Annotated in this window: 115 protein-coding genes, 3 tRNA genes and 1 pseudogene (2 of these 119 running past the window's edge); 92 read left to right on the top strand and 27 right to left on the bottom strand. The window is 69.6% G+C overall.

Features of this window, described 5'->3' with window-relative positions; all coding sequences use genetic code 11:
* A protein-coding gene (locus ACNYS0_RS17560; protein WP_422474728.1) for a hypothetical protein crosses the window boundary here: on the top strand, positions 1 to 358 show its 3' portion. 14 nt of this gene lie to the left of the window's left edge; the window shows 358 of its 372 coding nt (coding positions 15-372); its start codon lies off the left edge, out of view; the stop codon is at positions 356 to 358.
* 236 nt (positions 359 to 594) lie between these two features.
* Here ACNYS0_RS17560 and ACNYS0_RS17555 read toward each other — a convergent pair whose 3' ends face one another.
* The 3 genes and pseudogenes from ACNYS0_RS17555 to ACNYS0_RS17545 all read right to left on the bottom strand — a co-directional run bounded on the left by ACNYS0_RS17555 (position 595) and on the right by ACNYS0_RS17545 (position 3527).
* A complete protein-coding gene (locus ACNYS0_RS17555) occupies positions 595 to 1137 on the bottom strand; it encodes a hypothetical protein (protein ID WP_422482923.1) in 543 nt (180 codons plus the stop codon).
* 636 nt (positions 1138 to 1773) lie between these two features.
* Positions 1774 to 2631: pseudogene (locus tag ACNYS0_RS17550) on the bottom strand (pentapeptide repeat-containing protein); the annotation flags it as partial.
* Positions 2632 to 3122: 491 nt separating this feature from the next.
* Positions 3123 to 3527, bottom strand: a complete 405-nt coding sequence (locus tag ACNYS0_RS17545; RefSeq protein WP_422474726.1) for a contact-dependent growth inhibition system immunity protein — start codon at positions 3525 to 3527, stop codon at positions 3123 to 3125.
* A gap of 261 nt (positions 3528 to 3788) precedes the next feature.
* Here ACNYS0_RS17545 and ACNYS0_RS17540 point away from each other — a divergent pair, with 261 nt between their 5' ends.
* From ACNYS0_RS17540 to ACNYS0_RS17530, 3 genes are all read left to right on the top strand, one after another.
* Complete coding sequence (locus ACNYS0_RS17540) at positions 3789 to 5717, top strand: RiPP maturation radical SAM C-methyltransferase (RefSeq protein ID WP_422474724.1); 1929 nt, start codon at positions 3789 to 3791, stop codon at positions 5715 to 5717.
* Positions 5714 to 6322 carry a DUF5825 family protein gene (locus ACNYS0_RS17535; protein ID WP_422474722.1) on the top strand — a complete coding sequence of 203 codons (609 nt, stop codon included), beginning with the start codon at positions 5714 to 5716 and terminating at the stop codon, positions 6320 to 6322. The genes ACNYS0_RS17540 and ACNYS0_RS17535 overlap by 4 nt, the downstream gene beginning before the upstream one ends.
* Positions 6323 to 6412: 90 nt before the next feature.
* Positions 6413 to 6631 (top strand): hypothetical protein, encoded by a 219-nt coding sequence (locus ACNYS0_RS17530; protein ID WP_385755824.1) that lies wholly within the window; start codon positions 6413 to 6415, stop codon positions 6629 to 6631.
* 39 nt (positions 6632 to 6670) lie between these two features.
* Here the strand turns inward: ACNYS0_RS17530 and ACNYS0_RS17525 are convergent, their stop codons facing one another.
* Together ACNYS0_RS17525 and ACNYS0_RS17520 are read right to left on the bottom strand one after the other, a co-directional pair.
* Entirely contained in the window at positions 6671 to 7327 is a 657-nt protein-coding gene (locus tag ACNYS0_RS17525) for an SDR family oxidoreductase (protein ID WP_422474720.1), read from the bottom strand.
* A gap of 83 nt (positions 7328 to 7410) precedes the next feature.
* The gene (locus ACNYS0_RS17520; protein ID WP_422474718.1) at positions 7411 to 8661 is read right to left on the bottom strand and encodes an amidohydrolase family protein; all 1251 of its coding nucleotides are present in this window, start codon (positions 8659 to 8661) and stop codon (positions 7411 to 7413) included.
* 232 nt (positions 8662 to 8893) lie between these two features.
* On the opposite strand from ACNYS0_RS17520, the gene ACNYS0_RS17515 reads away from it, so the two are divergent.
* The 9 genes from ACNYS0_RS17515 (at position 8894) to ACNYS0_RS17475 (ending at position 14067) form a co-directional block, all read left to right on the top strand.
* Positions 8894 to 8966: transfer RNA gene (locus ACNYS0_RS17515), tRNA-Thr, on the top strand.
* 34 nt (positions 8967 to 9000) lie between these two features.
* Positions 9001 to 9073: transfer RNA gene (locus ACNYS0_RS17510), tRNA-Met, on the top strand.
* Between the two features lie 93 nt (positions 9074 to 9166).
* Positions 9167 to 9331: a 50S ribosomal protein L33 gene (rpmG, locus tag ACNYS0_RS17505; protein WP_003948671.1), complete on the top strand. Its 165-nt coding sequence runs from the start codon at positions 9167 to 9169 to the stop codon at positions 9329 to 9331.
* Positions 9332 to 9431: 100 nt separating this feature from the next.
* Positions 9432 to 9884, top strand: coding sequence for an FAS1-like dehydratase domain-containing protein (locus ACNYS0_RS17500; protein WP_385755830.1), 453 nt, complete (start codon positions 9432 to 9434; stop codon positions 9882 to 9884).
* Positions 9885 to 9889: 5 nt separating this feature from the next.
* Positions 9890 to 10318: a MaoC family dehydratase gene (locus tag ACNYS0_RS17495; RefSeq protein WP_422474715.1), complete on the top strand. Its 429-nt coding sequence runs from the start codon at positions 9890 to 9892 to the stop codon at positions 10316 to 10318.
* A 134-nt stretch (positions 10319 to 10452) separates the two neighbouring features.
* Positions 10453 to 11022: a TetR/AcrR family transcriptional regulator gene (locus tag ACNYS0_RS17490; protein WP_422474713.1), complete on the top strand. Its 570-nt coding sequence runs from the start codon at positions 10453 to 10455 to the stop codon at positions 11020 to 11022.
* Positions 11023 to 11102: 80 nt separating this feature from the next.
* A complete protein-coding gene (locus ACNYS0_RS17485) occupies positions 11103 to 12539 on the top strand; it encodes a DHA2 family efflux MFS transporter permease subunit (RefSeq protein ID WP_422474711.1) in 1437 nt (478 codons plus the stop codon).
* A gap of 29 nt (positions 12540 to 12568) precedes the next feature.
* On the top strand, positions 12569 to 12949 hold the full coding sequence (locus tag ACNYS0_RS17480; protein WP_422474710.1) for a DUF3291 domain-containing protein: 381 nt from the start codon (positions 12569 to 12571) through the stop codon (positions 12947 to 12949).
* Between the two features lie 62 nt (positions 12950 to 13011).
* Positions 13012 to 14067 carry a UDP-N-acetylmuramate dehydrogenase gene (locus ACNYS0_RS17475; protein WP_422474708.1) on the top strand — a complete coding sequence of 352 codons (1056 nt, stop codon included), beginning with the start codon at positions 13012 to 13014 and terminating at the stop codon, positions 14065 to 14067.
* Between the two features lie 19 nt (positions 14068 to 14086).
* Here the strand turns inward: ACNYS0_RS17475 and ACNYS0_RS17470 are convergent, their stop codons facing one another.
* A complete protein-coding gene (locus ACNYS0_RS17470; protein WP_422474706.1) occupies positions 14087 to 14719 on the bottom strand; it encodes an NAD(P)-dependent oxidoreductase in 633 nt (210 codons plus the stop codon).
* Between the two features lie 108 nt (positions 14720 to 14827).
* On the opposite strand from ACNYS0_RS17470, the gene ACNYS0_RS17465 reads away from it, so the two are divergent.
* On the top strand, positions 14828 to 15433 hold the full coding sequence (locus ACNYS0_RS17465; protein ID WP_422474704.1) for a TetR/AcrR family transcriptional regulator: 606 nt from the start codon (positions 14828 to 14830) through the stop codon (positions 15431 to 15433).
* Positions 15434 to 15445: 12 nt separating this feature from the next.
* Here the strand turns inward: ACNYS0_RS17465 and ACNYS0_RS17460 are convergent, their stop codons facing one another.
* Positions 15446 to 16468, bottom strand: a complete 1023-nt coding sequence (locus ACNYS0_RS17460; RefSeq protein ID WP_422474702.1) for an adenosine deaminase — start codon at positions 16466 to 16468, stop codon at positions 15446 to 15448.
* A 138-nt stretch (positions 16469 to 16606) separates the two neighbouring features.
* Positions 16607 to 17854 carry a pyridoxal phosphate-dependent aminotransferase gene (locus tag ACNYS0_RS17455; RefSeq protein ID WP_385755847.1) on the bottom strand — a complete coding sequence of 416 codons (1248 nt, stop codon included), beginning with the start codon at positions 17852 to 17854 and terminating at the stop codon, positions 16607 to 16609.
* Positions 17855 to 18067: 213 nt separating this feature from the next.
* Between ACNYS0_RS17455 and ACNYS0_RS17450 the strand changes: the two genes are divergently transcribed.
* The 16 genes from ACNYS0_RS17450 (at position 18068) to tuf (ending at position 37442) form a co-directional block, all read left to right on the top strand.
* Positions 18068 to 18140 (top strand) — tRNA-Trp (locus ACNYS0_RS17450).
* Positions 18141 to 18247: 107 nt separating this feature from the next.
* Positions 18248 to 18526 (top strand): preprotein translocase subunit SecE, encoded by a 279-nt coding sequence (gene secE / locus ACNYS0_RS17445; protein WP_399227942.1) that lies wholly within the window; start codon positions 18248 to 18250, stop codon positions 18524 to 18526.
* Between the two features lie 78 nt (positions 18527 to 18604).
* Positions 18605 to 19480: a transcription termination/antitermination protein NusG gene (gene nusG, locus ACNYS0_RS17440; RefSeq protein ID WP_422474699.1), complete on the top strand. Its 876-nt coding sequence runs from the start codon at positions 18605 to 18607 to the stop codon at positions 19478 to 19480.
* A gap of 193 nt (positions 19481 to 19673) precedes the next feature.
* Positions 19674 to 20108, top strand: coding sequence for a 50S ribosomal protein L11 (gene rplK / locus ACNYS0_RS17435; protein ID WP_040252631.1), 435 nt, complete (start codon positions 19674 to 19676; stop codon positions 20106 to 20108).
* Between the two features lie 77 nt (positions 20109 to 20185).
* Complete coding sequence (gene rplA / locus ACNYS0_RS17430) at positions 20186 to 20917, top strand: 50S ribosomal protein L1 (RefSeq protein ID WP_385755853.1); 732 nt, start codon at positions 20186 to 20188, stop codon at positions 20915 to 20917.
* A gap of 125 nt (positions 20918 to 21042) precedes the next feature.
* Positions 21043 to 21741, top strand: coding sequence for an SCO4651 family lipoprotein (locus ACNYS0_RS17425; protein ID WP_479685799.1), 699 nt, complete (start codon positions 21043 to 21045; stop codon positions 21739 to 21741).
* A 74-nt stretch (positions 21742 to 21815) separates the two neighbouring features.
* Complete coding sequence (locus tag ACNYS0_RS17420) at positions 21816 to 22766, top strand: SCO4651 family lipoprotein (protein WP_422474695.1); 951 nt, start codon at positions 21816 to 21818, stop codon at positions 22764 to 22766.
* 265 nt (positions 22767 to 23031) lie between these two features.
* Complete coding sequence (rplJ, locus tag ACNYS0_RS17415; RefSeq protein ID WP_385755858.1) at positions 23032 to 23562, top strand: 50S ribosomal protein L10; 531 nt, start codon at positions 23032 to 23034, stop codon at positions 23560 to 23562.
* A 144-nt stretch (positions 23563 to 23706) separates the two neighbouring features.
* Positions 23707 to 24096 (top strand): 50S ribosomal protein L7/L12, encoded by a 390-nt coding sequence (rplL, locus tag ACNYS0_RS17410; protein ID WP_385755860.1) that lies wholly within the window; start codon positions 23707 to 23709, stop codon positions 24094 to 24096.
* Positions 24097 to 24686: 590 nt separating this feature from the next.
* Entirely contained in the window at positions 24687 to 28172 is a 3486-nt protein-coding gene (gene rpoB / locus ACNYS0_RS17405; protein ID WP_422474693.1) for a DNA-directed RNA polymerase subunit beta, read from the top strand.
* Positions 28173 to 28281: 109 nt separating this feature from the next.
* Complete coding sequence (locus ACNYS0_RS17400) at positions 28282 to 32181, top strand: DNA-directed RNA polymerase subunit beta' (protein WP_422474691.1); 3900 nt, start codon at positions 28282 to 28284, stop codon at positions 32179 to 32181.
* Positions 32182 to 32298: 117 nt separating this feature from the next.
* Positions 32299 to 32820 carry a DUF1707 and DUF4190 domain-containing protein gene (locus ACNYS0_RS17395; protein ID WP_422474689.1) on the top strand — a complete coding sequence of 174 codons (522 nt, stop codon included), beginning with the start codon at positions 32299 to 32301 and terminating at the stop codon, positions 32818 to 32820.
* 265 nt (positions 32821 to 33085) lie between these two features.
* Positions 33086 to 33457, top strand: a complete 372-nt coding sequence (gene rpsL, locus ACNYS0_RS17390; protein WP_003948652.1) for a 30S ribosomal protein S12 — start codon at positions 33086 to 33088, stop codon at positions 33455 to 33457.
* Positions 33458 to 33459: 2 nt separating this feature from the next.
* The gene (gene rpsG, locus ACNYS0_RS17385) at positions 33460 to 33930 is read left to right on the top strand and encodes a 30S ribosomal protein S7 (protein WP_266713060.1); all 471 of its coding nucleotides are present in this window, start codon (positions 33460 to 33462) and stop codon (positions 33928 to 33930) included.
* 39 nt (positions 33931 to 33969) lie between these two features.
* Positions 33970 to 36096 (top strand): elongation factor G, encoded by a 2127-nt coding sequence (gene fusA, locus ACNYS0_RS17380; RefSeq protein ID WP_422474687.1) that lies wholly within the window; start codon positions 33970 to 33972, stop codon positions 36094 to 36096.
* Between the two features lie 152 nt (positions 36097 to 36248).
* Positions 36249 to 37442 carry an elongation factor Tu gene (gene tuf, locus ACNYS0_RS17375; protein ID WP_385755871.1) on the top strand — a complete coding sequence of 398 codons (1194 nt, stop codon included), beginning with the start codon at positions 36249 to 36251 and terminating at the stop codon, positions 37440 to 37442.
* 110 nt (positions 37443 to 37552) lie between these two features.
* Here the strand turns inward: tuf and ACNYS0_RS17370 are convergent, their stop codons facing one another.
* From ACNYS0_RS17370 to ACNYS0_RS17360, 3 genes are all read right to left on the bottom strand, one after another.
* Positions 37553 to 39535 (bottom strand): PIG-L family deacetylase, encoded by a 1983-nt coding sequence (locus ACNYS0_RS17370; RefSeq protein ID WP_422474685.1) that lies wholly within the window; start codon positions 39533 to 39535, stop codon positions 37553 to 37555.
* A gap of 209 nt (positions 39536 to 39744) precedes the next feature.
* Entirely contained in the window at positions 39745 to 41091 is a 1347-nt protein-coding gene (locus ACNYS0_RS17365) for a trypsin-like serine protease (RefSeq protein ID WP_422474683.1), read from the bottom strand.
* Positions 41092 to 41190: 99 nt separating this feature from the next.
* Positions 41191 to 42111, bottom strand: a complete 921-nt coding sequence (locus ACNYS0_RS17360; RefSeq protein ID WP_422474681.1) for a LysR family transcriptional regulator — start codon at positions 42109 to 42111, stop codon at positions 41191 to 41193.
* A 516-nt stretch (positions 42112 to 42627) separates the two neighbouring features.
* On the opposite strand from ACNYS0_RS17360, the gene rpsJ reads away from it, so the two are divergent.
* The 31 genes from rpsJ (at position 42628) to truA (ending at position 60029) form a co-directional block, all read left to right on the top strand.
* Positions 42628 to 42936 (top strand): 30S ribosomal protein S10, encoded by a 309-nt coding sequence (gene rpsJ / locus ACNYS0_RS17355; protein WP_003948644.1) that lies wholly within the window; start codon positions 42628 to 42630, stop codon positions 42934 to 42936.
* 17 nt (positions 42937 to 42953) lie between these two features.
* The gene (gene rplC / locus ACNYS0_RS17350; protein WP_422408941.1) at positions 42954 to 43598 is read left to right on the top strand and encodes a 50S ribosomal protein L3; all 645 of its coding nucleotides are present in this window, start codon (positions 42954 to 42956) and stop codon (positions 43596 to 43598) included.
* 8 nt (positions 43599 to 43606) lie between these two features.
* Positions 43607 to 44260, top strand: a complete 654-nt coding sequence (rplD, locus tag ACNYS0_RS17345) for a 50S ribosomal protein L4 (protein WP_385755881.1) — start codon at positions 43607 to 43609, stop codon at positions 44258 to 44260.
* Positions 44260 to 44679 carry a 50S ribosomal protein L23 gene (gene rplW / locus ACNYS0_RS17340; RefSeq protein ID WP_422474680.1) on the top strand — a complete coding sequence of 140 codons (420 nt, stop codon included), beginning with the start codon at positions 44260 to 44262 and terminating at the stop codon, positions 44677 to 44679. The genes rplD and rplW overlap by 1 nt, the downstream gene beginning before the upstream one ends.
* A 38-nt stretch (positions 44680 to 44717) precedes the next feature.
* Positions 44718 to 45554 (top strand): 50S ribosomal protein L2, encoded by an 837-nt coding sequence (gene rplB, locus ACNYS0_RS17335; protein WP_266713074.1) that lies wholly within the window; start codon positions 44718 to 44720, stop codon positions 45552 to 45554.
* 12 nt (positions 45555 to 45566) lie between these two features.
* A complete protein-coding gene (gene rpsS, locus ACNYS0_RS17330; protein ID WP_018528354.1) occupies positions 45567 to 45848 on the top strand; it encodes a 30S ribosomal protein S19 in 282 nt (93 codons plus the stop codon).
* A gap of 42 nt (positions 45849 to 45890) precedes the next feature.
* Complete coding sequence (gene rplV / locus ACNYS0_RS17325; protein WP_385755885.1) at positions 45891 to 46238, top strand: 50S ribosomal protein L22; 348 nt, start codon at positions 45891 to 45893, stop codon at positions 46236 to 46238.
* Positions 46238 to 47077 carry a 30S ribosomal protein S3 gene (rpsC, locus tag ACNYS0_RS17320; protein ID WP_055418365.1) on the top strand — a complete coding sequence of 280 codons (840 nt, stop codon included), beginning with the start codon at positions 46238 to 46240 and terminating at the stop codon, positions 47075 to 47077. The genes rplV and rpsC overlap by 1 nt, the downstream gene beginning before the upstream one ends.
* 5 nt (positions 47078 to 47082) lie before the next feature.
* On the top strand, positions 47083 to 47502 hold the full coding sequence (gene rplP / locus ACNYS0_RS17315) for a 50S ribosomal protein L16 (RefSeq protein WP_018528356.1): 420 nt from the start codon (positions 47083 to 47085) through the stop codon (positions 47500 to 47502).
* Complete coding sequence (gene rpmC, locus ACNYS0_RS17310; protein WP_010036720.1) at positions 47502 to 47726, top strand: 50S ribosomal protein L29; 225 nt, start codon at positions 47502 to 47504, stop codon at positions 47724 to 47726. Before rplP ends, rpmC begins: the two co-directional genes overlap by 1 nt.
* On the top strand, positions 47726 to 48010 hold the full coding sequence (gene rpsQ / locus ACNYS0_RS17305) for a 30S ribosomal protein S17 (protein WP_266713085.1): 285 nt from the start codon (positions 47726 to 47728) through the stop codon (positions 48008 to 48010). Before rpmC ends, rpsQ begins: the two co-directional genes overlap by 1 nt.
* A gap of 105 nt (positions 48011 to 48115) precedes the next feature.
* A complete protein-coding gene (gene rplN / locus ACNYS0_RS17300; RefSeq protein WP_003974257.1) occupies positions 48116 to 48484 on the top strand; it encodes a 50S ribosomal protein L14 in 369 nt (122 codons plus the stop codon).
* 2 nt (positions 48485 to 48486) lie between these two features.
* Positions 48487 to 48810 carry a 50S ribosomal protein L24 gene (rplX, locus tag ACNYS0_RS17295; RefSeq protein WP_016645174.1) on the top strand — a complete coding sequence of 108 codons (324 nt, stop codon included), beginning with the start codon at positions 48487 to 48489 and terminating at the stop codon, positions 48808 to 48810.
* Positions 48810 to 49367 carry a 50S ribosomal protein L5 gene (gene rplE, locus ACNYS0_RS17290; RefSeq protein ID WP_389270534.1) on the top strand — a complete coding sequence of 186 codons (558 nt, stop codon included), beginning with the start codon at positions 48810 to 48812 and terminating at the stop codon, positions 49365 to 49367. Before rplX ends, rplE begins: the two co-directional genes overlap by 1 nt.
* 5 nt (positions 49368 to 49372) lie before the next feature.
* Positions 49373 to 49558, top strand: a complete 186-nt coding sequence (locus ACNYS0_RS17285) for a type Z 30S ribosomal protein S14 (protein ID WP_003948630.1) — start codon at positions 49373 to 49375, stop codon at positions 49556 to 49558.
* Between the two features lie 211 nt (positions 49559 to 49769).
* Positions 49770 to 50168 (top strand): 30S ribosomal protein S8, encoded by a 399-nt coding sequence (rpsH, locus tag ACNYS0_RS17280; RefSeq protein ID WP_158989430.1) that lies wholly within the window; start codon positions 49770 to 49772, stop codon positions 50166 to 50168.
* A gap of 24 nt (positions 50169 to 50192) precedes the next feature.
* Positions 50193 to 50732, top strand: coding sequence for a 50S ribosomal protein L6 (rplF, locus tag ACNYS0_RS17275; protein ID WP_385755890.1), 540 nt, complete (start codon positions 50193 to 50195; stop codon positions 50730 to 50732).
* A gap of 3 nt (positions 50733 to 50735) precedes the next feature.
* Positions 50736 to 51119, top strand: a complete 384-nt coding sequence (rplR, locus tag ACNYS0_RS17270; RefSeq protein WP_326020847.1) for a 50S ribosomal protein L18 — start codon at positions 50736 to 50738, stop codon at positions 51117 to 51119.
* 43 nt (positions 51120 to 51162) lie between these two features.
* A complete protein-coding gene (gene rpsE / locus ACNYS0_RS17265) occupies positions 51163 to 51768 on the top strand; it encodes a 30S ribosomal protein S5 (RefSeq protein ID WP_266713097.1) in 606 nt (201 codons plus the stop codon).
* Positions 51768 to 51950 (top strand): 50S ribosomal protein L30, encoded by a 183-nt coding sequence (gene rpmD / locus ACNYS0_RS17260; protein ID WP_030567278.1) that lies wholly within the window; start codon positions 51768 to 51770, stop codon positions 51948 to 51950. The genes rpsE and rpmD overlap by 1 nt, the downstream gene beginning before the upstream one ends.
* Before the next feature lie 2 nt (positions 51951 to 51952).
* Positions 51953 to 52408: a 50S ribosomal protein L15 gene (gene rplO / locus ACNYS0_RS17255; protein ID WP_385755893.1), complete on the top strand. Its 456-nt coding sequence runs from the start codon at positions 51953 to 51955 to the stop codon at positions 52406 to 52408.
* Between the two features lie 242 nt (positions 52409 to 52650).
* Positions 52651 to 53964 carry a preprotein translocase subunit SecY gene (secY, locus tag ACNYS0_RS17250; protein WP_385755895.1) on the top strand — a complete coding sequence of 438 codons (1314 nt, stop codon included), beginning with the start codon at positions 52651 to 52653 and terminating at the stop codon, positions 53962 to 53964.
* A complete protein-coding gene (locus ACNYS0_RS17245; RefSeq protein WP_422474677.1) occupies positions 53964 to 54611 on the top strand; it encodes an adenylate kinase in 648 nt (215 codons plus the stop codon). The genes secY and ACNYS0_RS17245 overlap by 1 nt, the downstream gene beginning before the upstream one ends.
* A gap of 131 nt (positions 54612 to 54742) precedes the next feature.
* Positions 54743 to 55579 (top strand): type I methionyl aminopeptidase, encoded by an 837-nt coding sequence (gene map, locus ACNYS0_RS17240; RefSeq protein ID WP_399227910.1) that lies wholly within the window; start codon positions 54743 to 54745, stop codon positions 55577 to 55579.
* 262 nt (positions 55580 to 55841) lie between these two features.
* Positions 55842 to 56063 carry a translation initiation factor IF-1 gene (gene infA / locus ACNYS0_RS17235; protein WP_003948620.1) on the top strand — a complete coding sequence of 74 codons (222 nt, stop codon included), beginning with the start codon at positions 55842 to 55844 and terminating at the stop codon, positions 56061 to 56063.
* Between the two features lie 58 nt (positions 56064 to 56121).
* On the top strand, positions 56122 to 56235 hold the full coding sequence (gene rpmJ / locus ACNYS0_RS17230; protein WP_003974245.1) for a 50S ribosomal protein L36: 114 nt from the start codon (positions 56122 to 56124) through the stop codon (positions 56233 to 56235).
* A 208-nt stretch (positions 56236 to 56443) separates the two neighbouring features.
* Positions 56444 to 56824 carry a 30S ribosomal protein S13 gene (rpsM, locus tag ACNYS0_RS17225; protein WP_266713109.1) on the top strand — a complete coding sequence of 127 codons (381 nt, stop codon included), beginning with the start codon at positions 56444 to 56446 and terminating at the stop codon, positions 56822 to 56824.
* Positions 56825 to 56889: 65 nt separating this feature from the next.
* Positions 56890 to 57294, top strand: coding sequence for a 30S ribosomal protein S11 (gene rpsK / locus ACNYS0_RS17220; RefSeq protein ID WP_003948617.1), 405 nt, complete (start codon positions 56890 to 56892; stop codon positions 57292 to 57294).
* Between the two features lie 118 nt (positions 57295 to 57412).
* On the top strand, positions 57413 to 58435 hold the full coding sequence (locus ACNYS0_RS17215) for a DNA-directed RNA polymerase subunit alpha (protein WP_003966937.1): 1023 nt from the start codon (positions 57413 to 57415) through the stop codon (positions 58433 to 58435).
* Between the two features lie 167 nt (positions 58436 to 58602).
* Positions 58603 to 59088, top strand: coding sequence for a 50S ribosomal protein L17 (gene rplQ, locus ACNYS0_RS17210; protein ID WP_422408943.1), 486 nt, complete (start codon positions 58603 to 58605; stop codon positions 59086 to 59088).
* Positions 59089 to 59174: 86 nt separating this feature from the next.
* Positions 59175 to 60029, top strand: coding sequence for a tRNA pseudouridine(38-40) synthase TruA (gene truA, locus ACNYS0_RS17205; protein WP_422474675.1), 855 nt, complete (start codon positions 59175 to 59177; stop codon positions 60027 to 60029).
* A gap of 21 nt (positions 60030 to 60050) precedes the next feature.
* On the opposite strand, the gene ACNYS0_RS17200 is transcribed toward truA, so the two are convergent.
* A complete protein-coding gene (locus ACNYS0_RS17200) occupies positions 60051 to 60908 on the bottom strand; it encodes a hypothetical protein (RefSeq protein WP_422474673.1) in 858 nt (285 codons plus the stop codon).
* A gap of 348 nt (positions 60909 to 61256) precedes the next feature.
* Between ACNYS0_RS17200 and rplM the strand changes: the two genes are divergently transcribed.
* The 3 genes from rplM (at position 61257) to glmM (ending at position 63718) form a co-directional block, all read left to right on the top strand.
* Positions 61257 to 61700 carry a 50S ribosomal protein L13 gene (gene rplM, locus ACNYS0_RS17195; RefSeq protein ID WP_385755911.1) on the top strand — a complete coding sequence of 148 codons (444 nt, stop codon included), beginning with the start codon at positions 61257 to 61259 and terminating at the stop codon, positions 61698 to 61700.
* Between the two features lie 44 nt (positions 61701 to 61744).
* Positions 61745 to 62260, top strand: a complete 516-nt coding sequence (rpsI, locus tag ACNYS0_RS17190; protein ID WP_327661994.1) for a 30S ribosomal protein S9 — start codon at positions 61745 to 61747, stop codon at positions 62258 to 62260.
* A 99-nt stretch (positions 62261 to 62359) separates the two neighbouring features.
* The gene (glmM, locus tag ACNYS0_RS17185) at positions 62360 to 63718 is read left to right on the top strand and encodes a phosphoglucosamine mutase (protein ID WP_422474671.1); all 1359 of its coding nucleotides are present in this window, start codon (positions 62360 to 62362) and stop codon (positions 63716 to 63718) included.
* A 22-nt stretch (positions 63719 to 63740) separates the two neighbouring features.
* Here glmM and ACNYS0_RS17180 read toward each other — a convergent pair whose 3' ends face one another.
* Together ACNYS0_RS17180 and coaA are read right to left on the bottom strand one after the other, a co-directional pair.
* Entirely contained in the window at positions 63741 to 64691 is a 951-nt protein-coding gene (locus ACNYS0_RS17180) for a DUF389 domain-containing protein (protein WP_422474669.1), read from the bottom strand.
* Between the two features lie 16 nt (positions 64692 to 64707).
* Entirely contained in the window at positions 64708 to 65721 is a 1014-nt protein-coding gene (gene coaA / locus ACNYS0_RS17175) for a type I pantothenate kinase (protein ID WP_422474667.1), read from the bottom strand.
* Between the two features lie 176 nt (positions 65722 to 65897).
* On the opposite strand from coaA, the gene ACNYS0_RS17170 reads away from it, so the two are divergent.
* A complete protein-coding gene (locus ACNYS0_RS17170) occupies positions 65898 to 66143 on the top strand; it encodes a hypothetical protein (RefSeq protein ID WP_422474666.1) in 246 nt (81 codons plus the stop codon).
* A 62-nt stretch (positions 66144 to 66205) separates the two neighbouring features.
* Positions 66206 to 66577 carry a holo-ACP synthase gene (locus tag ACNYS0_RS17165; RefSeq protein ID WP_422408952.1) on the top strand — a complete coding sequence of 124 codons (372 nt, stop codon included), beginning with the start codon at positions 66206 to 66208 and terminating at the stop codon, positions 66575 to 66577.
* A gap of 32 nt (positions 66578 to 66609) precedes the next feature.
* Here ACNYS0_RS17165 and infA (ACNYS0_RS17160) read toward each other — a convergent pair whose 3' ends face one another.
* The 3 genes from infA (ACNYS0_RS17160) to ACNYS0_RS17150 form a co-directional block, all read right to left on the bottom strand.
* Complete coding sequence (gene infA / locus ACNYS0_RS17160; protein WP_422474664.1) at positions 66610 to 66858, bottom strand: translation initiation factor IF-1; 249 nt, start codon at positions 66856 to 66858, stop codon at positions 66610 to 66612.
* The gene (locus ACNYS0_RS17155) at positions 66855 to 67649 is read right to left on the bottom strand and encodes a GNAT family N-acetyltransferase (RefSeq protein ID WP_422474663.1); all 795 of its coding nucleotides are present in this window, start codon (positions 67647 to 67649) and stop codon (positions 66855 to 66857) included. Before ACNYS0_RS17155 ends, infA (ACNYS0_RS17160) begins: the two co-directional genes overlap by 4 nt.
* Before the next feature lie 177 nt (positions 67650 to 67826).
* Entirely contained in the window at positions 67827 to 69272 is a 1446-nt protein-coding gene (locus ACNYS0_RS17150; RefSeq protein WP_422474659.1) for an NAD(P)H-hydrate dehydratase, read from the bottom strand.
* 101 nt (positions 69273 to 69373) lie between these two features.
* On the opposite strand from ACNYS0_RS17150, the gene alr reads away from it, so the two are divergent.
* From alr to ACNYS0_RS17130, 4 genes are all read left to right on the top strand, one after another.
* On the top strand, positions 69374 to 70537 hold the full coding sequence (gene alr / locus ACNYS0_RS17145; RefSeq protein WP_422474657.1) for an alanine racemase: 1164 nt from the start codon (positions 69374 to 69376) through the stop codon (positions 70535 to 70537).
* 120 nt (positions 70538 to 70657) lie between these two features.
* On the top strand, positions 70658 to 71902 hold the full coding sequence (locus ACNYS0_RS17140; protein ID WP_422474655.1) for an alpha/beta fold hydrolase: 1245 nt from the start codon (positions 70658 to 70660) through the stop codon (positions 71900 to 71902).
* The gene (tsaE, locus tag ACNYS0_RS17135) at positions 71865 to 72401 is read left to right on the top strand and encodes a tRNA (adenosine(37)-N6)-threonylcarbamoyltransferase complex ATPase subunit type 1 TsaE (protein ID WP_422474653.1); all 537 of its coding nucleotides are present in this window, start codon (positions 71865 to 71867) and stop codon (positions 72399 to 72401) included. The genes ACNYS0_RS17140 and tsaE overlap by 38 nt, the downstream gene beginning before the upstream one ends.
* A 141-nt stretch (positions 72402 to 72542) precedes the next feature.
* Positions 72543 to 72734 carry a hypothetical protein gene (locus ACNYS0_RS17130; RefSeq protein WP_422474651.1) on the top strand — a complete coding sequence of 64 codons (192 nt, stop codon included), beginning with the start codon at positions 72543 to 72545 and terminating at the stop codon, positions 72732 to 72734.
* Positions 72735 to 72782: 48 nt separating this feature from the next.
* On the opposite strand, the gene ACNYS0_RS17125 is transcribed toward ACNYS0_RS17130, so the two are convergent.
* Positions 72783 to 73337 (bottom strand): hypothetical protein, encoded by a 555-nt coding sequence (locus ACNYS0_RS17125; protein WP_422474649.1) that lies wholly within the window; start codon positions 73335 to 73337, stop codon positions 72783 to 72785.
* Between the two features lie 116 nt (positions 73338 to 73453).
* On the opposite strand from ACNYS0_RS17125, the gene tsaB reads away from it, so the two are divergent.
* The 4 genes from tsaB to ACNYS0_RS17105 all read left to right on the top strand — a co-directional run bounded on the left by tsaB (position 73454) and on the right by ACNYS0_RS17105 (position 76008).
* Entirely contained in the window at positions 73454 to 74110 is a 657-nt protein-coding gene (gene tsaB / locus ACNYS0_RS17120) for a tRNA (adenosine(37)-N6)-threonylcarbamoyltransferase complex dimerization subunit type 1 TsaB (RefSeq protein ID WP_422474647.1), read from the top strand.
* Between the two features lie 80 nt (positions 74111 to 74190).
* Entirely contained in the window at positions 74191 to 74670 is a 480-nt protein-coding gene (rimI, locus tag ACNYS0_RS17115; RefSeq protein ID WP_422482685.1) for a ribosomal protein S18-alanine N-acetyltransferase, read from the top strand.
* On the top strand, positions 74663 to 75763 hold the full coding sequence (gene tsaD, locus ACNYS0_RS17110; protein WP_422474645.1) for a tRNA (adenosine(37)-N6)-threonylcarbamoyltransferase complex transferase subunit TsaD: 1101 nt from the start codon (positions 74663 to 74665) through the stop codon (positions 75761 to 75763). The genes rimI and tsaD overlap by 8 nt, the downstream gene beginning before the upstream one ends.
* Positions 75760 to 76008 carry a hypothetical protein gene (locus ACNYS0_RS17105; protein ID WP_422474643.1) on the top strand — a complete coding sequence of 83 codons (249 nt, stop codon included), beginning with the start codon at positions 75760 to 75762 and terminating at the stop codon, positions 76006 to 76008. The genes tsaD and ACNYS0_RS17105 overlap by 4 nt, the downstream gene beginning before the upstream one ends.
* On the opposite strand, the gene ACNYS0_RS17100 is transcribed toward ACNYS0_RS17105, so the two are convergent.
* Together ACNYS0_RS17100 and ACNYS0_RS17095 are read right to left on the bottom strand one after the other, a co-directional pair.
* Positions 76005 to 76598: a class I SAM-dependent methyltransferase gene (locus ACNYS0_RS17100; RefSeq protein ID WP_422474641.1), complete on the bottom strand. Its 594-nt coding sequence runs from the start codon at positions 76596 to 76598 to the stop codon at positions 76005 to 76007. The genes ACNYS0_RS17105 and ACNYS0_RS17100 overlap by 4 nt on opposite strands.
* An 89-nt stretch (positions 76599 to 76687) precedes the next feature.
* On the bottom strand, positions 76688 to 77875 hold the full coding sequence (locus tag ACNYS0_RS17095; RefSeq protein ID WP_422474639.1) for a class I SAM-dependent methyltransferase: 1188 nt from the start codon (positions 77873 to 77875) through the stop codon (positions 76688 to 76690).
* Positions 77876 to 77965: 90 nt separating this feature from the next.
* Between ACNYS0_RS17095 and ACNYS0_RS17090 the strand changes: the two genes are divergently transcribed.
* The 4 genes from ACNYS0_RS17090 to groL all read left to right on the top strand — a co-directional run bounded on the left by ACNYS0_RS17090 (position 77966) and on the right by groL (position 81850).
* Positions 77966 to 78946: a polysaccharide deacetylase family protein gene (locus tag ACNYS0_RS17090; protein WP_422474637.1), complete on the top strand. Its 981-nt coding sequence runs from the start codon at positions 77966 to 77968 to the stop codon at positions 78944 to 78946.
* Positions 78943 to 79581, top strand: a complete 639-nt coding sequence (locus ACNYS0_RS17085; RefSeq protein ID WP_422474636.1) for a polysaccharide deacetylase family protein — start codon at positions 78943 to 78945, stop codon at positions 79579 to 79581. Before ACNYS0_RS17090 ends, ACNYS0_RS17085 begins: the two co-directional genes overlap by 4 nt.
* Positions 79582 to 79794: 213 nt before the next feature.
* Positions 79795 to 80103, top strand: a complete 309-nt coding sequence (gene groES / locus ACNYS0_RS17080; protein WP_306321012.1) for a co-chaperone GroES — start codon at positions 79795 to 79797, stop codon at positions 80101 to 80103.
* Positions 80104 to 80224: 121 nt separating this feature from the next.
* Entirely contained in the window at positions 80225 to 81850 is a 1626-nt protein-coding gene (gene groL, locus ACNYS0_RS17075) for a chaperonin GroEL (protein ID WP_422474634.1), read from the top strand.
* 90 nt (positions 81851 to 81940) lie between these two features.
* Here groL and ACNYS0_RS17070 read toward each other — a convergent pair whose 3' ends face one another.
* Positions 81941 to 82714, bottom strand: a complete 774-nt coding sequence (locus ACNYS0_RS17070; RefSeq protein ID WP_422474632.1) for an SDR family NAD(P)-dependent oxidoreductase — start codon at positions 82712 to 82714, stop codon at positions 81941 to 81943.
* Between the two features lie 1261 nt (positions 82715 to 83975).
* Positions 83976 to 84644: an MOSC domain-containing protein gene (locus ACNYS0_RS17065; protein ID WP_422474630.1), complete on the bottom strand. Its 669-nt coding sequence runs from the start codon at positions 84642 to 84644 to the stop codon at positions 83976 to 83978.
* Between the two features lie 81 nt (positions 84645 to 84725).
* On the opposite strand from ACNYS0_RS17065, the gene ACNYS0_RS17060 reads away from it, so the two are divergent.
* Complete coding sequence (locus tag ACNYS0_RS17060) at positions 84726 to 85622, top strand: LysR family transcriptional regulator (RefSeq protein ID WP_422474628.1); 897 nt, start codon at positions 84726 to 84728, stop codon at positions 85620 to 85622.
* A 59-nt stretch (positions 85623 to 85681) separates the two neighbouring features.
* Here ACNYS0_RS17060 and ACNYS0_RS17055 read toward each other — a convergent pair whose 3' ends face one another.
* Positions 85682 to 86023: a WhiB family transcriptional regulator gene (locus tag ACNYS0_RS17055; RefSeq protein ID WP_422474626.1), complete on the bottom strand. Its 342-nt coding sequence runs from the start codon at positions 86021 to 86023 to the stop codon at positions 85682 to 85684.
* 392 nt (positions 86024 to 86415) lie between these two features.
* Here ACNYS0_RS17055 and ACNYS0_RS17050 point away from each other — a divergent pair, with 392 nt between their 5' ends.
* From ACNYS0_RS17050 to ACNYS0_RS17035, 4 genes are all read left to right on the top strand, one after another.
* Positions 86416 to 87027 (top strand): response regulator transcription factor, encoded by a 612-nt coding sequence (locus ACNYS0_RS17050; RefSeq protein WP_003948568.1) that lies wholly within the window; start codon positions 86416 to 86418, stop codon positions 87025 to 87027.
* A gap of 276 nt (positions 87028 to 87303) precedes the next feature.
* The gene (locus ACNYS0_RS17045; RefSeq protein WP_266713169.1) at positions 87304 to 87891 is read left to right on the top strand and encodes a sigma-70 family RNA polymerase sigma factor; all 588 of its coding nucleotides are present in this window, start codon (positions 87304 to 87306) and stop codon (positions 87889 to 87891) included.
* A 302-nt stretch (positions 87892 to 88193) separates the two neighbouring features.
* Positions 88194 to 89702, top strand: a complete 1509-nt coding sequence (guaB, locus tag ACNYS0_RS17040) for an IMP dehydrogenase (RefSeq protein WP_422474624.1) — start codon at positions 88194 to 88196, stop codon at positions 89700 to 89702.
* A gap of 131 nt (positions 89703 to 89833) precedes the next feature.
* A complete protein-coding gene (locus ACNYS0_RS17035) occupies positions 89834 to 90958 on the top strand; it encodes a GuaB3 family IMP dehydrogenase-related protein (protein ID WP_422408986.1) in 1125 nt (374 codons plus the stop codon).
* 73 nt (positions 90959 to 91031) lie between these two features.
* On the opposite strand, the gene ACNYS0_RS17030 is transcribed toward ACNYS0_RS17035, so the two are convergent.
* Complete coding sequence (locus ACNYS0_RS17030; RefSeq protein WP_422474622.1) at positions 91032 to 92285, bottom strand: nucleotide sugar dehydrogenase; 1254 nt, start codon at positions 92283 to 92285, stop codon at positions 91032 to 91034.
* 331 nt (positions 92286 to 92616) lie between these two features.
* On the opposite strand from ACNYS0_RS17030, the gene ACNYS0_RS17025 reads away from it, so the two are divergent.
* Complete coding sequence (locus ACNYS0_RS17025) at positions 92617 to 94323, top strand: glycerol-3-phosphate dehydrogenase/oxidase (RefSeq protein WP_422474620.1); 1707 nt, start codon at positions 92617 to 92619, stop codon at positions 94321 to 94323.
* A 72-nt stretch (positions 94324 to 94395) separates the two neighbouring features.
* Here ACNYS0_RS17025 and ACNYS0_RS17020 read toward each other — a convergent pair whose 3' ends face one another.
* Positions 94396 to 95451, bottom strand: a complete 1056-nt coding sequence (locus ACNYS0_RS17020; RefSeq protein WP_422474618.1) for a serine hydrolase domain-containing protein — start codon at positions 95449 to 95451, stop codon at positions 94396 to 94398.
* A 140-nt stretch (positions 95452 to 95591) separates the two neighbouring features.
* Here ACNYS0_RS17020 and ACNYS0_RS17015 point away from each other — a divergent pair, with 140 nt between their 5' ends.
* The 7 genes from ACNYS0_RS17015 to ACNYS0_RS16985 all read left to right on the top strand — a co-directional run bounded on the left by ACNYS0_RS17015 (position 95592) and on the right by ACNYS0_RS16985 (position 108554).
* Entirely contained in the window at positions 95592 to 97571 is a 1980-nt protein-coding gene (locus ACNYS0_RS17015) for a serine/threonine-protein kinase (RefSeq protein ID WP_422474616.1), read from the top strand.
* An 86-nt stretch (positions 97572 to 97657) separates the two neighbouring features.
* Positions 97658 to 99778, top strand: a complete 2121-nt coding sequence (locus tag ACNYS0_RS17010; RefSeq protein WP_422474614.1) for a protein kinase — start codon at positions 97658 to 97660, stop codon at positions 99776 to 99778.
* Between the two features lie 113 nt (positions 99779 to 99891).
* On the top strand, positions 99892 to 101529 hold the full coding sequence (locus ACNYS0_RS17005; protein ID WP_422482683.1) for a serine/threonine-protein kinase: 1638 nt from the start codon (positions 99892 to 99894) through the stop codon (positions 101527 to 101529).
* A gap of 114 nt (positions 101530 to 101643) precedes the next feature.
* Positions 101644 to 103236, top strand: a complete 1593-nt coding sequence (locus ACNYS0_RS17000) for a serine/threonine-protein kinase (protein ID WP_422474612.1) — start codon at positions 101644 to 101646, stop codon at positions 103234 to 103236.
* 78 nt (positions 103237 to 103314) lie between these two features.
* Positions 103315 to 104955 (top strand): serine/threonine-protein kinase, encoded by a 1641-nt coding sequence (locus ACNYS0_RS16995; RefSeq protein WP_422474610.1) that lies wholly within the window; start codon positions 103315 to 103317, stop codon positions 104953 to 104955.
* 132 nt (positions 104956 to 105087) lie between these two features.
* The gene (locus ACNYS0_RS16990; protein ID WP_422474608.1) at positions 105088 to 106716 is read left to right on the top strand and encodes a succinic semialdehyde dehydrogenase; all 1629 of its coding nucleotides are present in this window, start codon (positions 105088 to 105090) and stop codon (positions 106714 to 106716) included.
* Positions 106717 to 106760: 44 nt separating this feature from the next.
* Entirely contained in the window at positions 106761 to 108554 is a 1794-nt protein-coding gene (locus ACNYS0_RS16985) for a GMC family oxidoreductase N-terminal domain-containing protein (protein WP_422474607.1), read from the top strand.
* Between the two features lie 79 nt (positions 108555 to 108633).
* Here the strand turns inward: ACNYS0_RS16985 and ACNYS0_RS16980 are convergent, their stop codons facing one another.
* Both ACNYS0_RS16980 and ACNYS0_RS16975 read right to left on the bottom strand, forming a co-directional pair.
* A complete protein-coding gene (locus tag ACNYS0_RS16980) occupies positions 108634 to 109641 on the bottom strand; it encodes a hypothetical protein (protein WP_422474605.1) in 1008 nt (335 codons plus the stop codon).
* A gap of 326 nt (positions 109642 to 109967) precedes the next feature.
* A complete protein-coding gene (locus ACNYS0_RS16975; RefSeq protein ID WP_422474604.1) occupies positions 109968 to 110234 on the bottom strand; it encodes a chorismate mutase in 267 nt (88 codons plus the stop codon).
* A 331-nt stretch (positions 110235 to 110565) separates the two neighbouring features.
* Between ACNYS0_RS16975 and guaA the strand changes: the two genes are divergently transcribed.
* A protein-coding gene (guaA, locus tag ACNYS0_RS16970) for a glutamine-hydrolyzing GMP synthase (protein ID WP_422474602.1) crosses the window boundary here: on the top strand, positions 110566 to 111994 show its 5' portion. 152 nt of this gene lie beyond the right edge of the window; 1429 of the gene's 1581 nt are visible here — the first part of the coding sequence; its start codon is at positions 110566 to 110568; its stop codon lies off the right edge, out of view.

Below are 111994 nucleotides of genomic sequence, written 5' to 3'. Positions count from 1 at the left end.
CCTGTCGGAGCGCATTGAGAAGCACCACGCGGTCGCGGCCTGGTTGGAGTACCAGCTCGGGCAGGAGCGCGCCACGATCCAGCGCCTCGAAGGTGAGGCCGTAGAGCAGGAGCGCCGGCGCAAGGTCGCCTGGAAGCAATCCCGCTTCACGGTTCAAGAGCCGCTCTACGAAGAGGCCCCGTACGTGATCCACCGGGGAGGCTGCACGAAGAACCCCGACCCTCTCGATTACTACGAGGCGCCCGACCTGGTCATGATGATGCGTGGGAGGAACGCCTCCCCCTGCCCGACCTGCAACCCGATGTCCGGACTCCGGGGCACGTGGATACCCACGCCAGACTTCGGCGAGGACGCCTGAAAGCGTCGTAAGTCACCGGTCGCCCGTTGGCGCAGGTCGTGGTTAACAGGTGCTGCATTGCGCTGCGCCTTGGCCTTCGCCAGACACGCATTGCACAACGGGCTAGACGGCCGCCCTGTAGTCGACGGCCCGTACTTCTGGGCCTGGTTCGGGCACCGCGCCGTCGCGCAGGGCCCCGCACCAAGGGCACTCGCGCCGGTTAGGCACTCAACTCAGTTCGACGAGATAGCGACACTTCACCGCTTCACCCGCCCCCGGATCGCGAGAGCGGCTAGACCAAGCAGCACCGGCTCGAAGAAGCGTGACGCCATCTCGATGTACCCGCCGACCACCGTCAGGTCCTGGCCGCTGGACCGGAATACCACCGAGTTCAGGGTGACGTTCAGAGCCTTGTCGAACCGTTGGCTGGTAAAGCGCTCACCGGTCGGATTCTGCGGATCACCCTTTTCGATGTATGTCTTCCACTCGCCGTGGACGCTCTCGCGCACGACTTCCTGCCTGGGAGCCTCCTGCGGTAGGCCGAACTGCATCATCGCGATCACAGTGAGGGTCATGGCAGCGAGCAGCCAGCCCAGTGCCCGCGACGCGCGCAGCCCGTACCCGGAAACCAGCCAGTAAATCTGGAGAAGCCAGCGCTCTGCTGTCCGCCTGCCCTTACTGTGACGGCGCATCTCCATTTCGCCGTAATAGAAGTCGGCGGCGCCGGGCTCATCCTTTGCGTCTTCGCGGGCCTTGCGTAGCTGGCGGTAGGTGATCGCCAGAGTGGCGAGGCTAGGCACGTCTTGAGGGTCCTCGGGAGGGAACCCCCATCCCGCTCGAAGGGGTGCTGGATGCCACGGGAGGCTGCGCCACTGGCGCTCTTCACTAATAACTTGTCGCTGCGTCCACTTGAAAGATACCCCGTATCGCCATGGACGTGCTGTGGGTGGGCTACCAAACGTGACATGCCCTTCGAGCCTGATCTGATCAAGATGTATCGCCCCGGTGAATACGGTTCGCGACAAGTCAATGTCTGACAGTGTCAGGAGGGCGCAGTCAACTCCGCTCACGGATGTCAGGCTTAGTGGAGCTGAACGCGGGTTGCCGTTTAGGGCGTACGTGTGATTCTTCGATATGGACACTGGGAGGGTAATGGAGGCATCCCCCATGTCGACTTCCGCATACCCAAGCCGAAGTGCTCCGAAAGAATTCCACCTGGTTCTCCTGAGGTCTATCTTGGCGGCGCTGCCTTTTATTATCGTCGTTTCGAGAAACTTTGCCCCTCCGCAGAGTATGGGGCCGACACAGGAGAAGGGGCCAAGGGTCTGAGGCGAATGGAAGGTTGCATCCATGAACACGGCATCAAATTTAAACTCCGCCCCGCGGAGCTCAACGTCGGCATGGAAGTCCACACCCCTAAAGCTTGCCCGCTCGCCGAAAGTGCACGCGTCGAAAACAGCTTCCCGCCCAAAGTTCACCTCGGCGAATCTGGCACGCTGGTGAAAAACAGCGGAGTAGAAGGTTGCCATTTCATGAAATTCGCAGCTCTCGAATCGGGCTATCTGATGGAATTGGCAATCGTCAAAGTGTGCGTACCCGAAAAATTTCGAGCCCGCAGCTATGAATTCGCCCTGGAACGCTGTCGCCGTACAGTCGAGCGATCCGTGCACTTCGGAGTTGCGTAGAGAGAGGAAACCCTCGGGGTGTGCTTCACTGAAAGAGGCCCCGCTGTTGAACTTTACTCCATCGCACCTCACGTACTTATGAAAAGTGACCTCATTGAAGTTTGCGCTACCGTCAAAGGTGGCCCCTGTGTAGTAGGCCGGTTCGTCGAATTCACTTCCAAGGAAAATTGCGGCGTCGTGAAATCGGGTGCCCGAAAATGAAGTCGTCCCCTCGAACCTGCAGTCAAGGAATGAGGCGGTTCCTTCGAGTTTTGATTCGGCGAATGAAGTCCAACCTTCGAATACGGCGCCATTGAAGCTTGTGGGCCCTGTAAAAATGGCTTGCTGGAATTCAGTGAATCCGAAGTGTGGTGCACCGTCCGTTCCGCGGAGTCCCTGTGTAAGTTGGTTGATCAAGTGGGTATCGAGCGACGTCCCCCGCAGGTCGATGTCCGCTCCAGGGGTGAGCGAGCTGAAATGCGCGTAGAGATCCTCTGGTTCGAGATGCGCAAGACATGCTTGATGCGGGGCGACGACAATTCCTATGCATCCGATGTGGTCCGAGGATGATCGGCCATATCCGCAGTATGGCCACTCTGGCGGCGCTGGATTCGGTGACGGCTCAGTCATCCCTCACCGATATCGCATCTACCCCTGGAGGTCAGCGAGTTGGTGAACTCCGTTGAACCTCATCGCTCGTGCCGTCACTACCTGGCAGCAGGGCTTCGGCGCCTCCGAGTGGGTGCGCTGCCGCAGGCCAAGGGTGAAGCAGTCTCAAGCGCCTGTCGATGGGCCGGTTTGGGGCCGCTGTGGGGCACCGACGCCTGATATGCACGAACCGGCAGGTCAGACGCCCTTGATCGAGTGGACTGTAAATCTGCCGGCTCAGCCTTCCCAGGTTCGAATCCTGGCGCCGCCACACTTGGGAAAGACCCCTCCGAACTGCGGAAACGTAGTTCGGAGGGGTCTTCTTTTTGTTCGAACGCTGATCTTCGACGAGTGGACGGGATGCGTGACGTGCCTCACCCCGCCCCAGGCGAATCCCAGGTCTGAGTGGGCTGGACCAGCCGGGCCGGCGTTCGCGGGGCAGTACGCAGTGGCGCACCCCTCCCCGGCAAGAGTCAGTGGCCCAGCGCCCTGCGGAACGACGCGATGCGGTCCGGCAAGGGAGGGGAGAGGGCTTCCTGGGGAACGGATCTCGCGGTCCGTTCCACTTGGGACGCCAGTTCCCCGTGCCGCGCCCAGAAGTCCGCTGGTACCTCCAGTACGGCTCCCAGCAGGTCGCCGGGGTAGTAGTCGCCTTCAGTAAGAGGTTCCTCGCGCAGCAGTGTCACAGCCCGTGGCACCAGCACTTCCAGCCCAACGCCCTGGCTGATCAGCAGCCGCAGGCCCTCCGCGTCCAGCTCGCCGATCGGTTGCCGGCGCAGTGCGTACGCCGTGCGTACGAGCCTGGTGGAGTCGGCGCCGGGAGCGGGCCAGGGGACACCGCCCTCGGCCTGCTCAAGGGACAGATCCAGGTCGGTCACCCTCACCTCCGTCGGGTCGTGTCACGGGGAGCCGCATCACATCGCCCGCGCATGTGGCGATCCCTTGTAGCCCGCCCGCACGCCCTTGTGTGAGGGGTGGGACGCCCATAAGGTGAACCGCCTTGTGGGCTCGGGGGGCCGGCCCGGGAGCGGGCGCTGGAGAGACGGTCGTGGGCGCCGCAGGCAGCCGCGAGTGACGGTACGCGGCACTGCGCGGCGGGGCACATCGCAGAGAGCGGCGGCAAGAAGAGGCGGGACGGCATGCGCGTTGGGCTGGTGACCATGCCCTGGCACGCGATCGATCTGCCCTCCCTCCAAGTGGGTCTGCTGCACCAGCTGCTGCGAGAGGTCCGTCCGGCCGACGAGGTGCGCGAGTTCCACGGTTCGCTGCGCTGGGCGGAGCTGCTGCTCGAACGTTCGGGCGGGCGGCTGAGCCCCAGTGACTACGAGGTGATCGGCAGCGACTCGATCTTCCACGGGATCGGCGACTGGGTGTTCTCCGGAGTCCTCTACGACGACGAGGACTGGGGCGCCGCACGGCTGCGGTCCTACGCGCGCGAGCGCGGCGTGCCCGCTGACACCCTCGACACGGCCTTCGAGATGCGCCGCCATGCCGCCGCGTACATCGAGCGCTGCGCGGCCGAGGTGCTGGCGCACGATCCCGAACTCGTCGGGTTCACGAGCACGTTCATGCAGAACGTGGCGTCCCTCGCCCTCGCCAAGGTGCTCAAGCGTCGTCGGCCCGGGTTGACCGTCGTCTTCGGCGGCAGCAACTGCGAAGGCCCCATGGGTCACGCCCTGCACCGCAACCACCCCTACGTGGACCATGTCGTGCGCGGCGAGGGGGAGTACGCCTTCCCGGCGCTGCTCGCCCACCTGGACGCGGGCACGCCCCCGGACGACGTTCCGGGGCTCTGCTGGTGGGACGGCGGGCTCTCGCGGGCCAACACCGAACCCCACCGCACTGTGGCTCCGGCCCACATACCGTCGCCCGATTACGACCAGTGGCAGGCGGAGATCGAGGCCTCGTCGGTCCTCGAATACGTGTATCCCAAGCTGGTCGTCGAGGGGGCCCGCGGCTGCTGGTGGGGCGAGAAGCACCACTGCACCTTCTGCGGCCTCAACGGCAGCGCCATGGCGTTCCGCGCCAAGCCCGGCGAACGGCTGTGGAGCGAGATCGAACGCCTCGTGCGCCGCCACCGCATCCTCGACATCGTCACCGTCGACAACATCATCGACATGGCGTACTTCAAGGACTTCCTGCCGCTCGCCGCCGACAGCGGCTGGGACCTGCGGATCCACTACGAAGTGAAGTCCAACCTCACCCGGGAGCAGATCGCCGCGCTCGCCGCCGCGGGCGTCGTCCTGATCCAGCCCGGCATCGAAAGCCTCAGCAACCGCGTCCTCGACCTGATGGACAAGGGCGTCACCGGCGCCCGCAACATCCGTACCCTGCGAGAGTTCGACAACCACGAGATCACCTGCACCTGGAACTACCTCTACGGGTTCCCCGGCGAGACCGTGCGCGACTACGCGCGCGTGCTCGACCAGTTGCCCGCCCTCGTGCACCTCCAGCCGCCGAGCGGCGCCTTCCGCATCCAGTTGGAGCGCTTCAGCCCGCACTTCACCGACCCCGCCCTGGGCTTCGGCAAGCGGCGCCCCGCCGACATGTACCAGCACGTCTATGAGCTTCCGGAGTCCGAACTCGCCGAGCTGGTCTACCTGTTCGACACCGAGGACGCCGGCATCGGCGGCGACACGGAGGACCGGTTGCTGCGGGCCGTGGCGCAGTGGCGTGCGCAGCACGCCACGTCGACCCTCGTCATGGAACAGGCGGGCGAGGACGAGAACACGCTGCTCGTACGGGACCGCCGCGAGGGCTGGCCGCGCCGCACCTACTGGTTCAACGGCTGGGAGGCGGCCGCTCTGCGCATCCTTGAGGAGGGCGGAAGCGAAGCCGCCCTCCAGCGCAAACTCGCCGCAGCGGGACATGACGTACCGACCGAAGAACTGGGGGAGTGGGTCGCGCAGGCCGTCACGTTCGGCCTCCTCTTCCGCGACACCGGCACCTACGTGTCCCTGCCCACCCGCACCGCGCCGATCCGCGTAGAGGGCGCACCTTCAGCACCCTCAGCTCCCTCAACACCCTCAGCTCCCTCGGTATCCTCCGCCCCGGCGGCCTCCGGATGACCGCGCTCCCCGCCCTCGTCCCGCACCGCGTCATCGGCACCCGTGTCCGCGTGACCGAGCCGCTGCCCCTGCACGGTGACGGCCGCACCACCACGCGCGCGATCCAGTTCCTGCGCGAGTGCCAGGCCTCGGGGCTGCACACCCACTGGGAAGCGGACGCGGCAGCCACGGCAGCCACAGCAGGCGCAGCAGATACGACAGGTACGGCAGATACGGCAGGCGCAATCGGCCGTCATACGTATGACCTCCGCACCCTGCACCACCTCCCGCCCCCGTCCCAACAGGCCGACGAACCAGGGGAGTTGACGACCTGGCGCGCCGCGCACGGCTACGGGATGCTCTACCACCGCCGCGGCCCGGGATTCGTCACCGTCATGGACCGCCGGGAGCGCCCCGCCTCGGCGCGGTTCACGCTCGACCACCCCGACCTGCTCGCCGCCTTCGACGCGCTGAGCGACGCCACGCCGCTCGGCACGCTCGCCCCCGCCCACCAGGAGGCGGCCCGCCATCTGACGGACGAGGGGCTCGCGCTGATCGTGGACGGATGGGCGGTGGCGCTGCCTCCGCGCATGCGCCGTTGGCCGGTTCCGTGCATGGGGATCTGACGCCGTGTCGCACCGCGAAAAGCTCTCTCGGGTTGCTTCCTGAGGGCGTCTCACCGTGTGTCCGCCGCGATCACGACGCAGACTGAACCCATGCCGACGACATCCCGCCGCCGAAACTGCCCCGAATGCCGCCGCGACATCGCGGTCGTGGCGGGCCGCTTCGCCCGCCACGATCCGCCCGGCTCCCGCGCCGCGGGCGAGCTGGTCTCCTGCCCCGGCTCACGCCGCCCCGCCCAGCTCGGCGCCGTCCAGGACGCGCTCGACGGGTACGTGGTCCCGCACGTGCCGGGTCAGATGCCGCTGTTCTGAGGCGCCGACGCGGACAGGCCACCCGTCCGCGTACGCGACTCAGTTGCCCGCGACCGACTTCACCGCCACCGTGACCGGCGTGGAGCCGGAGATCAGCTCCAGCGTCAGCCCCGCGGTGGCGGGCGTGTCCACCAGTTCCGCGAGGACGGCCGCCACGTCGTCGCGCGGCACCGGCCCGCGCCCGGTGGAGGCCTCCAGACGGACGAGCCCGGTCCCCGCGTCGTTCGTCAGCTGACCGGGCCGCAGGATCGTCCAGTCGAGCCCGGTACGGCGCCGTACGTCGTCGTCGGCCGCGCCCTTGGCCCGCAGGTACACGTCGAAGACGTCGTCGCCCTCGTGCGCGGCGTCCGCGCCCATCGACGACACCACGACGTAGCGGCGCACCTTGGCCCGCTCCGCGGCGTCCGCGAACAGCACGGCGGCGTCCCGGTCCACGGTGTCCTTGCGGCCGGCGCCGCTGCCCGGACCCGCACCCGCCGCGAAAACGGCCGCGTCCGCCCCTTGCAGATGCGCCGCGACCTCCTCCACGGACGCGGACTCCAAGTCGCACAGAACGGGCTCCGCACCGGCGGAACGCAGGTCGTCACTCTGCTCCGACCTGCGGATGATGCCCGCGACCTCGTCCCCGCGCGCGGAGAGCAGCCGCTCGAGCCGCAGCGCGATCTGACCATGACCCCCAGCGATGACAATGCGCATGCCTCCGACGGTACGCCCGAAGCGGACGGTTCACCGTGCAACCATGCGTGCCCCGGCAGCGCCCACCCGTTCGATCCCGGCGCTCAAGCGGGGCCGCCGCCCCTGTACTTGGCCGCCCGCCCCTGCCGCGGCAGATCGAGGGCGACCGCGGCGGCCGAGTCGCAGTACTCCCGCACCGCGCTGGTCCGCGCCACGACGCGTCCCCGGTGGACGACGATCCGGCTGTACGCGAGGGACAGCGCCCCCGCGAGCCGGTCGCCCCGCACCGCGAGCAGCTCCGCGGGGAACCCCGCCTCGACCCGCACCTCCGGGAGGCCGAGCGCCGCCCTGGCCGTCGAGCTCACCGCTTCGTAGGCGTCCTCCGGGCGCATCCCGTAGCGCGAGGCCAGCAAGTAGGCGGCCTCCAGCGGATCGCCGCGCCCCACGGGGTTCGACACGTCGCGCAGCGCCCCGCTGCCCGCCGCGACCGGCACCCCGGCCGCCCGCAGCAGCCGCACCGGCGCGACGCCCCGCTCGTCCACCCCCGCGCACGCGCCCTGGGGCAGGCACATCACCGTCACCCCCGCGGCCGCGAGCCGGTCCACGGCGGGCCGCGCCACTTCCTCCGGGAGCCGGGAGAGCCCGCCCAGTGGGCCCAGGGTGACGCCCGTGCGCAGCCCGCCGACCGCCGCCGCGAGCCGCCCGAGCCGCACCGGATCGGCCCCGTCCGTGTGCAGGTCGACCGGGCACCCGTGTTCGGCGGCGACCTCGAGCACCGCCTCTACGTAGCCCGTTGGATCGGGGTCCAGGTCGGGGCAGCCGCCCACTACGGAGGCGCCCATCTTGACGGCGTCCCGCAGCATGGCGAGCCCGTCGGCCCCGGCGAGCCCGGTCAGCAGCCGGGGCATGGCCACCGTGCGCAGATCCGCGAGCCCCACCAGCGAACGCCGCGCCTGGAGCACCGCCTCCATCGAACCGAGCCCCTCCATGTCACCGATCCGCACATGGGTGCGCAGGGCGGTGGCCCCGTGGCCGAGTTGCAGCAGGGTGCCCTCGGTGGCCCGGCGCTGGACGTCCTCCGGGTCGTACGGGACGGGGCCCTCGCAGTCGGCCGACAGGGCCGTGTCGCCGTGCGCGTGCGGCTCCACGGGGGCAGGGAGCAGCAGGCAGCCGGTGAGGTCCAGGCGCGAGCCGTGCGGGGTGAGGCTGCCGGCCGTGCCGACCGCCTCGATGCGCCCGCCGTCGAGCCGTACGTCCACGGTCCTGCCGTCGGTGAGCCGGGCGCCGCTCAGCAGCAGCCCGGAACCCTCGGGCACGCCGGGTGACGGTGGCTGCTGCGAGGGGCTGTGGGGCATCGCGCTCCTGAGGGCTCGGTGAGGACGACGCACATCGCGTCACAAGATCACGCAGGGTGGGTCGAGCCTAGAACCGCGACAGGGGAGCTTCGAGGACCGCCGAAATAGTCGTACTGGTGGGGTCCGAGGGGCTCGTGTGCCAGCCGTGGGAAGGCGCCGACGTTCCCGGCCGACGGGGGCGCGAAACGGATTTGGGCGATCGGCGCGCAACCGTGTAATGTCTTCCTCGCTCGCCCCAATAGCTCAGTCGGTAGAGCGTCTCCATGGTAAGGAGAAGGTCTGCGGTTCGATTCCGCATTGGGGCTCTGGTGCAGACGTCGTTCGCGTCGCTTGCATCACAGCGGTGTAGCTCAGTCGGTAGAGCAAGCGGCTCATAATCGCTGTGTCACCGGTTCAAGTCCGGTCACCGCTACTGACAGTAGCCGATTGTGGGGTCGGTCCTTCGATCGGCTACTCTTCTATGTGTTAAACCATTTGTCCCATCCGTTCGTCAAGGAGCACTCACGTGGCTGCCACCGACGTCCGCCCGAAGATCACGCTGGCCTGCGTGGAGTGCAAGGAGCGGAACTACATCACCAAGAAGAACCGGCGTAACAACCCGGATCGTCTTGAGATGAAGAAGCACTGCCCGCGTTGCAATGCGCACACCGCGCACCGCGAAACGCGATAAATCAGGCTCGTACACGAGGCCGTCCCCACTTCGGGGGCGGCCTCGTGTCGTTTTCGTAGACCAGGCAGTTCGAAGAACACTTCCAGGAGGTGCCGAGCCCATGGCGCTCGACCAGTCCTTCGTGGGGCGGACCTATCCGCCCACCGCCCCGTACGAGGTCGGCCGGGAGAAGATCCGTGAGTTCGCCGAGGCGGTGGGGGACGCGAATCCCGCCTACCTCGACCGTGCCGCAGCCGAGGAGCTCGGTCACCCCGATGTGATCGCGCCGCCGACTTTTGTGTTTGCCATCACTTTCAAGGCCGCGGGCGAGGTGATCCACGACCCGGAGCTGGGTCTGGACTACAGCCGCGTCGTGCACGGCGACCAGAAGTTCGCCTACACGCGTCCGGTGCGGGCCGGCGACCGGCTGACCGTGACCTCGACCATCGAGGGCATCAAGTCGCTCGCGGGCAACGACATCATCGACGTGCGGGGCGAGGTGCACGACGAGGCCGGTGAGCACGTCGTGACCGCCTGGACCAAGCTCGTCTCGCGCGCCGCTGAGGAGGCCTGATCGCCATGGCGACGACCATCAAGTACGCCGACGTCGAGGTCGGCACGGAGCTGCCCGCGCAGACCTTTCCTGTGACGCGTGCCATGCTCGTGCAGTACGCGGGCGCCTCCGGGGACTTCAACCCGATCCACTGGAACGAGAAGTTCGCGGTCGAGGTCGGGCTGCCGGACGTGATCGCGCACGGCATGTTCACGATGGCCGAGGCGATCCGCGTCGTCACCGACTGGACCGGTGACCCGGCCGCCGTCGTCGAGTACGGCGTCCGCTTCACCAAGCCGGTCGTCGTGCCGAACGACGACAAGGGTGCCGAGGTCGAGGTCGGCGCCAAGGTCGCGGCCAAGCTCGACGACAACCGCGTACGGGTCGACCTGATCGCGACGAGCGCCGGGCAGAAGGTGCTCGGGATGTCGCGGGCCGTCGTTCAGCTGGTCTGATCGCTGCCTACGTAGCTGTGTGTAAGGGGCGTCCTCCATGGTGGGGCGCCCCTTACGCATGCCGGTCCGCGCATCACGGATGCCGATTCCCGAAGGGATTGACGTAGGTAGTGATTGGCCACTAACTTGTCCGCATGGTCAGGATGAGTGCGGAGGAGCGGCGCGAGAGCGTCATCCGTGCGGCGATCACGGAGTTCGCCCGCGGCGGCTACAACGGCACGTCCACCGAGGCGATCGCCAAGCGGGTCGGTGTCTCGCAGCCGTATCTCTTCCGTCTCTTCCCGGGCAAGCAGGCCATCTTTCTCGCCGCCGCCCAGCGCTGCTGTCAGGACATCACCAAGGTCTTCCAGCGGGCTTCCGAGGGTGCCGAGGGGGAGGAGGCGGTGCAGTGCATGGGGGACGCGTACCAGGCGCTGATCGCCGAGGACCCCGAGAAACTGCTCATGCAGATGCAGATCTACGTCGCCGTGGCCGCCGCCGAAGCGGCCGGGGACCGGGAGTTCGGGGAGTCGCTGCGGGGTTCCTGGATGGAGATGTACGACGTGGCCAACCTGGCGATGGGGGCGGACGTCGGGGAGACGACGCAGTTCCTCGCCTTCGGGATGCTGATCAACGTCCTGGTGTCCATGGGCTTCAAGCCGGACCACCGGGTCTGGGCCGGGTTCCACGAGGCGACGCAGCCTCGGGCGGCCGAGAAGGAGTGAGTCCGCGTGGCGCAAAGCGTGTTTTTTTGCCCACGCAAGTTAGTCATCAATAACTAACCAAGCGATCACTGGGGGAAGCAATGGCACGGACAGCGGCACCAGCACAGCGCGGAGGAGCCCTCTGGGCGCTCCTCATCACCAGCGTCGCCGGATTCATGGCGGCCCTCGACAACCTCGTCGTCACCACGGCCCTGCCGTCCATCCGCCAGGACCTCGGCGGCGCGCTCGACGACCTGGAGTGGACGGTCAGCGCCTACACGCTCACCTTCGCCGTCCTGCTGATGTTCGGCGCGGCACTCGGGGACCGCTTTGGGCGCAGGCGGCTCTTCCTGGTCGGACTCACGATCTTCACCGGGGCCTCCGCCGCCGCGGCCATGGCGTCCGGCATCGACTCGCTGATCGCCGCCCGCGCCGTGCAGGGCGTCGGCGCCGCGGTCATGATGCCGCTCACCCTGACCCTGCTCACCGCGGCCGTCCCGGCGGCCAAGCGCGGCCTCGCGTTCGGGATCTGGGGCGCGGTCAACGGTCTCGCCGTGGCCTCGGGGCCGCTGATCGGCGGCAGCCTCACCGAGCACGTCTCCTGGCACTGGATCTTCTGGCTGAACGTTCCGCTGGGCCTCGCCCTGCTGCCCCTCGCCCGGCTGCGCCTGAAGGAGTCGTACGGCGCGGGCGCCCGCCTCGACATCGTGGGCACGCTGCTCGCCAGCGGCGGTCTGTTCGGCATCGTGTACGGCCTGGTGCGCGCGCCCGTCGTCGGCTGGACCGACACCCTCGTGCTGACCGGCCTGTTCGCGGGCACGGCGCTGCTCGTCGGGTTCGTGCGCCACGGAATCCGCAACGAGAACTCCATGCTGCCCATGCGGCTCTTCCGCTCCCGCGCCTTCGCAGGGATCAACGCCGCGAGCCTGCTGATGTTCCTCGGGATGTTCGGCTCGATCTTCCTGCTCAGCCAGTTCCTGCAAGGCGTGCTCGGCTACTCGCCGACCGAGGCGGGCCTGCGGATGCTGCCCTGGACCGGCATGCCGATGCTCGTCGCGCCGATCGCCGGGATCCTCTCGGACCGCATCGGCGGCCGGCCCGTCGTCGCGGCGGGGCTCTTCCTCCAGGCCGTCGGGCTCGGCTGGTTCGCCGCCGTGGTCTCCGCCGACGTCTCGTACGCCGCCCAGCTGCCGGCCCTGATCGTCAGCGGCGTCGGCATGGCCCTCTACTTCGCCCCGGCCGCCAACCTGGTCATGTCCAGCGTCCTGCCGCAGGAGCAGGGCATCGCTTCCGGCGCCAACAACGCGCTGCGCGAGGTCGGCGGCGCGCTCGGTATCGCGGTCATGTCGTCGGTCTTCTCGGCCCAGGGCGGCTACGACTCCGCCCAGCACTTCGTGAACGGCATCCAGCCCGCGCTGTGGGTGGGCGCCGGGATCGTGGCCGTGGCCGCTGCCGCCGCCCTGTTCATCCCACGGGCGGGGCGCACGACGCCCGACGCGCGGGATGCTGAGCCCGCTCCGGTCCTGGAAAACGCCTGACCGCTGGAGACCTCTACGGGAGGAACGCCATGCCGACCCTGCCCTGGACCACCCCGAACACCCCACCCGCGCGCGTGGAGGCCCATGTCTTCGCCTCCCGCTTCGAGACCCGCACGCTGTGGGGCGCCCTGAAGTTCTTCGCCCGTACGCCCGCCATCTGGCGACAGGTGGGGCGGGCACCGGGCGCCTACGGAGCGACCCTCAAGGCGGCGCCCGTGCGGCGCACCTTCTGGACCCTGTCCGTGTGGGAGTCGCCCAAGGCCCTGCGGGACTTCGCGGTCACCGCGCCGCACGCGGGGATCTCCGCGGGCCTGCGGGGCCAGATGAAGGACTCGACCTTCCTCACCTGGAAGGCGTCGACCGACGAGCTGCCGCTCCACTGGAAGGACGTCCTGTCGCGCTTCGAGTGAGCCCGGCCACGACGACAGCGGCCCCGTCCGAGCGGCGGGGCCGTTCTCGTACCCTTGAGCGCGTGCAGGAACTCCACGACGCCCCTCTCGCCCCCCTGACCACCTTCCGGCTCGGCGGGCCCGCCACCCGGCTGCTCACCGCGACCACCGACGCCGAGGTGATCGAAGCGGTGCGCGAGGCCGACGCGGCCGGTACGCCGCTGCTGATCGTCGGCGGCGGCAGCAACCTCGTCATCGGCGACAAGGGCTTCGCGGGCACCGCCCTGCGCATCGCCACCAAGGGCTTCGAACTCGACGGTACGAAGCTGGAACTGGCGGCCGGTGAGGTCTGGACCGACGCCGTCGAACGCACGGTCGAAGCCGGGCTCGCGGGCGTCGAGTGCCTCGCCGGGATCCCCGGCTCCGCGGGCGCGACGCCGATCCAGAACGTGGGGGCGTACGGCCAGGAGGTCTCCGCCACGATCACCGAGGTGGTCGCCTACGACCGCACGGCCGGCGAGACCGTCACGATCCCGAACGCCGAGTGCGCCTTCTCGTACCGGCACAGCCGCTTCAAGGCCGAACCCGACCGCTACGTAGTGCTGCGCGTGCGGTTCGAGCTGGAGGACGCGGGCGGCCTCAGCGCGCCGCTCAAGTACCCGGAGACCGCGCGCGCCCTCGGCGTCGAGGCGGGCGAGCGGGTCTCGGCGGTCCTCGCGCGCGAGACCGTCCTGAAGCTGCGCGGCGGCAAGGGCATGGTGCTCGACCCGGAGGACCACGACACGTGGTCGGCGGGCTCGTTCTTCACCAACCCGATCCTCACGGACGCGGAGTTCGCGGCCTTCCACGCGCGCGTGGTCGAGCACCTGGGGGAGGACGCCAAGGCCCCCGCGTTCCCCGCCGGGGAGGGCCTCACCAAGACCTCGGCTGCCTGGCTCATCGACAAGGCGGGCTTCACCAAGGGCTACGGGAGCGGCCCCGCCCGCATCTCCACCAAGCACACCCTCGCCCTGACCAACCGCGGCGAGGCCACCACGGAGGACCTGCTCGCGCTCGCCCGTGAGGTCGTCGCCGGGGTCAGGGACGTCTTCGGGGTGACGCTGGTCAACGAGCCGGTGACGGTGGGCGTCAGCCTCTGAACCGCCCGCCGCCCCGTGCCTAGTAGGCGATGCCGACGCCCTGCTTCACCGTCGCCGGGTCGTCCACCATCGCCAGCATCGCGTGCGCCACGTCCGCGCGGCCGGCGAACCGCCCCGCGCGCGGGAAGCCGCCCACGACCGTGCGGTACGAACCGGTGAGCGGCTTGTCCTGGAGGCGGGGCGGCCGCACCGAGGTCCAGTCCGTCGCACTGCTCGCCAACTCGGCCTCCATGGCGGACAGATCGACGTAGACGTCCTTCAGGACCGCGCCGACGACCTTGAGCATCAGCCGGTCGGCGAGCGAGGAGTCCTCGGGCTGCGGGCCCACCGGCGCCGCGCTGACCACCACGAGGCGGCGCACGCCCTCCGCCTCCATCGCCTTCAGGACCGAACGCGTCAGCTCCGTGGCGATGCCCGCGTCCGCGCGCCTGCGGGCGCCCAGGCCGGACAGCACGGCGTCCCGGCCCGCGACCGCCGGACGCAGCGACTCGGGATCCTTCAGGTCGCCGCGGACCACCTCCAGGCGCTCGCCGGTCACCGTGAGCCGCGCGGGATCGCGGACCACCGCCGTGACCTCGTGCCCCGCGTCCAGGGCCTGCCGGACGACCTCCCGTCCGATCCCGCCCGTCGCACCGAAAACCGTGAGCTTCATGGCGTACCTCCGGGTGTGGAGAAGATGGTGGGTAAGTGTTCACTCACCCCACTTCACCCTTAGAGTGAGTGAGTACTCACCCCCGCGTCAAGCTTGGTTGGAGCCCGCATGGACCAGAAGCCGGCCCGAGTCCGCATCGTCGACGCGGCCCACGAACTCATGCTGAGCATCGGTCTCGCCCGGACGACCACCAAGGAGATCGCCAAGGCGGCGGGCTGCTCCGAAGCGGCGCTCTACAAGTACTTCGCCAACAAGGAGGAACTCTTCGTGACGGTGCTGGGCGAGCGCCTCCCGAAGCTGGGTTCCCTGCTCGGAAGGCTCCTCAGGGAGGGGGCGGGGGACCCCGACCGTACGGTTGAGCAGAACCTCACCGACATCGCCCACGAAGCGGCGCTCTTCTACGAGCAGACGTTCCCGATGGCCGCGTCCCTGTACGCCGAGCCCAAGCTCAAGCGCCGCCACGAAGAGGTGATGCGCGAACTGGGCACAGGACCGCACAAGCCGATCCAGGGCCTGGACGCCTACTTGCGGGCCGAACAGAAGGCCGGCCGCATCAGCGCCGAGGCCGACACGTACGCGGCCGCCTCGCTCCTGCTGGGCGCCTGCTCCCAGCGCGCCTTCGCCTACGAGATGTCCCCGGACGGCAGACCGCCCCAGCCGGTGGACGAGTTCGCGGCCCACATCGCGCGCACGCTGCTCAACGGGATCGCCTGAGCCTCCCGCCGGTCAGACGGCCAGCCACTCCTCGATGCCGCCCAGGAGCTTCTCCTTGGTGTCGTGCGGGGCCGCGGAGCCGCGCACCGACTGCCGGGCCAGTTCGGCCAGTTCGGCGTCCGAGAATCCGTGGTGGCGCCGCGCGATGTCGTACTGGGCGGCGAGCCGCGAGCCGAACAGGAGCGGGTCGTCCGCACCCAGCGCCATCGGCACCCCGGCCTCGAACAGCGTGCGCAGCGGCACGTCCTCGGGCTTCTCGTAGACGCCGAGGGCGACGTTCGATGCCGGGCACACCTCGCAGGTCACGCCCCCGTCCGCGAGGCGCTTCAGGAGCCGCGGGTCCTCGGCGGCCCGCACTCCGTGGCCGATCCGCGTGGCGTCCAGGTCGTCGAGGCAGTCGCGCACGGACGACGGCCCGGTCAGCTCGCCCCCGTGCGGCGCGCTCAGCAGCCCGCCCTCCCGCGCGATGTGGAACGCCCGGTCGAAGTCCCGCGCCATGCCGCGCCGTTCGTCGTTGGAGAGCCCGAAGCCGACGATGCCCCGGTCCGCGTACCGCACCGCGAGCCGCGCCAGCGTGCGGGCGTCCAGCGGATGCTTCATGCGGTTCGCGGCGACCAGGACGCGCATCCCGAGCCCGGTCTCCCGCGCGGCGCTGTCGACGGCGTCCAGGATGATCTCCAGGGCCGGGATCAGACCGCCGAGCCGCGGCGCGTACGACGTCGGGTCGACCTGGATCTCCAGCCACCCGGACCCGTCCGCGATGTCCTCCTCCGCGGCCTCCCGCACCAGACGCTGAATGTCCTCGGGGGCCCGCAGGCAGGAACGCGCGGCATCGTAGAGCCGCTGGAAGCGGAACCAGCCGCGCTCGTCCGTCGCTCGCAGCTTCGGCGGCTCGGCCCCGGTCAGCGCCTCGGGCAGCCGCACCCCGTACTTGTCGGCGAGTTCCAGCAGGGTCGTGGGCCGCATCGACCCCGTGAAGTGCAGATGCAGGTGGGCCTTGGGCAATTGACGTACATCACGTCCTACACGCTCCATCCCAAGATCCTGCCGTACACACCTGTCGTACCGGTAGCGCCTTTCCACCTTCGGGGCCCTGCCCGAACGAACAAGCGGGCCGCCTCCGTAAGGAGACGGCCCGCTCGCGTGAAACCGCGGACTACGGAGAACGGCGAATCAGTCGCGCGCCTCGGCGAGCAGCTTCTGGATGCGCGAAACGCCCTCGACGAGGTCCTCGTCACCGAGCGCGTACGACAGGCGCAGGTAACCCGGCGTACCGAAGGCCTCGCCCGGTACCACCGCGACCTCGGCCTCCTCCAGGATGAGCGCGGCGAGCTCGACGGAGCTCTGCGGACGCTTGCCGCGGATCTCCTTGCCGAGCAGGCCCTTCACCGACGGGTACGCGTAGAACGCGCCCTCGGGCTCCGGGCACACGAAGCCGTCGATCTCGTTGAGCATCCGCACGATCGTCTTACGACGCCGGTCGAAGGCCTCGCGCATCTTCTCCACGGCCGTCAGGTCCCCGGACACGGCGGCGAGCGCGGCCGCCTGCGCCACGTTGGAGACGTTCGACGTGGCGTGCGACTGAAGGTTCGTCGCGGCCTTCACGACGTCCTTCGGGCCGATGATCCACCCGACGCGCCAGCCGGTCATCGCGTACGTCTTCGCCACACCGTTGACCACGATGCACTTGTCGCGCAGCTCCGGAAGGAGCGCGGGCAGCGAGGTGAACTTCGCGTCCCCGTAGACGAGGTGCTCGTAGATCTCGTCCGTCATCACCCACAGGCCGTGCTCCACGGCCCAGCGGCCGATGGCCTCCGCGTCGGCCTCGCTGTACACGGCGCCCGTCGGGTTCGAGGGCGACACGAACAGCACGACCTTGGTGCGCTCGGTGCGCGCGGCCTCCAGCTGCTCCACGGAGACGCGGTAGCCGGTCGTCTCGTCGGCGACGACCTCCACCGGGACACCGCCCGCGAGGCGGATCGACTCCGGGTACGTGGTCCAGTACGGGGCCGGGACGATGACCTCGTCGCCCGGGTCGAGGATCGCGGCGAACGCCTCGTAGATGGCCTGCTTGCCGCCGTTCGTCACCAGGATCTGCGAGGCGTCGACCTCGTAGCCGGAGTCGCGCAGCGTCTTCGCGGCGATCGCGGCCTTCAGCTCGGGCAGACCGCCGGCGGGGGTGTAGCGGTGGAACTTCGGGTTCTTGCAGGCCTCGATGGCGGCCTCGACCACGTAGTCCGGCGTCGGGAAGTCGGGCTCACCGGCGCCGAAGCCGATCACCGGGCGCCCGGCGGCCTTGAGGGCCTTGGCCTTGGCGTCGACGGCGAGGGTCGCGGACTCGGAGATCGAGCCGACCCGGGCCGACACCCGACGCTCGGTGGGAGAGGAACCTGCGGACGGAGAAGGAGTTGCAGCGCTCATGGCCCCATCGTTCCAGACCGGAAAGCCGCCGGGCACACGGGTTTCGAAGAGCGAGAAACCGCTCTTGATCCACTTCTTGATCCACATGCGGATGTTGCTCGTTCGACGGAGGGCTCCGGAACACGTACACTCACTGCTCGTTGGCCTTCAACGGCCGCGCCTTCCGACCGCACTCCGTGCGTCCGGGCGGATGCGGTACGTTGGGGGAGACAAAGGGTCGTAGCTCAATTGGTAGAGCACTGGTCTCCAAAACCAGCGGTTGGGGGTTCAAGTCCCTCCGGCCCTGCTACACACTCCTTCGCCAGGATGTGTGCGCATGTACGTACTGCATTGCACCGCCGTGCGGCTCCACCGGGCGCGGCACGGCCACGACCCGGAATCAGGTGAGGACGAGTGACGGACGCCGTGGGCTCCATCGACAAGCCTGATGCTGAGGCACCGGAGTCCAAGAAGGCCCGCAAGGGCGGAAAGCGCGGCAAGAAGGGCCCCTTCGGCCGTCTCGCGCTCTTCTACCGCCAGATCGTCGCGGAACTCCGCAAGGTCGTCTGGCCGACTCGCAGTCAGCTCTCGACGTACACCACAGTGGTGATTGTGTTCGTCGTCATCATGATCGGTCTTGTCACCGTGATTGACTATGGCTTCAACCACCTTGTCAAGTACGTATTCGGCTGAGCCGAAAAGCGGAGGGCGCCGTGTCCGGCGCCCCTTTCGCGCGTTCCACCCCTATGTATCCAGGAAGAAGCAGCCACAGTGTCTGACCCGAACCTGAACGAGGCGATCGAGCCGGTCGAGTCCGCTGAGGACGAGCTCGACATCGTCGAGGCGGCAGACGCCGAGGACCCGGACCAGGCCGAGGCTGCCGACATCGCCGCCGGCGAGCCCGCCGAGGAAGCCGCGGTCGAGACCGTGGCGGACGCCGACGCCGAGGCCGAGGAGGCCCAGGCGGAGGACGCTCCGGCCGAGGCCGAGGAAGCCGCCGAGGACGTCGAGGCCGCCGACGAGGAGCCGGTCGACCCGGTCGCCGCGCTCCGCGACGAGCTGCGGTTCCTGCCCGGCGACTGGTACGTCATCCACACCTACGCGGGCTACGAGAAGCGCGTGAAGGCGAACCTGGAGCAGCGCGCCGTCTCGCTCAACGTCGAGGAATTCATCTACCAGGCTGAAGTCCCCGAGGAAGAGATCGTCCAGATCAAGAACGGCGAGCGCAAGAACGTCCGGCAGAACAAGCTGCCCGGTTACGTGCTCGTCCGCATGGACCTGACGAACGAGTCCTGGGGCGTCGTCCGCAACACGCCCGGCGTCACCGGCTTCGTGGGCAACGCCTACGACCCGTACCCGCTGACCCTGGACGAGATCGTCAAGATGCTCGCCCCGGAGGCCGAGGAGAAGGCCGCCAAGGAGGCCGCCGAGGCCGAGGGCAAGCCGGCTCCGGCCCGCAAGGTCACCGTCGAGGTCCTGGACTTCGAGGTCGGCGACTCGGTCACCGTCACCGACGGCCCGTTCGCGACGCTTCAGGCGACGATCAACGAGATCAACGCCGACTCGAAGAAGGTCAAGGGCCTCGTCGAGATCTTCGGTCGCGAGACCCCGGTCGAGCTCAGCTTCGACCAGATCCAGAAGAACTAGCCCTTCGGGCGCCTTCTGGGCACACGCTTCCGAACAGGTCAGACGGGCTGCAAAGCCTGTCTGACCTGCTCGGTTTTTAGCCGCACATGGATACCCGTTATCGTTGTGCGGTATGCCTCCATCCGGATGATCCCAACGATCATTCATGAGGATGGTGGCTGAACACTCTCACTAAGACCCGGAGAGAGAGCACATGCCTCCCAAGAAGAAGAAGGTCACGGGGCTCATCAAGCTCCAGATCCAGGCCGGCGCCGCCAACCCGGCCCCGCCTGTCGGCCCCGCGCTGGGCCAGCACGGCGTGAACATCATGGAGTTCTGCAAGGCCTACAACGCCGCGACCGAGTCGCAGCGCGGTTGGGTCATCCCGGTGGAGATCACGGTCTACGAGGACCGTTCCTTCACCTTCATCACCAAGACCCCGCCGGCCGCGAAGATGATCCTCAAGGCCGCTGGTGTCGAGAAGGGCTCTGGCGAGCCGCACAAGACCAAGGTCGCCAAGATCACCGAGGCGCAGGTCCGCGAGATCGCCACCACCAAGATGCCCGACCTCAACGCCAATGACCTGGACGCCGCGTCCAAGATCATCGCCGGCACCGCCCGTTCCATGGGCGTCACGGTCGAGGGCTGACCTCCACCTCGCAGATCCATCCGTGGCAGGGCCTGCTCGGCCCGCACCACGACTCCTCTAGAACTCAGGAGAAGCAAGTGAGCAAGCGCAGCAAGTCTCTCCGCGCTGCGGACGCCAAGGTCGACGGGGCCAAGCTCTACGCCCCGCTCGAGGCCGTCCGTCTCGCCAAGGAGACCTCCACGTCGAAGTTCGACGGCACCGTCGAGGTCGCCTTCCGCCTGGGCGTTGACCCGCGCAAGGCCGACCAGATGGTCCGTGGCACCGTGAACCTGCCGCACGGCACCGGCAAGACCGCCCGGGTCCTGGTCTTCGCGACCGGTGACCGTGCTGCGGCCGCGGAAGCCGCGGGCGCCGACATCGTCGGTTCCGACGAGCTCATCGCCGAGATCGCCAAGGGCGACCGTCTGAACGAGTTCGACGCCGTTGTCGCCACCCCGGACCTCATGGGCAAGGTCGGCCGCCTCGGCCGCGTGCTCGGTCCGCGTGGCCTCATGCCGAACCCGAAGACCGGCACCGTGACCCCGGACGTGGCCAAGGCCGTGACCGAGATCAAGGGCGGCAAGATCGAGTTCCGCGTCGACAAGCACGCGAACCTGCACTTCATCATCGGCAAGGTGTCCTTCGACGACGCCAAGCTGGTGGAGAACTACGGCGCGGCCCTGGAGGAGATCCTCCGCCTGAAGCCGTCCGCCGCCAAGGGTCGCTACATCAAGAAGGCCGCCATCAGCACCACGATGGGCCCCGGCATTCAGCTCGACTCCAACCGCACCCGGAACCTCCTCGTCGAGGAGGACCCGGCCGCGGTCTGAGCCCTTCAAGGCTCGCTGTAGTCGCTACGGGCCCCGCACCTTTCGAGGTGCGGGGCCCGTTCCGCTTTTCCGGCCCGCACGGCGTGGGGCTGCGCTAGCTTCGCGGTGACCGACTGGGGGAGCGGATGCCGAAGTACGCGCGCGTGGTGACTCTGGCAGCCGTGGGCAGTCTGCTGGCCGCCTGCGGCGGGACGCCGGAGCACGGGGCCGACGAGGCGCGCGAGGCACGCGAGGCGCTGCGCACGGCCAGGCAGCAGGTTCGCGCGGCGGGCTCGGCGCGCGTCGACGCGACGATGACCACGGGCGAGCGGCTGACCTCGCGCAGCACGGGCGCGCTGAGCTGGTCGGACGGCGTCGAAGGCACCCTGACCGTGCGGGTCACCGGCGGCGAACTGGCTGCCTCCACGCGCGCGTTGGGCGGTGACCCTTCGCAGACGCGCTTCCTCCCGGAGGCCCAGTACACCCGCATGAGCGACCGGTTCGCCGAGCTCCAGGGCGGCCGCCACTGGATCCGCCGCCCGTACGACACCCGCGGCGACCTCACCCCGGCCGACTCGCTCACGGCGCTCGTCGGGGCCGAGGACGTCCACAGGGTGGGGCGGGAGACCGTGCGCGGCACACGGGCCACCCACTACCGGGGGAGTGCGGCCCGCGGGCACATCGACGTATGGCTCGACGCCCGGCATCTTCTGGTGCGGCGCACCCAGCGCGTGGGCGACTTCACGGTGACCGTGCACTACCGCGGATACGGCGCCCCGGCCGCGGCCGAACGCCCGGCGGCACGCGACACCGTCGACTTCACGGAGGTCGCGGGCGCCGGTTGAAGCTGTGGGCGGGCTGTCCGAGGCGTCCGCTATCGTGCGGACAGATCAAGACGCACCAAGGGGTGGGATTCAAGATGACTGTTTCCGTACGACGTGTGGTCGGCGCCGCCGCTGCCACCGCGCTGCTGTGTTCGGCCGTCGCCGCATGTGGGGGCGGGGACGACAAGGGCGAGAAGAAGGCCTCGGGGATCGGGTCCCAGTCGGTCGCGCAGGCCGTGTCGGCCGCGTTCAAGAAGACCTCCGACGCCAAGTCCGCGAAGGTCGACATGACCATGAAGATGCCGACGGCCGCGCAGGGCGGCGGCGACATGAAGATGTCCGGCACCATGGGCTGGGAACCGACCGCCATGGACATGACGATGTCGGGCGCCGCGCTCTCGGCCGGCGGTCCGGACGCGCCCAAGAACATCCGCATGCTCATGCGGGACAACGTGATGTACATGGACATGGGTGCGAACGCGGCCAAGTCCATGGACGGCAAGCGCTGGATGAAGATGGACCTCGCCGCCATGGCGAAGAAGTCCGGCGACGAGAAGATGGCGCGCCAGATGACCGGCAGCCTGGACAACATGAACCAGGACCCGGCCAAGCAGATCGCGGTCCTGCTCGACTCGCCGAACCTGAAGCACCTCGGCTCGGCCACGGTGGACGGCACCGAGACGGAGCACTACAAGGGCAAGCTCACCGTCGACGAGATGCTGGCGAAGAACGACTCGCTGAAGGTCCTCAGCAAGTCCGAGCGCGACCAGATGCTCCAGAGCGTCAAGAAGGCCGGTATCAAGACGTACGACACCGAGCTGTGGATCAACAAGGACGACCTTCCGGTCCGCCTTGACGTCACGATGGACAGCAAGCAGGGCCCGATCGAGGTGTCCGAGAAGTTCTCCGACTACGGCACCCCCGTGAAGGCCGACGTGCCGCCCGCGAACCAGACCTTCGACATGATGCAGATGCTCAAGGAGCTCGGCGGTGCCTCCGGCGCCGGGAGCGGTGCCGGTTCCTCCGGTCTTGACAGCGGCGCCTGAGCGGATTTGCTCGGCACGCTCCCTTTCGCGTAACCTTCCACAGAAGCCAAAGACCGCTGGTCGTTGCCGTCCGCTCGCAAGAGAGTTCGGTGGCCGAAGGATCCGCTGAAACTGCGGACGACCCGCGCAGGTGACCGTGGAAGTGCTCCTGGAACCCCTCGGGGATCCGGTTGAGCTCACGCCCCGTGCGCCTGCGCCGGGGCGTTTCGTTTTTACCAGCCTCCTTGCGAGCGGTCCTCATCACCCGGAAGGAGGCTGACGCTCTATGCCGACGCCCGACAAGGCTGCCGCCGTAGCCGAGCTCACGGACAAGTTCCGCAGCTCGAGCGCCGCCGTGCTGACCGAGTACCGGGGTCTCACCGTGGCCCAGCTCAAGCAGCTGCGCCGTTCGCTCGGTGAGAACTCCGAGTACGCCGTGGTGAAGAACACGCTGACCAAGATCGCGGCCAACGAGGCCGGGATCAACACGCTCGACGACCTGTTCAACGGTCCGACGGCGGTTGCCTTCGTCACCGGTGACCCGGTGGAGTCGGCGAAGGGTCTTCGTGACTTCGCCAAGGACAACCCGAACCTCGTCATCAAGGGCGGTGTCCTTGACGGCAAGGCGCTGTCCGCCGACGAGATCAAGAAGCTTGCGGACCTCGAGTCCCGCGAGGTTCTGCTGTCCAAGCTGGCCGGTGCCTTCAAGGCGAAGCAGTCGCAGGCTGCCTCCGTCTTCAACGCGCTGCCGACGAAGCTCGTCCGCACCGTGGACGCGCTCCGTGCCAAGCAGGACGAGCAGGGCGGTGCCGAGTAACTCGGCTCGCTTTTTGATCCCGGCCGTCTGAGACGACGGCAGGGATCGCAGCGGGCCGCACGTCTACGACGTAATGCCGACAGGCATACGCCCGCCTCACCCAGTACATCCGGCACCTGCCGATTTAGTGGAAGGACCGCCATCATGGCGAAGCTCACCCAGGACGAGCTGCTTGCGCAGTTCGAGGAGATGACCCTCATCGAGCTCTCCGAGTTCGTGAAGGCCTTCGAGGACAAGTTCGACGTCGAGGCTGCCGCTGCCGCCCCGGTCGTCGTCGCCGGTGGTGCCGCTGGTGGCGCCGCCGCCGAGGCCGCCGAGGAGCAGGACGAGTTCGACGTCATCCTCACCGGCGCCGGTGACAAGAAGATCCAGGTCATCAAGGTCGTGCGCGAGCTGACCTCCCTGGGCCTCAAGGAGGCCAAGGACCTCGTCGACGGCACCCCGAAGCCGGTCCTCGAGAAGGTCGCCAAGGACGCTGCCGAGAAGGCCAAGGAGCAGCTCGAGGGCGCCGGCGCGGCCGTCGAGGTCAAGTAAGACCTCTTCGACTCCGTCGAGTCTCCTGAAGGCGAAACTGCTCCCCCGGGAGCTGTAACGCCGAGGTACCGAAGGGCGATCACCCAGTTGGGTGGTCGCCCTTCGGCGTTGTCCGGATCGCAGGCCGAGGGTGCCTTGCACTGTCGGACGTGCAGAGTATGGTGATCTTCGTTGTGCCTGGCGCCACCCCTGTTCGGCCAAGAGGGGGCCTTGACGAACAGCACGCAGCGCGCAATTCTCAGGACGCGTCGTCACAACGATCCGGATCCGAGGCATGGATCGACGGCGAAGAGGGCAGTAAGGATGTGCGCTAGCTCAGCGCACAGGGAACGCCGCAGACGGTGAATGGTTGAAGACAACGAGGGTCTCAAAAAACCCGCACTGGACATCAGTGAGCCTTCTGGCTACACTGTCCCTTTGCGCTGCCTGTTAGCTGCTCCCTGCCCGTCACCAGGGGCATGCCCTCGCCTCAGCACCGTGGACTAAATCGGCTCTGACCTGGCCATATGCCAGATCAGGGGCTCTGTCCCGTTGTATGGCTTGGGACCGGTACGCGCGTAGTGAGTCCGAGCCCTCGGAAGGACCCCCTCTTGGCCGCCTCGCGCAACGCCTCGACCGCGAATACGAACAACGGCGCAAGCACCGCCCCGCTGCGCATCTCCTTTGCAAAGATCAAGGAGCCTCTCGAGGTTCCGAACCTGCTCGCGCTGCAGACCGAGAGCTTTGACTGGCTGCTCGGCAACACCGCTTGGCAGAGTCGGGTCGAGGAGGCTCTGGAGTCGGGTCACGACGTCCCCACGAAGTCCGGTCTGGAGGAGATCTTCGAGGAGATCTCCCCGATCGAGGACTTCTCCGGGTCGATGTCCCTGACTTTCCGCGACCACCGCTTCGAACCGCCGAAGAACTCCATCGACGAGTGCAAGGAGCGCGACTTCACGTACGCGGCTCCGCTCTTCGTCACCGCCGAATTCACCAACAACGAGACCGGCGAGATCAAGTCCCAGACGGTCTTCATGGGCGACTTCCCGCTCATGACCAACAAGGGCACCTTCGTCATCAACGGCACCGAGCGTGTCGTTGTCTCCCAGCTGGTCCGCTCGCCGGGTGTCTACTTCGACTCCTCCATCGACAAGACGTCCGACAAGGACATCTTCTCCGCCAAGATCATCCCGTCCCGGGGTGCCTGGCTGGAGATGGAGATCGACAAGCGCGACATGGTCGGTGTGCGCATCGACCGCAAGCGCAAGCAGTCCGTCACCGTTCTCCTGAAGGCTCTCGGTTGGACCACCGAGCAGATCCTCGAGGAGTTCGGCGAGTACGAGTCCATGCGCGCCACCCTGGAGAAGGACCACACCCAGGGCCAGGACGACGCGCTGCTCGACATCTACCGCAAGCTGCGTCCGGGCGAGCCGCCCACGCGCGAGGCCGCGCAGACGCTGCTCGAGAACCTCTACTTCAACCCGAAGCGCTACGACCTCGCGAAGGTCGGCCGCTACAAGGTGAACAAGAAGCTCGGTGCCGAGGAGCCGCTGGACGCCGGCGTGCTCACGACCGACGACATCATCGCCTCCATCAAGTACCTCGTGAAGCTGCACGCGGGCGAGACGGAGACGGTGGGCGAGTCGGGCCGGGAGATCGTCGTCGAGACCGACGACATCGACCACTTCGGCAACCGTCGTATCCGTAACGTCGGCGAGCTCATCCAGAACCAGGTCCGTACGGGTCTCGCCCGTATGGAGCGCGTCGTGCGCGAGCGCATGACGACCCAGGACGTCGAGGCGATCACGCCGCAGACCCTGATCAACATCCGCCCCGTGGTGGCGTCGATCAAGGAGTTCTTCGGTACCTCGCAGCTGTCCCAGTTCATGGACCAGAACAACCCGCTGTCGGGGCTGACGCACAAGCGTCGTCTGAACGCCCTCGGCCCGGGTGGTCTGTCCCGTGAGCGGGCGGGCTTCGAGGTCCGAGACGTGCACCCCTCGCACTACGGCCGCATGTGCCCGATCGAGACCCCTGAAGGCCCGAACATCGGTCTGATCGGCTCGCTCGCCTCGTACGGCCGGATCAACCCCTTCGGCTTCATCGAGACGCCGTACCGCAAGGTGACCGGTGGCGTCGTCGGCGACGAGGTGGACTACCTCACCGCCGACGAGGAGGACCGCTTCGTCATCGCGCAGGCCAACGCGCCGCTGTCCGACGACATGCGTTTCGCCGAGGCCCGTGTCCTGGTCCGCCGTCGTGGCGGAGAGGTCGACTACGTCCCCGGTGACGACGTCGACTACATGGACGTCTCGCCGCGCCAGATGGTGTCGGTCGCGACCGCGATGATCCCGTTCCTCGAGCACGACGACGCCAACCGTGCCCTCATGGGCGCGAACATGATGCGTCAGGCCGTGCCGCTCATTAAGTCCGAGGCGCCGCTCGTCGGCACCGGCATGGAGTACCGCTGCGCCACCGACGCCGGCGACGTGCTCAAGGCCGACAAGGACGGTGTGGTCCAGGAGGTCTCCGCGGACTACATCACCACCGCCAACGACGACGGCACGTACAGCACGTACCGCCTGCACAAGTTCTCCCGCTCGAACCAGGGCACCTCTGTTAACCAGAAGGTCGTCGTGGACGAGGGCGCGCGGATCATCACCGGCCAGGTCCTGGCCGACGGTCCCGCGACCGAAGAGGGCGAGATGGCCCTCGGCAAGAACCTGCTCGTGGCGTTCATGCCGTGGGAGGGTCACAACTACGAGGACGCGATCATCCTGTCGCAGCGCCTCGTGCAGGACGACGTCCTCTCCTCGATCCACATCGAGGAGCACGAGGTCGACGCCCGTGACACCAAGCTCGGCCCGGAGGAGATCACCCGGGACATCCCGAACGTCTCCGAGGAGGTCCTCGCCGACCTCGACGAGCGCGGCATCATCCGTATCGGTGCCGAGGTCGTCGCCGGCGACATCCTGGTCGGCAAGGTCACGCCCAAGGGTGAGACCGAGCTGACGCCGGAGGAGCGCCTGCTCCGCGCGATCTTCGGTGAGAAGGCGCGCGAGGTGCGCGACACCTCGCTGAAGGTGCCGCACGGTGAGATCGGCAAGGTCATCGGCGTCCGCGTCTTCGACCGCGAAGAGGGCGACGAGCTGCCGCCGGGCGTGAACCAGCTGGTTCGTGTCTACGTGGCGCAGAAGCGCAAGATCACCGATGGTGACAAGCTCGCCGGCCGTCACGGCAACAAGGGCGTCATCTCGAAGATCAACCCGATCGAGGACATGCCGTTCCTGGAGGACGGCACCCCGGTCGACATCATCCTCAACCCGCTGGGTGTGCCGTCCCGAATGAACCCGGGACAGGTCCTGGAGATCCACCTCGGCTGGCTCGCCAGCCAGGGCTGGGACGTCTCCGGCCTGACCGAGCAGTGGGCCCAGAGCCTGCAGGCGATCGGTGCCGACCAGGTCGAGCCGCGGACGAACCTCGCGACGCCGGTCTTCGACGGTGCGCGTGAGGACGAGCTCGCGGGTCTGCTCGAGAACGCCCGCCCGAACCGCGACGGCGACCGCATGGTCCTCCCGTCCGGCAAGGCGCGGCTGTTCGACGGCCGCTCCGGCGAGCCGTTCCCGGACCCGATCTCGGTCGGGTACATGTACATCCTCAAGCTGCACCACCTGGTCGACGACAAGCTCCACGCCCGTTCGACCGGCCCGTACTCGATGATCACCCAGCAGCCGCTGGGTGGTAAGGCTCAGTTCGGTGGTCAGCGCTTCGGTGAGATGGAGGTGTGGGCGCTCGAGGCATACGGCGCCGCCTACGCCCTCCAGGAGCTGCTGACGATCAAGTCCGACGACGTCACCGGCCGCGTGAAGGTCTACGAGGCCATCGTCAAGGGCGAGAACATCCCCGAGCCCGGCATTCCCGAGTCCTTCAAGGTGCTCATCAAGGAAATGCAGTCCCTGTGCCTCAACGTGGAGGTGCTGTCCTCGGACGGCATGTCCATCGAGATGCGCGACACCGACGAGGACGTCTTCCGCGCAGCGGAGGAGCTCGGCATCGACCTGTCCCGGCGCGAGCCGAGCAGCGTCGAAGAGGTCTGACGGGAGTCGTCGGCCGGGGGCCCTCTCCTCACCGAGAGGCCCCTGGCCGGCACCCCTCGACCCCCGTTTCAGACCACAGACTTACAACCCTGAGAGGGATTGACGCATAGTGCTCGACGTCAACTTCTTCGATGAGCTCCGGATCGGTCTGGCCACCGCTGACGACATCCGTCAGTGGAGCCACGGCGAGGTCAAGAAGCCCGAGACCATCAACTACCGCACCCTCAAGCCCGAAAAGGACGGACTCTTCTGCGAGAAGATCTTCGGTCCGACCCGGGACTGGGAGTGCTACTGCGGCAAGTACAAGCGTGTCCGCTTCAAGGGCATCATCTGCGAGCGCTGTGGCGTGGAGGTCACGCGCGCCAAGGTGCGCCGTGAGCGGATGGGCCACATCGAGCTGGCCGCTCCCGTCACCCACATCTGGTACTTCAAGGGCGTCCCGTCGCGTCTGGGCTACCTGCTCGACCTCGCCCCGAAGGACCTCGAGAAGGTCATCTACTTCGCGGCGTACATGATCACGTTCGTCGACGAGGAGCGTCGTACCCGCGACCTGCCCTCCCTCGAGGCGCACGTCCAGGTCGAGCGTCAGCAGATCGAGAACCGTCGCGACTCGGACCTCGAGGCCCGCGCCAAGAAGCTCGAGACCGACCTGGCCGAGCTCGAGGCCGAGGGTGCCAAGGCCGACGTGCGCCGCAAGGTGCGCGAGGGTGCCGAGCGCGAGATGAAGCAGCTGCGCGACCGTGCGCAGCGCGAGATCGACCGTCTGGACGAGGTCTGGTCGCGCTTCAAGAACCTCAAGGTCCAGGACCTCGAGGGCGACGAGCTGCTCTACCGCGAGCTCCGTGACCGCTTCGGCACGTACTTCGACGGTTCGATGGGTGCCGCGGCGCTTCAGAAGCGCCTCGAGACCTTCGACCTCGAGGAGGAGGCCGAGCGTCTCCGCGAGATCATCCGTACCGGCAAGGGCCAGAAGAAGACCCGTGCGCTCAAGCGCCTCAAGGTCGTCTCCGCGTTCCTGCAGACCAGCAACAGCCCCAAGGGCATGGTGCTCGACTGCGTGCCGGTCATCCCGCCGGACCTGCGTCCGATGGTGCAGCTGGACGGTGGCCGCTTCGCGACCTCCGACCTGAACGACCTGTACCGCCGCGTCATCAACCGCAACAACCGCCTGAAGCGCCTTCTCGACCTCGGTGCGCCCGAGATCATCGTGAACAACGAGAAGCGCATGCTCCAGGAGGCCGTGGACGCCCTCTTCGACAACGGTCGTCGTGGTCGCCCGGTCACCGGTCCCGGCAACCGCCCGCTGAAGTCCCTGAGCGACATGCTCAAGGGCAAGCAGGGTCGTTTCCGTCAGAACCTTCTCGGTAAGCGTGTGGACTACTCCGCGCGTTCCGTGATCGTCGTCGGTCCGCAGCTGAAGCTGCACCAGTGCGGTCTGCCGAAGGCCATGGCACTGGAGCTCTTCAAGCCGTTCGTGATGAAGCGTCTGGTCGACCTGAACCACGCGCAGAACATCAAGAGCGCCAAGCGCATGGTGGAGCGCGGCCGCACGGTCGTGTACGACGTCCTCGAAGAGGTCATCGCCGAGCACCCGGTTCTGCTGAACCGTGCTCCCACCCTGCACCGCCTCGGCATCCAGGCCTTCGAGCCGCAGCTGGTCGAGGGCAAGGCCATCCAGATCCACCCGCTCGTCTGCACCGCGTTCAACGCGGACTTCGACGGTGACCAGATGGCCGTGCACCTGCCGCTCTCCGCGGAGGCGCAGGCCGAGGCCCGCATCCTGATGCTGTCCTCGAACAACATCCTCAAGCCCGCCGACGGCCGTCCGGTGACGATGCCGACCCAGGACATGGTCCTCGGTCTGTTCTTCCTCACCACCGACGGTGAGCTCCGTGACACCAAGGGCGAGGGCCGCGCGTTCGGCTCCACGGCCGAGGCGACCATGGCGTTCGACGCCGGCGAGCTGGCTCTCCAGTCGGCCGTCGACATCCGCTTCCCGGTGGGCACCATGCCGCCGCGCGGCTGGACCCCGCCGCCCGTCGAGGAGGGTGAGCCCGAGTACCAGCCGGGTGACAGCTTCCGGCTGCGGACGACCCTGGGCCGCGCGCTCTTCAACGAGCTGCTGCCCGAGGACTACCCGTTCGTCGACTACTCGGTCGGCAAGAAGCAGCTCGGCGAGATCGTCAACGACCTCGCGGAGCGCTACCCCAAGGTCATCGTGGCGGCGACGCTCGACAACCTGAAGGCGGCCGGCTTCTACTGGGGCACCCGCTCCGGCGTCACCGTGGCCATCTCCGACGTCGTCGTTCCCGAGGCGAAGAAGGAAATCGTCGCGGGCTACGAGGCGCAGGACGAGAAGGTCCAGAAGCAGTACGAGCGCGGTCTCATCACGAAGGAAGAGCGCACTCAGGAGCTCATCGCGATCTGGACCAAGGCGACCAACGAGGTCTCCGAGGCGATGAACGCGAACTTCCCGAAGACCAACCCCATCTTCATGATGGTTGACTCGGGTGCCCGAGGAAACATGATGCAGATGCGTCAGATCGCGGGTATGCGTGGTCTGGTGTCGAACGCCAAGAACGAGACGATCCCGCGCCCGATTAAGGCCTCCTTCCGTGAGGGCCTGTCGGTGCTGGAGTACTTCATCTCGACTCACGGTGCTCGTAAGGGTCTGGCGGACACCGCCCTGCGTACCGCCGACTCGGGTTACCTGACCCGTCGTCTGGTGGACGTCTCGCAGGACGTCATCATTCGCGAGGAGGACTGCGGCACCGACCGTGGCCTCAAGCTCCAGATCGCGGAGCGCGGCGCCGACGGCGTGCTGCGCAAGACCGAGGACGTCGAGACCAGCGTCTACGCCCGCATGCTCGCCGAGGACATCGTCGTCGACGGCAAGGTCATCGCGCCGGCCAACGTCGACCTGGGTGACGTGCTCATCGACGCCCTCGTCGCCCACGGCGTCGAGATCGTCAAGACCCGCTCGGTGCTCACCTGTGAGTCCGCGGTCGGCACCTGTGCCTTCTGCTACGGCCGCTCGCTGGCCACCGGCAAGCTGGTCGACATCGGTGAGGCGGTCGGCATCATCGCCGCCCAGTCCATCGGTGAGCCCGGTACCCAGCTGACGATGCGTACCTTCCACACCGGTGGTGTGGCCGGTGACGACATCACCCAGGGTCTGCCCCGTGTCGTCGAGCTCTTCGAGGCTCGTACGCCGAAGGGTGTCGCCCCGATCTCCGAGGCCGCGGGCCGTGTCCGCATCGAGGAGACCGAGAAGACCAAGAAGCTCGTCGTCACCCCGGACGACGGCAGCGACGAGACGGCGTTCCCGATCTCGAAGCGTGCCCGTCTCCTGGTGGGCGAGGGCGACCACGTCGAGGTCGGCCAGAAGCTGACCGTGGGTGCCACCAACCCGCACGACGTGCTGCGCATCCTCGGCCAGCGTGCGGTTCAGGTGCACCTGGTCGGCGAGGTCCAGAAGGTCTACAACTCGCAGGGTGTGTCGATCCACGACAAGCACATCGAGATCATCATCCGGCAGATGCTGCGCCGCGTGACGATCATCGAGTCGGGCGACGCCGAGCTGCTGCCCGGCGAGCTGGTCGAGCGCTCGAAGTTCGAGGGCGAGAACCGTCGTGTGGTCACCGAGGGCGGTCACCCCGCCTCCGGCCGTCCGCAGCTGATGGGTATCACCAAGGCCTCGCTGGCGACGGAGTCCTGGCTGTCGGCCGCCTCCTTCCAGGAGACGACCCGAGTCCTGACGGATGCGGCGATCAACGCCAAGTCCGACAGCCTCATCGGCCTCAAGGAGAACGTCATCATCGGTAAGCTCATCCCGGCCGGTACGGGTCTGTCCCGCTACCGCAACATCCGGGTGGAGCCCACCGAGGAGGCCAAGGCCGCGATGTACTCGGCCGTCGGCTACGACGACATCGACTACTCGCCGTTCGGCACCGGCTCCGGCCAGGCCGTTCCGCTGGAGGACTACGACTACGGTCCGTACAACCAGTAAGCGAGCAGCTGCTTGAAACCGCAGGGCGGTCACCCCGGGACACCGGGGTGGCCGCCCTGCGGCGTATTGACGCATGATGGACGCCACAACATGTCCGGGTCCCGGGGGAGTGGTCTCGTGTCGAATCCGTCGTGGCAGCCGGTCCCGTGGCCGGGCCAGCAGGGTCATCAGCCGTCGATGCTGGCCGCGCATGCGGACCGGGAGCGCGCCGTCGATGTGCTGCGCGCGGGCTTCGCCGAGGGGCGGCTCCAGCAGGCCGAGTACGAGCGCCGGATCGAGCGGGCCTATCAGGCGCGCACGGTGGGGGAGCTGACCATGCTGGTCGCCGACCTGCCGCAGGGGCCAGCGCCGCAGCAGCAGATGATGATGGGCGTGCCGCGGACGTTCCTGCCGCCCCCGCCGCCGGCCACCAACGGCAAGGCGATCGGGGCCCTGGTGTGCGGTGTGGGCACGATTTTCAGCGGCGGGGTGTCCAGCATCCCCGCGGTGATCCTGGGCCACATGGCGCGCAAGGAGATCCGTGAGCGGGGCGAGACGGGCGACGGCATGGCGGTGGCCGGGCTGGTGCTCGGGTGGCTGTTCGTGGCCTTCTGGAGCCTGATCATCGTGTTGGCCGTGGTGTCGGCGACCGGCAGGTAGGAGCCGTCGCGCCCGGCGTGTCCTGGCTCCGGGGTATTTGTTTTGACCACAGCGTATGAGATAGGTACGCTCAGACCTTGTGCCTGGGGTGTGCCTGGGCTCGTGTGCGTGTCATCAGCCGCACGGCGAGTCCGATCAGGGCCACCGCAATCTGCCGTTTTCCCGCCCTCGGTGGGGGTCTGCAGTATTCGACACACCCGACCGCGTGGGTCGGGAAACGTTCCAGGTTAGCTTTACTACTCGGCACACAGAAACCGGAGAAGTAGTGCCTACGATCCAGCAGCTGGTCCGGAAGGGCCGGCAGGACAAGGTCGAGAAGAACAAGACGCCCGCGCTTGAGGGTTCGCCCCAGCGCCGTGGCGTCTGCACGCGTGTGTTCACGACCACCCCGAAGAAGCCGAACTCGGCCCTCCGTAAGGTCGCGCGTGTGCGTCTGACCAGCGGCATCGAGGTCACGGCCTACATTCCGGGTGAGGGACACAACCTGCAGGAGCACTCCATCGTGCTCGTGCGCGGCGGCCGTGTGAAGGACCTGCCCGGTGTTCGTTACAAGATCATCCGCGGTTCGCTCGACACCCAGGGTGTCAAGAACCGCAAGCAGGCCCGCAGCCGCTACGGCGCCAAGAAGGAGAAGTAAGAATGCCTCGTAAGGGCCCCGCCCCGAAGCGCCCGGTCATCATCGACCCGGTCTACGGTTCTCCTCTGGTGACCTCCCTCATCAACAAGGTGCTGCTGAACGGCAAGCGCTCCACCGCCGAGCGCATCGTGTACGGCGCCATGGAGGGCCTGCGCGAGAAGACCAGCAACGACCCGGTCATCACCCTGAAGCGCGCGCTTGAGAACATCAAGCCGACCCTTGAGGTCAAGTCCCGCCGTGTCGGTGGCGCGACCTACCAGGTGCCGATCGAGGTCAAGCCCGGTCGTGCCAACACCCTCGCGCTCCGCTGGCTCGTCGGCTACTCCCGCGCCCGTCGCGAGAAGACGATGACCGAGCGTCTGACGAACGAGCTGCTCGACGCCTCGAACGGCCTCGGTGCTGCCGTCAAGAAGCGTGAGGACACGCACAAGATGGCCGAGTCCAACAAGGCCTTCGCGCACTACCGCTGGTAGTCGCAACCCACATCGAGACCGAGAGAAGACTGAAGCCTTATGGCTACCACTTCACTTGACCTGGCCAAGGTCCGAAACATCGGCATCATGGCCCACATCGACGCGGGCAAGACGACCACCACTGAGCGGATCCTGTTCTACACCGGCGTCTCGTACAAGATCGGTGAGGTCCACGACGGCGCTGCCACGATGGACTGGATGGAGCAGGAGCAGGAGCGTGGCATCACGATCACGTCTGCTGCCACCACTTGCCACTGGCCGCTCGAGGACAACGACTACACGATCAACATCATCGACACCCCTGGGCACGTCGACTTCACCGTTGAGGTGGAGCGCTCCCTGCGTGTGCTCGATGGTGCCGTGACCGTGTTCGACGGTGTCGCCGGTGTCGAGCCGCAGTCCGAGACGGTGTGGCGTCAGGCCGACCGTTACGGCGTGCCCCGCATCTGCTTCGTCAACAAGCTGGACCGTACCGGCGCCGAGTTCCACCGCTGCGTGGACATGATCTCGGACCGCCTGGGCGCCCAGCCGCTCGTCATGCAGCTCCCCATCGGGGCCGAGGCCGACTTCCAGGGTGTCGTCGACCTCGTCACGATGAAGGCGTACGTCTGGTCGGCCGAGGCCGCCAAGGGCGAGGCCTACGACACCGTCGAGATCCCCGACACGCACAAGGAGGCTGCGGACGAGTACCGCGGCAAGCTCCTTGAGGCCGTCGCGGAGAACGACGAGGACATGATGGAGCTGTACCTGGAGGGCACCGAGCCCACCGTGGAGCAGCTGTACGCCGCGATCCGTCGCATCACCATCGCGTCCGGCAAGTCCGCCGACACCACGGTCACCCCGGTGTTCTGCGGTACCGCGTTCAAGAACAAGGGCGTCCAGCCCCTGCTCGACGCGGTCGTGCGCTACCTCCCGACCCCCCTTGACGTCGACTCCATCGAGGGTCACGACGTGAAGGACCCGGAGAAGGTCGTCGCGCGCAAGCCGTCCGAGGACGAGCCGCTCGCGGCCCTCGCGTTCAAGATCGCGAGCGACCCGCACCTGGGCAAGCTCACCTTCATCCGGGTTTACTCGGGTCGCCTGGAGGCCGGCACCGCGGTGCTGAACTCCGTCAAGGGCAAGAAGGAGCGCATCGGCAAGATCTACCGCATGCACGCGAACAAGCGTGAGGAGATCGCGTCGGTGGGCGCCGGTGACATCGTCGCCGTCATGGGCCTGAAGCAGACCACCACCGGTGAGACGCTGTCCGACGACAAGAACCCGGTCATCCTGGAGTCCATGGACTTCCCGGCGCCGGTCATTCAGGTCGCCATCGAGCCCAAGTCCAAGGGTGACCAGGAGAAGCTGGGTGTCGCCATCCAGCGTCTCGCGGAGGAGGACCCCTCCTTCCAGGTTCACTCGGACGAGGAGACCGGCCAGACCATCATCGGTGGTATGGGCGAGCTCCACCTCGACGTCCTCGTCGACCGCATGCGCCGCGAGTTCAAGGTCGAGGCCAACGTCGGCAAGCCGCAGGTCGCGTACCGCGAGACCATCCGCAAGTCGGTCGAGCGTGTCGACTTCACGCACAAGAAGCAGACCGGTGGTACCGGCCAGTTCGCGAAGGTGCAGATCGCGATCGAGCCGATCGAGGGCGGCGACGCCTCGTACGAGTTCGTGAACAAGGTCACCGGTGGTCGTATCCCGAAGGAGTACATCCCTTCGGTCGACGCCGGCTGCCAGGAGGCCATGCAGTTCGGCATCCTCGCCGGTTACGAGATGACCGGTGTCCGCATCACGCTGCTCGACGGTGCCTTCCACGAGGTCGACTCCTCCGAGCTCGCCTTCAAGATCGCCGGTTCGCAGGCGTTCAAGGAGGGTGCGCGCAAGGCTGGTCCCGTGCTCCTCGAGCCGATGATGGCCGTCGAGGTCACCACGCCCGAGGACTACATGGGCGAGGTCATCGGTGACATCAACTCCCGTCGTGGCCAGGTTCAGGCCATGGAGGAGCGGATGGGCGCCCGCCTCGTCAAGGGCCTGGTCCCGCTCTCGGAGATGTTCGGCTACGTCGGAGACCTCCGCAGCAAGACGTCGGGTCGCGCGAGCTACTCGATGCAGTTCGACTCCTACGCCGAGGTTCCGCGGAACGTCGCCGAGGAGATCATCGCGAAGGCCAAGGGCGAGTAACTCACTCGAGTTCACGCTTTAGGCTTGACTCCGGAGCTCTTGGGGCATTTCCCGGCAACGACCGTGAAATGCCCCGGGGCCCCGGCTATCCAGCAAAGATCACCTGGCGCCGATGAAGCAAGGCGTACAGAACCACTCCACAGGAGGACCCAGTGGCGAAGGCGAAGTTCGAGCGGACTAAGCCGCACGTCAACATCGGCACCATCGGTCACATTGACCACGGTAAGACGACCCTCACGGCCGCCATTACCAAGGTGCTGCACGACGCGTACCCCGACCTGAACGAGGCCTCGGCCTTCGACCAGATCGACAAGGCTCCTGAGGAGCGCCAGCGCGGTATCACGATCTCCATCGCGCACGTCGAGTACCAGACCGAGGCGCGTCACTACGCCCACGTCGACTGCCCGGGTCACGCGGACTACATCAAGAACATGATCACGGGTGCCGCGCAGATGGACGGCGCCATCCTCGTGGTCGCCGCCACCGACGGCCCGATGCCGCAGACCAAGGAGCACGTGCTCCTGGCCCGCCAGGTCGGCGTTCCGTACATCGTCGTCGCCCTGAACAAGGCCGACATGGTGGACGACGAGGAGATCCTGGAGCTCGTCGAGCTCGAGGTCCGTGAGCTCCTCTCCGAGTACGAGTTCCCGGGCGACGACGTTCCGGTCGTCAAGGTCTCGGCGCTCAAGGCGCTCGAGGGCGACAAGGAGTGGGGCGACTCGGTCCTCAAGCTCATGCACGCCGTGGACGAGGCCATCCCGGCCCCGGAGCGCGACGTCGACAAGCCGTTCCTGATGCCGATCGAGGACGTCTTCACGATCACCGGTCGTGGCACGGTCGTCACCGGTCGTATCGAGCGTGGTGTCCTCAAGGTCAACGAGACCGTCGACATCATCGGCATCAAGACCGAGAAGACCACCACCACGGTCACCGGCATCGAGATGTTCCGCAAGCTGCTCGACGAGGGCCAGGCCGGTGAGAACGTCGGTCTGCTCCTCCGTGGCATCAAGCGCGAGGACGTCGAGCGCGGCCAGGTCATCATCAAGCCCGGTTCGGTCACGCCGCACACCGAGTTCGAGGCCCAGGCCTACATCCTGTCCAAGGACGAGGGTGGCCGCCACACGCCGTTCTTCAACAACTACCGTCCGCAGTTCTACTTCCGTACGACGGACGTGACGGGCGTTGTGACCCTCCCCGAGGGCACCGAGATGGTCATGCCGGGCGACAACACCGAGATGTCCGTCTCGCTGATCCAGCCCGTGGCCATGGAAGAGGGCCTGAAGTTCGCCATCCGTGAGGGTGGCCGGACCGTGGGCGCCGGCCAGGTCACCAAGATCAACAAGTAAGTCTCACTTACCTGTTGGGCTTGATGCCTGGTAGCTCCTTGAGCACCTGAGAGGGCCCGTACGACTTCGGTCGTACGGGCCCTTTCTGCTGTCTGCCGTCCTGCCGCCGGTTACGCGCGGGCCTGCGTCGGCCGCCACAGCCACGGGCGGGCGTCGGGGGAGAGGCCGGCCGCCGCGGGGCCGCGGGAGGTCAGGGCCAGGGCGGGTCCGTCCAGGGTGACCGGCGCCGTGCTCGGGCGGGTGGTGCGGCCCGCGTGGTGGAGCTGGATCCGGCCGCTCGTGTCGCGGCCGAGGAGGTGCGGGCCGGCCGCGGCCACCGGCCCGTACCCGGGGAAGTCGACGCGCGGGCCGCCGGTGGACAGCAGCTCGGCGGAGGCCGGCGGGCGGTAGAAGAGCCGGCCGCCGGACGCGGCGACGGCGTCGGCGGGTGCGGGCAGCCCCGGCAGCGGCGCGGGTCCGTCGGGGGTCCAGTGGTGCACGGTGTCGCGTCCGGGGGCGTAGACGTGCACCCGCCCGTCGTGGACGACCGCCGTGAGCCCGTCCTGGACCGGGCCGCCGCCGAGGTCGCGCCACGGGGACCAGGCCCCGGACCGGTCCCGCACCCGGGTGCTGACGCCGTACCCCGCATTGCGTACGAAGAGGTGGACACGGCCGTCCGGAGCGGCGACCGCCACCGGGACGCCGATGCGGCGGCCGCGGTCGGGATCGCTCTCCGGGTTGCCGAGGCCCTTCCACGCCTGCCGCTCCAGGGCCACGATCTCGCGCACGTCGGCGCCGTGCTCGACGGACGCGAGGCGCAGGCCGATGACGAGGTGGCGGCCGTCGGGGAGCGCGAGCGCCGTGAGCGACGGGGCGAGGGGGCCGCCGCCCAGGTCGGCCGGGTCCCCGAACTCCCCGTCCCTCTCGGTGTACCGGACGGCGCGCAGGCCGAGCACCCCGTACGCGGTGAGCCGTCCGCCGGCGGCCGGGACGAGGGCGAGCCGGGGCCCGGGATACCGGTAGTGGGTGGCGCGGACCCAGCCCTTGCGGTTGGTGAGGGGGCGGTCGCCGCCGACGTTGTAGTCGCCGCAGCCCGACGGGTTGCCGCAGTTCCAGTCCGGGGCGGCGCCGTACGGGACGAGCTGGGCGGCCTTCTCCTTCAGGACCCGCGGCGGCAGGTTCTTCGGCCAGTGGTTGTTGTAGTAGCCGCGGAAGGCGGTGGCGGCGAACGCGGGCGGCCCGCCCCTGGCCCGCTGCGACCAGCGGATCAGCGCGGCCCAGCTGAAGCAGGCGACGGCCGTGTGGTCGGCGTGGTCCGAGTACCCCGGCTGCTCGCTGTCGCGGACCCGTGTGAGCCGGTCGCTGTGCTGGATGTCGGGGTCCGGGTCGAGGGTGTGCACGAGGGTGGGCCGGTACCGCTCGAAGAGCGCGACGAGCACGTCGACCAGGGACTCGCGGTCGTACGTCTGGACGGCGCGCAGCGGGGAGCCCACGGGGACGAGGGTGCGCAGCAGCAGGCCCGGTTCGCGCCAGAGAGCGGGGACGCCCATGTGGCCCTCGGGGGTGTGCATGCCGAGGTTCAGGTGCACCAACTCGACGCTGCGGCCGCGGTGTTGGAGCGAGTCGACCTCGACCTGGAAGCCGCCGGGCAGCTGGACGGCGCTCGTGGTCCAGCGGGTGAAGACGGGCAGGCCGAGCTGGGCCGCGTAGGACTGGCGCAGGCCCTGGTGGCGGGCGGAGGAGTAGGCGGCCTTGTCGGGGGCGGGGGACCGGTCGGCCGGAGTCTTGTTGCGGCCGTCGGCCTCGCCCGCGGTGACGTACACGCACACGACCGGGGTGCCCGCGTCGAGGACGTGCCGGGTGTCCGGGTTCATGAAGTACAGGTCGTCGTCGGGGTGGGCGAGGACCTGGAGCAGCAGGGCGCGTTCGGCCTGTGCGGCGGCGCGGCCGGTGGCGGGGGAGGGGACGGTGGTGCGCGGCGGCGGGTCGGTGCGGGAGCAGCCGGAGAGGGCTCCCGCGGCGGCGAGCGCGGCGCCGCCGACGAGGGCGCTCCGGCGGGCGGGGCCGCGTCCAACGGGTGTGCGGGGACGGGGTGTTGCGGGTCTTTCGCGCACAGTGGCGTGCACTCCGTTCGCTGCCGAGGCAGCGTTCGGGAGTGGTGGCGCTCGCCTCTGTTCAGGTGGTTCACCTCAACAGAGGGGCAACGGGATGCGCGGGTTCCGGTGACCTCGGTCTCTGTACCGGGCCTTTGCCGAGCGCTCCCGCGGGCGCCTCGCCGTCGGCCCCCGTGGCGCCGACGGCGAGGCGTGTCCTCAGGCCGCGGTCATGCGCGCTGCCAGAGGGCGGGTACGTTCGGGGGCTCCCAGCCGGACTGGGCCTGGTGGGTCTGGAGGCAGCGGTAGGTGGCTCCGCCGTAGGTCACCGTGGCGCCGGCCTGGTAGACGGTGCCCGCGGCCCAGGTGCCGCCGGGGTCGCCCGGGTCTCCGGGGTCGCCCGGATCGCCGCCGCCCGTGGTCTTCAGCGTCAGGCCGTAGTTCTGAAGCAGCGGGTTGATGGGCTGGAAGAACGTGGTGCCGCCGCTGGTGCAGTTGCCCGAGCCGCCCGAGGTGACGCCCTGGGCCTGGCTGCCGGAGATGAACGAGCCGCCGGAGTCGCCCGGTTCGGCGCACACCGAGGTGCGGGTCACGCCCGAGATCGTGCCCTCGGGGTAGGTGACGCTGGTGTTGAGCTGCTGGACCGTGCCGCAGTGCCAGCCGGTCGTGGAGCCCGAGCGGCACACGGAGGAGCCGACCGGCGCCTGGGTGGAACCGGCGACCTGGACGCTGGAGCCGTTGACGTACGGGGTCGCGGTCCAGGACGAGTTGGCGGCCACCCACGCCATGTCGTTGCCCGGGAAGGTCGACGCCTGGAAGGTGCCCTGGGCGACCCGGTTCGACCCCGTGGTGCTGCTGCCCGCCCGCCCGCAGTGCCCGGCCGTGGCGAAGCCCTGCGTGGTGCCGCGGGTGACGGGGAAGCCGATCGAGCAGCGGCTGGAGTTGTTGATGTAGTACGCGTCGCCGCCGCGCAGGTCGTACAGCGGCCGCGGCCGCTGCTTCGACGCGACGACCCGTACGAGGCCGGAGTCCAGCCCCGCCGCCCTCAGCAGCGTGGCCGCGGCGGGGCGCCGACTCGCCTCCACCACAAGGGAGTTGGAGGCCACGTCGACGTACCAGACCGGTGTCTTCGTGGTGTCGTGGCGCTTCGCGGCCCGGTCGAGGCGGGCCTTCGCGGAGTCGAGCGCCGTCAGGGTGTGTGCCACGACGGTGGCGCGGGCGCCCGCCGCCTCGATGCGGGGGACGTCGGCCGCGTCGGTCGTCGCCACGGTCAGCCGCTCGGACTCGGCGCCGCGCACCCAGGCGCCCGCGAAGTCCCGGCCGAGCGCGAGCCGCAGCTTTCCGGCGGTGGCGCCCGCGTCGGCCTCGTTGGCCAGGCGTGCGCGGGCCTGCGCGCGGTCGAGGCCGAGGTCCCGCTGCATGGCGTTCAGCAGGGTGGTCGGGGCCTGGTCGCCGCGGAGGGTCTCGGCGGCCCGGGGCGTGGGCGCGGCCGTCGCGGAACTGCCGAGCCCCGCGACGATCAGCGCGGCCGACGTCGTCAGGGCCGCGCACACGGCCCTGGTGCGTCTGTGGAGCATGGCGTCTCCTCGGTTTCGGTCGTGTCGGTGGGAAGGTGCCGAAACCGTAGGAGGCGGGGCCGGGCCGCATAAGACGTCATCCGACCCCGGGGGCCCGCGTTATGGAAGCTCCGCGGCGGTGCGGGCGGCGTCCGCGTGCGCGGCCCGTGCCTGTGCGAACAGGAGCGCGGCGGTGTCCGGGTGCTGGGCGCCGGGGTGCAGCCCCAGCAGATGCCGCCACAGCAGCGGGGACCCGGCGAGCGGGCGCACCGTGATGCCGGGCGTCGGCGGGAACGTGGCCCGGCACAGGCCCACCGCCCGGCCGACCCGCACCAGGTGCGCGCAGGACGCGGTGTCCGTCTCGTACATGCGGCGCGGGGCGAAGCCGGCGCGGGCGCACGCCGCCGTGAAGCAGTCCGCGAAACAGCCGTCGCCCGGCACACAGGCCCAGGCCTCGCCGGCGAGCGCGGCCAGGTCGACCTCGCCGCGGTGCGCCGCCGGATGCCCGTCGGGCAGCATCACGCAGACCGGGTCCAGGGCGATCTCCCGCCACTCCAGGTGGGGCGGACCGGGCGGGGGAGCGGCGCCACAGGTGCCGAGCAGGGCGAAGTCGAGCAGGCCCTGGTCCACGTGGTCCGCGAGCTCCTGCTCGGACCAGGAGGCGCGGGTCGTCACGGCGGTGTCCGGCAGCTCCTCGGCGAGCCGGTCGACCAGGGCGCCGAGCAGCGGCCCGTGCGTGCCGCCGATCCGCAGCCGCTCACGGGCCCGCCGGGCGTGGGCGAACCGGGTCGCCTCCTGCTGGAGCCCGGACACCGCGGGGAGCACGAGCCGGGCCCGCTCCAGGACCAGCTCACCGAGGGCGGTGGCCCGCACCCCGTGCCGCCCTCGCTCGAACAGTTCTCCGCCGAGTGTTCGTTCGATGCGTCGGAGCTGGGCGCTCAGTGCGGGCTGCGCGAGCCCCAGCGCCGTCGCCGCCCTGGTGAGGCTGCCCGCATCGGAGATCGCCCGGACCGTCCTGAGATGCCGCAACTCCAGCTCCATGAAGGGAGCTTGAGGCGTGCGGGCAACGGGAGCAAGGGGCTGGTGCAGACCAATGCGGGGCGTACGGTGAGGGGCGGCGGCAGTGCGACACGGACACCCCTGGTTTGACCTTCGTCACTGAGGGGGTACTCTCTTCGGCTCGATTGGCCCCCGACGTGCCCTGTGTGGCAGACTGTCGGGGTTGCTCGGTTGAGTGCCGATGCTGCGCGCCTCCCGCCGGGAGGACCGGAAGCGAGTCCCACAGTACTCGTCGGCTGTATCTATCCCTCGGGGTAGCAATCGGCCGGACGTACGGGAATCTTTCGGGAAGCGTCAGCGCGGTTCCTTGGCCAGGCGCTCGGTGGGTTTCTTCCCCCGTGTACATGCGGTCTTGGCCGCAGACCCCTTAGCAGGGACATCCATGCGGATATTTCTGTCAGCGGGACTGCGACACGCCCGACCGCGTGGGGCGGAGGAAGTGTGAAACAGGGCCCCCGAGTTCCAGAGCGTTACGAGAGACAGGACTACTAAGTAGCCATGGCGGGACAGAAGATCCGCATCCGGCTCAAGGCCTACGACCACGAGGTCATCGACTCCTCGGCGAAGAAGATCGTCGAGACGGTGACCCGCACTGGTGCGTCGGTCGCGGGCCCGGTGCCGCTGCCTACCGAGAAGAACGTGTACTGCGTCATCAAGTCGCCGCACAAGTACAAGGACTCTCGCGAGCACTTCGAGATGCGCACGCACAAGCGCCTCATCGACATCCTTGACCCGACCCCGAAGACCGTTGACTCCCTGATGCGACTCGACCTCCCGGCCGGTGTCGACATCGAGATCAAGCTCTAAGGGCCGGTGATCTGAAGATGACTAAGCAGATCAAGGGCATCCTGGGCGAGAAGCTCGGCATGACGCAGGTGTGGGACGAGAACAACCGTGTTGTTCCGGTCACCGTCGTCAAGGCCGGTCCGAACGTGATCACCCAGGTTCGCACCAACGACGTTGACGGCTACGACTCCGTCCAGCTCGCCTTCGGCGAGATCGACCCGCGCAAGGTGAACAAGCCCCTCAAGGGCCACTTCGCCAAGGCCGATGTCACCCCCCGTCGCCACCTCGTCGAGATTCGTACGCCGGACGCGTCCGAGTACACCCTCGGCCAGGAGATCACCGCTGAGGTGTTCGACGGCGGCGTCAAGGTCGACGTGACCGGCCAGAGCAAGGGCAAGGGCTTCGCCGGTGGCATGAAGCGGCACAACTTCAAGGGCGGCAAGGCCTCCCACGGTGCCCACCGCATCCACCGCAAGCCGGGCTCCATTGGCGGCTGCGCCACCCCCGGCCGTGTGTTCAAGGGCACCCGCATGGCGGGCCGCATGGGCAACGAGCGGGTCACCACCCAGAACCTGACCGTCCACGCCGTTGACGCGGAGAAGGGTCTGCTGCTCATCAAGGGCGCGGTTCCTGGTCCGAACGGCGGCCTCGTCCTGGTCCGTACCGCGACCAAGGGGGCCTGAGGTAACCGATGAGCACTGTTGACATCCTTTCGCCGGCAGGCGACAAGACCGGGACCGTCGAGCTCCCCGCGGAGATCTTCGACGTAGAGAAGATCAGCGTTCCGCTGCTTCACCAGGTCGTCGTCGCTCAGCTGGCCGCTGCCCGTCAGGGCACGCACAAGACCAAGCGCCGCGGCGAAGTCCGCGGTGGTGGCAAGAAGCCCTACCGCCAGAAGGGCACCGGCCGCGCGCGCCAGGGTTCGACCCGTGCGCCGCAGTTCGCCGGCGGTGGCGTTGTCCACGGCCCCGTGCCGCGTGACTACTCGCAGCGGACCCCGAAGAAGATGAAGGCTGCCGCGCTGCGTCACGCCCTCACCGACCGGGCCCGCAACGCTCGTATCCACGTCGTTTCCGGCGTGGTCGAGGGCGAGGTCTCCACGAAGGCCGCGAAGACGCTGTTCGGCAAGGTCTCGGAGCGCAAGAACCTGCTCCTGGTCGTCGACCGCGCCGACGAGGCCGCGTGGCTCTCCGCCCGCAACCTGCCCCAGGTCCACATCCTGGAGCCGGGCCAGCTGAACACGTACGACGTTCTCGTCTCGGACGACGTGGTCTTCACCAAGGCCGCTTTCGAGTCCTTCGTGTCTGGCCCCAAGGCCGCTGACACCGAAGGGAGCGAGGCCTGATGGCTACGCGTCACCCGAGCATTGCCCCCAAGGCCGCGAAGGCCGCGAAGGCCGCGCGCGTCGCCAAGGCGAAGCGCATCGCGACCGAGGGCAAGATCGCCGTTGAGCCCACGCCGCTGAGCAAGTCCTTCTCGGACCCGCGCGACGTCCTCGTCAAGCCGGTCGTGTCCGAGAAGTCGTACGCGCTTCTCGACGAGGGCAAGTACACGTTCGTCGTGGCCCCCGGCGCCAACAAGACCCAGATCAAGCAGGCCGTCGAGGCGGTCTTCTCGGTCAAGGTCACCGGCGTCAACACGATCAACCGTCAGGGCAAGCGGAAGCGTACGCGCACCGGGTTCGGCAAGCGTGCCGACACCAAGCGCGCCATCGTGACCCTCGCTGAGGGCGACCGTATCGACATCTTCGGCCAGGCCTCCTAACGGAGACCCTGGTCCGAATATCGGACGAGGACTGAGAAATGGGAATCCGCAAGTACAAGCCGACTACGCCGGGCCGTCGTGGCTCCAGCGTCGCCGACTTCGTCGAGGTAACGCGGTCCACGCCGGAGAAGTCGCTGGTCCGCCCGCTGCACAGCAAGGGCGGCCGTAACAACGCCGGTCGGATCACCGTTCGCCACCAGGGTGGCGGACACAAGCGCGCCTTCCGAGTGATCGACTTCCGTCGTCACGACAAGGACGGCGTGCCGGCGAAGGTCGCTCACATCGAGTACGACCCGAACCGCACTGCGCGCATCGCGCTCCTGCACTACGCGGACGGCGAGAAGCGCTACATCCTGGCCCCGCGCGGTCTCGCGCAGGGCGCCAAGGTGGAGAACGGCCCCGCTGCCGACATCAAGCCCGGTAACAACCTGGCGCTCCGCAACATCCCGGTCGGTACCACGATCCACGCGATCGAGCTCCGTCCCGGTGGTGGCGCCAAGTTCGCCCGCTCCGCGGGTGCCTCCGTGCAGCTGCTCGCGAAGGAGGGCTCGATGGCCCACCTTCGTATGCCCTCCGGCGAGATCCGCCTGGTCGACGTGCGCTGCCGCGCCACCGTCGGCGAGGTCGGCAACGCCGAGCAGAGCAACATCAACTGGGGCAAGGCCGGCCGCATGCGCTGGAAGGGCGTCCGCCCGACCGTGCGTGGTGTCGTCATGAACCCGGTTGACCACCCGCACGGTGGTGGTGAAGGCAAGACCTCCGGTGGTCGCCACCCGGTCTCGCCGTGGGGCCAGAAGGAGGGTCGTACTCGTGATCGCAACAAGGCGAGCAACAAGTACATCGTCCGCCGCCGCAAGTCGAACAAGAAGCGCTAGGAGCGGGTTTAGATGCCGCGCAGTCTCAAGAAGGGACCCTTCGTCGACGGCCACCTCGTGAAGAAGGTGGACGCACAGAACGAAGCCGGTTCCAAGAACGTCATCAAGACCTGGTCCCGCCGCTCGATGATCATTCCCAGCATGCTGGGTCACACGATCGCGGTGCACAACGGCAAGACCCACATCCCGGTGTTCGTCACCGAGTCGATGGTCGGCCACAAGCTCGGCGAGTTCTCGCCGACGCGCACCTTCCGGGGTCACGTCAAGGACGACCGGAAGTCGAAGCGCCGCTAAGGCGGGGTGGAATCGACTATGACTAACACCGAAGGGACAACCATGGAAGCCAGGGCCCAGGCGCGGTACATCCGCGTCACGCCCATGAAGGCCCGCCGCGTGGTGGACCTCATCCGTGGCATGGATGCCACGGAGGCTCAGGCGGTCCTGCGATTCGCCCCGCAGGCCGCAAGCCAGCCGGTGGGCAAGGTGCTCGACAGCGCCATCGCCAACGCCGCGCACAACTACGACCACCCTGACGCGTCTTCGCTGTTCATCAGCGAGGCGTACGTGGACGAGGGTCCGACCCTGAAGCGGTTCCGTCCGCGTGCTCAGGGCCGTGCCTACCGGATCCGTAAGCGGACCAGCCACATCACCGTGGTCGTCAGCAGCAAGGAAGGAACCCGGTAATGGGCCAGAAGGTAAACCCGCACGGGTTCCGGCTCGGTGTCACGACCGACTTCAAGTCGCGTTGGTACGCCGACAAGCTGTACAAGGACTACGTCAAGGAAGACGTCGCCATCCGTCGGATGATGACGTCCGGCATGGAGCGCGCCGGCATCTCGAAGGTTGAGATCGAGCGCACCCGTGACCGCGTGCGGGTGGACATCCACACCGCTCGTCCCGGCATCGTCATCGGCCGCCGTGGCGCCGAGGCCGACCGCATCCGCGGTGACCTCGAGAAGCTCACGGGCAAGCAGGTCCAGCTGAACATCCTCGAGGTCAAGAGCCCCGAGACGGACGCTCAGCTGGTTGCCCAGGCCGTTGCCGAGCAGCTGTCCTCCCGCGTCTCCTTCCGTCGCGCCATGCGTAAGAGCATGCAGGGCACGATGAAGGCCGGCGCCAAGGGCATCAAGATCCAGTGTGGCGGTCGTCTCGGCGGTGCCGAGATGTCCCGTTCGGAGTTCTACCGCGAGGGCCGTGTGCCCCTGCACACGCTCCGCGCCAACGTGGACTACGGCTTCTTCGAGGCCAAGACGACCTTCGGCCGCATCGGCGTGAAGGTCTGGATCTACAAGGGCGACGTCAAGAACATCGCCGAGGTTCGCGCCGAGAACGCCGCAGCCCGCGCCGGCAACCGTCCGGCCCGTGGCGGTAACGACCGCCCGGCCCGTGGTGGCCGTGGTGGCGAGCGTGGCGGTCGCGGTCGCAAGCCGCAGCAGCAGTCCGCGCCGGCTGCGGAGGCCCCCAAGGCCGACGCTCCCGCCGCAGCTGCCGCTCCGGCTGAGAGCACCGGAACGGAGGCCTGACCGAAATGCTGATCCCCCGTAGGGTCAAGCACCGCAAGCAGCACCACCCGAAGCGCAGCGGTATGTCCAAGGGTGGCACGCAGGTTGCGTTCGGTGAGTACGGCATTCAGGCCCTCACCCCGGCGTACGTGACGAACCGTCAGATCGAGGCCGCTCGTATCGCCATGACGCGTCACATCAAGCGTGGCGGCAAGGTCTGGATCAACATTTACCCGGACCGCCCCCTCACCAAGAAGCCTGCCGAGACCCGCATGGGTTCCGGTAAGGGTTCTCCGGAGTGGTGGGTCGCCAACGTCAAGCCCGGACGCGTGATGTTCGAGCTGTCGTACCCCAACGAGAAGACCGCGCGCGAGGCGCTGACTCGTGCAGCCCACAAGCTGCCGATGAAGTGCAAGATCGTCAAGCGCGAGGCAGGTGAAGCGTGATGTCGGCCGGAACCAAGGCGTCTGAGCTGCGCGAGCTGGGCAACGAGGAGCTTCTCAACAAGCTCCGCGAGGCCAAGGAAGAGCTGTTCAACCTCCGCTTCCAGGCGGCGACGGGTCAGCTCGAGAACCACGGCCGGCTCAAGGCCGTCCGCAAGGACATCGCGCGGATCTACACCCTCATGCGTGAGCGCGAGCTGGGCATCGAGACGGTGGAGAGCGCCTGATGAGCGAGAAGACTGTGACTGAAGAGACTGCCGCCCGCGGCTTCCGCAAGACCCGTGAGGGCCTTGTTGTCAGCGACAAGATGGACAAGACCGTCGTCGTCGCTGTCGAGGACCGTGTCAAGCACGCGCTGTACGGCAAGGTCATCCGCCGTACGAACAAGCTCAAGGCGCACGACGAGCAGAACGCTGCCGGCGTCGGCGACCGCGTCCTCCTGATGGAGACGCGTCCGCTGTCGGCGAGCAAGCGCTGGCGCATCGTCGAGATCCTCGAGAAGGCCAAGTAATTCTCTGAGGCATCCCTCAGGGTTCGTTCCGCCAGGCTCGGCAGGGGCCCCCTCTCGTAAGAGAGCGGCCCCTGCCGGGAACCGGCAGACAAACAGGAGATAGACGTGATCCAGCAGGAGTCGCGACTGCGCGTCGCCGACAACACGGGTGCGAAGGAAATTCTCACCATCCGTGTTCTCGGTGGCTCGGGTCGCCGCTACGCGGGCATCGGTGACGTCATCGTCGCCACCGTGAAGGACGCGATCCCCGGTGGCAACGTGAAGAAGGGTGACGTCGTCAAGGCGGTCATCGTTCGCACCGTCAAGGAGCGTCGCCGTCCGGATGGCTCGTACATCCGCTTCGACGAGAACGCCGCCGTCATTCTGAAGAACGACGGCGACCCCCGCGGCACCCGTATCTTCGGCCCCGTCGGCCGTGAGCTGCGCGAGAAGAAGTTCATGAAGATCATCTCGCTCGCGCCGGAGGTGCTGTAAGCATGAAGATCAAGAAGGGCGACCTGGTTCAGGTCATCACCGGTAAGGACAAGGGCAAGCAGGGCAAGGTCATTGCCGCTTACCCGCGCGACGAGCGCGTCCTGGTCGAGGGTGTCAACCGGGTCAAGAAGCACACGAAGGCCGGCCCGACCGCCAGCGGCTCGCAGGCCGGCGGCATCGTGACCACCGAGGCCCCCGTCCACGTCTCCAACGTCCAGCTGGTCGTGGAGAAGGACGGCAACAAGGTTGTCACGCGCGTCGGTTACCGCTTCGACGACGAGGGCAACAAGATCCGCGTTGCCAAGCGGACGGGTGAGGACATCTGATGACGACCACCACCACTCCGCGTCTCAAGACGAAGTACCGCGAGGAGATCACGGCGAAGCTGCAGGAGGAGTTCTCGTACGAGAACGTCATGCAGATTCCCGGTCTCGTGAAGGTCGTCGTGAACATGGGTGTCGGCGACGCCGCCCGTGACTCGAAGCTCATGGACGGTGCCGTCCGTGACCTGACGACGATCACCGGCCAGAAGCCGGCCATCACCAAGGCTCGCAAGTCCATCGCGCAGTTCAAGCTGCGTGAGGGTCAGCCGATCGGTGCCCACGTCACGCTCCGTGGCGACCGCATGTGGGAGTTCCTGGACCGCACCCTGTCGCTCGCGCTGCCGCGCATCCGCGACTTCCGTGGTCTGTCCCCCAAGCAGTTCGACGGCCGTGGCAACTACACCTTCGGTCTCACGGAGCAGGTCATGTTCCACGAGATCGACCAGGACAAGATCGACCGCGTCCGGGGTATGGACATCACCGTGGTCACCACGGCGACCAACGACGACGAGGGCCGTGCCCTTCTGCGTCACCTCGGCTTCCCGTTCAAGGAGGCGTAAGCGAGATGGCGAAGAAGGCTCTTATTGCCAAGGCTGCTCGTAAGCCGAAGTTCGGTGTCCGTGGCTACACGCGCTGCCAGCGCTGCGGCCGCCCGCACTCCGTGTACCGCAAGTTCGGCCTCTGCCGCGTGTGCCTTCGTGAGATGGCTCACCGTGGCGAGCTGCCGGGCGTGACCAAGAGCTCCTGGTAGTCCCTTAATTGGGATTGTCCGGATCTCTCGGTAAGTAGAGGGTCGGCAGAGGCCCCAGCTCTCATGGCTTACGCTAGGAGGGTTGGGCGCTTCTGCCGCCCTGACCGACTTACTACGCCGTAGGTCCCCGCGCCGCACCCGTCCCGCCCCTGTGTGGGGAGAGGGATGGCGCATACAGGAAACCCCGGCGAGAGAGGCCGAAGGCCAATTCATGACCATGACTGATCCGATCGCAGACATGCTTACGCGTCTGCGGAACGCGAACTCGGCATACCACGACTCCGTGTCGATGCCGCACAGCAAGATCAAGTCGCACATCGCGGAGATTCTCCAGCAGGAGGGTTTCATCACCGGCTGGAAGGTCGAGGACGCCGAGGTCGGCAAGAACCTCGTCCTGGAGCTGAAGTTCGGCCCGAACCGTGAGCGTTCGATCGCCGGCATCAAGCGCATCTCCAAGCCCGGTCTGCGTGTTTACGCGAAGTCCACCAACCTGCCGAAGGTTCTCGGTGGCCTCGGCGTGGCGATCATCTCCACGTCGCACGGTCTCCTGACCGGCCAGCAGGCAGGCAAGAAGGGCGTGGGTGGGGAAGTCCTCGCCTACGTCTGGTAGCGGAAGGAATCGGAGGAAACAGCTATGTCGCGTATTGGCAAGCTCCCCATCACGGTTCCCGCCGGCGTGGACGTCACCATCGACGGCCAGACGGTAGCGGTCAAGGGCCCCAAGGGTTCCCTGAGCCACACCGTTGCGGCGCCGATCGAGATCGCCAAGGGTGAGGACGGCGTACTGGCCGTCACCCGCCCGAACGACGAGCGTCAGAACAAGGCCCTCCACGGCCTGTCCCGCACGCTGGTGGCGAACATGATCACCGGCGTGACCACGGGTTACGTGAAGAAGCTCGAAATCAGCGGTGTCGGTTACCGCGTCCTGGCGAAGGGCTCCAACCTGGAGTTCTCGCTCGGCTACAGCCACCCGATCCTGGTCGAGGCGCCCGAGGGCATCTCGTTCAAGGTCGAATCGGCGACCAAGTTCTCGGTCGAGGGCATCGACAAGCAGAAGGTCGGCGAGGTTGCGGCCAACATCCGCAAGCTGCGCAAGCCCGACCCGTACAAGGCCAAGGGCGTCAAGTACGAAGGCGAAGTCATCCGCCGCAAGGTCGGAAAGGCGGGTAAGTAAGCCATGGCATACGGTCAGAAGATCGCTAAGGGCGACGCTTACAAGCGTGCGGCCATCAAGCGCCGCCACATCCGTATCCGCAAGAACATGTCGGGTACGGCCGAGCGTCCGCGCCTGGTCGTGACGCGCTCGAACCGGAACATCGTGGCGCAGGTCATCGACGACGTTAAGGGTCACACCCTCGCGTCGGCGTCGACCCTGGACACGTCGATCCGCGGCGGCGAGGGCGACAAGTCCGCGCAGGCCAAGTCGGTCGGCGCCCTGGTCGCCGAGCGCGCCAAGGCCGCCGGTGTCGAGGCTGTCGTGTTCGACCGTGGTGGTAACCAGTACGCCGGGCGCATCGCTGCCCTGGCGGACGCCGCCCGCGAAGCCGGACTCAAGTTCTGAGTCCTGGTTCCGTAGCTAGCGGAAACAGAGAGAGGTAATTCCAATGGCTGGACCCCAGCGCCGCGGTGGCGGTGCCGGTGGCGGCGAGCGGCGGGACCGGAAGGGTCGCGACGGTGGCAACGCCGCCGAGAAGACCGCGTACGTTGAGCGCGTTGTCGCGATCAACCGCGTCGCCAAGGTTGTGAAGGGTGGTCGTCGCTTCAGCTTCACTGCGCTCGTCGTAGTGGGCGACGGTGACGGCACCGTGGGTGTCGGTTACGGCAAGGCCAAGGAGGTGCCGGCCGCCATCGCCAAGGGTGTTGAGGAGGCCAAGAAGCACTTCTTCAAGGTCCCCCGTATCCAGGGCACCATCCCGCACCCGATCACGGGCGAGAAGGCTGCGGGCGTCGTCCTGCTCAAGCCTGCTTCCCCCGGTACCGGTGTTATCGCCGGTGGTCCGGTGCGCGCCGTGCTCGAGTGCGCGGGCGTGCACGACATCCTGTCGAAGTCGCTCGGTTCGTCGAACGCGATCAACATCGTGCACGCGACCGTGGAGGCCCTTCGTGGCCTGCAGCGTCCCGAGGAGATCGCGGCTCGCCGTGGTCTGCCGCTCGAGGACGTCGCTCCCGCGGCCCTGCTTCGTGCGCGTGCCGGGGCCGGTGCTGCGTAATGGCACAGCTCAAGATCACGCAGACGAAGTCGTACATCGGCAGCAAGCAGAACCACCGTGACACCCTGCGTTCCCTTGGTCTCAAGGGGATCAACACGCAGGTCGTCAAGGAGGATCGTCCCGAGTTCCGCGGCATGGTGCAGACCGTCCGCCACCTCGTGACGGTCGAGGAGGTCGACTGATCATGGGTGAGCAGAACCCGCTCAAGATCCACAACCTCCGTCCGGCCCCCGGCGCCAAGACCGCGAAGACCCGTGTCGGTCGTGGTGAGGCGTCGAAGGGTAAGACGGCCGGTCGTGGTACCAAGGGCACCAAGGCCCGTTACCAGGTTCCGGAGCGCTTCGAGGGTGGCCAGATGCCCCTCCACATGCGTCTCCCGAAGCTCAAGGGCTTCAAGAACCCGTTCAAGACCGAGTTCCAGGTCGTGAACCTGGACAAGCTGGCTTCGCTCTACCCCGAGGGTGGCGAGGTCACGGTCGAGGGTCTGGTGGCCAAGGGTGCCGTGCGCAAGAACAGCCTCGTCAAGGTCCTGGGCCAGGGCGAGATCTCCGTGGCGCTGCAGGTGACGGTCGACTCCGTCTCCGGCTCCGCCAAGGAGAAGATCACCGCCGCGGGCGGTACGGTCACCGAGCTCGTCTGAGCAAATCAGGCGTCTTGATGACGTGAACGTCCCTACCGGGGATGCCCCACATATGGGGCATCCCCGGTTGGTCGTTCCAAGGGGGGCAGTTACGCCGGTAAGGTGGCGTCCGCTGTTAAGTTCCGGGCTTTGTGTGCCCCCGGCACCAATCCCGGGTCTTGGCCGTTAGACCGTTTACGTATTTGTCGAATCCTCAAGACCGTCACCTCTGACGCACGCGCGCGGGGGTCGCAGGAGGCACCGTGCTCACCGCGTTCGCCCGGGCGTTCAAGACGCCCGACCTGCGCAAGAAGCTGCTCTTCACGCTGGGCATCATCGTGATCTACCGGCTCGGGGCGCACATCCCGATCCCCGGCGTGGATTACCAGAACGTCCAAACGTGTATGAACCAGGCCAACTCCAGCTCCGGCTTGTTCGGTCTGGTCAACATGTTCAGCGGTGGCGCGCTGTTGCAGATCACGGTCTTCGCGCTCGGCATCATGCCGTACATCACCGCGAGCATCATTCTGCAGCTGCTCACCGTGGTGATCCCGCGGCTCGAAGCCCTCAAGAAGGAGGGCCAGGCCGGCACGGCGAAGATCACCCAATACACGCGATACCTGACCGTGGCACTCGCCATCCTTCAGGGCACGGGCCTGGTGGCCACCGCTCGCACCGGCGCGCTCTTCCAGGGCTGCCCGGTCGCCAGCGAAATCGTCCCGGACCAGTCGATCTTCATCACGATCACGATGGTCATCACGATGACCGCCGGTACCTGCGTGATGATGTGGCTCGGCGAGCTGGTCACCGACAAGGGCATCGGCAACGGCATGTCGATCCTGATGTTCATCTCGATCGCCGCCACCTTCCCGTCCGCCCTGTGGGCCATCAAGAAGCAGGGCTCGCTGGCCGACGGCTGGATCGAGTTCGGCACGGTCATCCTCGTCGGCCTGGTCATGGTCGCCCTGGTGGTCTTCGTCGAGCAGGCCCAGCGCCGTATTCCGGTGCAGTACGCGAAGCGCATGATCGGCCGCCGTTCCTACGGCGGAACGTCCACGTACATCCCGCTCAAGGTGAACCAGGCGGGTGTGATCCCTGTCATCTTCGCCTCCTCGCTGCTCTACATTCCGGCCCTGGTCGCCCAGTTCGCCGGTGGAGATTCGCAGTGGAAGGTGTGGATCGATGACCACCTGACCAAGGGAAATCACCCGATTTACATCGTCACGTACTTCCTCCTGATCGTTTTCTTCGCGTTCTTCTACGTGGCGATCTCGTTCAACCCCGAGGAAGTCGCCGACAACATGAAGAAGTATGGTGGCTTCATCCCGGGCATCCGGGCTGGCCGACCGACCGCTGAGTACCTCTCGTACGTGCTCAACCGGATCACCTGGCCGGGTTCGCTGTACTTGGGCCTGATCGCTCTCGTGCCGACGATGGCGTTGGTTGGTTTCGGGGCAAACCAGAACTTCCCGTTCGGCGGCACGAGCATCCTGATCATCGTGGGTGTCGGCCTGGAGACGGTGAAGCAGATCGAGAGCCAGCTCCAGCAGCGCAATTACGAAGGGTTCCTCCGCTGATGCGAATCGTCCTCGTCGGGCCGCCCGGTGCTGGCAAGGGAACGCAGGCCGCGTTCCTGGCCAAGAACCTGTCGATTCCGCACATCTCCACGGGCGACCTCTTCCGTGCCAACATCAGCCAGGGCACGGAGCTGGGCAAGAAGGCCAAGTCCTACATGGACGCCGGCCAGCTGGTTCCGGACGAGGTCACCATCGGGATGGCGAAGGACCGCATGGAGCAGGCGGACGCCGTGAACGGCTTCCTGCTCGATGGCTTCCCGCGCAACGTCTCGCAGGCCGAGGCGCTGGACGTCGCCCTCAAGGCGGACGACGTCACGCTGGACGCGGTCCTCGACCTGGAGGTCCCCGAGGACGAGGTGGTCAAGCGCATCGCCGGCCGCCGCATCTGCCGTAACGACTCGGCACACGTCTTCCACGTCACGTACAAGCAGCCCGAGACCGAGGGTGTCTGCGACACCTGCGGCGGCGAGCTGTACCAGCGCGACGACGACAAGGAAGAGACGGTGCGCAAGCGGCTCGAGGTCTACCACTCGCAGACCGAGCCGATCATCGACTACTACCGGGAGCAGGGGCTCGTCGTGACGATCTCCGCCCTGGGCAAGGTCGAGGAAGTCACGGGCCGGGCCATGGAGGCCCTGGGGCGCTAGTCGCGCTCTGCCCGCTAGTACGTGCCTGAGGCCGCGGTTCCCCGTCGAGGGGGCCGCGGCCTTAGTGTTGGTGGGTACTGGACGTACGTAACCCTCGTACTCGTACCGGATGACGGAGAGCGCAGGCCCCCATGGTGCAGATCAAGACCCCCGACCAGATTCGCAAGATGCGGGAGGCGGGGCTTGTCGTCGCGGCGATCCACGCGGCGACCCGTGAGGCGGCCGTACCGGGCGCGACCACCAAGGATCTGGACGAGGTCGCCCGCAAGGTGCTCGCCGAGCACGGGGCGAAGTCGAACTTCCTCGGGTACGGAGGGTTCCCCGCGACCATCTGCACCTCGAAGAACGAGGTCGTCGTGCACGGCATCCCGAGCGACGAGGTCGTCCTGGAGGACGGCGACATCATCTCGATCGACGCGGGCGCCATCGTGGACGGCTGGCACGGCGACGCGGCGTACACCGCCTTCGTGGGGTCGGGTCACGCTCCGGAGCTGATCGAGCTGTCCCGGGTCACCGAGGAGTCCATGTGGGCCGGGCTCGCGGCGATGAAGCAGGGCAACCGGCTGGTCGACATCTCCCGGGCCATCGAGTCGTACATCCGCCGCCAGCCGAAGCCCGGCGGCGGCAAGTACGGGATCGTCGAGGACTACGGCGGCCACGGCATCGGCACCGAGATGCACATGGACCCGCACCTGCTGAACTACGTGGAGCGCCGCCGCGGCAAGGGCCCCAAGCTGGTGCCCGGCTTCTGCCTCGCCATCGAGCCGATGGTCTCCCTCGGCACGCCGAGGACGGAGACGCTCTCCGACGACTGGACGGTCATCACGACCGACGGCACCTGGTCCTCCCACTGGGAGCACTCGGTCGCCCTCACGGAGGACGGCCCCCTGGTCCTCACGTCCCCCGACGGCGGCAAGGCGAAGCTCGCGGAACTCGGCGTGACGGCGGCGCCGGATCCGTTGGGCTGACCGGCGCTCGTCGGGGAGCCGGGGCGGGGCTGGACGTGCGCTCGCCCCGCGGCGGGGTGCCGCCTTGCCCACCCTGCCGCCCCTGGCGGCAGATTGCCCAAGGCGGGTGTGGCGGGGCTTAGTGATCTCCTCCGTGGGGCAGAATCACGAGATTCGTCTTTCCGGGGGTACTGACGTAGACTGACTCGTCGGCTCTCGTGTATGCGCATGTCTCCATGCGGACACGTAAGTCGATCAAGGTAGTCGATTCGAAGGGCGAAGCGTGGCCAAGAAGCAAGGTGCCATCGAGATCGAGGGCACTGTCGTCGAGTCTCTGCCGAACGCCATGTTCAAGGTCGAGCTCCAGAACGGCCACCAGGTCCTGGCACACATCAGCGGCAAGATGCGCATGCACTACATCCGTATCCTCCCTGACGACCGGGTCGTGGTGGAGCTTTCTCCGTACGACCTCACGCGTGGCCGGATCGTCTACCGGTACAAGTAGATCTTGCCCTAGTCCCGCCTCGGCGGGCCGCCGGCAACTGACCCGGAGAACCTCACCCATGAAGGTCAAGCCGAGCGTCAAGAAGATCTGCGACAAGTGCAGGGTGATCCGCCGTCACGGTCGGGTCATGGTGATCTGCGACAACCCGCGCCACAAGCAGCGCCAGGGCTGACGTAGACCCGTTCACTGCAGTTCGTTCGTAGATCTCGCGCGACGCAGCACATCAAGTACATACGCAGAGCCCGCCGGCGACGGTTCGTCGTGGCGACACCTTCGGTCGGAGGCCGAGGACCCAGTTCGTACCAACCCTTTGGAACAAAGGGGACGGCGGCTGGGAGTGGTTCTGCTACAGACCTCCGAAGAATCAACAGGAGCCATGAATGGCACGCGTTGAAGGTGTTGACCTCCCGCGCGAGAAGCGCATCGAGGTCGCCCTCACCTACGTGTTCGGCATCGGCCGCACGCGCGCCCAGCAGACGCTGGACGCCATCGGTGTCGACCGCAACGTCCGCGTTCGCGACATCTCCGAGGAAGACCTCGTGAAGATCCGCGAGTACGTGGACCAGAACTTCCAGACCGAGGGTGACCTCCGTCGCGAGATTCAGGCCGACATCCGCCGCAAGGTCGAGATCGGCTGCTACCAGGGTCTGCGTCACCGTCGCGGCCTGCCGGTGCACGGCCAGCGCACCAGCACGAACGCGCGTACCCGCAAGGGCCCGCGTCGCGCCATCGCCGGTAAGAAGAAGCCGGGCAAGAAGTAGTCCTCAGCGGACGCTCATCAGCGGTCTTCGCTGTAGGACCGACCACCTCCCTGTAGGAGAACGACATGCCCCCCAAGGGTCGTCAGGGCGCTGCCAAGAAGGTGCGCCGCAAGGAAAAGAAGAACGTCGCTCACGGCCACGCGCACATCAAGAGCACGTTCAACAACACGATCGTGTCCATCACGGACCCGACCGGCAACGTGATCTCGTGGGCCTCCGCCGGCCACGTCGGCTTCAAGGGCTCCCGCAAGTCCACGCCGTTCGCCGCGCAGATGGCCGCCGAGTCGGCTGCCCGTCGCGCGCAGGAGCACGGCATGCGCAAGGTCGACGTCTTCGTCAAGGGTCCCGGCTCCGGCCGTGAGACCGCGATCCGCTCGCTCCAGGCCACCGGCCTCGAGGTCGGCTCGATCCAGGACGTGACGCCCACGCCGCACAACGGCTGCCGTCCGCCGAAGCGCCGTCGCGTCTGACGCTCGCTTCGTCTGAGGTTTCCGGGCGGTACGGCTCTCGCTTGAGGCCGTATCGCCCGTACCCTTGTACTACTCAGGGCATCAAATAGTGGGTGCCCCTGACTGAAGGAATCGCAACATGCTGATTGCTCAGCGTCCCTCGTTGACCGAAGAGGTCGTCGACGAATTCCGCTCCCGGTTCGTGATCGAGCCGCTGGAGCCGGGCTTCGGCTACACCCTCGGCAACTCCCTCCGCCGCACCCTCCTCTCGTCGATCCCCGGCGCTGCTGTCACCAGCATCCGTATCGACGGTGTCCTGCACGAGTTCACCACCGTGCCGGGCGTCAAGGAGGACGTCACCGACCTCATCCTGAACATCAAGCAGCTGGTCGTCTCCTCGGAGCACGACGAGCCGGTCGTGATGTACCTGCGCAAGCAGGGCCCGGGTCTGGTCACCGCCGCCGACATCGCGCCCCCGGCCGGTGTCGAGGTGCACAACCCGGACCTCGTCCTCGCCACGCTCAACGGCAAGGGCAAGCTGGAGATGGAGCTGACCGTCGAGCGCGGTCGCGGCTACGTCTCCGCCGTCCAGAACAAGCAGGTCGGTCAGGAGATCGGGCGCATCCCGGTCGACTCGATCTACTCGCCGGTTCTGAAGGTCACGTACAAGGTCGAGGCCACGCGTGTCGAGCAGCGCACCGACTTCGACAAGCTGATCGTCGACGTCGAGACCAAGCAGGCCATGCGTCCGCGTGACGCCATGGCGTCCGCCGGTAAGACGCTGGTCGAGCTGTTCGGTCTCGCCCGCGAGCTGAACATCGACGCCGAGGGCATCGACATGGGTCCGTCCCCGACGGACGCCGCGCTCGCCGCCGATCTGGCGCTGCCGATCGAGGAGCTGGAGCTCACCGTTCGGTCGTACAACTGCCTCAAGCGCGAGGGCATCCACTCCGTGGGTGAGCTCGTCGCCCGCTCCGAGGCCGACCTGCTCGACATCCGCAACTTCGGTGCGAAGTCGATCGACGAGGTCAAGGCCAAGCTCGCCGGCATGGGTCTCGCGCTGAAGGACTCGCCTCCCGGATTCGACCCGACCGCCGCCGCCGACGCCTTCGGCGCCGACGACGACGCGGACGCGGGTTTCGTGGAGACCGAGCAGTACTGAGTCGCTCCGCCTCGGCGGGCCGATCACTTGCTGCGGAGCCGTGGTTGCGGTTGCGCAGTTCCCCGCGCCCCTGGAAACAGGGGTGCGGGTCTCCGACAGGCGACCGCCTGCTCGGATACTGACTCCGGTACCTGATACGGCCGGGGCAGACACCAAGGAGAAACATCATGCCGAAGCCCGCCAAGGGTGCCCGTCTGGGCGGCAGCGCCGCGCACGAGAAGCTGCTTCTCGCGAACCTCGCGAAGTCGCTCTTCGAGCACGGCAAGATCACGACGACCGAGGCCAAGGCCCGTCGTCTGCGTCCGTACGCGGAGCGTCTGGTCACCAAGGCGAAGAAGGGCGACCTTCACAACCGCCGTCAGGTGCTCCAGGTCATCACGGACAAGGGCGTCGTCCACACGCTCTTCACCGAGATCGCCCCGCGCTACGAGAACCGTCCGGGTGGTTACACCCGTATCACCAAGATCGGTAACCGCCGTGGCGACAACGCGCCCATGGCCGTCATCGAGCTGGTCGAGGCCCTGACGGTCCAGCAGCAGGCCACCGGTGAGGCCGAGGCCGCCACCAAGCGTGCCGCCAAGGACGCCGAGGCCACCGAGGCGCAGACCGAGGCTCCGGCCGAGGCCGCCGCCGAGGAGTCGAAGGACGCCTGAGGCTGACGCCTTGTGTGTGAGCGGGTCCGCCCTTTCGGGGCGGGCCCGCTTTCCGTTTCTCCCGCTTCCCGTTAAGGATTTTTGTTGTGAGTGATGAGGTGGCCGAGGGGTTCGTGCGGCTGCGGCTCGACGTGAGCTACGACGGCAAGGACTTCTCCGGCTGGGCCAAGCAGGCCTCCGGGCGGCGGACCGTGCAGGGGGAGATCGAGGACGCGCTCCGTACGGTGACGCGGTCCTCGGAGACGTACGACCTCACCGTCGCAGGGCGGACCGATGCCGGGGTGCACGCGCGGGGCCAGGTCGCGCACGTGGACCTGCCGGCGGAGGTCTGGGGCGAGCACCGGGAGAAGCTGCTGAAGCGGCTCGCGGGGCGGCTGCCGAAGGATGTGCGGGTGTGGTCGGTGGCCGAGGCGCCGAGCGGCTTCAACGCCCGTTTCTCGGCGATCTGGCGGCGGTACGCGTACCGGGTGACCGACCACCCGGGCGGGGTCGACCCGCTGCTGCGCGGGCACGTGCTGTGGCACGACTGGCCGCTGGACGTCGACGCCATGAACGAGGCCGCCGAGCGGCTGCTCGGTGAGCACGACTTCGCGGCCTACTGCAAGAAGCGCGAGGGTGCGACGACCATTCGTACGTTGCAGGAGCTGAGCCTCGTGCGGGACGCGGACGGGATCGTCACCGCGACCGTGCGGGCCGATGCCTTCTGCCACAACATGGTGCGGTCCCTGATCGGGGCGCTGCTGTTCGTGGGGGACGGGCACCGGTCGGCCGACTGGCCCGGCAAGGTGCTCGCCGCCGGGGTGCGGGACTCCGCCGTGCACGTGGTGCGGCCGCACGGGCTGACCCTTGAGGAAGTCGGTTACCCCGCCGACGAGTTGCTCGCCGCGCGCAACAAGGAAGCGCGCAACAAGCGGACGCTCCCGGGCGCCGGCTGCTGCTGAGAGCGGCGCCCGGGGCGGCGGTCAGCCCGAGGCCGCCGCCGCGGAGGCCTGGACCTCGCCGCGCCGCTTGATCTGCTGGAAGGTGAATTCCTGGAGGTCGTCGCCGAGGGAGAACACCATGGTGTCCTTCTTCGTGGCGTCCTGGCCGTTGGTGAGGCCGCCGTTGGTGAAGTACGTGTAGCGGCCCACCGAGTTGGCGGTCTGGCGGCACACCGTGGTGCGGCAGAACGTGGGCACCCCGGAGCCCGGCAGCGAGGTCACCGTGCCGTCGAAGTCGTACTGCTCCTTGGCCTTGTTCGCCTCCGCCTTCGTCTTGAAGACGGCGACACCGATGGTGACCGCGGAGTTGCCCTTGTAGTACGTGGCGCGGATCAGCTGCTGGCAGTTGTTGCTCTTCAGGATCCCGGACAGGCCCTTCTGCGCGGCCGACGCGCAGTTGGTGGTGCGGGCCGTGGCGCCCTTGGTGTACACCCGGTCACCGGCGGTGAACTGCTTGCCGGGGAAGAGGGTGTCCGCGCCGAGCGGGGCCTTGTCCTTCGCGGCGCTGTTGATGAAGTCGTTCGGGTTGAGCGGGGGCGGCGGGGTCGTCGCGTCGAAGGACGGCCCTCCCGACTTGCCCTCGCTGGGGATGTCGGCCGTGCTCGGCAGCTGTTCGGCCGGTTTGTTGGCGGCTTCGTTCTTGCTGTTCGTCGAGACGATGCCCCACGCGACCGCGGAACCGACGGCGAGCGTGGCGACGATCGCGCCACCGATCACCATCCAGCGCTTCTTGCGTGCGCGTGCCTCTGATGCCTCCGCGAGCGATGCCCAGTCCGGGGTCGACCCGCCGTCATTGGGCCCCCACGGGGATCCCCCTTGCCCGAAACTCATGGGGCGCATCTTAGAGGTACGCCCCCGTGTGGCATTGACCTCGTCCCATGGTGGAGGTGTGAGGGGTTCCGGCGCGTTACCGTAAAGGGACACGGCACAGTGGGATACAGGGCCGCCGGTTCGCCGGTGCCCACGCGTTTTGACCCGTACAGGGCGGCGCGGGTATCCTCGGCATTTGTTATACGTATTGGCTTGGTCGTTCTCACGCGAAGGGCCCTTACGTAGGTTCCCTGGAGCAGTTACCAGTGGCTCGCATACGGGTTAGCGTCCCCGGCCTTTGTGAGCCCCAGCTGCATGATCGCTTCAGTGGTGCCGTGTGTCAGGACCCATTCACTGAAGAAGCGAAGGCATACGACCGTGCGTACGTACAGCCCCAAGCCCGGCGACATCACTCGCCAGTGGCACGTCATTGACGCTCAGGACGTTGTCCTGGGCCGTCTGGCGACCACCGCTGCCACCCTTCTGCGTGGCAAGCACAAGCCGATCTACGCGCCGCACGTCGACGCGGGCGACTTCGTCGTCATCATCAACGCCGACAAGGTGCACCTGTCCGGCAACAAGAAGACCCAGAAGATGGCGTACCGCCACTCCGGTTACCCGGGCGGCCTGCGCTCCGTGCGCTACGACGAGCTTCTGGAGAAGAACCCGGAGAAGGCCGTCGAGAAGGCCATCAAGGGCATGCTTCCCAAGAACACGCTCGGCCGTCAGATGCTCTCGAAGCTGAAGGTCTACTCGGGCGACACGCACCCGCACGCTGCCCAGCAGCCGGTGCCGTTCGAGATCACCCAGGTCGCGCAGTAGTTCCGGCCACACCCCCTAAGACAGAAAAGAATCTGAGGAGAATCGTGGCCGAGACCACTGCCGAGACGCCGGTCGAAGAGATCGCCGACGTTGAGAGCTACACCACCGAGTCCGACGCCCCCGTCGAGGGCGAGTACACCTCGGAGTCCAACCCGGCGCGCTTCGGTGACCCGCAGCCGGCCGCTGGCCTGGGCCGCCGCAAGAACGCCATCGCGCGCGTTCGCATCGTGCCCGGCACCGGCAAGTGGAAGGTCAACGGGCGCACGCTCGAGGACTACTTCCCGAACAAGGTGCACCAGCAGGAAGTCAACGAGCCCTTCAAGGTGCTCGAGCTCGACGGCCGCTACGACGTCATCGCCCGCATCTCGGGTGGCGGCGTCTCCGGTCAGGCCGGCGCCCTGCGCCTCGGCGTGGCCCGCGCGCTGAACGAGGCCGACGTGGACAACAACCGCGGCGCCCTCAAGAAGGCCGGCTACCTCCGCCGCGACGACCGTGCGGTCGAGCGCAAGAAGGCCGGTCTCAAGAAGGCCCGCAAGGCCCCGCAGTACAGCAAGCGCTAAATCCAGCTGCCTGCTTGTACTTCCGTTCGCCCCGGCGGCACGTATCGTGCCGCCGGGGCGTTCGGCTTATGACGATGTGAAGGTTCGGAGGACATCAAGGTGGGACGACTCTTCGGCACGGACGGCGTGCGCGGCGTCGCCAACGCGGATCTGACGGCGGAGCTCGCGCTCGGTCTGTCGGTGGCGGCGGCACATGTTCTGGGCGAGGCGGGCAGTTTTGAGGGCCATCGCCCGGTGGCCGTGGTCGGCCGTGATCCGCGGGCCTCGGGCGAGTTCCTGGAGGCCGCGGTCGTCGCGGGCCTGGCCAGCGCCGGAGTCGACGTGCTGCGCGTGGGCGTGCTGCCCACGCCCGCGGTCGCGTACCTCACGGGCGCGCTGGGCGCCGACCTGGGTGTGATGCTCTCCGCGAGCCACAACGCCATGCCGGACAACGGCATCAAGTTCCTCGCCCGCGGCGGCCACAAGCTGGACGACGCCCTGGAGGACCGCATCGAGGCGATCTACGAGGAGCACAGCACCGGTGCCCCGTGGAACCGCCCGACGGGCGCGGGCGTCGGCCGCGTGAAGTCGTACGGCGAGGGCCTCGACCAGTACATCGCGCACCTCGCGGGCGTGCTGCCGAACCGGCTCGAGGGCCTGAAGATCGTCCTCGACGAGGCGCACGGCGCGGCCTCGCGGGTCTCCCCGGAGGCCTTCACCCGCGTCGGCGCCGAGATCGTCACGATCGGCGCCGAGCCCGACGGCCTGAACATCAACGACGGGTGCGGTTCGACCCACCTGGACCTGCTGAAGGCCGCCGTCGTCGAGCACGGCGCCGACTTCGGCATCGCGCACGACGGGGACGCCGACCGCTGCCTGGCCGTGGACCACACCGGGTCCGAGGTCGACGGCGACCAGATCATGGCCGTGCTCGCGCTCGACATGAAGGCGCGCGGCGTGCTGCGCGACGACACGCTGGTCGCGACCGTCATGTCGAACCTGGGCCTGAAGCTGGCGATGGAGCGCGAGGGCATCAACCTCGTGCAGACCGCCGTCGGCGACCGGTACGTCCTGGAGAACATGAAGGAGAACGGCTACGCGCTCGGCGGCGAGCAGTCCGGGCACGTCATCGCCCTCGACCACGCGACGACCGGGGACGGCACGCTGACGGGCCTGCTGCTCGCGGCGCGCGTCGCGCAGACCGGGCGGACGCTGAAGGACCTGGCGAGCGTCATGGAGCGGCTGCCGCAGGTGCTCATCAATGTGCCGGACGTGGACAAGTCCCGCGTCGCCACGTCCGGTGAGCTTCAGGCGGCCGTGGCGGACGCGGAGCGTGAACTCGGTGCGACCGGGCGGGTGTTGCTGCGCTCCTCCGGTACCGAGCCGCTGGTGCGGGTGATGGTCGAGGCTGCGGACATCGCGCAGGCCCGGTCCGTCGCGGAGCGCCTGGCCGATGTCGTGAAGTCGGCGCTCGGCTAGTCAGTCGGCGCTCGGCTGGTTCCTAGCTCTTCGCGAGCTTCCTTGCGGTACGTTCGCGCTGCTTGGCCCAGAGGTACTTCTGGGCGAGGAGCGTGAGCGTCCCGGCGAGGACGATCCCCAGCAGGTTCAGCAGGAGCTGCTGGGTCGAGCCCCACATCTGGCCCATGTCCCCGTAGCTGAGCGCCACCGCGGCGTTGGCCGCCGCCGGGACCGTGGTCACCGAGATGGCGACGCCCACGAGCGCGCCGGACTTCGCCGACGTCAGCGACAGCGTGCCGGCCGCGCCCGCGAGGACGGCCACCACGAACGAGAACCAGTCGGGCGCGTAGACGAACCCGGTGTTCGGCCGGTCCGCCTCCAACTGGCCCTCGCTGAACAGGTTCACGGCGTCCATGAAGTAGCTGAAGCCCACCGTCACCGCCATCGCCACCACGAAGCCGACGAGCAGGGCGACGAGCGAACGCCACGCGAGACGAGGCGCCTTGCGCACCAGGGCCGTGCAGAACCCGGCGAGCGGGCCGAACTCCGGGCCGACCGCCATGGCGCCCACGATCAGGATCGCGTTGTCGAGCACGACACCGCACGCCGCGATCATCGTCGCGATCACCAGGAACGCCACATACGTGATGGTGAGCGTGGACTCCTCGTGCGTGGCGTCCGAGAGCTGCTCCCACAGGACCGCGTCCGCGCCCTCGCCCGGCGCGTCCTCCTCGGCCTTGTCGGCGCGCAGGGACAGCGACAGGTCGATGTTCTCGACGGAGATCGAGCCCGACCTGTCGATTCCCAACTTCCGCAGCCCGCCGATGAGTTCGTCACCGGCTTCGCGGGCGACGTCGCACATGACGACATCGCCCGAAGGGCTGCGGGCGGCGTCCGGGAGCACCACCAGGTGCGTGGTGCCGGTCGTCTTCTCGATGAGGCGCACCACGTCGTCCGTGGTGTCGGACGGCGTGATCAGGCGCAGATGCAGCATGGGGTCTTTCTAACAGCTACAGCTTGCGCAGCCGCAGCCGCTGGACCTTGTGGTCGGGGCCCTTGCGGATGACGAGCCCCGATCGGCCGCGCGTCGGGGCCACGTTCTCCAGGAGGTTGACCTTGTTGATGGTGCGCCAGGTGGTGCGCGCGTAGTCCAGGGCCTCCTCCTCGGAGACCTGGGTGTACTTCCTGAAGTACGAGGACGGGTCCTGGAAGGCCGTCGCGCGCAGCTTGCGGAAGCGGTTGAGGTACCAGGCCTCGATGTCCTCGGCGCGCGCGTCGACGTACACGCTGAAGTCGAAGTAGTCGGCGAGGCCGACGCGGGTGCGGCCGTCCTTGCCGGGCAGGGCGGGCTGGAGCACGTTCAGGCCCTCGACGATGAGGATGTCGGGGCGGCGCACGACGAGCTTCTCGCCGGGCACGATGTCGTAGATCAGGTGCGAGTAGACCGGGGCGGTCACCTCGTCCTTGCCCGCCTTGATGTCGGCGACGAAACGGGTCAGGGCGCGCCGGTCGTACGACTCGGGGAAGCCCTTGCGCGACATCAGGCCGCGGGCCTGGAGCTCCTTGGTGGGGAGCAGGAACCCGTCGGTGGTGACCCGCTCGACGCGCGGGTGCTCGGGCCAGCGGGAGAGCAGTGCCTGGAGGAGGCGGGCGACGGTCGACTTGCCGACCGCGACGGAGCCGGCGACCCCTATGACGAAGGGCGTGCCGGACTGGGCGGCCTTCTTGTTGGTCTCGCCGAGGAACGTGTTGAGCGCCCCGCGCAGGCCGTCGGTCGCGCCCACGTACAGGTTCAGCAGGCGGGAGAGCGGCAGGTAGATGTCGCGGACCTCGTCCAGGTCGATCACGTCACCGAGGCCGCGCAGCCGCTCCAGCTCTTCCGCGGTCAGCGGCAGTGGCGTCTTGTCGCGCAGTGCGCTCCATTCGGTGCGGGTGAGGTCGACGTAGGGAGTCACCTCCGGCTTCTGCCGGTGGGCGCTCCGGGAGGTCGCTTGTCGCTGGGACTCGGAGACCGGAGAGATCACAGTCCATTGTTACGGCAGTGTGGCCCGCGGCGGCAGGTGGGGTGTGTCACGCCGGGGAACGGGGGCACCCGCTTCGTCACAGCTTCGCCACAGGTATGGACCTTGCGTGGGGGTGGCGATACATTCCGTGCACCCGTGGGACGCAACGCTGTCCGCGGGGCGGGAGGGGAACCGTGATGACCGCGCTTCGTGTGCCGAAATTCGTCCGCCGCAGGCCTGTGGACGACCACGCCATGGACGACTGGGCGAGCCAGGTCCGCAGCGAACTCGCGCTCGAACTGCCCGACGAGGACATCGGCGAGGACCTGGACGACTGCCTCGACTTCTACCGGCTCGGCAGCAAGCCGCGCTGCGAGGAGATCGAGTACCTGGCGCTCGTGCGGGACGCGCGGGACCGGATCGACCAGGGGTGGACGGCCTGAGTCCGCCGTAGCGGGGGAGTGCGGCCCGGCGGCCGTGAGGGCCTGTGTCTAAGGTCTGGTGCATGAGCATCATCGGGGTCGGTATCGACGTGGCCGAGATCGAGCGGTTCGCGGCGTCGCTGGAGCGCACGCCGAGCATGGCCGGGCGCCTTTTTCTGGACGACGAGCTGCTGCTGCCCAGCGGGGAGCGGCGCGGGGTCGCCTCGCTGGCCGCCCGGTTCGCCGCGAAGGAGGCCGTTGCCAAGGCGCTCGGCGCGCCGGCCGGGCTGCGTTGGACCGACGCCGAGGTGTGGGTCGAGGAGAGCGGGCAGCCCCGGCTCCGGGTGACCGGGACGGTGGCGGCGCGGGCGGCCGAACTGGGTGTGAAGGGGTTCCACGTCTCGCTGAGCCATGACGCGGGCGTCGCGTCCGCGGTGGTGGTGGCCGAGGGGTAGGGCCGCTGCCCCGGCCCCTCGGCCTGCGGGCGCTACGCCCGGTGGCGGAACACGATCCGGCCCCGGTTCAGGTCGTACGGAGTGATCTCCACCTGGACCCGGTCCGCGAGCAGGATCTTGATGTAGTTCTTGCGGATCTTGCCGCTGACGTGCGCGAGCACGCGGTGCCCGTTGTCGAGCTCCACGGTGAACATGGCGCTGCGCAGGCACTCGACGACGGTGCCCTCGGCGTGGACGCCGCCGCCTCCGCCGTTCTTCACGGTCCTCCTCGTCTCGCTCATCGGACCAGCTCCAGTGCGCGGTTCACGCGCCGCGCGCCGATGCCGTCGAAGAGGTCCTTCGCCGCTTCGTTCGCCTCGTCCACCTCGGCCGACGCCGCCTGCACGCCGGAGCGGTGCAGGGTGTGCAGTACGTCGGCGAGGAGGGCCCGCGCGATGCCGCGGCGCCGCGCGTCGGTACGGACCGCGAGCAGGCCGATGCGGGGGCGCCGGGTGGCCGTCGCCAGGCGCAGAAGGCCCAGGTAGGAACCGTCCGGGGCCTCGGCCGCGGCGTACTTCGCGGGATCGACGACGGTGACCCCGGGTGGCAGCGGCCGTACCTCGGCGGGCATGGTGCGCCAGCCGACCGTGGCCTCGATCTCGTCCCGGACCGTGCGGTCGAGGGCGCGCAGCCGCGTCTCGTCCGCCGCGCCGTACGGGACGAGGGTGACGCCCGCGGGCGGGCGCGCCTCGTCGAGTCCCGTGACGGCGGGGTCGGTGGGGACCGTGTACTCCCACTCGCCGCGGCCGACGGTGAACCCGAACTCCCGCCATTTCGACGTCAGTTCGGTGTCGTTCTCGTCGACGACGGTGTGCAGTGGGCCCGGCAGGTCCGCGAGCAGCGACCCGGCCAGGGCCGCGAACGCCGTGTCGTGCCAGGCGTCGACGCTGACGAAGAGGCGGCCGTCGGGCCGGTGCGCGGCGTGGCCGCGGCCGATCACCTCGTCGTTCTCCAGGGCGTGCCATTGATGGTCGGCCACGCGGGTGACGACGAGCGGTGGTGGGGCTGTGGGGCGGGTGCGTTCAGTGGTCATCGGTGTCCCCTCTCGGGAGCCTTCGATCCAGGGATCTCGGGGCGCTCCCGGCGACACCTGCTGTCAGCCGCCGGACCGTGACGAGCTGGGGGAGCACCCATGGGTGACTGCGTTCACGGGTCTCACCTCCCAGCGGCAACTTGCACGGTCGCCGACGACGGTAGCAAGGGGCGGGCGTCAGGCGAAGTGGTTTTGCGCGATGTCCCGCCAGGCACTGCGCAGCGCCCCCGCCACGTCCTGCGCCGAGACCGGCGCCCCGTCCGCCGCGTGCCGCGCCGCGAGTCCGTGCAGATGGGCGCCGACCGAGGCCGCGTCCAGCGGGGCGAGGCCCGCCGCGAGCAGGGAGCCGGTCAGGCCGGAGAGGACGTCGCCGCTGCCGGCCGTGGCGAGCCAGGGGGTGCCGGTGGGGTTCGCGCGGACCGGGCGGGTCCCGTCCGGCGGCGCGACCAGGGTCGTCGAGCCCTTGAGGAGGACCGTGGCGTCGTAGCGGGCCGCCAACTCCCTCACGGATGACAGGCGTTCGGCCTCCACCGCCTCGCGCGTCACGCCGAGGAGCGCGGCCGCCTCACCGGCGTGCGGGGTCAGCACGGTGGGCGCCGTGCGCTCGCGGACCGTCGCCGGGTCCGCGAGGCGCAGCCCGTCCGCGTCGATCAGGACCGGGACGTCCGAGGCCAGGACGTCGTGCAGGCCCGAGGTGTCGTCGCCGAGGCCGGGGCCGAGCACCCACGCCTGCACCCGGCCCGCCTTCGCCGGTGGCCCGGCCGAGACGAGCGTTTCCGGGAAGCGGGCGAGCACCGCGTCCGCGGCCGGTCCCACGTACCGCACCGCGCCTGCCCCGCCGTGCAGCGCGCCCGCCACCGCCAGGACCGCGGCGCCGGGGTAGCGCGCCGAGCCCGCGACGATGCCGACGACGCCGCGCCGGTACTTGTCGCTCTCGCCGGTCGGCTTCGGGAGCAGCGCCGCCACGTCCGCGTACTGGAGCGCCTCCAACCCTGTTTCGGCAGGCGCGAGTTCGAGTCCGATGTCGACGAGGCGGAGCGCGCCCGCGTACTCCCGCGCCGGGTCGATGAGCAGGCCCGGCTTGTACGTGCCGAAGGTGACGGTCGCGTCCGCCCGCACCGCTTCGCCGCGCACCTCGCCGGTGTCGGCGTCGACGCCGCTCGGGAGGTCGACGGCCACGACGGTTCCCCGTGCCGCGTCGGCCAGTTCGGCGGCGCGGGGGCGCAGGCCGCCCTTGCCGCCGATGCCCACGATGCCGTCGACGACGAGGTCGGCGCGGGCGACCAGCTCCGGCGCGTTCTCGACCTGGGCGTCCAGGACTGTGCCGCCCGCCGCGCGCAGCGCCGCGAGGCCGCCGGGGTGCGCCCGGTCGGGGGAGAGCAGCAGCGCCGTGACGCCCGCGCCGCGCCGCGCCAGGCGGGCGCCCGCGTACAGGGCGTCGCCGCCGTTGTCCCCCGAGCCGACGAGCAGGGCGACGCGGGAGCCGTACACCTTGCCGAGCAGGTCGGCGCAGGCGGTGGCGAGCCCTGCCGCCGCGCGCTGCATCAGCGCGCCCTCGGGGAGCCGCGCCATGAGGGCGCGCTCGGCGGACCTGACCGTCTCTACGTCGTGGGCGAGTCGCATGCCTTCGAGTGTCCCTCAGGGCTGCCGACCCGGCTGAAGTGATCCGTGCCGGATCGGCCAACGGATCTCGTGTCGTACCCCTCTGAGACACTGAACCCACCATGAACGAGAACGTGACTGCCCCGCTCCGCGCCCGCGCCGAGATCGATCTGGCCGCGCTCAAGGCCAATGTGCGGGCCCTGCGTGCCCATGCTCCAAAGGCCGCGTTCATGGCGGTCGTGAAGGCGGACGCGTACGGGCACGGCATGATTCCGGTCGCGCGGGCCGCCAAGGACGCGGGGGCCGAGTGGCTGGGGGCGGCCACTGCCGAGGAGGCGCTTGAGCTGCGCGCGGCGGGTCTCACCGGGCGCATCCTGTGCTGGCTGTGGGTGCCGGGCGGCCCCTGGCGGGAGGGGATCGAGGCCGATCTCGACATGTCGGTGAGCGGCATGTGGGCGCTGCGGGAGGTCGTCGACGCCGCGCGCGCGACGGGCCGGACCGCCCGCATCCAGCTCAAGGCCGACACGGGACTCGGGCGGAACGGCTGCCTGCCCGGGGACTGGCCCGAGCTCGTGAGCGAGGCGCTGAAGGCGCAGCGGGCCGGGTTCGTGAACGTCACCGGGCTCTGGTCGCACTTCGCGTGCGCCGACGAGCCGGGGCACCCCTCCATCGCCGCCCAGCTGACCGCCTTCCGGGAGATGGTCGCGCACGCGGAGGGCGCGGGCGTCACCCCGGAGGTCCGGCACATCGCCAACTCGCCGGGGACGCTGACCCTTCCCGAGACGCACTTCGACCTCGTGCGCCCCGGCATCGCGATGTACGGGATCTCGCCGAGCCCCGAGGTCGGCGCGCCCGGCGACTTCGGTCTGCGCCCCGTGATGACGCTGAAGGCGAATCTCGCGCTCGTGAAGCACGCGCCGGGTGGACTCGGGGTCAGTTACGGGCATCACTACGTCACACCGGGCGAGACGACGCTCGGCCTCGTCCCGCTGGGCTACGCGGACGGCATCCCGCGGCACGCGTCCGGCACGGCCCCGGTCCTGATCGGCGGCAAGCGGCGCACGATCGCGGGCCGCGTGGCCATGGACCAGTTCGTCGTCGACCTCGGCGGCGACGAGCCGGCCGCGGGGGACGAGGCGGTGCTGTTCGGACCCGGTGACGGCGGCGAGCCGACGGCGCAGGACTGGGCGGTCGCGGCGGGCACGATCGCGTACGAGATCGTCACGCGCATCGGTTCCCGCGTGCCGCGCGTCTACGTGGACGAAGAGGGCGCCACGCGCGCGTGACCGGCGTCACGGCTTGAAGGTCCACCGGCACGGCCGTCCGAGCCGCCACCATGTGAAGCAACAACGGAACGGGTCACCCGACACCGGACGACAGGCAGGACGCGGAGCAGGGAGCGGCACGTGAGCGAGAGCAGCGCACCGGCCACGGCGGCCGTCGTCGAAGCGGCGGAGCGGGCCGCATCGGGGAACTGGCGGCGGGCCGGCCTCGCGGGCGCCGCCATAGGTGTGGTCGCGGCCGGGGCCGCGGCGGGCGTCGCCATCGAGCGGCTGACCGTGGGGCGCGGCATGCGCAAGAAGGCGCGCCTCGCCCTCGACGCGTCGGGGCCCTACGGATCGCTGCGCGGCGTGCCAGGAAAGGCGTACGCGGAGGACGGCACGGAGCTGTACTACGAGGTCGAGGAGGCGGACCCGCAGGCCGGTGGCACGTCGCCGCGCAGGCGCCGGCTGTTCGGCCGCAAGAACCCGGCGCCGGTCACGGTCGTCTTCAGCCACGGCTACTGCCTGGGCCAGGACTCCTGGCACTTCCAGCGCGCGGCCCTGCGCGGCGTCGTCCGCTGCGTGTACTGGGACCAGCGCAGCCACGGGCGTTCCGGGCGCGGCGCCGAGCAGGTCGAGGACGGGGTGCCCGTCTCCATCGACCGGCTCGGCGGCGACCTGAAGGCCGTCATCGACGCGGCGGCGCCCGAGGGACCGCTCGTCCTCGTCGGCCACTCCATGGGCGGCATGACCGTGATGGCGCTCGCCGACCGGTGTCCCGAGCTGATCCGCGACCGGGTCGTGGGCGTCGCCCTCGTCGGTACGTCGTCGGGGAAGCTCGGCGAGGTCAACTACGGGCTCCCGGTGGCCGGGGTGAACGCGGTGCGGCGGGTGCTGCCCGGCGTGCTGAAGGCGCTCGGGCAGCGCGCCGATCTGGTGGAGAAGGGGCGCCGTGCGACGGCCGACCTGTTCGCCGGGATCATCAAGCGGTACTCGTTCGCCTCGCGGGACGTCGACCCGGCGATCGCGCGGTTCGCCGAGCGGATGATTGAGGGGACGCCGATCGACGTGGTCGCGGAGTTCTACCCGGCGTTCGAGGACCACGACAAGACGGACGCCCTGGCGGGCTTCGCGGACCTGCCCGTGCTCGTCCTCGCCGGGGAGCACGACCTGGTCACGCCGAGCGACCACAGCGAGGCGATCGCGGCGCTGCTGCCGGACGCCGAGTACGTCCTGGTGCCGGACGCCGGGCACCTCGTGATGCTGGAGCACCCCGAGGCCGTGACGGACCGTCTCGCGGACCTGCTGGTGCGCGCGGGAGCAGTCCCCACAGCCGCTACCGTGGGGATTTATGGAGACACCGGCAACACCGCACAGCCCGGCGGCTGAGCCCGCCACCCCCCTCAGCACGGTCAGCGTCACCGTCAACTCCCCGGACGAGATGCGGGAGTTGGGGCTCGCCCTGGCCAAACAGCTGCGCCCCGGCGACCTCGTCATGCTCACCGGCGAGCTGGGCGCGGGCAAGACGACGCTGACCCGCGGGCTCGGCGCGGGCATGGGCGTGCGCGGCGCGGTGACCTCGCCGACCTTCGTGATCGCCCGCGTGCACCCGCCGCTCGGCGAGGGTCCGGCCCTGGTGCACGTCGACGCGTACCGGCTCGGCGGCGGGCTCGACGAGATGGAGGACCTCGACCTCGACGTTTCCCTGCCGGACTCGGTGGTCGTCGTGGAGTGGGGCGACGGCAAGGTCGAGGAGCTGTCCGACGACCGTCTGCACGTGATCATCGACCGGGCTACGGGCGACACCACGGACGAGGTGCGGGTCGTGACGCTCCACGGCATCGGCGAACGGTGGACCGAGGCGGACCTGGGGTCGCTCGCGGGCTGACCCCCGTACCCGTGTCCCGGACACATCCCGACAGGGCGTCGGCAAATTCTTGCGCGGCGTGGCTTCGGCGTGTTCACATGGAGGCCGGTGCTGGTTAGGTCTACCTAACCACGTCCCCTCGACCGCCCGCCGGGAGGCATCATGTCGACTTCGGAACGTGAAGGTGCGCGCGCAGTGTCGATGCGGGATCTTTTGGCGTCGTGTGCGGCTGCGCGAGCCGTTTCCACGCCGCCGAATCCGCCGCGGCGGGGCGATGCGTCGTTGCGGCGCGACGGCGTTGCGGACTCGGGGCGCTGCCCCGGACCCCGCGCCTCAATCGCCGGCGGGGCTTGAAATACCGGTGCTTGCTCGCCGGAGGGCTTGAAGGAGCGGCACCAGCCGTTACTTGACGACGACGACCTTTGCGCCGATCGTCGCGAACTGCCACATGGCGTCGGCGTCCTTGCGGGACTCGCGGATGCCGCCGGTCTGCTTGCCCGGGTCGGGGGCGGCCGTCGAACCGTTCACGGCCGCGCTGAAGCCGATCGCCACGCCGTTCGTGGTGGCGAAGCGGACCACGTGCTCGATCGGCACGCCGTCCGTACCGGTGACGGAGCCGGAGCGCGAGGTCACCGTGTAGGAGCCGGGCGCCGGGTCCACCGTGCCGGGCGTCACCCGGAACGTCGACTGCGTCTTGTTGCCCGCGCCGACCAGCCACACCCGGTCCCCGCCCAGCGCGTAGACGACACGCTCGCCCTTGCCCGAGCCCGCGGGCAGCGCCTTCGGGTCCGCCTTCTTCTTGGGCGTCTTCGACACCGAGGCGGAGGGCGAGGAGCCCCCCTTCTTCTCGGCGAGGTCGGAGGGCGCGCTCGCCGACGCCTGGTAGGCGAGGAAGCCGACCACGACGAGTGATCCCGCCGTGAGCGCGGTCACGAATCCGGTGCTGCTCCGTGCCACCAGGTGCCTGCCTCTCAAGTACGAACCTCAGGGTGACGGTAGCAGTCGAGGCCCCGCGGCCCGGCCTTGCGGGAAGTACGGCCGTGTCCGCCTTCAGGTGGTCGTAGGCTGTTCGCGTGCTGTTGCTCGCTCTGGATACCGCCACCCCCGCCGTCACCGTCGCCCTGCACGACGGGACCTCCGTCGTAGCCGAGTCGAGCCAGGTGGACGCCCGCAGACACGGGGAGCTGCTGCTTCCCGCCGTCGACCGGGTGCTCACCGAGGCCGGACTGCGGCTCGACGCCGTCACCGGAATCGTCGTGGGCGTGGGCCCAGGACCGTACACGGGGCTGCGTGTCGGCCTGATGACCGCCGACACGTTCGGCCTCGCGCTCGGCGTCCCGGTGCACGGCGTCTGCACGCTGGACGGGCTCGCGTACGAGGCCGCGGACGTCGAGGGCCCCTTCGTCGTCGCCACCGACGCGCGGCGCAAGGAGGTGTACTGGGCGCGCTACGACGACGCGCGGACCCGCGTCACCGAGGCCGCCGTCGACCGGCCCGCCGACATCGCCTCCGTCGTGGCGGGCCTGCCCGCCGTCGGCGCCGGCGCGCGGCTCTACCCGGACACCTTCCCGGACGCACGCGGGCCCGAGAACGTGTCGGCCGCGGCGCTCGCCGCCCTCGCCGCCGAGAAGCTGGCCGCGGGCGAGGAGCTCCTCGAACCGCGCCCCCTCTACCTGCGCCGCCCCGACGCGCAGGTCCCCAAGAACTACAAGGTGGTCACCCCCAAGTGACAGCCCACCCGTCACCCGACCACCGCCCCTCGACGACACCGCAGCGCGGCGGCACCTCCCACTCGGTGTCGCTGCGCGAGATGCGCTGGTGGGACATCGACCCCGTGCTCGCCCTGGAGAAGGAGCTCTTCCCGGACGACGCCTGGTCGCGCGGCATGTTCTGGTCCGAACTCGCGCACGCCCGCGGCGTCGGTTCCACGCGGCGCTATGTGGTCGCGTACGAGGGTGAGCGGCTCGTCGGGTACGGGGGCGTCGCGGCCTCCGGGGACCTCGCCGACATCCAGACCATCGCCGCCGCCCGCGACCACTGGGGCACCGGGCTCGGCGCCCGGCTGCTCACCGAACTGCTGCGGCACGCCACGGCCTTCGAGGTCGACCAGGTGATGCTTGAGGTGCGCGTCGACAACACGCGGGCGCAGAAGCTGTACGAGCGCTTCGGCTTCGAGCCGATCGGCTTCCGGCGCGGCTACTACCAGCCGGGCAACGTCGATGCGCTCGTCATGCGCTTTACCACCACCACCGTGAACGACACTGTGAACGAAGAGAAGAACCATGGCTGACGAACCGCTCGTCCTCGGCATCGAGACCTCCTGCGACGAGACCGGCGTCGGCATCGTCCGCGGCACGACCCTGCTCGCCGACGCCGTCGCCTCCAGCGTCGACGAGCACGCCCGCTTCGGCGGCGTCGTCCCGGAGGTCGCCTCCCGCGCGCACCTGGAGGCGATGGTCCCCACGATCCAGCGCGCCCTGAAGGACGCGGGCGTCACGGCGAAGGACCTCGACGGCATCTCCGTCACGGCCGGGCCGGGCCTCGCGGGCGCCCTGCTGGTCGGCGTCTCGGCCGCCAAGGCGTACGCGTACGCGCTCGACAAGCCGCTCTACGGTGTCAACCACCTCGCCTCGCACATCTGCGTGGACCAGCTGGAGCACGGCACGCTGCCGGAGCCGACGATGGCGCTGCTGGTGTCGGGCGGCCACTCCTCGCTCCTCCTGTCGACGGACATCACCTCGGACGTACGTCCCCTTGGCGCGACCATCGACGACGCGGCGGGCGAGGCCTTCGACAAGATCGCGCGGGTGCTGAACCTCGGCTTCCCCGGCGGCCCGGTCATCGACCGGTACGCGAAGGAGGGCGACCCGAACGCGATCGCCTTCCCGCGCGGACTGACCGGCCCGCGCGACCCGGCGTACGACTTCTCCTTCTCCGGCCTGAAGACCGCCGTGGCCCGCTGGATCGAGGCCAAGCGGGCGGCGGGGGAGGACGTGCCGGTGCGCGACGTGTCGGCGTCCTTCCAGGAGGCCGTCGTGGACGTGCTGACGCGCAAGGCCGTGAAGGCCTGCAAGGACCAGGGCGTCGACCACCTCATGATCGGCGGTGGCGTCGCGGCCAACTCGCGCCTGCGCGCCCTCGCCGAGGAGCGCTGCGAGCGGGCCGGGATCCGGCTGCGGGTGCCGCGTCCCAAGCTGTGCACGGACAACGGGGCGATGGTCGCCGCGCTCGGCGCGGAAATGGTGGCGCGCAACCGGACGCCGTCCTCCTGGGATCTCCCGGCCGACTCCTCGCTCCCGGTGACGGAACCGCACGTCCCGGGGCACGGGGAACACCATCACGACCACGTGCACGAGGTCAGCAAGGAGAACCTGTACTCATGACGGTCGCGCTGATGTGGGAGGCCCGCGCCGTCGAGGGGCGCGGCGAGGAACTCCTTGCCTGGGCGAAGGCGCAGGTCCTGGAACGGGAGCCGGAGCGCCGCGAGACGTTCCGCGCGCCGCGGGACCGGGTCCTCGTGATCACGTGGTGGGACGCGGAGTACGACGCGGACGTCCCCGAACTGCCGGAACCTGACGGTGATCTGGTGACCCGCACGGTCCACCGCTGGCGCTTCGAGACGGCCTAGTCCTTCTTCTCGTACGTCAACAGGTAGCGCCAGAAAAGCAGTTGGCGCACCTTGCTGCCGGGCAGCAGGCGTGCGGCCTCCCGGCGGATCTCCGGGAGCCGCATCTCAGGCTGCCGCACCGGCGGCTTCGGCGGGGGCGTGCGGATGCCGCGGGCGCGCTCGCCCGCGTACACGGCGAGGCGCGCCACCGCGTTCGTCGGGGACGCGACCACGTCCCACGGGGTCGCGCCGTCGTAGCAGCCGAGTACGAGCAGTCTGCCGCCGGGCTCGAGGGCCTCGCGGAAGCGGGTCAGCGTCTCGAACGGCATGTGGTGCAGGCTCGCGAGGCAGCTGATCGCGGCGTAGTGGCCGGGCGGGAGGCCGGTGCGCGCGGCGTCGGCGACCCGGTAGCGCGGCCCACCGCCGGCCGCCTCCGCCACGGCCAGCGTCGCCGGATCCGGGTCGACCGCGTCGACCCGGTACCCGCGCGCCACGAGCCGCCTCGCGAACCGCCCGGTGCCGCATCCGACATCGAGCGCGTCCCGCCCACCGCCGCCGGGCAACTGCCGCAGCAGCAGCGGATGGTAGTGGTCGTTGTGATCGAACGGCACGTGGAGCCTCCGGCGGTCGGGAACAGTGGCCGGGTCATTCAAGCCCCTGCGGCGATCGAGCAGCGGGGTCCGGGCGGAGCCCCGTGGCGTCAGCGCACGGGGCCGCCGACGAGCATCGTGGGCGCACCCGCGACCCGGGTCAGAAACACCGTCGCCGCCCGCTTCCCGAAGGGCTTCGGCATGGCCTTGCGCCGCAACTCCTCCGGCTCGACCGCCGACCCCCGCTTCTTCACCGTCAGCACGCCGACCTCCCGCTCCCGCAGCAGCGCCTTCAACTTCTTCACGTTGAACGGAAGTTGGTCCGTGATCTCGTACGCGGTGGCATACGGCGTGGGGTGCGGCTCGTCGGCCGTGACGTACGCGATCGTCTCGTCGACGAGCCCGCCGCCGACCTCCTCGGCCACCTCCGCGACCAGGTGCGCCCGGATGACCGCGCCATCGGGCTCGTACAAGTACCGCCCGACGGACCGCACTTCGGGATCGGGAAGCCCCTTGCCCACCAGCGCCCGCGGCCCCGGCAGCAGCGTCGCCCGCATCCGCCCGGGCGCGGTCCCGAACCAGAGCACCGCCTCCTTCACATCGCCCCCGTCCGAGATCCACTCGGCGTCGGCCTCCGCGGGGATCGCCTCGTGCGGGATGCCGGGGGCGATCTTCAGCGCGGCACGCGGCGCCTTGAGCGCGGCGGCGACGGCCCAGGAGAGGGGCGGCGAGTAGGCCTCCGGGTCGAAGATGCGGCCCCGGCCGCCGCGCCGCGCGGGGTCCACGAACACCGCGTCGTACGCGGCCGTGTCCACCTCGGCGACATCCGCCTCGCGCACCTCGATCAGCTCCGCGAGCCCGAGCGCCTCCGCGTTCGCCCGCGCCACCGCGCACGTCTGCGGGTCCCGGTCGACCGCGAGGACCCGGATCCCCGCACGGGCGAGCGCGATCGCGTCGCCGCCGATGCCGCAGCACAGGTCGGCGACGGAGCGCACGCCGAGCCGCTCGAACGCGTCGGCCCGGTACGCCGCCACGCTCGTCCGCGTCGCCTGCTCCACCCCGTTCGGCGTGAAGTACATCCGGGCCGCGTCCTCGGCCCCGAACTTCGCCACCGCCCGCTGCCGCAGCCGCGCCTGGGCGAGCGCGGCGGAGACCAGCTCGGCCGGGTGCTCGCGGCGCAGTTTCGTGGCGAGGGCCAGCTCCCGGGCCGGATCGTGATCACGGAGTTCGTCGAGCAGGACCTGGCCCTCGGGGGACAGGAGGGCGGAGAGGCCGGCGGGCGAAGGGGAGGAGCTCACCGGCCCATTGTGGGCCAGGCGGGCGACGGTGCGCGCCAGGCGGCGGTGTCGGCCCCGGAACGGGCCGGTGAGCTGCCAGGATCCGGCGCCATGCAACTAGTACGACAAAACGAAGAAAGCGTCCGAAAGTTGACCAGGAAGAGACGCGGAAGCCCCGGCCGGGCCCTCGGCGTCCGCCTCCTCGGCGCGCTGCTCGCCGCGTCCGCCCTCGCCACGGGATGCGCGGCAGGCGGCACGGCCGAGCGGGACGCCCCGGTGGAACCGGCCCCCGGCCAGCAGGCGCACAAGGGCCTCCAGGACGCCCCCGCCCGCGCCCTCGACGCGTACGCGACGAAGCTGCGCGCCCAGCGGGCCGCGCTCGTCGCGGCGAGCAAGCGCTGGGGCCTCGCCGACGTGCCGCTGACCGCGCCGCCCCCGCCCGCGAAGAAGCCGGTCATCGAGGCGCGCCAGGGCTTCGAGGTCGACGGCCAGAAGCGGCTCGGCCTGCCGCCCGTGTTCACGACGGTCCCGACCAAGGACAAGGTCGTCTTCCTCACCATCGACGACGGGGCCGAGAAGGACCCGCGGTTCCTGAAGATGATGAGCGAACTGCGGATCCCGTACACGGCCTTCCTCACCGACGCCGAGGTCAGACCGCGGTACGGCTACTTCAAGCAGATGCAGGCCCGCGGCGTCACCCTCAACAACCACACGCTCCACCACCCGTACCTGCCCGGCCTGTCGTACGCGCGGCAGAAGCGCGAGATCTGCGGGATGCAGGACGTCATCGAGGAGAAGTACGGCAAACGGCCCACGCTCTTCCGCCCGCCGTTCGGCGACTACAACCAGGACACCCTGCGCGCCGCCAAGGCCTGCGGCATCGCGTACGCCCCGATCTGGAACGCCGAGGCGTTCGTGGACCGCATGGACTACCGCGAGTGGGACCGCAGCATCCATCCGGGCGACATCCTGCTCACGCACTTCCGGGGCCGCAAGGACTGGAAGGGCACGATGCCCGACATGATCCGCAACCTCATGAAGTACCTCACCGACAGGGGCTATGCGGTGGCGCGCCTGGAGGACTACCTGTGACACCGCGCGGGCCGTGGGCGCGGCTGTCCGGCTGCGCCCTGGCCGCCGTGCTGCTCGTCGGGTGCGCGCGGGAGGCCGCCCCGCCGCCGCGAGTGGCGCCGGGCCCCGGGGCGGCGGTCCCGCCGGTCGTCTCCCGCGTCCCCACCCGCGACAAGGTGGTCTTCCTCGTGTACGAGGACGGGGCCGGGCGGGACCCCCGCTTCGTCGACCTGGTCCGCGACCGCCGCCTCCCGGTCTCGCTGTTCCTCGCGGGAGCGGGCGCGGACGGTGGCCGCCTCGGCGAACTGAGCGCCCTGGGCGCCCGGGTGCAGAACCGCACCCTCACCCGGCCCCTGCTGCCGGGCCTCGGGTACGTGGGGCAGCACGCCGAGATCTGCGGGCAGCGCGACCGCGTGCGGGCCCGCTTCGGGGCGGCACCGCGCCTGCTCCACCCGCCCCGGGGCGCGTACGACGGGAACACGCTCCAGGCGGCGGCCGAGTGCGGCGTCGACGCGATCGTCCTGTGGCGCGGGCCGGACGGCGGCCGGCTGCGGCCCGGCGACATCCTCGGGGCCCGCGCGGGGACGACCCCGCGTCTGCTGCGCCGCATCGAGGCGGAGGGGTACGAGGTGGCGGCCCTGGAGGACTATCTGTGAGGACCGTCCGTGAGCCGGACCGGAGCGAAGATCTGCCGTCGATTAGCAGTCCGCTTGACCGAGTGCTAATCGCGGTCATAGTCTCGGCCCTGGCACTCACCAGTGGAGAGTGCCAACAGCGACGGGCAGGTCCGGCACCCGCGACGACGGATCCACCTGGTCGCCACCCCAGACTGTTAACCCCGTGAGATCTCCGAAGGGGGAGACCGGATCGTGACGACCTCCAGCTCCAAGGTTGCCATCAAGCCGCTCGAGGACCGCATTGTGGTCCAGCCGCTCGACGCCGAGCAGACCACGGCCTCTGGCCTGGTCATTCCGGACACCGCGAAGGAGAAGCCCCAGGAGGGCGCCGTCCTCGCCGTGGGTCCCGGCCGCTTCGAGAACGGCGAGCGCCTTCCGCTCGACGTCAAGGTCGGCGACGTCGTGCTGTACAGCAAGTACGGCGGCACCGAGGTGAAGTACAACGGCGACGAGTACCTCGTCCTCTCGGCTCGCGACGTGCTCGCGATCGTCGAGAAGTAATTCACCCGAGCTTTCCCAGCTTCACTGAAGCAGAATGCTTTGAACCGCGCCCCTGGCCCCCGCTGATATTGCCGGGTGCGAGGGGCGCGGTTCGCTTTTTCGAGAGGACTGACTCAGCTCCATGGCGAAGATCCTGAAGTTCGACGAGGACGCCCGTCGCGCCCTCGAGCGCGGCGTCAACAAGCTTGCCGACACGGTCAAGGTGACGATCGGCCCCAAGGGCCGCAACGTCGTCATCGACAAGAAGTTCGGCGCCCCCACCATCACCAACGACGGCGTCACGATCGCCCGTGAGGTCGAGGTCGAGGACCCGTACGAGAACCTCGGCGCGCAGCTGGTGAAGGAGGTGGCGACCAAGACCAACGACATCGCGGGTGACGGTACGACCACCGCCACCGTGCTCGCCCAGGCCCTCGTCAAGGAAGGCCTGCGCAACGTCGCCGCGGGTGCCTCCCCGGCCGCCCTGAAGAAGGGCATCGACGCCGCGGTCAAGGCCGTGTCCGAGGACCTCCTCGCGACCGCCCGCCCGATCGACGAGAAGTCCGACATCGCCGCCGTCGCCGGTCTGTCCGCCCAGGACAACCAGGTCGGCGAGCTCATCGCCGAGGCGATGGACAAGGTCGGCAAGGACGGTGTCATCACCGTCGAGGAGTCCAACACCTTCGGTCTGGAGCTCGACTTCACCGAGGGCATGGCCTTCGACAAGGGCTACCTGTCCCCGTACTTCGTCACCGACCAGGAGCGTATGGAGGCCGTCCTCGACGACCCGTACATCCTGATCCACCAGGGCAAGATCGGCTCGATCCAGGACATGCTCCCGCTCCTGGAGAAGGTCATCCAGAACGGTGGCTCCAAGCCGCTCCTGATCATCGCCGAGGACGTCGAGGGCGAGGCCCTGTCGACCCTGGTCGTGAACAAGATCCGCGGCACGTTCAACGCCGTCGCGGTCAAGGCCCCCGGCTTCGGTGACCGCCGCAAGGCGATGCTCCAGGACATGGCCACCCTCACCGGTGCCACCGTCATCGCCGAGGAGGTCGGCCTCAAGCTCGACCAGGCCGGTCTCGAGGTGCTCGGCACCGCGCGCCGCGTGACCATCACCAAGGACGACACCACCATCGTCGACGGTGGCGGCAAGTCCGAGGACGTCCAGGGCCGCGTCGCGCAGATCAAGGCCGAGATCGAGAACACGGACTCCGACTGGGACCGCGAGAAGCTCCAGGAGCGCCTCGCGAAGCTGGCCGGCGGCGTCTGCGTGATCCGCGTCGGTGCCGCGACCGAGGTCGAGCTCAAGGAGAAGAAGCACCGTCTGGAGGACGCCATCTCCGCGACCCGCGCCGCGGTCGAGGAGGGCATCGTCTCCGGTGGTGGCTCCGCTCTGGTGCACGCCTCCAAGGTCCTCGACGGTTCGCTCGGCAAGGAGGGCGACGAGGCCACCGGTGTCGCCGTCGTCCGCCGCGCGGTCGTCGAGCCGCTCCGCTGGATCGGCGAGAACGCCGGCCAGGAGGGCTACGTGATCGTCTCCAAGGTCAAGGAGCTCGACAAGGGCAACGGCTACAACGCCGCGACCGGCGAGTACGTCGACCTGGTCAAGGCCGGCGTCATCGACCCGGTCAAGGTCACGCGCTCCGCCCTGGAGAACGCCGCCTCCATCGCCTCCCTGCTGCTCACGACCGAGACCCTGGTCGTCGAGAAGCCGGCGGAGGAGGAGCCCGAGGCCGGTGGCCACGGGCACGGTCACTCGCACTGACCCGCTCCGCTTCGCTTGAAGCGACCGAGGCCCGGCTCCCCGTCGCGGGGAGCCGGGCCTCGGCGTTTGCCCTTCGAGGGCGTAAGAGCGTTACTGCGGGCCGTACTTGCGGCCCGTCCGGGACGTGATCCCACCCAGGAGGGCCCGCGGGGTCACCTTCACGACGCCCATCAGGGCCTTGTACCGGGGGTCGGGGATCGAGAGGGTGCGGCCGCGCGAGAGGTCCGCAAGCGCCGCCGCGACCAGCTTGTCCGCGTCGAGCCACATCCACTTCGGAATGTTGTCCGTGTCCATCCCCGCTCGCTCGTGGAACTCCGTACGGACGAAGCCCGGGCACAGCGCCATCAGCCGCACCCCGCTGCCCGCGAGGTCCTTCGCCGCGCCCTGCGTGAACTGCACGACCCACGCCTTCGACGCGCCGTACGTGCCGCGGGGCACGAAGGCCGCCACCGACGCCACGTTCACGACGCCGCCGCGGCCGCGCTCGCGCATCGCCCCCGCTGCCGCCGAGGTCAGCCGCAGCACCGCCTCGCAGTGCACCTTCAGCATCGTCAGCTCGTCGGCCATCGGGACTTCCAGGTAGTGCCCCTTGTTGCCGAACCCGGCGTTGTTGACCAACAGGTCGACCGCCGCCTTACGGTCCGTCAGCCGCGCCTCGACCGCCGCGATGCCGTCCTCCGTGGCCAGGTCGGCGGCGAGCACCTCGGCCTCGATGCCGTGCCGGTCGTGCAGCTCTGTCGCCTGCTCGTGCAGCCGCTTGGCGTCGCGCGCGACGAGCACCAGGTTGTGTCCGTCGGCGGCGAGTCGGCGGGCGAAGGCGGCGCCGATGCCTGCGGTGGATCCGGTGATCAGGGCGGTAGTCATGCGCCCAGGTTATGAGCACGCAACCGTGCCCGTGATCACACCCCCGGGGCGGGGGCCCTGTTTCCGTTGCGCGGAGGCGGGGCGGCGTCTTGATGCTTGCGGTCGGGTTGCGCGGAGGCGGGGGGGCGCTGTGCCGGGGTCGACGCTTGCCGTCAGGATTCCGCGGAGCCGGGGCGGCGCCTTGCCGGAGTCGGCGCCCACCGCGAGAGGCGCGCGGAGCGTACCGGGGTGGCGCCTGTCGTGAGGATTGCGCGGCACCGCCTCTTGCCCCGTTCCCCGCTCATCTCCCACCCGCCCGCCCCCTCCGGGGGCTTCGGCCCCCGTGGCCCCGGGGCTGTGCCGGGGCGGCACTCGTCGCTTCCGTCACGCGGCGCCAACGACCGGACTCCTTACGCGGCACCGGACTTGTGGGCTGCACCGGGGCCGCGCCCGACCTTTACGTTGCGCGGCACCGGGGGCCGCCTTGCCCACCCTGCCGCCCAAGGCGGCAGATTGCCCAAGCCGGGTGCGGCCGACCGCAAGGGGTGGGGAGGCGGGCTCGGTGGCAGTTCGCCCAAGTCGGGTGCGGTCGACCGTAAGGGGTGGGGAGGCGGGCTCGGTGGCAGTTCGCCCAAGTCGGGTGCGGTCGACCGTAAGGGGCGGGGGAGCGAGCTCGGTGGCAGTTCGCCCAAGGCGGGTGCGGCCGACGGTAAGGGGTGGGGGAGCGGGGTCGGCGGCAGTCACCTGTGGTGGTGGCGGTCGACCGCGCGGGCGGGAAGCCGGGCCTGGCGGCAGATTGCCCAAGCCGGTGACGGTCGACCGCGCCAGGCGCGGGGCCGGGCCGGCGGCGAGTTGCCGCAGAGGGGGGGGGGGGGGGGGGGGGGGGCGGCACCCCGTGAGGCCGACGCCCCTGGAGGGGGCGGGTGGGTGGGAGATGAGCGGCGGAGACAGGCGAGGGCCGTCGCCTGCGGGTGGGCGGGCAAAATCAAGCCCCTGCGGCGATTGAGCAGCGGGGTCCGGGGCGGAGCCCCGAGGCCGCAACCGCCGTGCCGCAATCCAGCCCCTGCGGGCCCCGGGCAGGTTCCGCGAGGGCCGCAAGCACGGTGCGGCAAGATCAGCCCCGCCGGCGATTGAGGCGCGGGGACCGGGGCAGAGCCCCGAGACCGCAACCACCGCGCCGCAAACCAGCCCCCGCGGGGCCCCAGACAGGTCCCCCGAGGCCGCAACGCCGGTGCCGCAAGATCAGCCCCGTGGCGTAGGCACGGGAGGCCGCAACGGGGACCTACGAGCCGTACTTCTCGACGTACTCCCGCGCGGAGCGAAACGCCTCGGGATGCAGCGCCTCCCCGGCCACAAGCAACCGCGGCAGCAACCCCCGCTCCGTCGTCACCGCCCTGAACTGAAACGCCACCGTCACCTCGTGGTCCGGCCGGTGCACTACCTCGATCGCGTCGCCCGCCCGGATCTCGCCCGGCTCGATCACCCGGAGATACGCCCCCGGCGTCCCGTCCTGCGTGAACCGCTTGACCCAGCCCCGCTCGCCGAGATGCCCCTGGAAGGTCCGGCACGGAATGCGCCCGGACGTCACCTCCAGGACCAGCTCCGCCCCGACCCGCCAGCGCTCGCCGATCCTCGCGCCCGACACGTCGACCCCCGCCGTCGTGAGGTTCTCGCCGAACGCGCCGCTGGGCAGCGAACGGTCGAGCTCCTTGCCCCACGCGTCCAGGTCCTCACGCGCGTACGCGTACACGGCCTGATGGTCCCCGCCGTGATGCCGCAGGTCGCACACCGCGTCCCCGGCGAGCCCGCTCCCGCCGACCCCCTCGGGGCCGGGCGCCGCCACCCGCACGGGGCCGGTGACCGGGCGCTTGTCGATGCCTGTGACGCCCTCGGGCTGGTCCGTGTACTCGACGGCCCTGGGACGGCCGAGATTCAGCGACAGAAGCTTCATGCGCGGAACGCTACGGGACCGATACCCAAAGCCGCCACGCATTATCAGGCGCGATCCCCAAGAGTCGCTTATGCTTGAGGGGTGATCGAGGCCCGTCATCTCCGTGTCCTGCGCGCCGTCGCCGCCACCGGCTCCTTCTCCGCGGCGGCCCGCGAGCTGGGCTGCACCCAGCCCGCCGTGAGCCAGCAGATGAAGGCCCTGGAGTCCTCGGCCGGCACCCCGCTGCTGATCCGCACCGGCCGCGAGATGCGGCTCACGCAGGCCGGCGAGGCCCTGGTGCGGCACGCGTCGGGCATCCTCGCCGGGCTCACCGCTGCCGAGGAGGAGGTCGCCGCCATCGCGGGACTGAGGGCGGGGCGCGTCAGGCTCGTGTCCTTCCCCAGCGGCAGCTCGACACTCGTCCCCACCGCCCTCGCCGCCCTGCGCGCCGAACACCCCGGCACGCGGGTGTCCCTGGTCGAGGCGGAGCCGCCGCGCTCCGTGGAGATGCTGCGCGAGGGCGACTGCGACGTCGCGCTCGCCTTTCGCTACGAAGGGGCGCACGCCGCCGAGGACTGGGACGACCTCGTCGTACGCACGCTGTTCGCGGACCGGCTCGTGGGCCTCGTCCCCGAGGGGCACCCGCTGGCCGGAGCGGGCTCGGTCACCATCGACGCGTTCGCGGACGAGCCGTGGATCGCGGGCTGCCCGCGCTGCCGCCGTCAGCTGGTCGAGGTGTGCAGGGGCGCCGGGTTCGCCCCGCGCATCGACTTCGCGACGGACGACTATCCGGCGGTGGTCGGACTCGTCAGCGCCGGTCTCGGCGTGGCGGTCCTCCCCGAACTGGCCATCGAGTCCGTTCGCCCCAAGGGTGCACGCACAGTGACCGTCGAGCCCCCGGTGCGCCGCGAGATCGTCGCGCTCACGCTGCCCGACCTCGCGCAGGTGCCCGCGGTCGGCGCGACCCTCGAGCACCTCGCGAAGGCCGCGACACGCTGAGAACGGACGTGGGCGCACCTCGGCGCGCCCACGTCCACGGACCTTGCAGAAACGTTCCTTCAGTTGTGTGCGCCGCTTGTGGCGGCATGTCCTCCACTCGGGGCCGACGCCGTGACGAGCCTGTTCCTGGCCCGCCCCATGAGCTCTTCGCGCTCGTCCTCCGTGAGGCCGCCCCACACGCCGTACGGCTCGCGCACCTGTAGGGCGTGAGCAGCGCACTCCGCGCGCACCGGGCACCTCATGCAGACCTCCTTGGCCGAGTTCTCACGGGCGCTGCGTGCCGCCCCACGCTCGCCCTCCGGGTGGAAGAAGAGCGAGCTGTCCACCCCGCGGCAGGCCGCGAGGAGCTGCCAGTCCCACAGATCGGCGTTCGGTCCGGGAAGGCGGGAGAAATCTGCCATTGCTGTGTCCCCTTGTAGCCGTTCAGACGCGGATACGGTGCCCATGACCGTACATCTACTGTCTAAGGAGATGAAAATATGACTCATTGCGAATCTAGCTACAGACACCAGCAAAAGGAAGGAAAACCTTCCAAATGGGGCATAGCTTGTGATGAAACTTTGTGGGTCCGTCGCGCTGTCCGCACCGTGTTCGCGCCCTCACGTAGAGTGCCGAAGGAGGCCGTCCGACCCGTAACTCTTTCGAGTGACCGTCGTTGAGAGTGCGGAGGCGGTTGAATGAACAAGCGCTCGGGCAGGTGTCCGATTGCCTTGTTGAGTGTCGACCGCACAGGTGACGATTCGTACACAGCCTGGAGGCTCAAGGTGACGCGCATCAGCTGCGGAGGACGGTCATGACATCCGTCCTCGTCTGCGACGACTCCCCGCTTGCCCGAGAGGCGCTGCGCCGCGCGGTCGCGACCGTGCCCGGCGTCGAGCGCGTGACGACCGCGGCCAACGGCGAGGAAGTACTCCGCCGCTGGGGCGCCGACCGCTCGGACCTGATTTTGATGGACGTACGCATGCCCGGCCTGGGCGGCGTCGAGACGGTGCGGCGGCTGCTCTCCGCCGACCCCGGTGCGCGCATCATCATGCTCACCGTGGCCGAGGACCTGGACGGTGTGGCCCTCGCGGTCGCCGCCGGCGCCCGGGGCTATCTGCACAAGGACGCCTCGCGCGCCGAGCTGCGGGCCACGGTGACGCAGGCGCTCGCCGACCCGACCTGGCGGCTCGCCCCGCGCAGACTGCGCTCGGCCGAGATGGGGGCCGCCCCCACGCTCACCGCGCGGGAGATCCAGGTGCTCGAGGGCATGAGCCACGGACGGTCCAACGCCGAGATCGGGCGTGAGCTGTTCCTCTCCGAGGACACGGTCAAGACGCACGCGCGTCGCCTGTTCAAGAAGCTCGGCGCCTCGGACCGCGCGCACGCGGTGGCGCTCGGGTTCCGCTGGGGCCTGGTTCGCTGACGAGCCGCTGATCGGCACACCCCCGCGCCCTCCGGGGCGCGGTGGACCCGCCGTGAGGGACGCCGCTCCGGCCCGTCGCGCCGCGACTTTTCGACGCTTCGCGCGCGATGCCGCATCCTTGAGGGTGTGGAGTTCCTCGGGGACGAGTCGGGCGAGCAGGGTCAGCGAGAGGGGAGGGCGCAGGAGATGAGTTCCGGCGCACCTGCTCATAACGCTTCGGTGCACAACTACGGGCACGGTGTCACGGGCGGGAAGGCGTCGGGGCACCATGGACCGATGCGTGACGACGAGGCAGCGACGCCCCAGGGGGTCATCGGTACGCTCGTCGGCCGCGCCGTGGACGGTGACGAGCAGGCCACGCACGATCTGCTCGCGCATGTCCACCCCCTCGCGATCCGCTACTGCCGCACGCGTCTTTCCCGGCTCCCTGGGGACGCGCGGCACTTCGTGGAGGATCTCGCCCAGGAGGTCTGCGTCGCGGTGCTGCTCGCACTGCCGCGCTACAAGGACACCGGGCGGCCCTTCGAGGCCTTCGTCTTCGCCATCGCCGCGCACAAGGTCGCCGATCTGCAACGCGCCGCCATGCGCGGCCCCGGATCCACGGCCGTGCCCTCCGACGAGATGCCGGAGCGGCCCGACGACTCCCTCGGTCCGGAGGAGCGGGCGCTGCTCAACAGCGACGCCGCGTGGGCCAAGAAGCTGCTCGCCAACCTTCCGCAGAACCAGCGGGAGCTGCTCCTGCTGCGCATCGCCGTCGGTCTCACCGCCGAGGAGACCGGACAGATGTTGGGCATGTCACCCGGCGCCGTGCGCGTCGCGCAGCACCGGGCCCTGAGCCGGCTCCGGGCGCTCGCCGAGCAGTAGCCGGAGGGCCCGAAAGTGGCCGGGGGATGTGAGGGCGCGGCGCCGGCCGTGTGGATCGGGGCCTGGGGCCGTCCGCCCGGGATTTCGGGCTGGGGGTCTGGGGGTCGCCCCCCAGGAGAACGCAGTGCGCAGCACCGGGCCCTGAGTCGGCTCCGGGCGCTCGCCGAGCAGTAGCACGTGTCCCCGGGCGCGCACGTGTGAACGTCCAAAGAACGCCGATGATCTTGATCGTGGAATGAGACGCCCCTGCGGGCCGTTAGCATGGACATCCGCACCGATCAAGGCCATTTGGGGAAGGTGTCATGACTGCAAACGTCGACGGAGTGCCCGAGAAATTCGCGACACTCGGGCTGACCTACGACGACGTGCTGCTGCTGCCGGGCGCGTCGGACATGGCGCCCGACCAGATCGACACCGCCTCGTACGTCTCGAAGAACGTGCGGGTGAACATCCCGCTGCTGTCCGCCGCGATGGACAAGGTCACCGAGTCCCGCATGGCCATCGCCATGGCGCGGCAGGGTGGCGTGGGCGTCCTGCACCGCAACCTGTCGATCGCCGACCAGGCGAACCAGGTGGACCTCGTGAAGCGCTCCGAGTCCGGCATGGTCACGGACCCGATCACGGTGCACCCGGACGCGACGCTCGCCGAGGCCGACGCGATCTGCGCCAAGTTCCGCATCTCCGGCGTGCCGGTGACCGACGGCGGCGGCAAGCTGCTCGGCATCGTCACCAACCGCGACATCGCGTTCGAGAACGACCGCAGCCGTCAGGTCCGCGAGGTCATGACGCCGATGCCGCTCGTCACGGGCAAGGTCGGCATCTCCGGCGTGGACGCCATGGAGCTGCTGCGCCGCCACAAGATCGAGAAGCTTCCGCTGGTCGACGACGCGGGCATCCTCAAGGGCCTCATCACGGTCAAGGACTTCAAGAAGGCCGAGCAGTACCCGAACGCGGCGAAGGACTCCGAGGGCCGGCTCCTCGTCGGTGCCGCGGTCGGCGTCGCCGGTGACTCCTACGAGCGGGCGCAGGCGCTGATCGAGGCGGGCGCCGACTTCATCGTCGTCGACACCGCGCACGGCCACTCGCGCCTCGTCGGCGACATGGTCGCCAAGATCAAGTCGAACGCGGGCAACGTCGACGTCATCGGCGGCAACATCGCCACCCGTGACGGCGCCAAGGCGCTCATCGACTCCGGTGTGGACGGCATCAAGGTCGGTGTCGGACCGGGCTCGATCTGCACCACGCGCGTGGTCGCCGGTATCGGTGTCCCGCAGGTCACCGCCATCTACGAGGCCTCGCTCGCCGCCAAGGAGGCCGGTGTCCCGGTCATCGGCGACGGCGGCCTCCAGTACTCCGGTGACATCGCCAAGGCGCTCGTCGCCGGCGCCGACACCGTGATGCTCGGCTCGCTGCTCGCGGGCTGCGAGGAGTCGCCCGGCGAGCTGCTCTTCATCAACGGCAAGCAGTTCAAGTCGTACCGCGGCATGGGCTCGCTGGGCGCCATGCAGACGCGCGGCGACCGGAAGTCCTTCTCCAAGGACCGGTACTTCCAGGAGGGCGTCGCCTCCGACGAGAAGCTCGTGCCCGAGGGCATCGAGGGCCAGGTGCCCTACCGCGGCCCGCTGTCGGCCGTCGTGCACCAGCTCACCGGCGGCCTTCGCCAGTCGATGTTCTACGTCGGCGGGCGTACGGTTCCGGAGCTCCAGGACAACGGCCGGTTCGTCCGGATCACCTCGGCGGGCCTCAAGGAGAGCCACCCGCACGACATCCAGATGACGGTCGAGGCGCCGAACTACAGCCGTAGTAAGTAACAGCAGGTCATCCCTTACGCCAAGGGGTGTGGGGCGGTCCGGGATCACCGGGGCCGCCCCACACGCGTGTGTCAGGGATACTGGACAGGCAAGGCCCAAGTGGGACCCAGATGTGAAAGGCGCCCCCCAACGTGACTGAGATCGAGATCGGGCGCGGCAAGCGCGGACGCCGCGCGTACGCCTTCGACGACATCGCCGTCGTACCGAGCCGGCGCACCCGCGACCCGAAGGAGGTCTCGATCGCCTGGCAGATCGATGCCTACCGCTTCGAACTGCCGTTCCTGGCCGCGCCCATGGACTCCGTCGTCTCGCCGCAGACCGCGATCCGCATCGGTGAGCTGGGCGGACTCGGCGTCCTCAACCTCGAGGGTCTGTGGACCCGCTACGAGGACCCGCAGCCGCTGCTCGACGAGATCGCCGAGCTGACGCCCGAGGCCGCGACCCGCCGCCTCCAGGAGATCTACTCCGCGCCGATCCAGGCCGACCTGATCAAGCAGCGCATCAAGGAGGTGCGCGACTCCGGTGTCGTCACCGCCGCCGCGCTCTCCCCGCAGCGCACCGCCGAGTTCTCCAAGGCGGTCGTGGACGCGGGCGTCGACCTCTTCGTGATCCGCGGGACCACGGTCTCCGCCGAGCACGTCTCCGGTGCCGCCGAGCCGCTGAACCTGAAGCAGTTCATCTACGAGCTGGACGTCCCGGTCATCGTCGGCGGCTGCGCCACGTACACGGCCGCGCTGCACCTCATGCGGACCGGCGCGGCGGGTGTGCTCGTCGGCTTCGGCGGCGGCGCCGCGCACACCACGCGCAACGTGCTGGGCATCCAGGTGCCGATGGCCACGGCCGTGGCCGATGTCGCCGCCGCGCGCCGCGACTACATGGACGAGTCCGGCGGCCGCTACGTGCACGTCATCGCCGACGGCGGCGTGGGCTGGTCCGGCGACCTCCCCAAGGCCATCGCCTGCGGCGCCGACGCCGTGATGATGGGCTCGCCGCTGGCGCGCGCCACGGACGCGCCGGGCCGCGGTCACCACTGGGGTATGGAGGCCGTCCACGAGGACGTGCCGCGCGGCAAGAAGGTCGACCTCGGCACGGTCGGTACGACCGAGGAGGTCCTGACCGGTCCCTCGCACACGCCCGACGGATCGATGAACTTCTTCGGCGCGCTGAAGCGGGCCATGGCGACGACCGGCTACAGCGAGCTCAAGGAGTTCCAGCGGGTCGAGGTCACGGTCGCGGACGCCACGCACAAGCGGTAGCGCTGACGCTGTGTCGTAGCGGGAAACGGGTCGGGCCCCACCGGAGCGGTGGGGCCCGACCCGTTTTGGGCGGTCAGAGGCGGTGGGCCGCCCCGGCCGGGGTGGCGCCGCGGGTGTCCAGGAGGAGTTGGGCCTTCACGGCGAGGCCTTGCAGGTCGTACGTGCGGTGCTGTTGCAGCAGGATCGTCAGGTCGGCGTCGGCCGCGGCCTCGTAGAGGGAGTCGGCGCGGGGGACCGGGCGGTCCAGGACGTTCCAGGACGGGACGTAGGGGTCGTGATAGCTGACGGCGGCGCCGAGTTGCATGAGGCGGGTGGCGATCTCCTCGGCGGGGGCCGCCTGCTGGTCGGCGAGGTCGGGCTTGTAGGTGACGCCGAGCAGGAGGATGCGGGCGCCGCGGGCGGACTTGCCGTGCTCGTTGAGGAGGGTGGCCGCGCGCTGGACCACGTAACTCGGCATGTGCTGGTTGACCTGGCGGGCCAGTTCGACCATGCGCAGGGGGCGGGTCGGCAGGTGCGGGCCGGTGAGGTCTTGGGCGAGGGCGTGGCCGCCGACGCCGGGGCCCGGGCGGAAGGCCTGGAAGCCGAAGGGCTTGGTTTCCGCGCAGCGGATGACGTCCCACAGGTCCACGCCCAGGTCGTGGCAGAGCACCGCCATCTCGTTGACCAGGGCGATGTTGACGTGCCGGTAGTTGGTCTCCAGGAGGTGCACGGTCTCGGCCTCGCGGGGGCCACGCGCGCGTACGACCTTGTCGGTGAGCCGGCTGTAGAAGGTGGCCGCCGACTCGGTGCAGGCGGGGGTGTGGCCGCCGATCACCTTGGGGGTCGACGTGTAGGGGTGCCGGCGGTTGCCGGGGTCGACGCGGCCGGGGGCGTGCGCGAGGTGGAAGTCGCGGCCCGCGCGGAGCCCTGAGCCCTCTTCGAGGACGGGGAGGAGGAGCGTCTGCGTGGTGCCGGGCGGCACGGGCGACTCGATGATCACCGTGGTGTGCGGGCGGAGCCGGGCGGCGAGGGTGCGGGTCGCCTCGACGACGGGGGTGAGCATCGGCGCCCCGTCCGGGCCCTGCGGCGTCGGGGCACAGATCACGGCGGTGCGGACGCGGGCGAGTTCCGCGGGGTTGGCCGTGGGGCGGAAGCCCGCGGAGAGCATGCGGCGGAGGTCCGCGGCGGTGAGGGCCGCCGCGTCGCCGCCGCCGGGCAGCCGGCCCGCGGCGAGGTCCCGGGCGCGGGCCGGGTCGTGGCCGATGGTCGCGATCCCGGCCGCCACGGCTGCCTGTGCGAGGGGCAGGCCGAGGTGGCCGAGGCCGATGACGGCGAGGTCTGCGGGCATGGCGGTTGCCGTCCTTTCCCGAGGAGCGGACCCGGTCATTAGCCGGAGCGGGACGAGGGCGCAAGCCCTGTGGACAGGATGAGCGAGCGCAATGTCAGACTAGGAGTAAATATGACCGATATGCCGCATTGCTGAGCGATGGATTTGCGAGTGTTGCGCCGCGAGTCTCCGCAGGTTGTCCACAGGTGCACGCCCGCGGGGTCCTACTGGCCCGAACCGGGCAGTGGGTGAAGAATCGGGGCATGTAGGAAGAGCGCGCCGTGTGCTTCGAGGTGCATGAGGCCGGGAACACCACACGCGTGAGCCACGCCGACGACAGCGGGAGGCAGCAGTGAAGGCAGCGACACTGGGACCCGAGCAGCGTGCGCAGGCCCTGGCCGCCATGGCCGAGCGTGAGCTGGACATTCTCGTGGTGGGCGCCGGAGTGGTCGGCGCGGGCACGGCGCTCGACGCGGTGACCCGCGGCCTGTCCACCGGGATCGTCGAGGCGCGGGACTGGGCCTCCGGCACGTCGAGCCGTTCCAGCAAGCTGATCCACGGCGGGCTGAGGTATCTGGAGATGCTGGACTTCGCGCTCGTCCGCGAGGCGCTGAAGGAGCGCGGACTGCTGCTCGAACGGCTGGCGCCGCACCTCGTGAAGCCGGTGCCCTTCCTGTACCCGTTGCAGCACAAGGCGTGGGAGCGGGTGTACGCCGGGTCGGGGGTCGCCCTGTACGACGCGATGTCCATGGCGCGCGGGCACGGGCGGGGACTGCCGATGCACCGGCACCTGACGCGCAAGCACGCGCTGCGGGTCGCCCCCTGCCTGAAGAAGGACGCGCTGACCGGCGCGCTCCAGTACTACGACGCGCAGATGGACGACGCCCGGTACGTGGCGACCCTGGTGCGCACCGCCGCCATGTACGGCGCCAAGGCCGCCAACCGCGCGCGGGTCACCGGGTTCCTGCGGGAGGGCGAGCGGGTCGTCGGCGCGCGCGTGGAGGACGTCGAGGGCGGCGGCGAGTACGAGATCCGCGCCAAGCAGGTCGTGAACGCGACGGGCGTGTGGACCGACGACACGCAGGCCATGGTCGGCGAGCGCGGGCAGTTCCATGTGCGGGCGTCCAAGGGGATCCACCTCGTCGTGCCGAAGGACCGGATCAACTCGACGACCGGTCTCATCCTGCGGACCGAGAAGAGCGTCCTCTTCGTGATCCCGTGGGGACGGCACTGGATCATCGGCACCACCGACACCAGTTGGGACCTCGACAAGGCGCACCCCGCCGCATCGAGCGCCGACATCGACTACCTGCTCGAACACGTCAACTCCGTGCTCGGCGTCCCGCTTTCGCGTGATGACGTGCAGGGCGTCTACGCGGGGCTCCGGCCGCTGCTCGCCGGGGAGTCCGACGCCACCAGCAAGCTGTCGCGCGAGCACACCGTCGCGCACCCCGCGCCGGGCCTCGTCGTGGTGGCCGGCGGCAAGTACACGACGTACCGGGTCATGGCCAAGGACGCCGTCGACGAGGCCGTGCACGGGCTCGACCAGCGGGTCGCCGAGTGCGTGACCGAGGAGGTGCCGCTGGTGGGCGCCGAGGGGTACCGGGCGCTGTGGAACGCGCGGGCGCGGATCGCCGCGCGCACCGGGCTGCACGTGGTGCGGGTCGAGCACCTGCTCAACCGGTACGGGGCGCTGGCCGAGGAGGTCCTCGAACTGGTCTCGACCGACCCGGCGTTGGGGGCGCCGCTCGGTGGCGCGGACGACTATCTGCGGGCCGAGGTGGTGTACGCGGCCTCGCACGAAGGGGCGCGGCACCTCGACGACGTGCTGACGCGGCGCACCCGGATCTCCATCGAGACGTTCGACCGGGGGACGCGGTGCGCGCGGGAGGCGGCGGAGCTGATGGCGTCCGTCCTCGGGTGGGACAAGGACCAGGTGGAGCGCGAGGTCGAGCACTACGAGAAGCGGGTGGAGGCGGAGCGGGAGTCGCAGCGGCAGCCGGACGACCTCACGGCCGATGCGGCGCGGCTCGGTGCGCCGGACATCGTGCCGCTGTGACCTCCGGTGGGGCGGGTCTCGTTGCGCGGAGCCGGGGTTGCGGTCGCGGGGCTCTGCCCCGGGCCCCGCGCCTCAATCGCCGGCGGGGCTTGAATTGCCGGTCCGGCTTGAATTGTCGGCCGGGCTTGAAGTGCAGAACTCTGCTGTGAGCAAGCGGCGCTCGGGGGATCCGTCGTCCGACAAAGTCGCCTTTGTCGTGCGGTAGGTGACGACCTGTGAGCCGTCTCGTGCCGCCGCCGCGCGGACGTAGGTGTGGGCTATGCGGCCGTTGTGGCCCCAGACCGTGGTGCCGCAGGGCAGTTTCTCCGGGTAGAGGCCCATGCCGTAATGGCCGCCCGCGGGGCGGGTGTTGAGCATCGTACGGAGGGCGGCGGGCGGGAGCAGGCGGCCCTCCAGGAGCGCCGCGTAGAAGCGGTTCAGGTCGGGGAGCGTGGAGATCAGCTCGCCGGAGGCCCCGGCCGTGCGCGGGTCGAGGCGGACCGCGTCCGGGCCGTGCGGGCTCGGGACCGTGGTGCGGGTGCCGGGGAAGGTGGTGCCGGTGAGGCGGAGCGGGGTGATGATGCGGCGGCGGGCCTCCGTGGCGTAGGAATGGCCTGTGACCTGATGGATGATCATGCCCAGGAGGACGTAATTGGTGTTGGAGTACGACCAGGTGCCGCGCCGTGCCGTCCGGGGTTCGGACAGGGACAGCGCCGCCACCGTCCTGGGGGCCAGCGGGGTGCGGCCGTGGGTGGCGGCCGTGAAGTCGTAGAGGCCGCTGGTCTGAGTGAGCAGGGAGCGGACCGTGAGCCCGCGGGCGGCCGTGAGGGAGGGGAGGTAGGAGGTGACGCGTGCGGAGAGTTTCAGGCGTTTCTCCGCGGCGAGTTGGAGGACCACCGTCGCGATGAAGGTCTTGGTGATGCTGCCCGCGCGCACATGATCGGAGCGGGTGAGACTGGGGCTGGTGGTGGTGAAGTGGCCCGTGGAGCCCTCGGTTGCGAGGAGCGCGGCCGACGGGGCCTTGCCTCGCGTCACGAGCAGCGGAAGAGTGTCGTCCGCGGGTGCCTTCGGGACCGGCGCGCTGCTCTGGGTCAGGCACAGCACGGCCAAGGTCAGCGGTATGGCCAGGAGCGTCCGGAACGCGGGCAACGACGGTCCCTTTCGGCGGTGCGGGCCACCATTGTGGGACGTTCCTGTGCGTGTCGGGTGGGGGTGACCCGGCGCGCGGAGTGGTGGTCCAGTGATGGGACAATGAAGGCTCTGTCAGGGCGGGTTGCTAGAGGGGACGCATGTCGGAGGCGGAGCGGGCGGGCGAGGCCCGTGAAGACAAGGGCACTCGTCAGGATTCGTCCGGTCGGGACGCCGAAGGGGCGTCGGTGACGGCCCCGGAGGGCCGGCTGCTCGCCGGCCGGTACCGGCTCGGCGACGTGCTCGGCCGGGGCGGCATGGGCACCGTGTGGCGGGCCAAGGACGAGACGCTCGGACGCACGGTGGCGGTGAAGGAGCTGCGGTTCCCGAACGCCATCGACGAGGACGAGAAGCGCCGCCTGATCACGCGCACGCTGCGCGAGGCGAAGGCGATCGCGCGGATCCGCAACAACGGCGCGGTGACGGTCTACGACGTGGTCGACGAGGACGACCGGCCGTGGATCGTCATGGAGCTGGTCGAGGGCATGTCCCTCGCCGAGGCCATCCGCGAGGACGGGCTGCTCGAACCCCGGCGGGCCGCCGAGGTCGGGCTCGCCGTGCTCGACGTGCTGCGCTCCGCGCACCGCGAGGGCATCCTGCACCGCGACGTGAAGCCCTCCAACGTGCTGATCTCCGAGGACGGCCGGGTCGTCCTCACCGACTTCGGCATCGCGCAGGTCGAGGGCGACCCCTCGATCACCTCGACCGGCATGCTGGTCGGCGCCCCCTCGTACATCTCGCCGGAGCGCGCCCGCGGTCACAAGCCGGGTCCCGCCGCCGACATGTGGTCGCTCGGCGGTCTGCTGTACGCGGCCGTGGAGGGCGTCCCGCCGTACGACAAGGGGTCGGCGATCGCCACGCTGACCGCCGTCATGACAGAGCCGGTGGACCCGCCGAAGAACGCCGGGCTCCTGGAGCCGGTGATCTACGGGCTGCTGGAGAAGGACCCCGACCACCGGCTCGACGACGCGGCCGCGCGGGCGATGCTCAATGACGTCATCCACGCCCCGGAGCCGAAGCCGGCCCCCGAGCCGGAGCCGGTCGAGGCCACGAAGGTGGTGCCGCTGCCGCCCGCTCCCGCGCCGAAGAAGCGCAAGGAGCCCAGGGAGAAGGGCGCTTCGGCGGCCGCCGCCAAGGCCGCTGCCGCTTCCGCCGCGGCCGGTGTCGCCGCCAGGAGCGGAGAGGCCGCGGAGAAGGTGCGCGGCGCCCTGACGAACGTCCGCAAGGCGGCCGCCGCCGCGACGGCCCCGAAGGGAAGGTCGGAGGAGCCCGCGGCGACCGCGCCCGCGGGACCGGCCGCGGGTGGTGCGCGCCCCGGCGGCGCGGCCGTCCTCGCGGACGCGTTGCGGGGCCGCTCCCTCGTCATCGGCGCGCTCGTCGTCGCGCTCGTCGTGCTCGCCGGGATACTGGCCCTCGTCCTGAACAACGGCGACGACGCGGACGCGAAGGGCGGCGACAAGAACGCCTCGTCCGGCGCCACGGCCGGCGCGGGCGACAAGAACGCGGGCGGCGACAAGGACGCCGACAAGGGCAAGGACTCCGGCGGCGACAAGAAGCCCTCCGCGAGCGCGTCGGCGAGCGACTCCGCGTCTCCTTCGGCGAGCGCGAGTTCCTCGCCGAGCGGTGACGCCGAAGGCAAGTCGGGCGCGGCCGTCAAGGAGACGTACAAGCATTCCAAGGGCTTCTCGATCGGGCTGCCCAAGGGGTGGAAGTACGTCACGACGGAGCGGGCGGGGGCGCGCTTCACCGGGCCCGACGGGCAGCGGCTGCTGATCGGCTGGACCAACAGCCCCAAGTCCGATCCGGTCGCGGACTGGTACGGCCAGGAGAAGTACATGACCCGCCCCCAGTACCACCGGGTGCGGATAGCTTCGGTGGACTATCGGGACTGGAAGACGGCCGACTGGGAGTTCACCTACGTCGACGGCGGCACGAAGTGGCACTCGATAGACCGCGGGACGGTCGTGAACGGCTCGCTGGGATACGGGCTGATGTACACCGCCAAGGACTCCGACTGGGGCGGGAAGCAGCGCAAGACGACCTGGAAGACATTCACACAGACGTTCAAGCCCAAGTCCTGAACCAGTGAGCCGCCCGGCACGTATCGTGAATCCTTGCGGACCGTGCGCAGTCGCTCGGCAGAGCCGGTGGAACAGGGGGAGGCGTCGTGGACGAGTACGCGGGGCGGGTGCTCGCAGGCCGGTATCGGCTGCCGGTCCTCTCCTCCGACGCGTACGAGTCCTCGGCCGAGACGCGGGCCTTCGACACGTACAGCGGGCAGGAAGTCCTCGTGCGGCAGGTGCCGTTGCCCGAGGTCGTCGAGGCGGAGGTGCTCGACGCCGACGGGCTGCCGGAGGGCTTCAGGCCCGGCGGTGATGTGGGGCGGGAGGCCGCGGAACCGTCCGTGGCGCGGGCCGTCGAGGCCGTGCAGGCCGCCGCGCGGATCCCGGACCACCCCGGCCTCGACCAGGTCTTCGACGTGTTCGCCGAGGGCGGTTCGCTGTGGATCGTGAGCGAACTGGTGGCGGCGCGGCCGCTGTCGGCGCTGCTCGCCCGTGGGCCGCTCAGTCCCTACCGGGCCGCCGAGGTCGCCGCCGACGTGCTCACCGCGCTGCGGGCGCTGCACGCGCACGGGTGGGTGCACCGGAACGTCACGGCGCGGACCGTGCTCGTCTGCGACGACGGGCGGGTGATGCTGACCGGGCTCGCCGTCGGGGCGGCGGAAGAGGCGTTGTGCGGGTACGACGTGGTTCCGGACTTCCCGGACGAGACGGATGACTTCGTCGATGAGGCGGAGGCCGTGCCGGAGGCGGGGGATTATCGGGCGGCGCGAGCCGGAGCGGTTGCCGCGTATCGGGCGGGGGCGGTCGCCGGTAGGACCGGGGTGCCGGCTGCCCGTTGGAGCGAGCTCATATCCGGGGGTGACGACTCGGGGCTCCGCCCCGGACCCCGCGCCTCAAACGCCGGCGGGGCTGGATTTGCCGGCGGGGCTGGATTTGGTGGCACCGTTTCGGCCGAGCGGGCCCGGCAGGTGCGGATGACCGTCGTCGGGCCCGTCACCGAGCGGTGGGCGCCCGAGCAGGCGCATCCGGTGCAGGAGAACTGGCAGTTGGCGGCGCCCGTCGGCCCCGCCACCGATCTGTGGGCGCTGGGTGCGCTGCTGTTCCGCGCCGTGCAGGGGCACGCGCCGTATCCGGAGGAGTCCACGCCGGAGCTGGTGCAGATGGTGTGCGCCGAACCGCCCGCGTTCGCCGAGGAGTGCGGGCCCGTGCGGCCCGTCGTCGAGTCGCTGCTGCGCCAGGACCCCACCGAGCGGCTCGACATCGAGGAACTGCGCGGCTGGCTGCGGTCGTTGGTGCGTTCCGCGCCGGAACCGGAGGCCGGGGCGAACGTCATCCCCGCGCCCGCCTTCGACGCGGGCCGGCTGCCCGTCGTACGCCGCAGGGGAGAGCTCGTCCGCAAGCGCCGGATGCGGGCTCCGGCCAGCGCGGGGCAGCACGGCCGGCACAAGCGGGGGCGGGCCGTGCAGCGGGCGCCGCGTCCCGCGCGTGCACCCCGTGAGCGGCGGCCCAGATCGCTCGGGCGCTGGCTCCTGGTGCTGATCCTGCTCGGGCTCGTGGGCGCGGTGGCGTACGCGATGGTGTTCATGCCGAAGGAGGGCCGGGGCGCGGGCACCGGGGCGGCGGGCGCCCCGCAGGAGAACGCCGCGGGCGCCGCGCCCTCCGCCTCCTCCGAGCACCGCGGCGAGCCGTCGCGGGAGCCGTCGAAGCCCGCCGCGTCGCCCGGGGGCAAGCGCAGTTCGACGCCCTCCTCCACCGAGCCGCAGTCCGATGTGGCCCCCGGTTTCGTGCTCCGGGAGGACGACGCGGGGTTCGAGGTGGCCGTCGCCAAGGGGTGGCAGCGCACGGGGAAGAACGGGCGGGGGCAGGTCGTGTACGCGCACGGCGCCTTCGAGCTGATCGTCGTCCCCGGCCGCGACTCCACGGGCACGTACGGCAAGGACCCGATGAAGTACCAGCGTGAGGACGAGCGGGAGTTGCAGCCGTTCCGGGACTCCACGTGGGCTACGTCGAGCGGCATGAAGAACATCGACGTCGGCGGGCGGGCCATGGCCGAGGGGCAGTTCACCTGGCAGGGCTCCGACGGGCGCGAGATGTACGTGCGCAATCTCGCGATGGTGATCGGCGGCAAGTACCACGTGGTGCAGGTGCGCGGCCCCGAGGCCGAGCGGGACGAGGTCACGCGGCTCTATCAGCAGGCCTACTCGACCTATCGCTACGGTGGTTGAGCCCGCGACAAAGCGTCACAGTGCGGTCTCTGTGGGACCCCGGCTGTTCCGTGCGTGGCAACTGATCCCTAGTGTGAACCGGGTCGACACATTAGCGGGGAAACGTGAATCAGATGCAGGGCGAGGTCCTCGCCGGCCGGTATCGGCTCGGTGAATCCATAGGGCGCGGCGGCATGGGCCGGGTGTGGCGCGCCCACGACGAGGTGCTGCACCGCGCCGTCGCCGTGAAGGAGCTGACGGCCGCCCAGTGGGTGGCCGAGGCGGACCGGGCCGTCCTGCTGGCCCGTACGCAGACGGAGGCGCGCGCCGCCGCCCGGATCAACCACCCCGCCGTCGTCACCGTGCACGACGTGCTGGAGCACGACGACCGGCCGTGGATCGTCATGGAACTGGTGGAGGGCCGCTCGCTGGCCGACGCGGTCAAGGAGGACGGGCGCGTCGCCCCCGCCGAGGCCGCCCGGATCGGCCTGTGGACGCTGCGGGCGCTGCGGGCCGCGCACACCGCCGGTGTGCTGCACCGGGACGTGAAGCCGGGCAACGTGCTGCTCGCGAGCAACGGCCAGGTCAAGCTGACGGACTTCGGGATCGCCCAGGTCGAGGGCGACTCCACCATCACGCGGACCGGCGAGATAGTGGGCTCCGTGGACTACCTCGCGCCCGAGCGGGTGCGCGGGACCGACTTCGGGCCCGCCGCCGACCTGTGGGCGCTGGGCGCGACGCTCTACACCGCCGTGGAGGGGCTCTCCCCGTTCCGGCGCACCTCGCCGATCGCCACCATGCAGGCCGTCGTCGAGGACGAGCCGGAGGCCCTGGAGAACGCCGGGGCGATCGGGCCCGTCATAGGCGCGCTGCTCAGCAAGGACCCGGCCGCGCGGCCGGACGCCGACGCGGCGGAGGCGATGCTCGCCGAGGCGGCGGAGGGCCGCCGGGCGAACGCGGCCCAGGCCTATGTCCCCACCCAGGTCCACGTCCCCGCCCAGCCGACCGGCTTCACGCCGCCCCCGCCGACGCCGATGAGCACGGCCGCCACCACGACCGTGACACCCCCGGGCCTCGACCGGGCCCCCGCGGCCACCACCAGGACGCGGCGCTGGCCGAAAGCGCTCGCCGTCGTCCTCGCCGCCGCGCTCGTCGGCGGCGGAGGCGCGTTCGCCGCCCTGTACTACGCCGAGCACCGCAGCACCGGGACGGGGGCCACGTACGACCAGGGCGGCGCACAGGAGAAGGGCTCGGGCAAGGACGGGGCGGGCAAGAAACCGAAGGGGCCCGTCAAGTCCGGCTCGGTTCCCGCCAATTGGAAGCGTGTCGACGGAGCCGAGGGCTTCAGCCTGATGCTGCCGCCGGGCTGGCAGCGGCAGGCGGACAGCAACCAGATCGACTACTCGCCGGACGGCGGAAAGACGTTCGTCCGCATCGCCATCGACGAGCAGACCGACTGGCAGGACTCGTACCAGCACCAGCTGGACCTGGAGAAGACCCTGCGGCGCACGCTGCCCGGCTATCAGCGGGTGAGCCTGAACGCCAACACGTTCCGGGACCAGCACGGTTCGCGGTGGGAGTTCACCTGGAGGGCCGGGACGCAGGACGCGTCGTCCGGCCCCCGGCACGCCATGGAGGAGACCTACCGGGCCGAGGACGGCACGGAGTACGCGATCTATCTGGCGGTACCGGCGGAGAAGTGGAACGGAAGCGGGACCCGCGAGACCTTCGGCGCGATCCTGCGCGGCTGGCGGGAGCCGCAGGCGCAGTAGCGGCGCCGCCCCGACCGCGAGGATCAAGCCATGGTTGCGCATGTCCGTGACTCGTACGGCCCCTGACCGGAAGCGAGGACTCGGTCCGCACACCCGTGCGGCATGATGGGGCGCATGGGGACCGAGGGGGACAACACCCGTGTGATCGCCGGGCGTTACCGGCTGGAGGTCAGAATCGGCCGCGGTGGCATGGGCGTTGTCTGGCGGTCCTCCGACACCCTGCTCGGGCGGCAGGTCGCCGTCAAGGAACTCGCCGTCGACGAGACCCTCTCCGAGGACGAGGCGCAGCAGCAGCGGGAGCGGATGCTGCGCGAGGCGCGGGCCGTGGCGCAGCTCCAGCACCCGAACGTGATCGTCGTGCACGACGTGGTGCTCTACGAGGGCCACCCGTACATAGTGATGGACCTGGTCAACGGTGACTCGCTCGCCGACCGGATCGCCCGCGAGGGCCCCGTCGAGCCCCTGGAGGCCGCCCGGATCGGGCTCGCGCTGCTCGGCGCGCTGCGGGTCGCCCACGCCGCGGGCGTGCTGCACCGGGACCTGAAGCCCGCGAACGTACTCCTGGAGAGCTCGACGGGCCGGGTCGTCCTCACCGACTTCGGGATCGCCCAGGTCGAGGGGGCCACCACGCTCACCGAGACCGGCGGCTTCGTCGGTTCGCCGGAGTACACGGCGCCCGAGCGGATGTCGGGGGAGCGGGCCGGGGCCGGGGCCGACCTGTGGTCGCTCGGGGCGCTGCTCTGCGCGGCGTTGAGCGGTGAATCCCCGTTCCGCCGCGACTCGTTGGGCGGCATCCTGCACGCCGTCGTCTACGAGGACATAAGACCGCCCGAGGAGGCCGAGCCGCTGCTCCCGGTGATCCGCGGCCTGCTGGAGCGGGACCCCGCGCGCCGGATGGACCTGGACGAGGCCGAGCGGCTGCTGCGCGCCTACATCGCCACCGGGGCGACGCCGCAGCCCGCGCCGCCCCTCCCGCTGGTGCCGCGGGTGCTCTACACCCCGACGGAGCTCAACGTGCCGACGGAGCGGCGCCGACGTGTCGTGTCGACCCGGGCGCTGCTCGTCGCGGCGGCGCTCGTGGCCGCGCTCGCGGGGGCCGGGATCGCCACCGCGGTGCTGCTGGCGGGGGACAACGGCAAGACGCCCGCGCCGCCGCCGACGACCACCGTGTCCGCCTCGACCCGTACGCCGTCGCCCTCCGCCTCGCCGACCTCGACCGTCACCGTGACCCGGCCGGGGAGCCGCACCCCGGACGCCGGGGCCCCGCAGGGCTATCGCACGGTCGCGGACCCCGAGGGCTTCCGGCTCGCCGTCCCCGAGGGGTTCACGCGCTCCGTCGACGGGCCGCGGGTCTTCTACACGTCGCCCGGCGGGACCTACCGCATCGGGATCAGGACGGCCGCCGCGGAGGGCGGCGGCCCCGGCGCCGTGCAGCGGCGCTCCGACGCCGCCGGGCCGAAGAACAATCCGGGCTACCGCGACGCCAAGGTCACCGACACCTCGCACAACGGCCACGACGCCGCGCTGTGGGAGTTCACCTGGGACGGATTCACCACCGCCGAGGGTGCCCGGCACACCGTCGACCTGTGCTGGCAGGAGGGCGGCCGGATGTACGACGTGTGGGTCTCGGCCCCCGTCGGCGACACCGACCGGGCGCGCGCCCACTTCGACGCGGCGGTCGACACCTTCAGGGCGCCCGCGCGGTAGGGGGCGCTCGCATCAGCGTGGTCACAACTCCGTGACCCCAGTGGAACCGTGCGTCTCCCGCGCGGTACTGATGGACCCATGAGTGACAACGGGGGACCCGCACACGGCCCGAACGATCCCACCAGCTTCGCCCTGCAACCGCCGCGGCAGCCGCACGTGCCGCACCCGGGCAACCCCTACGCCGGGCCCGCGCAGGTCGCGACCGAGCAGCAGCAGGACCCGGGCACGGGCCGCCTCGTCGCCGGGCGCTACCGGCTGCTGAGCAAGCTGGGCCACGGCGGCATGGGCACGGTGTGGCGGGCGAAGGACGAGACGGTGGACCGCGAGGTCGCCGTGAAGGAGCCGCGCCTCCCGGACCACCTGCCGGAGCGGGAGCGGGCCAACGCCTTCGAGCGGATGCGCCGCGAGGCCCGCGCCGCGGCCCGGCTCGACCACCCGGCGGTCGTGAACGTGCACGACGTGGCCGTGGAGGACGGCCGGCCGTGGATCGTCATGGAGTTCGTGCAGGGCCGCTCGCTCGGCGCCGTCCTCCAGGAGGGCACGCTCGGCGTCCGCGAGGCCGCCCGCGTCGGTCTTGAGGTGCTCGGCGCCCTGGAGGCCGCGCACGCCGCGGGGATCCTGCACCGCGACGTGAAGCCGGACAACGTGATGCTCGGCCGCCACGACCGCGTGATCCTCACCGACTTCGGCATCGCGCAGATCGAGGGCGAGACGAATCTGACCGACACCGGCGGCTTCGTCGGCTCGCCCGAGTTCATCGCCCCGGAGCGGGTCCTCGGACAGCGCCCGGGGCCCGCGTCCGACCTGTGGTCGCTCGGCGTCGTCCTGTACGCGGCGACCGAGGGCGTGTCCCCGTTCCGCCGCAACAACACGCCCGCCACGCTCCAGTCCGTGCTCAACGCGACACCGGCCGCGCCCGCCGCCGCGCGGGGCCCGCTGGCCGACGCCATCAACGGCCTGCTCCAGAAGGACCCGGCGAGCAGGCCGAACGCGGCGCAGGTGCGCGTCCTCCTGGAGAAGGCCGCCGAGCCGCCCGCGCAGGCGCCCACCCAGGTCGTCCGGATCGGTTCGTCGCAGGGCGGCCTGCGGCTCGGCCGCAAGACCCTGCTGGGCATCGGCGCGGGCGTCGTGGTGGCGGCCGTCGCGGCATACCTGGTCGTCGCGAACCCGTTCGCGGGCCCGCTGCCGGACGGCTGGAAGGAGTTCGAGGCGGGGGCGCCGCTGGACACGGCCCTCGGGCTGCCGGCCTCGTACGTCCCGATCCCGGACGAGGACGACAAGTCCGTGATGACGTACGCGGACCCGAGCGGCGCGATCACCGTGAACCTGACGCGCTGGGACCACAAGGAAGCGGTGTCCGACATCGCGAGCACGGCCGATGCCGAGGCCTCCAAGGACTCCGAGGACATCAAGGGCGGCACGTTCAGCGGCGCCGGGGTGTCGATGTCGAGCGACACCCGGAGCACCAGCAGGACGGACCCCAACGTCACGTACCGGGACCGCGACGCCGCGCTGAACACGATCACGTACGGCGTGCGGAGCATCGGGACGGACTTCGACAAGGACGTGCCGCGCGAGGCGAAGGCGTTCTACTACAAGACCAAGGCGGGCGACATGTACCGGCTGTGGGTCGACTATCCGGGCAGGGGCGACTTCACCGAGCGCGGTCGCGAGGTAGCCAAGGGTGCCGTGGCCAACCTGAGTCTCAAGAAGCTCTGAACTCGCGTTCGTTGGCGGCAAAGCCCTGATCAGCGGCTTTGCTGCCAGCGATCACTGGCGCGGTGTGTGCAGTCGGTGAAACCTGTTACCGATGGGTACCGAAAGCGGATGCCCGGACTTACGCTCGCCGTTATGACGCAGTCGCAGGCCACTCCCGAGCACGCAGCAGAGCAGACGCGCACGAACCCGGTCGCGGCCGCCCCCGAGGGCGCCCGCACGGCCGTCGACGTCGTGACGCCGGATCTCATCGCCCGCCTCACCAAGGACGTGGTCGGCTCGGGGCGGACGGCGAACCACACGCCGTTCACCGGCGAGAAGCTCGCGGACCTGCCGGAGTCGACGCCCGAGGACGTGGCCACCGCCTTCGAGCGGGCCCGTGCCGCCCAGGAGGTCTGGGCGAAGACGCCGGTCCGCAAGCGCGCCGCCGTCCTGCTGCGCTTCCACGACCTGGTGCTCGCCCGCCAGGCCGAGGTGCTCGACCTGATCCAGCTGGAGACCGGCAAGGCCCGTCTGCACGCGCACGAGGAGGTGCAGGCCGTCGCGGTCGCCTCCCGGCACTACGGCCGCAAGGCCCCCGCGTACCTGAAGCCCAAGGGGCACACCGGCGCCGTGCCGACGCTGACCAAGGTGACGGAGCTGCGCCAGCCGCGCGGCGTGGTCGGCCAGATCGCGCCCTGGAACTACCCGCTCGAACTCTCCGTCGGCGACGCGCTCCCCGCCTTCGTCGCGGGCAATGCGGTCGTCATGAAGCCCGACACGGAGACCTGTCTGACCGCCCTGTGGGCGCGCGACCTGCTGATCGAGGCGGGTCTGCCGTCCGAGGTCTTCCAGGTCGTCCTCGGCGAGGGCCCGGTCGTCGGCCCCGAACTGGTCAAGCACGCCGACTACGTCTCGTTCACCGGCTCGACGCGCACCGGCCGCGAGGTCGCGCAGGGCGCCGCCGCCCGCCTCGTCGGGGTCTCCCTGGAACTCGGCGGCAAGAACGCCATGCTCGTCCTGGAGGACGCCGACGTGGAGAAGGCCGCGGCGGGCGCCGTGCGCGCCTGCTTCTCCTCCGCGGGCCAGCTGTGCATCTCCATCGAGCGGCTCTACGTCCACGAGTCGATCGCCGACGAGTTCGTGGCCCGGTTCGCCGCCCGCACCAAGGGGATGCGGCTCGGCCGGTCCCTCGCGTACGGCGCGGAGATGGGCTCGCTCGTCGGGGAGCGGCAGCTGGAGACGGTGACACGGCACGTCGACGAGGCCGTCGCGAAGGGCGCCACGCTCGTCGCGGGCGGCGTCGCGCGCCCCGACATCGGCCCGTACTTCTTCGAGCCGACGATCCTGGACGGCGTCGAGGCCCCCATGGCGGTCTGCAACGAGGAGACCTTCGGCCCGGTCGTCTCCATCTACCGCTTCGGCGACGAGGACGAGGCCGTCTCGCTCGCCAACTCCACGCCGTACGGCCTGAACTCCTCGGTCTGGACGAAGAACGCCAAGCGCGGCCACGAGGTCGCGGCCCGCCTGCGCACCGGCACCGTGAACATCAATGAGGGCTACGCGCCCGCGTACGGCAGCGTGCAGTCCCCCATGGGCGGCATGAAGGAGTCGGGGCTCGGCCGCCGGCACGGCTCCGAGGGCATCCTCAAGTACACCGAGGCGCAGACGGTCGCCCACCAGCGCGTGATGCCGATGGCCCCGTCCTTCGGCATGGACGACGAGGCGTACGCGAAGTTCATGAGCGTGAGCCTGTCGGTGATGAAGAAGTTCCGCCTGAAGTAGCCAACGGCCGCCCCACCGTTCAAAGTTCAAAGGAGAACGCACACGTGACGCAGGACGGCTACGACTACGACGTGGTGATCATCGGCTCCGGCTTCGGCGGATCCGTGTCCGCCCTCCGCCTCGCCGAGAAGGGTTACAAGGTCGGAGTCCTCGAAGCGGGTCGCCGCTTCACCCCTCAGACCCTCCCCAAGAACTCCTGGGACCTGAAGAACTACCTCTGGGCGCCCAAGCTCGGGATGTACGGCATCCAGCGCATCCATCTGCTCGGGAATGTCATGGTCCTGGCAGGCGCGGGCGTCGGCGGCGGTTCGCTGAACTACGCCAACACCCTCTACGTGCCGCCGAAGCAGTTCTTCGACGACCCGCAGTGGGCGCACATCACGGACTGGCAGGACGAGCTGAAGCCGTATTACGACCAGGCGCAGCGCATGCTCGGCGTCCGGATCAACCCGACGATGAGCCCCGCCGACGTGCACCTGAAGGCGGCCGCCCAGTCGATGGGCATCGGCGACACCTTCCACCTGGCGCCCGTCGGCGTCTTCTTCGGCGACGGCAAGGACGCTGAGGGCGAGTCGAAGGCGGCCCCCGGCCAGCAGGTCGAGGACCCGTACTTCGGCGGCGCGGGCCCCGCCCGCAAGGCCTGCACCGAGTGCGGCGAGTGCATGACGGGCTGCCGCCACGGCGCGAAGAACACCCTCAACGAGAACTACCTGTACCTCGCCGAGAAGGCGGGCGCGGTCGTCCACCCGCTGACCTCGGTCGTCTCGGTGACCGACGACTCGCGCGGCGGCTACGCGGTCGCGACCCTGCCCACGGACGACAAGAAGGCGAAGGGGCGCACCTTCACCGCCCCCAAGGTCGTCGTCGCGGCGGGCACGTACGGAACCCAGACCCTGCTGCACCGCATGAAGGCGAACGGCCAACTGCCGCACCTGTCCGACCGGTTGGGCGAGCTGACCCGCACCAACTCCGAGGCGCTGGTCGGCGCGCAGACCACGAACCGGCGCTACAAGAAGAAGCACGGCATCGCGAAGGCCGACTTCACCAAGGGCGTCGCGATCACGTCCTCGATCCACCCGGACGAGAACACCCACATCGAGCCGGTCCGCTACGGCAAGGGCTCGAACTCGATGGGCGGCCTCTCGATCCTCCAGGTCCCCTACGCCGAGGGTTCCTCGCGGGTGGCCGGCTGGCTGGCGAACGCCGTCAAGCACCCCACGCAGCTGGCCCGCTCGCTCTCCAACCGGCGCTGGTCGGAGAAGACCATCATCGGTCTCGTCATGCAGTCCCTCGACAACTCGCTGACCACGTACCTGAAGCCGGGCGGCGTCGGCAAGGGCCTGCTCACCGCGCGGCAGGGGCACGGCGCCCCCAACCCCAAGCAGATCAAGGCGGCGAGCGAGGGCGCCGCGGCCATCGCGGCCGAGATCAACGGCTTCGCGGGCTCCAACGTCGGCGAGCTCATGGGCACCCCGCTCACCGCCCACTTCCTGGGCGGCTGCCCGATCGGCGACTCGGCGGAGACCGGCGTGATCGACGCCTACCACCGCGTCTACGGCCACCCCGGCATCTCGGTCGTCGACGGCGCCTCCGTCACCGCGAACCTCGGCGTGAACCCGTCCCTGACGATCACGGCGCAGGCCGAGCGGGCCCTGTCGTACTGGCCGAACAAGGGCGAGGAGGACACCCGCCCGGAGATCGGCTCGGCGTACCGGCGGCTCACGCCCGTCGAGCCGAAGAACCCGGCGGTCCCGGCGGAGGCCTTCGGCGCCCTGAAGCTCCCGCTCCTGGCGGTGCCCGAGGTGCCGCCGAAGAAGGAGCCGCTGGAGTCCAGCTGACCCCTCCCGGCGGCACGAGCGATACGAGAAGGACCCGCACCCCCCTCCGAGTGCGGGTCCTTCTCGTACGTACGGACGGCTACGCCTCGTTGCTCACCTTGCGGCGACGCACGGCGTACATGACCCCGCCGCCCGCCACGACGGCGATCCCGGCCGCCGCGCCGAACACCGGCAGCGTGGAGCCGGCCCCGGTCGAGGCGAGCGAACCGTCGACCGGGGCGCTGCTCGCCTGCGGCGACGGCTTGCTGGAGGCGGACGCGGAGGCGGAGGCCGTGGCGGAGGGCTTCGGTGAACCGGTCGGAGAACCGGTGTGGCCGCCGGCCGGCGGCACCCGGCCCGGAGTGGCACCGGCGGCGAGGATGTCGAAGTCCCAGTACGCGTCCTCGGGCACGCTGGAACCGCAGACGCCCTCGGGGTCCACGCTCACCGCGAGGGCGAGCCCGGCACCGGCGCCGGCCGGGGTCCTCGCGTCGACCGAGATCCGCAGCCTGACGTCGGAGTGCGCACCGCGGGCGAGAGGGCCCGAGGCCGGGAACGACGTGTCGTGGTCGATGTTGTTGTCGAGGTCCTGCCACGCGGTCCCGTCGAACCACTGAAGGCGCAGATACCGGCTCGTGTCCGACTCGTCCTCGTACGCGAAGGAGAACGCGTACACCTGCGCCCGGGACGAGGCGAAGTCCTGGTCGGTCATGTTCGTGACGCGGAACGTGAAACCGTGCCAGCCGGACCCCGCGACGATCTTCGACGGGAGCCCGCGCAGCTCGGCGAGGGTGCCGGGGCTGTCCTCGCCCGCGGTGCACTCGTCGGACGGTTCGGTCTTCCCGGTCTGCGCGCCGTCCGCCTTCTTCGCCCGAGGCGCCTCGGGCTTCGCGGTGGAAGGACCGGGCGAGGCGGTGGTGGCCGAGGCGGACGGACTCGGCGAGGTGCTCGGCGACGCGCTCACCGAAGGGCTCGGCGTCGCGGTCCCGGTGGCGGTCGTGGTGTCCGTGGGCGCCCCGTCCGCGAAGGCGGCAGGGGCGGACAGCAGGGCGAGCGGGGCGAGCGCGGCGGTCGCGGCCGCCGCCGCCAGTGCGCGACGAAGTTTCATCGGGTCCTCAGAGGCTGGGAGATTCCTCTGAAGTGACCCGCGATGACCAAAAAGGGTTGTACTGAGGCCGGTCGGCCCCGGGCGTCCCCGAGGCCGACCGTTCTCTGGTGTGACCGGGCTGCTGTCCCCTGCCGTCCGGTCACTTGTCTGGAGCGAGGTCCCACGACGCACGGCATGACCGATACGTCTCAACGCTCCAGCGGAGCCACGCGTGGTTCGGTTGGCCCGCCCCTGGCTGGCACGGACACCGGGACCAACGAAGCCTGTGCCAACGGGTCACGCGCCGTATGGGTGAGGACGCAACCGAACTGAGGTGCCCCCGCCGGTCAGACCCGGCCCCGGCACAGTTCGAGCAGCGTCATGGCGAGCGAGGTTCCGGGCTTGCCGAGCGCGTCCCTGTAGCGCCCGAGCACCTCGTTCTCACGCGCCAGGTTCACCCGCCGCCCGCCCGAGGCGATCCGCGCCTCCTGGACGACGGCGGAGACGGCCATCCGTTCCTGGACGAGACCGATGATCCGGTCGTCGAGCGAGTCGATGCGCTCGCGGGCGCCGGAGATGATCTCGGCGGTGGTGTTCTCGGTCGTGGCGGTCATGAGGGCTCCTCGGTGTGGTGGAGGCGGCCCCGGACCGGCAAGCCCCGGAAACGCCAGACGCCCCGGGCCTTGTCGGCCCGGGGCGCCTGGTGAAGTGGCTTGTCAGTGACTCAAGCAGCACGACCATGGCATCCGGCGGGCCGGCTGCCATAGGTAAAGACGAAGGTCGTGTGCGAGAACATGGGCCCACCGTATCAGCGCCTCCGGCAATCGAGCCCCTCCGGCGATTGAGGAGCGGGGTCCGGGGCAGAGCCCCGCGGCCGCAACCACGGGTGACGTACCCGGTAGAATCGGCCACACGACCCCCTGCTAAGCCGCCGGAAGGCAACCCGTGTCATCAGCGACTTCCGCTGCCGCCGCCCCCGACACCGTCCTGGTCGTCGACTTCGGTGCGCAGTACGCCCAGCTCATCGCCCGCCGCGTCCGTGAGGCCCGGGTCTACAGCGAGATCGTCCCGTCGACCATGCCGGTCGACGAGATGCTCGCCAAGAACCCGGCGGCGATCATCCTCTCCGGCGGCCCCTCGTCGGTCTACGCGGAGGGCGCCCCGAGCCTGGACCGCGCGATCTTCGAGGCCGGCGTCCCCGTCTTCGGCATGTGCTACGGCTTCCAGCTGATGGCCACGGCCCTCGGCGGCACCGTCGACGACAACGGCGCCCGTGAGTACGGCCGCACCCCGCTGACCGTGTCGAAGGGCGACTCGACGCTCTTCGAGGGCACCCCGGCCGAGCAGCCCGTGTGGATGTCGCACGGCGACGCCTGCTCCGCGGCGCCCGAGGGCTTCACCGTCACCGCGTCCACGGACGTCGTACCGGTCGCCGCCTTCGAGAACGACGAGAAGAAGCTGTACGGGGTCCAGTACCACCCCGAGGTCATGCACTCGACGCACGGCCAGCAGGTCCTGGAGCACTTCCTGTACCGCGGCGCCGGCATCGAGCCGAGCTGGACGACCGGCAGCATCGTCGAGGAGCAGGTAGCCGCGATCCGCGCCCAGGTCGGCGACAAGCGCGCGATCTGCGGTCTGTCCGGCGGCGTGGACTCCGCGGTCGCCGCGGCCCTCGTCCAGAAGGCCATCGGCTCGCAGCTGACCTGCGTGTACGTCGACCACGGCCTGATGCGCAAGGGCGAGACCGAGCAGGTCGAGAAGGACTTCGTGGCCGCGACCGGCGCGAAGCTGAAGGTCGTCGACGCGAGCGAGCGGTTCCTGAAGGCGCTCGCCGGGGTCTCCGACCCCGAGGAGAAGCGCAAGATCATCGGGCGCGAGTTCATCCGCGTCTTCGAGCAGGCGCAGCTGGAGATCCTCCAGGAGGACGGGCCCGAGGTCGCGTTCCTCGTGCAGGGCACGCTCTACCCGGACGTCGTCGAGTCCGGCGGCGGCACCGGCACCGCGAACATCAAGTCGCACCACAACGTGGGCGGGCTGCCCGACGACATCGAGTTCGAGCTCGTCGAGCCGCTGCGCCAGCTGTTCAAGGACGAGGTCCGCGCGGTCGGCGCCGAGCTCGGTCTGCCGGACGAGATCGTCCAGCGCCAGCCGTTCCCCGGCCCGGGCCTCGGCATCCGCATCGTCGGCGAGGTCACCAAGGACCGCCTGGACCTGCTCCGCGAGGCCGACGCCATCGCCCGCGAGGAGCTGACCACGGCGGGCCTCGACCGCGAGATCTGGCAGTGCCCGGTCGTCCTGCTCGCGGACGTCCGCAGCGTCGGCGTCCAGGGCGACGGCCGCACGTACGGCCACCCGATCGTTCTGCGCCCCGTCT

The sequence above is a fragment of the Streptomyces anthophorae genome (assembly GCF_049310305.1).
Taxonomy (GTDB): Bacteria; Actinomycetota; Actinomycetes; order Streptomycetales; family Streptomycetaceae; genus Streptomyces.
The sequence above is the reverse complement of the archived record's forward strand: the minus strand, read 5'-3'. Positions and strand labels throughout refer to the sequence as shown.

Bases quoted from the DNA above. Each gene is read 5' to 3' on its own strand.
- rplF (WP_385755890.1), top strand. From the start codon at position 50,193: ATGTCGCGTATTGGCAAGCTCCCCATCACGGTTCCCGCCGGCGTGGAC.
- rpsJ (WP_003948644.1), top strand. From the start codon at position 42,628: ATGGCGGGACAGAAGATCCGCATCCGGCTCAAGGCCTACGACCACGAG.
- ACNYS0_RS17015 (WP_422474616.1), top strand. From the start codon at position 95,592: ATGTCGGAGGCGGAGCGGGCGGGCGAGGCCCGTGAAGACAAGGGCACT.
- ACNYS0_RS17050 (WP_003948568.1), top strand. From the start codon at position 86,416: ATGACATCCGTCCTCGTCTGCGACGACTCCCCGCTTGCCCGAGAGGCG.
- ACNYS0_RS17215 (WP_003966937.1), top strand. From the start codon at position 57,413: ATGCTGATTGCTCAGCGTCCCTCGTTGACCGAAGAGGTCGTCGACGAA.
- groL (WP_422474634.1), top strand. From the start codon at position 80,225: ATGGCGAAGATCCTGAAGTTCGACGAGGACGCCCGTCGCGCCCTCGAG.
- rimI (WP_422482685.1), top strand. From the start codon at position 74,191: ATGCGCTGGTGGGACATCGACCCCGTGCTCGCCCTGGAGAAGGAGCTC.
- rplC (WP_422408941.1), top strand. From the start codon at position 42,954: ATGACTAAGCAGATCAAGGGCATCCTGGGCGAGAAGCTCGGCATGACG.
- rplB (WP_266713074.1), top strand. From the start codon at position 44,718: ATGGGAATCCGCAAGTACAAGCCGACTACGCCGGGCCGTCGTGGCTCC.
- ACNYS0_RS17070 (WP_422474632.1), bottom strand. From the start codon at position 82,714: ATGACTACCGCCCTGATCACCGGATCCACCGCAGGCATCGGCGCCGCC.
- fusA (WP_422474687.1), top strand. From the start codon at position 33,970: ATGGCTACCACTTCACTTGACCTGGCCAAGGTCCGAAACATCGGCATC.
- ACNYS0_RS17130 (WP_422474651.1), top strand. From the start codon at position 72,543: ATGTCGACTTCGGAACGTGAAGGTGCGCGCGCAGTGTCGATGCGGGAT.
- ACNYS0_RS16975 (WP_422474604.1), bottom strand. From the start codon at position 110,234: ATGACCGCCACGACCGAGAACACCACCGCCGAGATCATCTCCGGCGCC.
- ACNYS0_RS17030 (WP_422474622.1), bottom strand. From the start codon at position 92,285: ATGCCCGCAGACCTCGCCGTCATCGGCCTCGGCCACCTCGGCCTGCCC.
- ACNYS0_RS17455 (WP_385755847.1), bottom strand. From the start codon at position 17,854: ATGAGCGCTGCAACTCCTTCTCCGTCCGCAGGTTCCTCTCCCACCGAG.
- tsaE (WP_422474653.1), top strand. From the start codon at position 71,865: ATGGAGACACCGGCAACACCGCACAGCCCGGCGGCTGAGCCCGCCACC.
- ACNYS0_RS17495 (WP_422474715.1), top strand. From the start codon at position 9,890: ATGGCGACGACCATCAAGTACGCCGACGTCGAGGTCGGCACGGAGCTG.
- rplP (WP_018528356.1), top strand. From the start codon at position 47,083: ATGCTGATCCCCCGTAGGGTCAAGCACCGCAAGCAGCACCACCCGAAG.
- ACNYS0_RS17420 (WP_422474695.1), top strand. From the start codon at position 21,816: ATGACTGTTTCCGTACGACGTGTGGTCGGCGCCGCCGCTGCCACCGCG.
- ACNYS0_RS17460 (WP_422474702.1), bottom strand. From the start codon at position 16,468: ATGGAGCGTGTAGGACGTGATGTACGTCAATTGCCCAAGGCCCACCTG.
- rpmD (WP_030567278.1), top strand. From the start codon at position 51,768: ATGGCACAGCTCAAGATCACGCAGACGAAGTCGTACATCGGCAGCAAG.
- rpsC (WP_055418365.1), top strand. From the start codon at position 46,238: ATGGGCCAGAAGGTAAACCCGCACGGGTTCCGGCTCGGTGTCACGACC.
- ACNYS0_RS17485 (WP_422474711.1), top strand. From the start codon at position 11,103: ATGGCACGGACAGCGGCACCAGCACAGCGCGGAGGAGCCCTCTGGGCG.
- map (WP_399227910.1), top strand. From the start codon at position 54,743: ATGGTGCAGATCAAGACCCCCGACCAGATTCGCAAGATGCGGGAGGCG.
- rplK (WP_040252631.1), top strand. From the start codon at position 19,674: ATGCCTCCCAAGAAGAAGAAGGTCACGGGGCTCATCAAGCTCCAGATC.
- ACNYS0_RS17170 (WP_422474666.1), top strand. From the start codon at position 65,898: ATGACCGCGCTTCGTGTGCCGAAATTCGTCCGCCGCAGGCCTGTGGAC.
- ACNYS0_RS17180 (WP_422474669.1), bottom strand. From the start codon at position 64,691: ATGCTGCATCTGCGCCTGATCACGCCGTCCGACACCACGGACGACGTG.
- ACNYS0_RS17005 (WP_422482683.1), top strand. From the start codon at position 99,892: ATGCAGGGCGAGGTCCTCGCCGGCCGGTATCGGCTCGGTGAATCCATA.
- ACNYS0_RS17200 (WP_422474673.1), bottom strand. From the start codon at position 60,908: ATGCGCCCCATGAGTTTCGGGCAAGGGGGATCCCCGTGGGGGCCCAAT.
- ACNYS0_RS17365 (WP_422474683.1), bottom strand. From the start codon at position 41,091: ATGCTCCACAGACGCACCAGGGCCGTGTGCGCGGCCCTGACGACGTCG.
- ACNYS0_RS16980 (WP_422474605.1), bottom strand. From the start codon at position 109,641: ATGAAACTTCGTCGCGCACTGGCGGCGGCGGCCGCGACCGCCGCGCTC.
- rpsE (WP_266713097.1), top strand. From the start codon at position 51,163: ATGGCTGGACCCCAGCGCCGCGGTGGCGGTGCCGGTGGCGGCGAGCGG.
- ACNYS0_RS17285 (WP_003948630.1), top strand. From the start codon at position 49,373: ATGGCGAAGAAGGCTCTTATTGCCAAGGCTGCTCGTAAGCCGAAGTTC.
- rplE (WP_389270534.1), top strand. From the start codon at position 48,810: ATGACGACCACCACCACTCCGCGTCTCAAGACGAAGTACCGCGAGGAG.
- ACNYS0_RS17535 (WP_422474722.1), top strand. From the start codon at position 5,714: ATGACCGCGCTCCCCGCCCTCGTCCCGCACCGCGTCATCGGCACCCGT.
- rplV (WP_385755885.1), top strand. From the start codon at position 45,891: ATGGAAGCCAGGGCCCAGGCGCGGTACATCCGCGTCACGCCCATGAAG.
- tsaD (WP_422474645.1), top strand. From the start codon at position 74,663: ATGGCTGACGAACCGCTCGTCCTCGGCATCGAGACCTCCTGCGACGAG.
- ACNYS0_RS17045 (WP_266713169.1), top strand. From the start codon at position 87,304: ATGCGTGACGACGAGGCAGCGACGCCCCAGGGGGTCATCGGTACGCTC.
- rplL (WP_385755860.1), top strand. From the start codon at position 23,707: ATGGCGAAGCTCACCCAGGACGAGCTGCTTGCGCAGTTCGAGGAGATG.
- rplO (WP_385755893.1), top strand. From the start codon at position 51,953: ATGGGTGAGCAGAACCCGCTCAAGATCCACAACCTCCGTCCGGCCCCC.
- rpmC (WP_010036720.1), top strand. From the start codon at position 47,502: ATGTCGGCCGGAACCAAGGCGTCTGAGCTGCGCGAGCTGGGCAACGAG.
- rpsH (WP_158989430.1), top strand. From the start codon at position 49,770: ATGACCATGACTGATCCGATCGCAGACATGCTTACGCGTCTGCGGAAC.
- ACNYS0_RS17500 (WP_385755830.1), top strand. From the start codon at position 9,432: ATGGCGCTCGACCAGTCCTTCGTGGGGCGGACCTATCCGCCCACCGCC.
- rpsK (WP_003948617.1), top strand. From the start codon at position 56,890: ATGCCCCCCAAGGGTCGTCAGGGCGCTGCCAAGAAGGTGCGCCGCAAG.
- ACNYS0_RS17465 (WP_422474704.1), top strand. From the start codon at position 14,828: ATGGACCAGAAGCCGGCCCGAGTCCGCATCGTCGACGCGGCCCACGAA.
- ACNYS0_RS17490 (WP_422474713.1), top strand. From the start codon at position 10,453: ATGGTCAGGATGAGTGCGGAGGAGCGGCGCGAGAGCGTCATCCGTGCG.
- ACNYS0_RS17540 (WP_422474724.1), top strand. From the start codon at position 3,789: ATGCGCGTTGGGCTGGTGACCATGCCCTGGCACGCGATCGATCTGCCC.
- rplR (WP_326020847.1), top strand. From the start codon at position 50,736: ATGGCATACGGTCAGAAGATCGCTAAGGGCGACGCTTACAAGCGTGCG.
- ACNYS0_RS16990 (WP_422474608.1), top strand. From the start codon at position 105,088: ATGACGCAGTCGCAGGCCACTCCCGAGCACGCAGCAGAGCAGACGCGC.
- rpsM (WP_266713109.1), top strand. From the start codon at position 56,444: ATGGCACGCGTTGAAGGTGTTGACCTCCCGCGCGAGAAGCGCATCGAG.
- rpsG (WP_266713060.1), top strand. From the start codon at position 33,460: ATGCCTCGTAAGGGCCCCGCCCCGAAGCGCCCGGTCATCATCGACCCG.
- rplJ (WP_385755858.1), top strand. From the start codon at position 23,032: ATGCCGACGCCCGACAAGGCTGCCGCCGTAGCCGAGCTCACGGACAAG.
- ACNYS0_RS17470 (WP_422474706.1), bottom strand. From the start codon at position 14,719: ATGAAGCTCACGGTTTTCGGTGCGACGGGCGGGATCGGACGGGAGGTC.
- rplD (WP_385755881.1), top strand. From the start codon at position 43,607: ATGAGCACTGTTGACATCCTTTCGCCGGCAGGCGACAAGACCGGGACC.
- alr (WP_422474657.1), top strand. From the start codon at position 69,374: ATGAACGAGAACGTGACTGCCCCGCTCCGCGCCCGCGCCGAGATCGAT.
- ACNYS0_RS17425 (WP_479685799.1), top strand. From the start codon at position 21,043: ATGCCGAAGTACGCGCGCGTGGTGACTCTGGCAGCCGTGGGCAGTCTG.
- ACNYS0_RS17090 (WP_422474637.1), top strand. From the start codon at position 77,966: ATGCAACTAGTACGACAAAACGAAGAAAGCGTCCGAAAGTTGACCAGG.
- ACNYS0_RS17245 (WP_422474677.1), top strand. From the start codon at position 53,964: ATGCGAATCGTCCTCGTCGGGCCGCCCGGTGCTGGCAAGGGAACGCAG.
- ACNYS0_RS17000 (WP_422474612.1), top strand. From the start codon at position 101,644: ATGGGGACCGAGGGGGACAACACCCGTGTGATCGCCGGGCGTTACCGG.
- ACNYS0_RS17105 (WP_422474643.1), top strand. From the start codon at position 75,760: ATGACGGTCGCGCTGATGTGGGAGGCCCGCGCCGTCGAGGGGCGCGGC.
- ACNYS0_RS17150 (WP_422474659.1), bottom strand. From the start codon at position 69,272: ATGCGACTCGCCCACGACGTAGAGACGGTCAGGTCCGCCGAGCGCGCC.
- ACNYS0_RS17360 (WP_422474681.1), bottom strand. From the start codon at position 42,111: ATGGAGCTGGAGTTGCGGCATCTCAGGACGGTCCGGGCGATCTCCGAT.
- ACNYS0_RS17165 (WP_422408952.1), top strand. From the start codon at position 66,206: ATGAGCATCATCGGGGTCGGTATCGACGTGGCCGAGATCGAGCGGTTC.
- rpmJ (WP_003974245.1), top strand. From the start codon at position 56,122: ATGAAGGTCAAGCCGAGCGTCAAGAAGATCTGCGACAAGTGCAGGGTG.
- rplX (WP_016645174.1), top strand. From the start codon at position 48,487: ATGAAGATCAAGAAGGGCGACCTGGTTCAGGTCATCACCGGTAAGGAC.
- ACNYS0_RS17520 (WP_422474718.1), bottom strand. From the start codon at position 8,661: ATGCCCCACAGCCCCTCGCAGCAGCCACCGTCACCCGGCGTGCCCGAG.
- ACNYS0_RS17065 (WP_422474630.1), bottom strand. From the start codon at position 84,644: ATGAAGCTTCTGTCGCTGAATCTCGGCCGTCCCAGGGCCGTCGAGTAC.
- ACNYS0_RS16995 (WP_422474610.1), top strand. From the start codon at position 103,315: ATGAGTGACAACGGGGGACCCGCACACGGCCCGAACGATCCCACCAGC.
- rplW (WP_422474680.1), top strand. From the start codon at position 44,260: ATGGCTACGCGTCACCCGAGCATTGCCCCCAAGGCCGCGAAGGCCGCG.
- ACNYS0_RS17480 (WP_422474710.1), top strand. From the start codon at position 12,569: ATGCCGACCCTGCCCTGGACCACCCCGAACACCCCACCCGCGCGCGTG.
- ACNYS0_RS17155 (WP_422474663.1), bottom strand. From the start codon at position 67,649: ATGACCACTGAACGCACCCGCCCCACAGCCCCACCACCGCTCGTCGTC.
- rpsQ (WP_266713085.1), top strand. From the start codon at position 47,726: ATGAGCGAGAAGACTGTGACTGAAGAGACTGCCGCCCGCGGCTTCCGC.
- guaB (WP_422474624.1), top strand. From the start codon at position 88,194: ATGACTGCAAACGTCGACGGAGTGCCCGAGAAATTCGCGACACTCGGG.
- ACNYS0_RS17525 (WP_422474720.1), bottom strand. From the start codon at position 7,327: ATGCGCATTGTCATCGCTGGGGGTCATGGTCAGATCGCGCTGCGGCTC.
- ACNYS0_RS17530 (WP_385755824.1), top strand. From the start codon at position 6,413: ATGCCGACGACATCCCGCCGCCGAAACTGCCCCGAATGCCGCCGCGAC.
- infA (WP_422474664.1), bottom strand. From the start codon at position 66,858: ATGAGCGAGACGAGGAGGACCGTGAAGAACGGCGGAGGCGGCGGCGTC.
- rpsS (WP_018528354.1), top strand. From the start codon at position 45,567: ATGCCGCGCAGTCTCAAGAAGGGACCCTTCGTCGACGGCCACCTCGTG.
- ACNYS0_RS17055 (WP_422474626.1), bottom strand. From the start codon at position 86,023: ATGGCAGATTTCTCCCGCCTTCCCGGACCGAACGCCGATCTGTGGGAC.
- rplQ (WP_422408943.1), top strand. From the start codon at position 58,603: ATGCCGAAGCCCGCCAAGGGTGCCCGTCTGGGCGGCAGCGCCGCGCAC.